Origin of the sequence: Gluconacetobacter liquefaciens, assembly GCF_003350405.1 — a bacterium.
Taxonomy (GTDB): Bacteria; Pseudomonadota; Alphaproteobacteria; order Acetobacterales; family Acetobacteraceae; genus Gluconacetobacter; species Gluconacetobacter liquefaciens.
Window position 1 is genome coordinate 1 of sequence record NZ_QQAW01000005.1, and the last position, 111767, is coordinate 111767.

The 111767-nt window shown below is 65.6% G+C and carries 107 protein-coding genes, 1 tRNA gene and 1 other RNA gene (1 of these 109 running past the window's edge); 62 read left to right on the forward strand and 47 right to left on the reverse strand.

Annotated elements, in window-relative coordinates; translation table 11 throughout:
- Window positions 1-440: 440 nt before the first annotated feature.
- The gene (locus tag C7453_RS09785; protein ID WP_114727377.1) at window positions 441-3023 is read left to right on the forward strand and encodes a mechanosensitive ion channel domain-containing protein; all 2583 of its coding nucleotides are present in this window, start codon (window positions 441-443) and stop codon (window positions 3021-3023) included.
- Between the two features lie 433 nt (window positions 3024-3456).
- Here C7453_RS09785 and C7453_RS09795 read toward each other — a convergent pair whose 3' ends face one another.
- Entirely contained in the window at window positions 3457-3846 is a 390-nt protein-coding gene (locus tag C7453_RS09795; protein ID WP_245948964.1) for a DUF4142 domain-containing protein, read from the reverse strand.
- A gap of 665 nt (window positions 3847-4511) precedes the next feature.
- Here C7453_RS09795 and C7453_RS09800 point away from each other — a divergent pair.
- Complete coding sequence (locus C7453_RS09800; protein WP_114727631.1) at window positions 4512-5006, forward strand: hypothetical protein; 495 nt, start codon at window positions 4512-4514, stop codon at window positions 5004-5006.
- Window positions 5007-5091: 85 nt separating this feature from the next.
- Here the strand turns inward: C7453_RS09800 and C7453_RS09805 are convergent, their stop codons facing one another.
- Window positions 5092-5505: a hypothetical protein gene (locus C7453_RS09805; protein ID WP_245948965.1), complete on the reverse strand. Its 414-nt coding sequence runs from the start codon at window positions 5503-5505 to the stop codon at window positions 5092-5094.
- A gap of 191 nt (window positions 5506-5696) precedes the next feature.
- Between C7453_RS09805 and C7453_RS09810 the strand changes: the two genes are divergently transcribed.
- Window positions 5697-6155, forward strand: a complete 459-nt coding sequence (locus C7453_RS09810; protein ID WP_114727378.1) for a GNAT family N-acetyltransferase — start codon at window positions 5697-5699, stop codon at window positions 6153-6155.
- Window positions 6156-6167: 12 nt separating this feature from the next.
- Here the strand turns inward: C7453_RS09810 and C7453_RS09815 are convergent, their stop codons facing one another.
- The gene (locus C7453_RS09815; RefSeq protein WP_114727379.1) at window positions 6168-7088 is read right to left on the reverse strand and encodes a LysR substrate-binding domain-containing protein; all 921 of its coding nucleotides are present in this window, start codon (window positions 7086-7088) and stop codon (window positions 6168-6170) included.
- A gap of 119 nt (window positions 7089-7207) precedes the next feature.
- On the opposite strand from C7453_RS09815, the gene C7453_RS09820 reads away from it, so the two are divergent.
- Window positions 7208-8077 carry a pirin family protein gene (locus C7453_RS09820; protein ID WP_114727380.1) on the forward strand — a complete coding sequence of 290 codons (870 nt, stop codon included), beginning with the start codon at window positions 7208-7210 and terminating at the stop codon, window positions 8075-8077.
- Window positions 8078-8127: 50 nt separating this feature from the next.
- Window positions 8128-9018, forward strand: coding sequence for a pirin family protein (locus C7453_RS09825; RefSeq protein ID WP_114727381.1), 891 nt, complete (start codon window positions 8128-8130; stop codon window positions 9016-9018).
- 45 nt (window positions 9019-9063) lie between these two features.
- Here the strand turns inward: C7453_RS09825 and C7453_RS09830 are convergent, their stop codons facing one another.
- Window positions 9064-10323, reverse strand: a complete 1260-nt coding sequence (locus C7453_RS09830) for a cation:proton antiporter (RefSeq protein ID WP_114727382.1) — start codon at window positions 10321-10323, stop codon at window positions 9064-9066.
- Window positions 10324-10759: 436 nt separating this feature from the next.
- On the opposite strand from C7453_RS09830, the gene arfB reads away from it, so the two are divergent.
- Together arfB and C7453_RS09840 are read left to right on the forward strand one after the other, a co-directional pair.
- Entirely contained in the window at window positions 10760-11182 is a 423-nt protein-coding gene (gene arfB / locus C7453_RS09835) for an alternative ribosome rescue aminoacyl-tRNA hydrolase ArfB (protein ID WP_114727632.1), read from the forward strand.
- Between the two features lie 49 nt (window positions 11183-11231).
- Entirely contained in the window at window positions 11232-12536 is a 1305-nt protein-coding gene (locus C7453_RS09840) for a replication-associated recombination protein A (protein WP_114727383.1), read from the forward strand.
- A 54-nt stretch (window positions 12537-12590) separates the two neighbouring features.
- Here the strand turns inward: C7453_RS09840 and C7453_RS09845 are convergent, their stop codons facing one another.
- Window positions 12591-14072, reverse strand: coding sequence for an FAD-dependent monooxygenase (locus C7453_RS09845; protein ID WP_114727384.1), 1482 nt, complete (start codon window positions 14070-14072; stop codon window positions 12591-12593).
- A gap of 317 nt (window positions 14073-14389) precedes the next feature.
- Between C7453_RS09845 and C7453_RS09850 the strand changes: the two genes are divergently transcribed.
- Entirely contained in the window at window positions 14390-15358 is a 969-nt protein-coding gene (locus C7453_RS09850; protein ID WP_114727385.1) for a carbon-nitrogen hydrolase family protein, read from the forward strand.
- Window positions 15359-15486: 128 nt separating this feature from the next.
- Entirely contained in the window at window positions 15487-15873 is a 387-nt protein-coding gene (locus C7453_RS09855) for a DUF6525 family protein (protein ID WP_371858469.1), read from the forward strand.
- An 82-nt stretch (window positions 15874-15955) separates the two neighbouring features.
- On the opposite strand, the gene prpB is transcribed toward C7453_RS09855, so the two are convergent.
- The 3 genes from prpB to C7453_RS09870 all read right to left on the reverse strand — a co-directional run bounded on the left by prpB (window position 15956) and on the right by C7453_RS09870 (window position 19657).
- On the reverse strand, window positions 15956-16876 hold the full coding sequence (gene prpB, locus C7453_RS09860) for a methylisocitrate lyase (protein WP_114727386.1): 921 nt from the start codon (window positions 16874-16876) through the stop codon (window positions 15956-15958).
- On the reverse strand, window positions 16873-18033 hold the full coding sequence (prpC, locus tag C7453_RS09865) for a bifunctional 2-methylcitrate synthase/citrate synthase (protein ID WP_114727387.1): 1161 nt from the start codon (window positions 18031-18033) through the stop codon (window positions 16873-16875). Before prpC ends, prpB begins: the two co-directional genes overlap by 4 nt.
- Window positions 18034-18127: 94 nt before the next feature.
- A complete protein-coding gene (locus C7453_RS09870) occupies window positions 18128-19657 on the reverse strand; it encodes an MmgE/PrpD family protein (protein ID WP_114727388.1) in 1530 nt (509 codons plus the stop codon).
- 124 nt (window positions 19658-19781) lie between these two features.
- Between C7453_RS09870 and C7453_RS09875 the strand changes: the two genes are divergently transcribed.
- The 10 genes from C7453_RS09875 to C7453_RS09920 all read left to right on the forward strand — a co-directional run bounded on the left by C7453_RS09875 (window position 19782) and on the right by C7453_RS09920 (window position 30868).
- On the forward strand, window positions 19782-21197 hold the full coding sequence (locus C7453_RS09875; RefSeq protein ID WP_114727389.1) for a helix-turn-helix domain-containing protein: 1416 nt from the start codon (window positions 19782-19784) through the stop codon (window positions 21195-21197).
- Between the two features lie 102 nt (window positions 21198-21299).
- A complete protein-coding gene (locus tag C7453_RS09880; protein WP_245948966.1) occupies window positions 21300-21896 on the forward strand; it encodes a GNAT family N-acetyltransferase in 597 nt (198 codons plus the stop codon).
- Window positions 21897-21935: 39 nt separating this feature from the next.
- Window positions 21936-22763: a 3-methyl-2-oxobutanoate hydroxymethyltransferase gene (gene panB, locus C7453_RS09885; RefSeq protein WP_114727635.1), complete on the forward strand. Its 828-nt coding sequence runs from the start codon at window positions 21936-21938 to the stop codon at window positions 22761-22763.
- A 123-nt stretch (window positions 22764-22886) separates the two neighbouring features.
- Window positions 22887-23324, forward strand: a complete 438-nt coding sequence (gene aac(6'), locus C7453_RS09890; protein ID WP_245948967.1) for an aminoglycoside 6'-N-acetyltransferase — start codon at window positions 22887-22889, stop codon at window positions 23322-23324.
- A gap of 216 nt (window positions 23325-23540) precedes the next feature.
- Complete coding sequence (locus C7453_RS09895) at window positions 23541-25808, forward strand: TonB-dependent siderophore receptor (RefSeq protein ID WP_114727391.1); 2268 nt, start codon at window positions 23541-23543, stop codon at window positions 25806-25808.
- Window positions 25805-26089 (forward strand): hypothetical protein, encoded by a 285-nt coding sequence (locus C7453_RS09900; protein ID WP_114727392.1) that lies wholly within the window; start codon window positions 25805-25807, stop codon window positions 26087-26089. The genes C7453_RS09895 and C7453_RS09900 overlap by 4 nt, the downstream gene beginning before the upstream one ends.
- Window positions 26086-26382 carry a hypothetical protein gene (locus C7453_RS09905; RefSeq protein WP_114727393.1) on the forward strand — a complete coding sequence of 99 codons (297 nt, stop codon included), beginning with the start codon at window positions 26086-26088 and terminating at the stop codon, window positions 26380-26382. Before C7453_RS09900 ends, C7453_RS09905 begins: the two co-directional genes overlap by 4 nt.
- Window positions 26379-27941: a PepSY-associated TM helix domain-containing protein gene (locus C7453_RS09910; RefSeq protein WP_114727394.1), complete on the forward strand. Its 1563-nt coding sequence runs from the start codon at window positions 26379-26381 to the stop codon at window positions 27939-27941. The genes C7453_RS09905 and C7453_RS09910 overlap by 4 nt, the downstream gene beginning before the upstream one ends.
- Before the next feature lie 65 nt (window positions 27942-28006).
- The gene (locus C7453_RS09915; RefSeq protein ID WP_114727395.1) at window positions 28007-28426 is read left to right on the forward strand and encodes a VOC family protein; all 420 of its coding nucleotides are present in this window, start codon (window positions 28007-28009) and stop codon (window positions 28424-28426) included.
- Between the two features lie 243 nt (window positions 28427-28669).
- Window positions 28670-30868 carry a TonB-dependent receptor gene (locus C7453_RS09920; RefSeq protein ID WP_174787946.1) on the forward strand — a complete coding sequence of 733 codons (2199 nt, stop codon included), beginning with the start codon at window positions 28670-28672 and terminating at the stop codon, window positions 30866-30868.
- A 60-nt stretch (window positions 30869-30928) separates the two neighbouring features.
- Here the strand turns inward: C7453_RS09920 and dgoD are convergent, their stop codons facing one another.
- The 5 genes from dgoD to C7453_RS09945 all read right to left on the reverse strand — a co-directional run bounded on the left by dgoD (window position 30929) and on the right by C7453_RS09945 (window position 35827).
- Window positions 30929-32077, reverse strand: coding sequence for a galactonate dehydratase (gene dgoD, locus C7453_RS09925; RefSeq protein WP_114727396.1), 1149 nt, complete (start codon window positions 32075-32077; stop codon window positions 30929-30931).
- A gap of 160 nt (window positions 32078-32237) precedes the next feature.
- Window positions 32238-33407, reverse strand: a complete 1170-nt coding sequence (locus C7453_RS09930) for an MFS transporter (protein ID WP_211311046.1) — start codon at window positions 33405-33407, stop codon at window positions 32238-32240.
- A gap of 64 nt (window positions 33408-33471) precedes the next feature.
- A complete protein-coding gene (locus tag C7453_RS09935; protein ID WP_114727397.1) occupies window positions 33472-34092 on the reverse strand; it encodes a 2-dehydro-3-deoxy-6-phosphogalactonate aldolase in 621 nt (206 codons plus the stop codon).
- The gene (locus C7453_RS09940; RefSeq protein ID WP_114727398.1) at window positions 34089-35024 is read right to left on the reverse strand and encodes a 2-dehydro-3-deoxygalactonokinase; all 936 of its coding nucleotides are present in this window, start codon (window positions 35022-35024) and stop codon (window positions 34089-34091) included. The genes C7453_RS09935 and C7453_RS09940 overlap by 4 nt, the downstream gene beginning before the upstream one ends.
- Window positions 35021-35827 carry an IclR family transcriptional regulator gene (locus C7453_RS09945; RefSeq protein WP_114727399.1) on the reverse strand — a complete coding sequence of 269 codons (807 nt, stop codon included), beginning with the start codon at window positions 35825-35827 and terminating at the stop codon, window positions 35021-35023. The genes C7453_RS09940 and C7453_RS09945 overlap by 4 nt, the downstream gene beginning before the upstream one ends.
- A 364-nt stretch (window positions 35828-36191) precedes the next feature.
- Between C7453_RS09945 and C7453_RS09950 the strand changes: the two genes are divergently transcribed.
- Complete coding sequence (locus C7453_RS09950) at window positions 36192-37757, forward strand: carbohydrate porin (RefSeq protein ID WP_114727400.1); 1566 nt, start codon at window positions 36192-36194, stop codon at window positions 37755-37757.
- 65 nt (window positions 37758-37822) lie between these two features.
- On the opposite strand, the gene C7453_RS09955 is transcribed toward C7453_RS09950, so the two are convergent.
- Together C7453_RS09955 and C7453_RS09960 are read right to left on the reverse strand one after the other, a co-directional pair.
- Window positions 37823-37899: transfer RNA gene (locus C7453_RS09955), tRNA-Arg, on the reverse strand.
- Between the two features lie 52 nt (window positions 37900-37951).
- Entirely contained in the window at window positions 37952-39034 is a 1083-nt protein-coding gene (locus C7453_RS09960; RefSeq protein ID WP_114727401.1) for an alpha/beta fold hydrolase, read from the reverse strand.
- A gap of 58 nt (window positions 39035-39092) precedes the next feature.
- On the opposite strand from C7453_RS09960, the gene C7453_RS09965 reads away from it, so the two are divergent.
- From C7453_RS09965 to C7453_RS10000, 8 genes are all read left to right on the forward strand, one after another.
- Window positions 39093-39323 (forward strand): zinc-finger domain-containing protein, encoded by a 231-nt coding sequence (locus C7453_RS09965; RefSeq protein WP_114727402.1) that lies wholly within the window; start codon window positions 39093-39095, stop codon window positions 39321-39323.
- Window positions 39324-39334: 11 nt separating this feature from the next.
- Window positions 39335-42163, forward strand: coding sequence for a DNA polymerase I (gene polA, locus C7453_RS09970; RefSeq protein WP_114727403.1), 2829 nt, complete (start codon window positions 39335-39337; stop codon window positions 42161-42163).
- Complete coding sequence (locus tag C7453_RS09975) at window positions 42163-42774, forward strand: SCO family protein (RefSeq protein ID WP_114727404.1); 612 nt, start codon at window positions 42163-42165, stop codon at window positions 42772-42774. Before polA ends, C7453_RS09975 begins: the two co-directional genes overlap by 1 nt.
- Before the next feature lie 123 nt (window positions 42775-42897).
- Window positions 42898-44562 (forward strand): ABC transporter substrate-binding protein, encoded by a 1665-nt coding sequence (locus tag C7453_RS09980; RefSeq protein WP_245948987.1) that lies wholly within the window; start codon window positions 42898-42900, stop codon window positions 44560-44562.
- A 175-nt stretch (window positions 44563-44737) separates the two neighbouring features.
- On the forward strand, window positions 44738-45772 hold the full coding sequence (locus C7453_RS09985; protein WP_114727406.1) for an ABC transporter permease: 1035 nt from the start codon (window positions 44738-44740) through the stop codon (window positions 45770-45772).
- Window positions 45772-46746, forward strand: coding sequence for an ABC transporter permease (locus tag C7453_RS09990; protein WP_114727407.1), 975 nt, complete (start codon window positions 45772-45774; stop codon window positions 46744-46746). The genes C7453_RS09985 and C7453_RS09990 overlap by 1 nt, the downstream gene beginning before the upstream one ends.
- Complete coding sequence (locus tag C7453_RS09995) at window positions 46736-47746, forward strand: ABC transporter ATP-binding protein (RefSeq protein ID WP_114727408.1); 1011 nt, start codon at window positions 46736-46738, stop codon at window positions 47744-47746. The genes C7453_RS09990 and C7453_RS09995 overlap by 11 nt, the downstream gene beginning before the upstream one ends.
- A complete protein-coding gene (locus tag C7453_RS10000) occupies window positions 47743-48750 on the forward strand; it encodes an ABC transporter ATP-binding protein (RefSeq protein ID WP_114727409.1) in 1008 nt (335 codons plus the stop codon). Before C7453_RS09995 ends, C7453_RS10000 begins: the two co-directional genes overlap by 4 nt.
- Window positions 48751-48830: 80 nt before the next feature.
- On the opposite strand, the gene C7453_RS10005 is transcribed toward C7453_RS10000, so the two are convergent.
- Complete coding sequence (locus tag C7453_RS10005; protein ID WP_114727410.1) at window positions 48831-49625, reverse strand: LytTR family DNA-binding domain-containing protein; 795 nt, start codon at window positions 49623-49625, stop codon at window positions 48831-48833.
- A gap of 147 nt (window positions 49626-49772) precedes the next feature.
- Here C7453_RS10005 and C7453_RS10010 point away from each other — a divergent pair, with 147 nt between their 5' ends.
- Window positions 49773-50744, forward strand: a complete 972-nt coding sequence (locus tag C7453_RS10010; protein ID WP_114727411.1) for an alpha/beta hydrolase family protein — start codon at window positions 49773-49775, stop codon at window positions 50742-50744.
- 139 nt (window positions 50745-50883) lie between these two features.
- Here C7453_RS10010 and C7453_RS19750 read toward each other — a convergent pair whose 3' ends face one another.
- The 3 genes from C7453_RS19750 to C7453_RS10025 all read right to left on the reverse strand — a co-directional run bounded on the left by C7453_RS19750 (window position 50884) and on the right by C7453_RS10025 (window position 56812).
- The gene (locus tag C7453_RS19750; protein WP_342767965.1) at window positions 50884-52755 is read right to left on the reverse strand and encodes a ligand-binding sensor domain-containing diguanylate cyclase; all 1872 of its coding nucleotides are present in this window, start codon (window positions 52753-52755) and stop codon (window positions 50884-50886) included.
- Between the two features lie 16 nt (window positions 52756-52771).
- Window positions 52772-53704: a hypothetical protein gene (locus C7453_RS19375; protein ID WP_245948969.1), complete on the reverse strand. Its 933-nt coding sequence runs from the start codon at window positions 53702-53704 to the stop codon at window positions 52772-52774.
- A gap of 258 nt (window positions 53705-53962) precedes the next feature.
- On the reverse strand, window positions 53963-56812 hold the full coding sequence (locus tag C7453_RS10025; protein ID WP_170143185.1) for a diguanylate cyclase domain-containing protein: 2850 nt from the start codon (window positions 56810-56812) through the stop codon (window positions 53963-53965).
- Between the two features lie 344 nt (window positions 56813-57156).
- Here C7453_RS10025 and C7453_RS10030 point away from each other — a divergent pair, with 344 nt between their 5' ends.
- The 3 genes from C7453_RS10030 (at window position 57157) to C7453_RS10040 (ending at window position 60722) form a co-directional block, all read left to right on the forward strand.
- Entirely contained in the window at window positions 57157-58197 is a 1041-nt protein-coding gene (locus tag C7453_RS10030; protein WP_114727415.1) for an alpha/beta hydrolase, read from the forward strand.
- 392 nt (window positions 58198-58589) lie between these two features.
- The gene (dinB, locus tag C7453_RS10035; RefSeq protein ID WP_255318176.1) at window positions 58590-59693 is read left to right on the forward strand and encodes a DNA polymerase IV; all 1104 of its coding nucleotides are present in this window, start codon (window positions 58590-58592) and stop codon (window positions 59691-59693) included.
- Window positions 59694-59795: 102 nt separating this feature from the next.
- The gene (locus tag C7453_RS10040) at window positions 59796-60722 is read left to right on the forward strand and encodes a 2-hydroxyacid dehydrogenase (protein WP_114727416.1); all 927 of its coding nucleotides are present in this window, start codon (window positions 59796-59798) and stop codon (window positions 60720-60722) included.
- A 9-nt stretch (window positions 60723-60731) separates the two neighbouring features.
- Here C7453_RS10040 and C7453_RS10045 read toward each other — a convergent pair whose 3' ends face one another.
- Together C7453_RS10045 and C7453_RS18930 are read right to left on the reverse strand one after the other, a co-directional pair.
- Entirely contained in the window at window positions 60732-61142 is a 411-nt protein-coding gene (locus C7453_RS10045) for a hypothetical protein (RefSeq protein WP_114727417.1), read from the reverse strand.
- Between the two features lie 223 nt (window positions 61143-61365).
- On the reverse strand, window positions 61366-61518 hold the full coding sequence (locus tag C7453_RS18930; protein WP_170143186.1) for a hypothetical protein: 153 nt from the start codon (window positions 61516-61518) through the stop codon (window positions 61366-61368).
- A gap of 339 nt (window positions 61519-61857) precedes the next feature.
- Here C7453_RS18930 and C7453_RS10050 point away from each other — a divergent pair, with 339 nt between their 5' ends.
- Complete coding sequence (locus C7453_RS10050) at window positions 61858-62769, forward strand: lysophospholipid acyltransferase family protein (RefSeq protein WP_245948989.1); 912 nt, start codon at window positions 61858-61860, stop codon at window positions 62767-62769.
- A gap of 59 nt (window positions 62770-62828) precedes the next feature.
- Here the strand turns inward: C7453_RS10050 and C7453_RS10055 are convergent, their stop codons facing one another.
- Complete coding sequence (locus tag C7453_RS10055) at window positions 62829-63056, reverse strand: hypothetical protein (RefSeq protein WP_114727419.1); 228 nt, start codon at window positions 63054-63056, stop codon at window positions 62829-62831.
- Window positions 63057-63374: 318 nt separating this feature from the next.
- Between C7453_RS10055 and C7453_RS19635 the strand changes: the two genes are divergently transcribed.
- Both C7453_RS19635 and C7453_RS10060 read left to right on the forward strand, forming a co-directional pair.
- A complete protein-coding gene (locus tag C7453_RS19635) occupies window positions 63375-63509 on the forward strand; it encodes a hypothetical protein (RefSeq protein ID WP_255318174.1) in 135 nt (44 codons plus the stop codon).
- A gap of 99 nt (window positions 63510-63608) precedes the next feature.
- Window positions 63609-64031, forward strand: coding sequence for a CHRD domain-containing protein (locus C7453_RS10060; RefSeq protein ID WP_114727420.1), 423 nt, complete (start codon window positions 63609-63611; stop codon window positions 64029-64031).
- Window positions 64032-64051: 20 nt separating this feature from the next.
- Here the strand turns inward: C7453_RS10060 and C7453_RS10065 are convergent, their stop codons facing one another.
- The 6 genes from C7453_RS10065 to C7453_RS19800 form a co-directional block, all read right to left on the reverse strand.
- Window positions 64052-64384: a DMT family transporter gene (locus C7453_RS10065; RefSeq protein WP_174787947.1), complete on the reverse strand. Its 333-nt coding sequence runs from the start codon at window positions 64382-64384 to the stop codon at window positions 64052-64054.
- Between the two features lie 136 nt (window positions 64385-64520).
- The gene (locus C7453_RS18935; RefSeq protein WP_170143187.1) at window positions 64521-64670 is read right to left on the reverse strand and encodes a hypothetical protein; all 150 of its coding nucleotides are present in this window, start codon (window positions 64668-64670) and stop codon (window positions 64521-64523) included.
- Window positions 64671-64931: 261 nt separating this feature from the next.
- Complete coding sequence (locus C7453_RS19790; RefSeq protein ID WP_371858472.1) at window positions 64932-65192, reverse strand: hypothetical protein; 261 nt, start codon at window positions 65190-65192, stop codon at window positions 64932-64934.
- A 1-nt stretch (window position 65193) separates the two neighbouring features.
- A complete protein-coding gene (locus C7453_RS18940; RefSeq protein WP_170143189.1) occupies window positions 65194-65433 on the reverse strand; it encodes a hypothetical protein in 240 nt (79 codons plus the stop codon).
- Window positions 65423-65593, reverse strand: coding sequence for a nicotinate-nucleotide--dimethylbenzimidazole phosphoribosyltransferase (locus C7453_RS19795; RefSeq protein WP_141288823.1), 171 nt, complete (start codon window positions 65591-65593; stop codon window positions 65423-65425). The genes C7453_RS18940 and C7453_RS19795 overlap by 11 nt, the downstream gene beginning before the upstream one ends.
- Entirely contained in the window at window positions 65518-65916 is a 399-nt protein-coding gene (locus C7453_RS19800) for a nicotinate-nucleotide--dimethylbenzimidazole phosphoribosyltransferase (protein WP_114727638.1), read from the reverse strand. Before C7453_RS19800 ends, C7453_RS19795 begins: the two co-directional genes overlap by 76 nt.
- A 1021-nt stretch (window positions 65917-66937) precedes the next feature.
- Here C7453_RS19800 and C7453_RS10095 point away from each other — a divergent pair.
- The 4 genes from C7453_RS10095 to C7453_RS10110 all read left to right on the forward strand — a co-directional run bounded on the left by C7453_RS10095 (window position 66938) and on the right by C7453_RS10110 (window position 71845).
- Complete coding sequence (locus tag C7453_RS10095) at window positions 66938-67855, forward strand: hypothetical protein (protein WP_114727426.1); 918 nt, start codon at window positions 66938-66940, stop codon at window positions 67853-67855.
- A 314-nt stretch (window positions 67856-68169) separates the two neighbouring features.
- On the forward strand, window positions 68170-69618 hold the full coding sequence (gene fumC, locus C7453_RS10100; RefSeq protein ID WP_114727639.1) for a class II fumarate hydratase: 1449 nt from the start codon (window positions 68170-68172) through the stop codon (window positions 69616-69618).
- A gap of 299 nt (window positions 69619-69917) precedes the next feature.
- Window positions 69918-70988 (forward strand): quinone-dependent dihydroorotate dehydrogenase, encoded by a 1071-nt coding sequence (locus C7453_RS10105; protein ID WP_174787948.1) that lies wholly within the window; start codon window positions 69918-69920, stop codon window positions 70986-70988.
- The gene (locus tag C7453_RS10110; RefSeq protein ID WP_174787949.1) at window positions 70880-71845 is read left to right on the forward strand and encodes a TIGR01459 family HAD-type hydrolase; all 966 of its coding nucleotides are present in this window, start codon (window positions 70880-70882) and stop codon (window positions 71843-71845) included. Before C7453_RS10105 ends, C7453_RS10110 begins: the two co-directional genes overlap by 109 nt.
- Before the next feature lie 83 nt (window positions 71846-71928).
- On the opposite strand, the gene C7453_RS10115 is transcribed toward C7453_RS10110, so the two are convergent.
- Window positions 71929-72513 (reverse strand): YqgE/AlgH family protein, encoded by a 585-nt coding sequence (locus tag C7453_RS10115; protein ID WP_114727429.1) that lies wholly within the window; start codon window positions 72511-72513, stop codon window positions 71929-71931.
- Between the two features lie 115 nt (window positions 72514-72628).
- Between C7453_RS10115 and C7453_RS10120 the strand changes: the two genes are divergently transcribed.
- From C7453_RS10120 to C7453_RS10130, 3 genes are all read left to right on the forward strand, one after another.
- A complete protein-coding gene (locus tag C7453_RS10120) occupies window positions 72629-73387 on the forward strand; it encodes an SDR family NAD(P)-dependent oxidoreductase (protein ID WP_114727430.1) in 759 nt (252 codons plus the stop codon).
- Window positions 73388-73389: 2 nt separating this feature from the next.
- Window positions 73390-74304 (forward strand): polyphosphate kinase 2 family protein, encoded by a 915-nt coding sequence (locus tag C7453_RS10125; protein WP_114727431.1) that lies wholly within the window; start codon window positions 73390-73392, stop codon window positions 74302-74304.
- 89 nt (window positions 74305-74393) lie between these two features.
- Window positions 74394-74804 carry a DUF3465 domain-containing protein gene (locus C7453_RS10130; protein ID WP_114727640.1) on the forward strand — a complete coding sequence of 137 codons (411 nt, stop codon included), beginning with the start codon at window positions 74394-74396 and terminating at the stop codon, window positions 74802-74804.
- 159 nt (window positions 74805-74963) lie between these two features.
- Here C7453_RS10130 and clpA read toward each other — a convergent pair whose 3' ends face one another.
- Both clpA and clpS read right to left on the reverse strand, forming a co-directional pair.
- Window positions 74964-77297: an ATP-dependent Clp protease ATP-binding subunit ClpA gene (gene clpA, locus C7453_RS10135; protein WP_114727432.1), complete on the reverse strand. Its 2334-nt coding sequence runs from the start codon at window positions 77295-77297 to the stop codon at window positions 74964-74966.
- A 340-nt stretch (window positions 77298-77637) separates the two neighbouring features.
- A complete protein-coding gene (gene clpS / locus C7453_RS10140; RefSeq protein WP_114727433.1) occupies window positions 77638-78045 on the reverse strand; it encodes an ATP-dependent Clp protease adapter ClpS in 408 nt (135 codons plus the stop codon).
- A gap of 303 nt (window positions 78046-78348) precedes the next feature.
- On the opposite strand from clpS, the gene C7453_RS10145 reads away from it, so the two are divergent.
- The 9 genes from C7453_RS10145 (at window position 78349) to folB (ending at window position 87251) form a co-directional block, all read left to right on the forward strand.
- Window positions 78349-79497: a D-alanyl-D-alanine carboxypeptidase family protein gene (locus C7453_RS10145; RefSeq protein ID WP_114727434.1), complete on the forward strand. Its 1149-nt coding sequence runs from the start codon at window positions 78349-78351 to the stop codon at window positions 79495-79497.
- Between the two features lie 281 nt (window positions 79498-79778).
- Window positions 79779-80588, forward strand: coding sequence for a type I methionyl aminopeptidase (gene map, locus C7453_RS10150; protein ID WP_114727435.1), 810 nt, complete (start codon window positions 79779-79781; stop codon window positions 80586-80588).
- A 65-nt stretch (window positions 80589-80653) separates the two neighbouring features.
- On the forward strand, window positions 80654-82459 hold the full coding sequence (gene ggt, locus C7453_RS10155) for a gamma-glutamyltransferase (RefSeq protein ID WP_114727436.1): 1806 nt from the start codon (window positions 80654-80656) through the stop codon (window positions 82457-82459).
- Window positions 82460-82707: 248 nt separating this feature from the next.
- An RNA gene (gene ffs, locus C7453_RS10160) (signal recognition particle sRNA small type) lies at window positions 82708-82804 on the forward strand.
- Between the two features lie 65 nt (window positions 82805-82869).
- Complete coding sequence (locus tag C7453_RS10165) at window positions 82870-84903, forward strand: DNA polymerase III subunit gamma/tau (protein ID WP_114727437.1); 2034 nt, start codon at window positions 82870-82872, stop codon at window positions 84901-84903.
- Between the two features lie 13 nt (window positions 84904-84916).
- Window positions 84917-85240, forward strand: coding sequence for a YbaB/EbfC family nucleoid-associated protein (locus C7453_RS10170; protein WP_114727438.1), 324 nt, complete (start codon window positions 84917-84919; stop codon window positions 85238-85240).
- A gap of 25 nt (window positions 85241-85265) precedes the next feature.
- Window positions 85266-85865 (forward strand): recombination mediator RecR, encoded by a 600-nt coding sequence (gene recR / locus C7453_RS10175; RefSeq protein WP_114727439.1) that lies wholly within the window; start codon window positions 85266-85268, stop codon window positions 85863-85865.
- Window positions 85866-86036: 171 nt separating this feature from the next.
- Window positions 86037-86828, forward strand: a complete 792-nt coding sequence (locus C7453_RS10180) for an SDR family oxidoreductase (RefSeq protein ID WP_114727440.1) — start codon at window positions 86037-86039, stop codon at window positions 86826-86828.
- Window positions 86829-86852: 24 nt separating this feature from the next.
- Complete coding sequence (gene folB / locus C7453_RS10185) at window positions 86853-87251, forward strand: dihydroneopterin aldolase (RefSeq protein WP_114727441.1); 399 nt, start codon at window positions 86853-86855, stop codon at window positions 87249-87251.
- A gap of 30 nt (window positions 87252-87281) precedes the next feature.
- Here the strand turns inward: folB and C7453_RS10190 are convergent, their stop codons facing one another.
- The gene (locus tag C7453_RS10190) at window positions 87282-87608 is read right to left on the reverse strand and encodes a TIGR02300 family protein (RefSeq protein WP_114727442.1); all 327 of its coding nucleotides are present in this window, start codon (window positions 87606-87608) and stop codon (window positions 87282-87284) included.
- A gap of 195 nt (window positions 87609-87803) precedes the next feature.
- On the opposite strand from C7453_RS10190, the gene aroA reads away from it, so the two are divergent.
- The 4 genes from aroA to C7453_RS10210 all read left to right on the forward strand — a co-directional run bounded on the left by aroA (window position 87804) and on the right by C7453_RS10210 (window position 94428).
- A complete protein-coding gene (gene aroA / locus C7453_RS10195; RefSeq protein ID WP_114727443.1) occupies window positions 87804-89153 on the forward strand; it encodes a 3-phosphoshikimate 1-carboxyvinyltransferase in 1350 nt (449 codons plus the stop codon).
- Complete coding sequence (cmk, locus tag C7453_RS10200) at window positions 89150-89806, forward strand: (d)CMP kinase (RefSeq protein WP_114727444.1); 657 nt, start codon at window positions 89150-89152, stop codon at window positions 89804-89806. The genes aroA and cmk overlap by 4 nt, the downstream gene beginning before the upstream one ends.
- Before the next feature lie 236 nt (window positions 89807-90042).
- On the forward strand, window positions 90043-91758 hold the full coding sequence (rpsA, locus tag C7453_RS10205) for a 30S ribosomal protein S1 (RefSeq protein ID WP_114727445.1): 1716 nt from the start codon (window positions 90043-90045) through the stop codon (window positions 91756-91758).
- Between the two features lie 327 nt (window positions 91759-92085).
- Window positions 92086-94428 (forward strand): TonB-dependent siderophore receptor, encoded by a 2343-nt coding sequence (locus C7453_RS10210; RefSeq protein ID WP_245948970.1) that lies wholly within the window; start codon window positions 92086-92088, stop codon window positions 94426-94428.
- Window positions 94429-94475: 47 nt separating this feature from the next.
- On the opposite strand, the gene C7453_RS10215 is transcribed toward C7453_RS10210, so the two are convergent.
- Window positions 94476-97172 (reverse strand): M16 family metallopeptidase, encoded by a 2697-nt coding sequence (locus C7453_RS10215; protein WP_114727446.1) that lies wholly within the window; start codon window positions 97170-97172, stop codon window positions 94476-94478.
- A gap of 105 nt (window positions 97173-97277) precedes the next feature.
- Between C7453_RS10215 and C7453_RS10220 the strand changes: the two genes are divergently transcribed.
- The gene (locus C7453_RS10220) at window positions 97278-98450 is read left to right on the forward strand and encodes a serine hydrolase domain-containing protein (RefSeq protein ID WP_174787943.1); all 1173 of its coding nucleotides are present in this window, start codon (window positions 97278-97280) and stop codon (window positions 98448-98450) included.
- A gap of 6 nt (window positions 98451-98456) precedes the next feature.
- On the opposite strand, the gene C7453_RS10225 is transcribed toward C7453_RS10220, so the two are convergent.
- Window positions 98457-98861, reverse strand: a complete 405-nt coding sequence (locus C7453_RS10225; protein WP_114727448.1) for a hypothetical protein — start codon at window positions 98859-98861, stop codon at window positions 98457-98459.
- Between the two features lie 331 nt (window positions 98862-99192).
- Between C7453_RS10225 and C7453_RS10230 the strand changes: the two genes are divergently transcribed.
- The 3 genes from C7453_RS10230 (at window position 99193) to C7453_RS10240 (ending at window position 100257) form a co-directional block, all read left to right on the forward strand.
- A complete protein-coding gene (locus C7453_RS10230) occupies window positions 99193-99399 on the forward strand; it encodes a (2Fe-2S)-binding protein (protein WP_114727449.1) in 207 nt (68 codons plus the stop codon).
- A gap of 85 nt (window positions 99400-99484) precedes the next feature.
- A complete protein-coding gene (locus tag C7453_RS10235) occupies window positions 99485-100006 on the forward strand; it encodes a hypothetical protein (protein WP_114727450.1) in 522 nt (173 codons plus the stop codon).
- 20 nt (window positions 100007-100026) lie between these two features.
- On the forward strand, window positions 100027-100257 hold the full coding sequence (locus tag C7453_RS10240) for a hypothetical protein (RefSeq protein ID WP_141288827.1): 231 nt from the start codon (window positions 100027-100029) through the stop codon (window positions 100255-100257).
- A gap of 49 nt (window positions 100258-100306) precedes the next feature.
- On the opposite strand, the gene C7453_RS10245 is transcribed toward C7453_RS10240, so the two are convergent.
- The 9 genes from C7453_RS10245 to C7453_RS10285 are packed head-to-tail and all read right to left on the reverse strand — an operon-like array spanning window position 100307 to window position 106122.
- Window positions 100307-100468, reverse strand: coding sequence for a DUF1674 domain-containing protein (locus tag C7453_RS10245; protein WP_114727452.1), 162 nt, complete (start codon window positions 100466-100468; stop codon window positions 100307-100309).
- 54 nt (window positions 100469-100522) lie between these two features.
- Entirely contained in the window at window positions 100523-100819 is a 297-nt protein-coding gene (locus C7453_RS10250; protein ID WP_114727453.1) for a hypothetical protein, read from the reverse strand.
- 26 nt (window positions 100820-100845) lie between these two features.
- On the reverse strand, window positions 100846-101565 hold the full coding sequence (gene ccmI / locus C7453_RS10255) for a c-type cytochrome biogenesis protein CcmI (protein ID WP_114727642.1): 720 nt from the start codon (window positions 101563-101565) through the stop codon (window positions 100846-100848).
- A gap of 16 nt (window positions 101566-101581) precedes the next feature.
- Window positions 101582-102058, reverse strand: a complete 477-nt coding sequence (locus C7453_RS10260) for a cytochrome c-type biogenesis protein (RefSeq protein WP_371858473.1) — start codon at window positions 102056-102058, stop codon at window positions 101582-101584.
- Complete coding sequence (locus tag C7453_RS10265) at window positions 102055-102633, reverse strand: redoxin domain-containing protein (protein ID WP_114727455.1); 579 nt, start codon at window positions 102631-102633, stop codon at window positions 102055-102057. Before C7453_RS10265 ends, C7453_RS10260 begins: the two co-directional genes overlap by 4 nt.
- Window positions 102630-104609 carry a heme lyase CcmF/NrfE family subunit gene (locus tag C7453_RS10270; protein ID WP_114727456.1) on the reverse strand — a complete coding sequence of 660 codons (1980 nt, stop codon included), beginning with the start codon at window positions 104607-104609 and terminating at the stop codon, window positions 102630-102632. Before C7453_RS10270 ends, C7453_RS10265 begins: the two co-directional genes overlap by 4 nt.
- Before the next feature lie 6 nt (window positions 104610-104615).
- Entirely contained in the window at window positions 104616-105146 is a 531-nt protein-coding gene (gene ccmE / locus C7453_RS10275) for a cytochrome c maturation protein CcmE (protein ID WP_114727457.1), read from the reverse strand.
- On the reverse strand, window positions 105143-105307 hold the full coding sequence (locus C7453_RS10280) for a heme exporter protein CcmD (RefSeq protein ID WP_114727458.1): 165 nt from the start codon (window positions 105305-105307) through the stop codon (window positions 105143-105145). The genes ccmE and C7453_RS10280 overlap by 4 nt, the downstream gene beginning before the upstream one ends.
- Window positions 105304-106122 carry a heme ABC transporter permease gene (locus C7453_RS10285; protein ID WP_114727459.1) on the reverse strand — a complete coding sequence of 273 codons (819 nt, stop codon included), beginning with the start codon at window positions 106120-106122 and terminating at the stop codon, window positions 105304-105306. The genes C7453_RS10280 and C7453_RS10285 overlap by 4 nt, the downstream gene beginning before the upstream one ends.
- A 183-nt stretch (window positions 106123-106305) precedes the next feature.
- Here C7453_RS10285 and C7453_RS10290 point away from each other — a divergent pair, with 183 nt between their 5' ends.
- Window positions 106306-106599 carry a YciI family protein gene (locus C7453_RS10290; RefSeq protein ID WP_114727460.1) on the forward strand — a complete coding sequence of 98 codons (294 nt, stop codon included), beginning with the start codon at window positions 106306-106308 and terminating at the stop codon, window positions 106597-106599.
- Window positions 106600-106602: 3 nt separating this feature from the next.
- Complete coding sequence (locus tag C7453_RS10295; RefSeq protein WP_114727461.1) at window positions 106603-107019, forward strand: EVE domain-containing protein; 417 nt, start codon at window positions 106603-106605, stop codon at window positions 107017-107019.
- 46 nt (window positions 107020-107065) lie between these two features.
- Here the strand turns inward: C7453_RS10295 and C7453_RS10300 are convergent, their stop codons facing one another.
- Complete coding sequence (locus C7453_RS10300; RefSeq protein ID WP_174787944.1) at window positions 107066-107602, reverse strand: hypothetical protein; 537 nt, start codon at window positions 107600-107602, stop codon at window positions 107066-107068.
- Window positions 107603-107834: 232 nt separating this feature from the next.
- On the opposite strand from C7453_RS10300, the gene C7453_RS10305 reads away from it, so the two are divergent.
- Window positions 107835-108731 carry an EcsC family protein gene (locus C7453_RS10305; RefSeq protein WP_114727462.1) on the forward strand — a complete coding sequence of 299 codons (897 nt, stop codon included), beginning with the start codon at window positions 107835-107837 and terminating at the stop codon, window positions 108729-108731.
- A gap of 30 nt (window positions 108732-108761) precedes the next feature.
- Here C7453_RS10305 and C7453_RS10310 read toward each other — a convergent pair whose 3' ends face one another.
- The 3 genes in view from C7453_RS10310 to ptsP are tightly spaced (each overlapping or abutting the next) and all read right to left on the reverse strand, a layout consistent with a single transcriptional unit that may run on beyond the window.
- On the reverse strand, window positions 108762-110483 hold the full coding sequence (locus C7453_RS10310; protein WP_114727463.1) for a PTS fructose transporter subunit IIC: 1722 nt from the start codon (window positions 110481-110483) through the stop codon (window positions 108762-108764).
- Entirely contained in the window at window positions 110480-111448 is a 969-nt protein-coding gene (gene pfkB / locus C7453_RS10315; protein ID WP_114727464.1) for a 1-phosphofructokinase, read from the reverse strand. Before pfkB ends, C7453_RS10310 begins: the two co-directional genes overlap by 4 nt.
- A protein-coding gene (gene ptsP / locus C7453_RS10320; RefSeq protein ID WP_114727465.1) for a phosphoenolpyruvate--protein phosphotransferase crosses the window boundary here: on the reverse strand, window positions 111448-111767 show its final stretch. The gene runs 2218 nt beyond the window's last position; only the last 320 of its 2538 coding nucleotides appear in the window; its start codon lies beyond the right edge, outside the window — the gene reads right to left on this strand; its stop codon occupies window positions 111448-111450. Before ptsP ends, pfkB begins: the two co-directional genes overlap by 1 nt.

The window sequence follows — 111767 nt, forward strand, 5'->3', positions numbered from 1 at the left end:
GGGCAGAAATTACCCTCATATAGGTAAACCTGCCCAAGTCGGCATACGCCGCCTCAGGGTTTCAGACCGTTCTATGACTTTTCAAACAGTCACTTAGATCAAGTCGCTCGGGCGGCATTCGCGCCATCGTTGTGACGGAACAGGCCGAGCCTGCACTCCAAATCATGTGGAAAACCGGGGCTTCGGCCCCGGTTTTTTTATTTGGACTCGTGTGGTTCGGTAGGCGTGCTCCGGCGTGTGGAAATGTCACGCCGGGCGATCGCCTTAATTGTCCGGCCCTCATGTGCAGATGCGCGTCATTCGAGTGACCGGGCGTGATGCCGGGGGTGTGGCGAACTTTCCTGCTGTCTCATGCGTTTGCAACCGCGCGCCCGGCGCATAAAGCCTTCTTTCGTCGTCGGTCCATTCCTGTCCGCCAGATTCCCTCAGCCGGAGGATTCATGCCCGTCGACGTTTCTGCCACGCCTCGCCTTGCTCCCTTTTTTGGCGTTCGTCTTTCTTTTGCCCGCCTGTGTGTCGCCCTTGCGTTGATGGTGGTCGTGCTGCTTTCGGGCATCGTGCCGCGGCTGGCGCTGGTGCCGATGGCACAGGCGCAGGATCGCGTGCCTCCGGCGCAGGGGGCTGTGGCACCGGATCGTGCCCAATTGCAGCATCTGCTGGATACTTTGGGCGATCCACAACGACGTGCGGCCTTTTTGCAGGATCTGCGTGCTTTGCAGGCGTTGCCGCCAGAGGTCGCCGACAGAAAGACAGATGCGGCAGCAAAGGCGGCCAGCGCGCCACCGCCAGCGGCCACGGCGGATAAGCCTGCGCCGATCGCACTGGCGCCGGGTAGTCTCGGCGCCGTGGCACTGCATGGGCTGGGTGGCATGGCCGGCGCGATTATCCAGCATGTGCGCCATTTCGGCGCGTTGTTCAGCGATCTGCGCAGTGTGGGCATCTGGGGGGAGCGGATGATGGCCCCCGGTGCCCAGCGCGACGGTCTGGTGGCCCTGGCGTGGCGGCTGGGGCTGGTGATGTTGATCGGGCTGGCTGTCGAGCGCGGGCTGGCCATGCTGCTGCATCGCTATCTGGTTCGGATCGACAGAATGCTGGCGACGCGGCTGCCTCTGCCGGTGGCCGAGCCGATCGCCGAGCCGATGGTCGAATCGGAGCATGCGGCGACGGCCCTGCCGCCAGGTGGGAGCGTGGCGCCTGACGGTGACGGGGCCAGCGCCGATCGGGTGCGCGTGCAGGAAGCTACGAGCCGCTGGCGCGCGGCGCGTCTGCTGCGGCAATTGCGGCTGCTGCCATGGGTCGTATTGCGCCTGGTGCTGGAACTGGTGCCGGTGGCCGCTTTCCTCGGGGTCGCTACGCTGATGGCCAATGTCCTGGCCGGGGATGAGGATGCGGCCCTGCCGGCGGCGCAGATCATGATGATGGTCATCAATGCGTACGCGATCGGCCATGCGGCGATCGTTTTCCTCGCCGCTCTGCTTTCGCCACGGCTGCCGCATCTGCGGCCGCTGCCGCTGGGTGACGACATGGCGCGCAGTCTGACGGCCTGGACGACTGCGCTGATCGTGCTGCCTGTCGCGGCCCTGTGCCTGGCTGATGTCGGTGGGCTGCTGGGGCTGTCGGAACCGGGACAGGATGCGATCGGGCTGGTGATCCTGCTGGCGGAACATCTGCTGGTGGCGGGATTGATCCTGAGGATGCGGCGCCCGGTCGCGGCCATGCTGCAGCCGTCAGGCGTGATGCGCTGGCGGCTGGGGCATGGGCTGTTCGACGGGCTGGCCGACCGGTGGTGGATCTTCGCGCTGGTTCTCGATGCGGCGTTGTGGCTGGTGTCGGCGGCCGATCTTCCCGGTGGCTATATGCGGATCTGGCAATTGTGCGCCATCGCGCTCGGGGTGCTGATCGTGTTCCGGGCACTGGCGATTCTGCTGTTCGGGCTGCTGGACCGTACATTCCGGCCCGGCCAGGAGGCCGGGGGCGCCGCAGCCGGCGTGGCCCGGCGTGGCGCGCGTTATTATCCCTATGTGCGTCAGGCGCTGGCGTGGGTCCTGGGGATTGCCGGGGCCGTGACGCTGTTGCAGGCATGGGGCGTGCCGGCCTTCGCGTGGTTCGATGACGGCAAGGTGGGGCGCCGGCTGGCTTCGGCGACCGCCACGGTGCTGGTGGCGCTGGCGATCGGCATCGTCGTTTGGGAATATGTCAACGCCGCGCTGGACCGGCAGATCGGGCGCTATACCAGCAGTGCGCAGCCGGGGCGGGCGATGCGCCTGCGCACGCTGTCGCCGATCCTGCGCACGGTCCTGCTGGTCTGTCTGAGCATCGTGGTGCTGATGACCGTGCTCAGCCAGATCGGGATCGATATCGCGCCGCTGCTGGCCGGGGCGGGAATCCTTGGTGTGGCCGTCGGGTTCGGGTCGCAGAAACTGGTCCAGGATTTCATCACCGGCATCTTCCTGCTGCTGGAAAACGCGATGGAGGTGGGGGACTCGGTGACCGCCGGCGGCCTGTCCGGCACGGTGGAGACGCTGTCGATCCGTACCCTGCGGCTGCGTGCGAGCGATGGGTCGGTGCATATCATTCCGTTCAGCGCGGTCTCTACCGTTACCAACATCAATCGCGGGCTGGGCAATGCCGCCGTCAGCGTCGATATTGCGCCGGATCAGGATATCGATCGGGCCGCCGCCGTGCTGGCGGAGATCGTGCTGGGCATGCGCAAGGACCCCGATCTGGCACCCGGCATGCTGAGTGACCTGCAATATTGGGGTGTGAACGCGGTGTCCTCGCAGGCCGTGACGCTGCTTGGCCAGATCGTCTGCACCGATGCGTCGCGCTGGCCGGTACAGCGGGCGTTCAACCGGCTGCTGGTGCAGCGCTTTGCCAGCGAGGGCATCCGGCTGGCGCGGCCGGCGCAGAGTGTGGAACTGATTCCAGCGCCTTCGGGGCCGGCGGAGGCGGAGGAAGGTGTGCCGGAGAGCGTGGCTCTGCCCGGCGCCTCGGCAGGGGGCTCGCCGCCTGCATCTCGCTGAGTTTTGGGGGTGATGAAGCGTGCATGTTGCCAATCGAGGGAAGGCGACATGCACTTGGTTTTTCAGGAGTTCTCCAGAGTCACTGCTGAGGCGGGACATCAGTGTCTGGCGGGGGGGCCGCGACTGAACTCCATTTTCGAGAATGATATGCAAAAACTGCCGAATAAAACGTGTGTCGTCACAGGCTCCGCACGAGGGGTAGGCCGTGCCATCGCCGCGCGCTTTCATGGAGAAGGCGCCGTCGTGATCGTTACGGATGTCGATGATGCTGCGATTATGAGACTGTTGCGGCAGGAATGGGCAACGTCCGACGGCCCGGCTGAATAATTCCTGACGGCCCGACGCGGGCGAACCCCGACGAGGCATCGGGCATCGGGGGCACGGAGCGCTGGCGCGGTCTGGTCGCCAGCGCCCGTCTGCCGCTGACGGAGGCTTATTTGAGCTGTGCTTCGTAGGCGGCGAGCAGGGTTTGGGTGTCGGTGGCGAGTTTGGTCAGGTCGGCGTTCTTGGAACCGGCAATTCCGCTTTCGAGGATGGGTTTCATTCTGGCGTCGTCGCGCCACAGGTAGCGTATGTAGGCGCGGTCGAACGAGGCGCCATGGAGGTGCTGCATCCGGTCGATGATCTTCTGGTTTGCGGCGGACGGCTTGGGAGCCAGGGTGATGGCGTGGGCTGATACCAGCTTCGCCAGCTTGTCCTGATTGCCGGTCAGGTCCTTGACCATGGTCGCGCCGAGAGTGGCGATGTCGCTGCGGGCGGCGTTGGTCTGGGCGATTTTGGCCAGGGCGATCCGGGTCAGGTCCATTTCGTTGAGTTTCTGCACGAGATCCGTGTCGGCGATCGTGAGGGTGGGGGCCTGTTGCAGGGGGGGGCAGGGGCGGCACGGGGGGCTGGCCGGCCGTGCAGGCACCAAGGGCGAGAAGGGCTGCCGTGAGCGGAGGCAGGGCACGCGATGTGTGGCGAGACAGGAGCGGCATAAGCGGCTTGAGCGACATGAGCGGCAGATTCTCCTTGGATGTCCGTTGCGGTTCTGCGTGAAGGCCGGTGAGGCCGGACGGTGTTTCGAAGGCGCCGTTGCGGAGGACTGGCCGGTCTGGCCTCCAGATCCGTGACGGACGTCCTCCTTGCTGACGATAGGTACCATGATGATAGTGCGGGACGTGGAAGGCAATGGCGAAGTAAAGACGTAATCCTTTTCGTCAAGATATTCGGTGATCGGGCCGTCATGAGATGGCCACAATGCCTGTAACAATGCGTTTCATTGAAAAAGCGACATTTTGTGCTCGGCTTGGGCCTTGCATCGACCGGAAAGAGCGCACTAGGTTCATGCGATAGATGCGCCGTGCCGGGCGTGGACCGATTGATTGTGGGGATAATCCAGGAATGAACTGTCGCACTCTGTGTCTGCTCGCGGTTTCTTCACTCTCTCTCGGGCTGAGCGGGTGCGGATATATGGATTCCCGGGCGGCTCACAAGGCGCAGATCACCATGATCGGCATGACGTCCTATGACCTCCAGGCCTGTGCGGGACTGCCGTCCGCCACCAAGCAGCTCAATGATACGACCCAGATCTTCATCTATTCCGGGACGCATCCGCAGCCGAGCTATGGTGGTTCCACATTGATTCCGGTGGGCGATATCGCCACGACGATCGCGCAGTTCGGCGGCGGCGGCGGGACGACCTGCACGGCCGTGATCCGCCTGGACCATGATCGGGTGTCGGACGTGCATTATGCCGGCGATAACGACGAACTGGTGGGAACGGACGGAATCTGCTCCATCATCACCCGTGGATGTGCCCGCCAGCCGGAAGGCACGATGAAGAGTTCCGCCGGTGGCATCTTCGGCCCGGTTTCGGCCTTCCATCCGCCGACCACGCCGAACCAGTCGACTTCCGCTACCTATTCCTCGCAATCGGGAACGGTCGTTGCCAATCCGGATAAGAAATCGTCCGACCCGGTGATCGTGCCCCGGACGCAGTGAAGACGCCGCAGTGAAGACTACGCGGTAGGCTGCGCGACTGTTCGTAACGGCGGCCCGGCCGGGAATGCCGGACCGCCCGCGTGGGTTATCGTGCCGATCCTGTCGCGCTGCGGTGGGGTGGCATGGTTGCCGCCGGGTTGGGATTGATCCGCTCGATGGCCTGGGTCTGGGCCTTGGTCGTGACCCAATGCAGTTCCTTCTCGGCTTCCGGGACGCTCAACGTGCCGGCATCGACATCCAGGCCGATGCGCAGGGAAGCGAGATCGACCTGTGAAATCAGGTCGTAATTGGTGCCGACGGCGCCCGGGCCATATCTGAGATGGGCGTTGGTGATGCAGGTGAACCGGTCGTAGGCGGTGCCCTTCCTGAACGGGTAGCGGGCAAAACACCGGGAGACGGCTGTATGCAGGTCGCCCTTGCCCTGATCGTCATCCGTACATCCGGCGGGCAGGGCGCAGAGCACGATAACGGCAAATAAGTGCCTTTTCCCGTTGAGCATTATCTGTTCGCCGCGATACGCATCGGGGGGGAGCGGGTAAAATTCCCTGATAAAAAAGACGACGAAGACGCGGAGATCATATTCGATATGCGGGTATGGGGTTCGGAAGGGCGTATGAGGATATCAGGGATATCATCGTGAAACCAACACGTCTTCGGGTTCGGCGAACGAAAACATGAGCGTGTAAGCCAATGATGACCTGTCCCGTGCGTGCGCTCCGCAGCGACGACATTGATGCTGTCGCGCGGCTTTGGCGTGAGAGCACGCTTTCTATCGGCATCGAAGGCGACTTCGTGTCGGACCTGGCGGAATATCGTGAGCGCCTCGAAGCGGAATGGAAGCGGGCGTGGCGTGTCCATGTTGCGTGTGATGAATCCGGAATCGCAGGGTTTTTGGCGTTCGAGCCGGAGGCATCCTGGCTGCGGCAGCTTTTTGTGGCCCCGGCGCGGAAGGGGGAGGGCATCGGGAGCCTCCTGCTCGATGTCGCCAAACGGGAGATGCCCGAGGGGTTCTGGCTTCGCACCAGTGTGGCGAATGGTGTGGCCCGGCGCTTCTATGAGAAGCAAGGGCTGCGAAATATCGGCGAATTTCCGCATGAGCATTGGCCTGTTACAATCGTCCGCTATCAATGGTCCCGCGAGCGCCTGTAACGGTTTGGCTTGTCAGGTTTCCAGAACATTTGACGCATCCCGCCGCTGGGCCGCACATTCTGCTGCCAGAAAATCAATCAGCGCGCGCACGGCGGGGGAAAGTCCTCGGCGGGAAGGAAAGACGGCGTGCACGATGCCCGCGCGCGGCCGCCAGTCGGGCAGGGCCTGGAGCAGGCGGCCCTCCTTGATATCGCGCCAGACCATCATGGTCGGAAGCTGGACGATGCCGGCGCCCGCCAGAGCGGCTTCACGCAGGACGGCCATGTCGTCGGTGGCGAGGCGGGGCGTGTGGAAGATCGTTGCCGTCTGACCGTCCGCGCTTTCGAGAAGCCAGGAATGGCTGGCGGGCGGGGTGTTGAAATCGAGGCTTGGCAGTGTGTTCAGGTCCGCCGGGGAGGCCAGGGGGGCTGCGATCAATGAGGGGGCGGCAACCAGGCACTGCGTGCTGGTGTCGAGCACGCGCATGATGAGGTTTTCCGATTGCAGCGGCGGGAAGCGCACCCGGATGGCGAGATCGAACCGGTCTTCCAGCAGATCCACCCGCCGGTTCGTGCTTTCGAGACTGAGCGTGACGGCGGGATAGCGCATGATGAACCGGGCCAGCAGCGCACCGAACTGGATGGTCAGGAGAGAGACCGGGCAACTGAGGCGGATGATGCCGCACGGTTCGGCATGATGCCGGGCGACCGATTGTTCTGCGGCGTCTGCCTCTTCCAGGACGACCACGCACCGTTCGTAGAAGCCACGCCCAGCCTCGGTCACCGAGAAATGGCGGGAGGATCGCTGGAGCAGCACGGTATCCAGCCGTTCTTCCAGCAGCCGGACCCGGCGGCTGAGGAGGGATTTCTGGAGGCCGGTGGCCTGCGCGGCGCGCGTGAAGCCGCCGTGGCGGACGACCTGTACGAAATAATAGAGATCGTTGAGGTCCTTCATTGTCTCATGAATAGGACGCACCGTTCGATGGGGCAATCTTTGTGCGATGGAGGGAACGGCCCATCTTGCCGTCATGCAGGGGCGTCGCTGTCGGAGCCCCGTCGATCGGGAGCATGGCAATGCAGAAGACGATTCTCGGCCGCTACGGAAATGATCGCGGCCATTGGGTGGGGGACGGTTTTCCTGTCCGTTCCCTGTTTTCCTACAGCGATTTCGGCGCGCATCTGAGCCCGTTCCTGCTGCTTGATTATGCCGGGCCTTATACGTTTGACCCCACGGAGGCGCGGCGCGGTGTGGGCGAGCATCCGCACAAGGGGTTCGAGACGGTGACCATCGTCTATGACGGCGAGGTCGAGCACCGCGATTCCTCGGGTGGCGGCGGTGTGATCGGGCCGGGCGATGTGCAGTGGATGACGGCGGGGAACGGTATCCAGCATGAGGAATTCCATTCAACCGCCTATGCGCGCACGGGCGGTGCATTTCGCATGGTGCAGTTGTGGGTGAACCTGCCGGCCGCGGACAAGGGGGCGCCGGCGGCCTACCAGACGTTGCGCGCCGCCGATATTCCGGTTGTTTCTCTGCCCGATGGTGCAGGAACGCTGCGCGTCATCGCGGGGGATTACGGGACGGGGCATGGACCGGCACGGGTGTTCTCGCCGTTGAATGTGTGGGACGGCACGCTGCATTCGGGCGCGCAGGTGACGCTTGACCTGCCGGTCGGGCACAGCACGGCGATCGTCTCGCTGGAAGGACGCCTGATCGTGAATGGCGGCACGGAACTGGTGAGCGCGCAGTTCGCTCTGCTCAGCCGGGAGGGCACCGAGGTGACGTTGCAGGCGACGGAGGCGGCCAGCTTTCTTGTCCTGACCGGACAGCCCTTGAACGAACCGATCGCCGGCTATGGCCCCTTCGTGATGAACACGCAGGAAGAGATCCGCCAGGCAATCGAGGATTTCAACAACGGACGTTTCGGCGGGATCGCCGCCTGACCGGGCGGGTGCTGCCGGTCCGGTCGCGAAGTCGAAGGAGACACTGAACCATGATCGAGATGATGATCGAACAGCGTCGCCGCAGTCTGGGCGGCGGGCTGGAAGTGGGGCGCATCCTGCCCTTCGCGCGGCGACGGATGGTCGGGCCTTTTATCTTTTTCGACCATATGGGGCCGATGGATATTGCGGCGGGGGTCGATCGCAGCCTCGATGTGCGGCCGCATCCGCATATCGGGCTTTCCACCGTCACGTACCTGTTTTCGGGGGAAGTGGTGCATCGCGACAGCCTGGGGTCGGAGCAGGCGATCCGCCCCCAGGAGGTCAACTGGATGACGGCCGGCAGCGGGATCACGCATAGCGAGCGGTTCGAGAAGGCGCGTGCGGTGGGCGACCATCTGCATGGCATCCAGGCGTGGGTTGCGCTGCCGAAGGGGGACGAGGAGGCCGCGCCCTCCTTCTCGCATCACGAAGGAGACGATCTGCCGCAATGGGATGCGGCCGGCGTGCGGGGGCAGCTTATTGCGGGGCAGGCCTATGGGCTGACTGCCGCGGCGCGGACGCATTCGCCGCTGTTCTATGCGCATCTTGAACTCGCGGCCGGAGCGCGGGCGGAAATTCCGACCGCCTATCCGGAGCGGGCGCTTTATATCGCCACCGGGGCAATCGAGATCGACGGCGAGCGGTATGAGGCGGGGCGGATGCTGGTGCTGGGGGCCGGGGCCTCATCTTTCCAGGCCCTGGCCCCCACGACTGCTATGGTGCTGGGGGGCGAACCGGTTGGGGAACGGTTCCTGTTCTGGAATTTCGTCAGTTCCTCGAAGGAGCGACTGGCGCAGGCTGCCGAGGACTGGAAGGCCGGGCGGATGAAACTGCCCGAGGCGGACCATGACGAATTCATTCCCCTGCCGTCGGCCGACACATCGCCGCCGCCGATGTCCTGACAGGCCCTGACGGCGGCAAACGTGAGGGAGATGGCGCGCTTCGGTTCAGGAATTGACCGTCAGCGCGCCTGTCGGCAGTCGAGGTGATGTTCTCGCGCGCGGCTTGGGGGCGAAGGCGCGGAACATCGGGCCGGTCAGCGTGGTCGAAATCACCGCCAGCACCACCAGCGAGGCAAAGGCGAATTCGGAAAGCATGCCCTGCTGGTGCAGGATGGTCGCGGCGACGATTTCCATCAGGCCCTTGCATTGCAGCAGGGCGCCGACGCTGAGTGTCTGCCGGCGCGTCAGGCCCGCCGCCGGGGGGCAGATATAGATGGCGGCGATCTTGGTCACGATCGAGATGGCCACGAGTGCCAGCGATGCCAGGATGGACGGCCAGGTGAGGGCGTCGCCGTCGATATGCAGGCCGCTATGGCCGAAGAACATCGGCGCCAGCCAGATCAGGGCGAAGGTGCCGGCCCATTCGACCGGGAGGCGGCGCACCCAGCTTGGCGGCATGATCGCGCCCGCGAAATAGGCCCCGATCAGTTCGTGCAGCCCCAGTTGCTTGCTGGCCCAGGAGCCGGCCGCGAGATAGATCGGCACCGCAGTCCAGATCACCCAGGCGGGCGGGTTCCTGAAATGGCGGGAGGCCCAGTTTCCGGCTCCTGCCAGGCCGACGAGCAGCCCGACCGCGACGAATTCCAGGATGGTCCAGCCATGGAGGGCCGCGCTGCCCCTGGCGGCGAACTGAAGGGCCGCAAGGCCGATCCAGAGGGCCGCGTCATCCACTACGGCAAGCTTGAGTGCCAGCTGACCCAGCGGGCGCTGGGCGGGTTCGAGTTCGCGCACCACGCCGATGAGGACCGGCAGTGCGCTGACGGCCATGCAGAGCCCGATGGACGCCGCGGCGATCCAGGACGCGGCATGCGGGGCGTGCCAGCCCGGCATGGGCAGGAAGAATTCATACGCCAGAAAGGAGCCGATCAGGAACGGACCGCCCAGCGCGATCAGCGCGCTGGTGAGCAGGCGGCCAAGGGGTTGCGGCGGCAGCCGGTGTGCCGCGCCTTCTTCCTCGCCGGGGTGCTGCCACATCTCCAGCCCGGCGGTGAAGGCCAGGATCAGCACGGCGACCCAGCCGATATTGTCGCCGTAAAGAGAGGGGAGGCCCAGCTTGCCGACGGGGACGTGCCAGACCGCCAGCAGGATGCCGATGAGGATGGGCAGGACCGCGATGGGGAGGGCCCGTTGCGTCAGGCGCCACAGCAGCCAGGGCAGCAGCACGAAGATCGCGGCGTCGCCTGTCAGCGCCATCATATTGTGCATCGCTCACCCTCCTCTGGAATCATTTGATGGGCATCCTAACGGAATGAAAGTCATTTATGCAAATTTCGCATATCAAGATGAAAGATGTTTCATGCAGGACCATGCGCAAGGGGTGGACAATAATGTGTGATATTCGTGCGATGCGTCGCTGTGTCTGTAAATCACATTGCCGCAAGACGCCGTGATTCTATGTGATTTCATCTTTCGACATTCTCGCCGTTGCCACGGTGGGAGGGGTTGCAGGCCGGTGGGTTCCATGAACGGAGGCACAGGCGCCGGGAAGTTCCAGCATGTTCATCATCTGGATCGTGGCGGAGGTGGGGCGCTATCGGCTGGCGTCCCCCCCCGAGGGTCTGACGCGATGTGGGCGGACGCAGTCTGCGGCAGGGCGGGGATTGGTGCGCGCGTCGGTGCGAAACATGCTATGTCGCGCGCCATGGCAATCCCGATCCTTCCCGGGCTGTCGCTGGCCGAGACCGAGCTGGAGGTCAGCTACATCCTTGCATCCGGCCCTGGCGGGCAGAACGTCAACAAGGTAGCCACGGCGGCGCAGTTGCGGTTTGACGCCGCGCGCTCGCCCTCGCTGCCCGAACGGGTGCGGGCCCGACTGCTGGAGGTTGCGGGCAGTCGTGCCACGCGGGATGGGGTGATCGTGATCACGGCCCGGCGGTTTCGCACGCAGGTGCGCAATCGCGAGGATGCCATCGAACGACTGGCCGAGCTGATTCGCGAGGCCGCGCATCGCCCCGCCTTTCGCGTGGCCACGCGGCCTGGTCGGGCCGCGCGCCAGCGCCGGCTGGATGGCAAGGCCCATCGGGCGGGTATCAAGCGGGGGCGTTCGGTGCGGTTGGATGATTAGGCGTGGCGCGCCCACGGTGTTCCGGGCAATTCGGCCTCGGGGGTGAGCGATGAGCGATCTTTTTGACAGTGGGGCGCCGCTGGGGCGGACGCCGTTGGCCGCGCAGTTGCGCCCGGCGACGCTGGATGACGTGATCGGGCAGTCGGCGGCGATCGCGCCGGGGTCCATCCTGCGCCGGCGGATTGCCGGCGGGGCGCTGGGCAGCGTCATCCTTTACGGATCGCCGGGCGTGGGTAAGACCTCGATCGCGCGGGCGGTGGGGAACATGCTCGGCAAGCGCTTTCGTCCGCTGCATGCGACGCGCAGCGGTGTTTCGGACATCCGCAAGCTGGCGGATGAGGCCCGGATGGTGCCGCTGCTGATCTTCGTCGATGAAGTGCAGCGTTTCACGGCAACCCAGACCGATGACCTGCTGGCGATCTGCGAGGAAGGCACGGCCGACTTCATTGGGGCCACCACCGGCAACCCGTATCATGTGCTGACCCCGGCGCTGGTCTCGCGCTCGACGATCCTGAAGCTGGAGCCGCTGAGTCTTGAAGAGATGGAGCAGGTGGTGCGGCGTGGCATCGGCCATCTGCGCGCCGAGGGCTTGGAGATCGGACTGACGGGGGAGCAGATCCGTCGGATCGCCGGCCGTTCGGGGGGCGACGCGCGCCGGGCGCTGACGACGCTGGAGAGCCTGGCGGTGGGGCATGAGGCGCGGGCGGTCATGATCAGCGATGCCATGCTGGATGAGGCCTATGCGGCGGCGCCGGTCAATCACGACCGGTCGGGCGATGCGCATTATGATGTCGTCTCGGCCTTCGTGAAATCCATGCGCGGCTCCGACCCGGATGCCACGCTGTACTGGCTGGCGCGCCTGATCCATGGCGGTGAAGACCCACGCTATATCGCACGGCGGATCATGATCCATGCGTCGGAGGATGTGGGGCTGGCCGACAATACCGCGCTCCAGACCGCTGTGGCGGCGATGCAGGCGGTGGAGAAGATCGGGTATCCCGAGGCGCAGATCGTGCTGGCGCATGCGGCGCTGCACGTGGCGCGGGCGCCCAAATCGGGCTCGGCGTGCCGGGGGATTTCAACCGCCATGCAGTATGTGGCGAACAATCCGCCTGCTGCGGTGCCGCTGCATCTGCGCGATGCCCATTACAAGGGAGCGGCATCGCTCGGCCATGTCGGATACCGCTTTCCCCATGACGACCCGCGCGGCTGGGTGGAGCAGGTTTATGCGCCGATCGCGAAGGGGACGCTTTATCAGAGCGATGCCCGCGATGCGGCGACGTTCGAGAAGCGGGCCGATGAATACTGGCATCGTGTGACCGGTGAGGAGCCGCCGCGCAGGGGACGGACCTGATCGGAGACCGTTCGCAACACGGATCGCCGCCGGCGTGTATTTTCTGACAGGATCTTACGTTTTCGGGGGGTGGGCTGTTTTGGCCACGATCTTCGACAGGGCCGCTTCGATGGGCGACCATTTTCCAGCGCGGGATGTTGCGGCGACGTAGCCATCGGGTCGCACCAGCCAGGAGCCCTTTCCGTCCGGTGGCGCGCGGAGGTGAGGGTCCAGCAGGGAAGGGTAGCGGCCGATCAGCGTGCGTGCCTCGGTATCGTCTGTAGCCCATAGGGTGAATCTGGCTGCATCGCGGACCGCGATGGGGAGGTCGGGCATGAAGCGTTGGCCTGGAGACGGGCCGCGCAAGCCTTGGGCGGAGCCAGCGTTGAGCGGACTGTCGGGATAGGCGATCGCGATTCCGGACAGCCTGTTCACGATGGCGCGCTGCACTTCCGGAAATCCGAGCATCCTGTGCGCGAGAAAGCCACGCAGACGTTGCGCCAGAGGGTTTCTGAGCAGAACCAGTCGGGTCAGGCGGCCGGACTCGGCAAGGATCTGGCGGGCGACCGGGCTACGTTCGCGACTGTAGCTGTCGAGCAGGGCGGGATTGGCCTTGCCCTGTTCGACGAGTGCCAGTTTCCAGGCGAGATTGAAGGCATCCTGCATGCCTGTATTCATGCCCTGCCCACCCGCGGGGCTATGGATGTGCGCGGCATCTCCCGCGAGAAACACCCGGTCTGCGCGATAGTCCCGCACCGTGCGTTCATTGACCCCGAAATGCGACAGCCAGGCCGGATCGGAGAGGGTGACGCCGCCCGGCCCGCGCCGGTCCATAATGGATTGCACCTGCCCCAGATTGGGCGGCTGCCCTGAAATCGTGCCGATATCGGCGATGATGCGATAACGCCCGGGCGAGATGGGAAAGACCATCAACGCGCCGTCCGGGTGCCAGAAGATCGCCAGTTCGTTCGGTGGAATGGCGAAGCCGGTGAGATGGACGTCGGCGATGAGAAAGCCGGTCGAGAGGGTATCGCCCTCGAACGCCATCCCGAGGGTTCGGCGGACGAAGGAATGGGCGCCGTCGCAGCCGATGAGCCAGCTTGCGTCGATTTCCTCGTTCTCTCCGGAAGCATGCCGTACGCGGCAGATGACGCCCTCCGGAGTATCGGTAAAGGCCGTGAGTTCGGTGCTCCGTTCGACTTTTCCACCTAGGGAGGCGAGGTGTGTTTCCAGCAGGCGTTCGGTTTCCGATTGCGGAATGACCAGCAGCAGGTTGAAGGGTGAGGCGATCTGATCGAACGCGATGCGGCCGATGCGTCGGCTGCCGGTGTGGATGCCGATGGCGTCTGCTCTGAGGCCGGTGGCCAGAAAGGCGTCGAGGCAGCCGCTGGCGGCGAGACATTCGAGAGTGCGCGGCCAGACCGCGAGTGCCCTGGATTTGTCGGTACGCCCCTGCGATTGGTCGATGATCCTGACGGGCACATGATAGCGTGCGAGTTCGGCGGCCATGGTGAGACCGACAGGGCCGGCACCGACGACGAGAACGGGTTTCGGCATGGGGCACTTCCTGTGACGGCGCAATGCGATCTCAGAGCCTGACTGAAAATGCGGTCTGGTGAGCGAGAGCGGCCCGTCAGGGCCGCGTCCGGCGTGTGTGTCCGAGCATCGGAGCGGAGCGGCCTTGATGGCCGCCCGCCGCGAAGCGCAGGAAACGTGCGTCGGATCGCCACCAGGGCGCATTTTCGATCAGGCTCTCGGGTGAGAGGCCGGAGGTGGCAACGCATTGGTTAACGTCGGACGTGCGGCTCTGTTTCCGTTTGCTCGATTGTGCAGGAAAGCTCACCGTATCTGGCCGGTACAAAGGGAGACCATGCATGAGCCAGCACCGTGTTGCCGTTATCCAGGCAGGGACGAGTCTGTTCGATACGCCCCGCACGCTGGAGCGGATGGAAGCGCATTGCGCGGAGGCCGGGGCGCAAGGTGTTGAACTGGCGGTCTTTCCCGAAGCCTACATCGGTGGTTATCCCAAGGGACTGACGTTCGGGGCCGTGGTGGGGAGCCGCTTTCCGGCCGGGCGGGACGAGTACCTGCGTTACTGGAAGGCGGCCATTACCGTGCCGGGTGTAGAGACTGCACGCATCGGTTCTTTTGCGGCCCGGATGAAGGCGCATCTCGTCGTCGGCGTGATCGAACGGGATGGGGCGACGCTCTATTGTACCGCCCTTTTCTTCGGGCCGGATGGTGCGCTTCTTGGCAAGCACCGCAAGCTGATGCCCACCGGCAGCGAACGGCTGATCTGGGGGCAGGGTGACGGGTCCACGATCCCTGTCTTCGAGACGGTTCTGGGGCGGATCGGTGCTGCGATCTGTTGGGAAAATTACATGCCGGACCTGCGGCAGAGCATGTATGCGAAGAGGATCAGCCTCTGGTGCGCGCCCACGGTGGACGAGCGCGAGATCTGGCAGGCCTCGATGCGGCATATCGCCTATGAAGGGCGGACGTTCGTGCTGAGTGCATGCCAGTACATGACCCGTGCCGATGCACCGGCGGATTATGACTGCCATCAGGGGAACGATCCGCAAACCGTGCTGATTCGGGGAGGGAGCGTGATCGTCAATCCATTGGGGGAGATCGTGGCCGGACCTGTTTATGATCGAGAAGCCATCATCGCCGCCGATATCGACATGGATGATGTGATCAGGGGAAAATACGATCTGGACGTTGCCGGTCATTATGCCCGCCCTGACGTGTTCGGCCTGAATGTCGACGAGGCAGTGCGTCGGCCTGTCTATTTTTCCGGGCGGGAAGTGGCGTGTGCGGGGTTGGAAGAGGAAGGGGCGTGATCGAGGCGGGTGGAGGGTGGTGACCCTCCGAAATGCGCCATATTGTTATGTTATAATATACGATATAGGCTAGGCCGAACAGAACGGAATGGGCGGCCGCTGTGATGGACGAAAGAGCTGGGGTTTCCGTGTTGTCCGCAGGTGGCACTGAGGCTGGGATTCTACCGGTTGCAGGCAATGAGCGGACGCTGCGGCATGAGGTGTGGCGGCGATACGATGGGGATGACTGGGAGGCGTTTGACGTGCTGCCTCCGGCGATCCGTCAACGGGTCGCCGAACACGCTTACGATGCGTGGTCGGTGAATGTGATGGTTCTCTGGCAACATTACAGACGGCTCTATGGACGGACGCCGCGTGCGGAACGGGCGTTGATCCGGTATCTCGATTATTGCGAAAGGCTGGAACGGGCGGCTTTCGCCGCGCGATATGCGCAGGCATATGGCGCGACATTGCCGCATGATGCGGCGGGAGCGACCATCTTGCGCAGGGGGCCGGCCGATGCGTCGATGCGGTGACGGGCTGCGCGCCGTAACGGGCGGCGAGGGAAGGGGATACCATCCCCTTCCGGTGTGTCGCGGGATTTGACGATCGGGTTCTTTACGCCGGCTCGCCGACCTTGGGCAGAACCGTTTCCACAATTGACTGATCCAGTGCCTCGTATTCGTGATAGCGCAGGGTTCGGTAGAGGGCTTCGCGGGTTTGCATATGGGGCAGCATGGCCTCGGTGCTGCCGTCGCGGCGTAGGGTGGTGTAGAGGTCTTCCTGCGCCTTGTTGGCCACGCGTAGCGAACTGACGGGCCAGATGATCATGCTGTAGCCCATTTCCTCGAATTCGCTTGCGGTGAAGAAGGGCGTGCGGCCGAATTCGGTCATGTTGGCCAGCAGCTTGACGCCGGGCATGCGGCGGGCGAATTCGCGGAACATCTCGGCAGTGGTGAGGGCCTCGGGGAAAATCGCGTCGGCGCCGGCTTCGATGTAGAGTTTGGCGCGCGCGACGGCGCCGTCGATCCCTTCGCTAGCCGCTGCGTCGGTGCGGGCGATGACGACCAGATCGCGCGCGGCCTTGCGGGCAGCGCCGACTTTCATGGCCATGTCGTGCGGAGTGGCGAGCTTCTTGTTGTTCAGATGGCCACATTTCTTGGGCAGGATCTGGTCTTCCAGATGCACGGCGCCGGCGCCGGCATCCTCGAAGGTGCGGACCATGTTCATGACGTTGAGCACCTCGCCATAGCCGGTGTCGCCATCGACCAGCAGGGGCAGGCCGGTGGCGTTGACGATCTGGCGGATGAAGAACGTCACCTGGTCGATGGTGATGATGCCCAGATCGGGCAGGCCCATGCTGGCCGTCATGGCCGCGCCCGAGAGATAGAGCGCGCTGAAGCCGGCGTCCTTGGCCTGGAGCGCGGCCTGTCCGTTATGGGCGCCGGGCAGTTGCAGGATGCCGGGCGCATCGAGCAGGGCGCGGAAGCGCCGGCCTGCCGTTTCGCCATCGGTGGCGCCGCCTGTCAGGTAAATCATGCTGCCTTCTCCATGCCGCCGCGCTGGTGCAGGGGGGTGAAGGGCCGCTTGTCGGGCCCGATATAGTCCGCCGAGGGGCGGATGATCTTGCCGTTCTCGCGCTGTTCGATGACGTGGGCGCTCCAGCCGGTCAGGCGCGCGATGACGAAGATCGGCGTGAACATGGCGGTGGGGATGCGCATCATGTTGTAGGAAACGGCGCTGAACCAGTCGAGATTGGCGAACATGTTCCGTCGCTCGGCCATCACGCGCTCTACCCGTTCGGCGACATTGTAGAGGCGCATGGCGCCGCTGCGGGCCGAGAGGCGTTCCGCCCATTGCTTGATCACGGCGTTGCGCGGATCGGCGATGGTGTAGACCGGATGGCCGAAGCCGATTACGACCTCGCGGTTTTCCAGCCGGCGCAGGATATCGGCCTGGGCTTCGTCGGGTGTCTGGTACCGCTGCTGGATTTCCAGCGCCACCTCGTTGGCGCCGCCGTGGCGGGAACCGCGCAGCGCGCCGATGCCGGCGGTGACGGCGGAATACATGTCCGACCCCGTGCCGGCCACCACGCGGCAGGCGAAGGTCGAGGCGTTGAATTCATGCTCCGCGTACAGGATCAGCGAGGCGTGCATGGCACTGACCCACTCGGCCGGGGGGGCGTGGCCGTGCAGCATGTGCAGGAAATGGCCGCCGATGGTCTCGTCGTCGGTCTCGACGTCGATGCGTTTGCCGTTGGTCGAGAAATGATACCAGTACAGCAGCACCGAACCCATCGAGGCGAGCAGCCGGTCCGCGATTTCGCGCGCACCGACCGGGTTCATGTCGCGTCGTTCGGGCAGGATGCAGCCCAGGGCGGACACGCCGGTGCGCATGACGTCCATCGGGTGGGCGGCGGCCGGAATGTCCTCCAGCAGGCGGCGCAGGCGGACGGGCAGGCCGCGCATGGCGCGCAGGCGCTCCTTGTATTCCGCCAGTTCGGCGGCGTCGGGCAGGTGACCGTGAATCAGCAGGTGGGCGACTTCTTCGAACTCACAGGATTCCGCGAGGTCCTTGATGTCGTAGCCGCGATAATGCAGATCGTTGCCGGCATGGCCGACGGAGCTGAGTGCCGTTTCGCCGGCGGTGATGCCGGAGAGGGCGACCGATTTCTTGGGCTTGGACGCTTGGGTCATGTCACGTCTCCTTTTTGTGCCTTTTCGCAGGGCGCTGCCCTGCACCCGGAAGGGGACAGTCGTCCCCTTCACCCCTGATCGTTGAGGGGGTGGGTCAGTCTGTTGGGAAGTTGAAGATTCCCGTCTTGTCGGTGGCTTTCAGGGACTGCGGCGGAAGGGTGATTTCGAGGTGGCGTAACGCGTCGGCGCGCAGGGTGGGCAGGTTCTGGGCGACGTCCAGGAAGCGTTCGATTTCGGCCGGGGCGAGGATGCCTTCGGTCAGGACACGGAATTTCCGGATGTAGTCGGGCCGGGTCCATGGGGTCGCGCCCAGCGGGTGGGCGTTGGCCACCGCCAGTTCGCCGTCCAGCTTCGTGCCGTCATGGAAGGTGATGATGATGCGGCCGCCGAAGGCTTTCACCGCCGGGTCGTCGGCGTGATAGCGGGCGGTCCATTTCGGGTCTTCCACCGTGTGGATCTTGCGCCACAGACGCACCGTGTCTTCCCGTTGCGCGCGCTTGGGCAGGTAGGACCGCACATGGTGCCAGGCGCCGTCCTGTAGGGCGACCGCGACGATATACATGATCGAGTGGTCCAGCGTCTCGCGCGAGGCCGTGGGGTCGAATTTCTGCGGGTCGTTGGAGCCGGTGCCGATCACGTAATGGGTGTGGTGGCTGGTTTCGATCAGGATGTCCTTCACGTCGTCCCAGATGCGGCCGGACGCTTTGACCTCGGCGCCCAGGCGGAAGGCGAGGTCGATCAGGGCCTGGCTTTGATATTCCGCCGAATGTTCCTTGGTGTAGCTGTCCAGGATCGCGCGCTTGGCTTCGCCTGCCTCGGGCAGGGCGACGCGGTAATGGGCATCTTTGCCGTCCAGCATCCAGGCGATCACGCCGTCTTCGCCTTCATAGATCGGGCTGGGGGAGGTTTCGCCCAGCATGGCGCGGTCCACGGCTTCGACGGCCATCTTGCCGGCGTGGGAGGGGGCGTAGGCTTTCCACGAGGAAATCTCGCCCTTGCGGCTTTGGCGGGTGGCGGTGGTGACGTGCAGGGCGTGCTGGATCGACTGGTAGATGGTCTCGGTGGGCAGGCCCAGCAGGGTGCCGATGCCGGCCGCGACCGAGGGGCCGAGATGGGCGACGTGGTCGATCTTGTGCTTGTGCAGGCAGATCGCGCGCACCAGGTCGATCTGGATTTCGTAGCCGGTGGCGATGCCGCGCACCAGTTCGGCGCCCGTGCGGCCGCATTGCTGGGCCACGGCGAGAATGGCGGGGATGTTGTCGCCGGGGTGGGAGTATTCGGCGGCCAGGAAGGTGTCGTGATAATCCAGCTCGCGCACCGCCGTGCCGTTGGCCCAGGCGGCCCATTCGGCGTGGACGCGGACGTCCGGCCCGCAGCCGAACAGGGTGGCGCCGCCGGGTCTGGCATGGGCCAGGGCTTCGGCGCGGGCGCTGACTACCGTGTGGCGGTTGACCGAGGCGATGGCGACCGATGCATTGTCGATCACGCGATTGATGATCATCTCGGTGACGTCTGGGACAATGGCGACCGGGTCGGCGGCGACCTCGGCGATCTGCCAGGCCAGTTGCGCGTTGCGCGCCAGCCGGTCGCTCTCGGGGTGAACGGTGATGTCGTAATGCCGCATGGTCGGGTTCCTCTTTGGGGGCCTTGCTGCGGAGTATGGCCGTTCTCGCGCATTCGGGAATGGCGATCCGGGCGAAATGGTGCCACGGTCGGGTGGTCGTTTTGCAAAGGATGCGAAGGTGGCGATGGCGGGCGAGAAGATATTCGCTGGGTCGAGAATCCGTGATTTGCGCACCAGAAATGGTCAATCGCAGCAGGGGTTGGCGACGGCGTTGGGTCTTTCGGCGAGCTATCTCAATCAGATCGAGAACGATCAGCGCCCTTTGACGCCCGGCATTCTGTTAAAACTTTGCACGCTGTTCGGCGTCGAGCCCACCTGGTTCAGCGACAGTGGCGATGTCCAGCGCATGCAGGTATTGCGCGAGATCCTTGGGGACCCGCTGTTCAGTACCATGCCCTATCCACGGCAGTTGCAGGATGCGGTGCGGGGTGCGCCGTGGCTGTGCGACCAGTTCGTGACGCTCTATCGCGCCTTTCGCACATTGCGGGAGGAGCGGGGGGAGGCTGGCGCCGCGACGCCCACGCCGCAGCCGGGCACCGGGTCGTATGACACGGTGGGCGACTGGGTGCAGGCGGAACGGAATTATTTCGACGAGATCGACCGTGCGGCGGAAGGGCTGTACGAGACCGCACGGCTGGACGAGGGCGGCCCGGCCGAGATGCTGGGGCGTTATCTGCGCGACCGGCACGACATCCGGATCGTGACCGATGCCGCGCTGGACCGGGAAGGGGTGATGTGGCGGTTCGACCGGCGCGCGCGTCGGCTGTCGCTGACCGGGGGCGTGCCGCCCGAGAGCAGCGCATTCTGGCTGGCGCAGGTGATCGGTCGGCTGGATTACGGGCAGGTTCTGGCCCGGCCGGTGCGTCGCTCGGGGCTGGGCAGCGCCGATGCGCGGGCGCTGGCTACCGTGGGGATGAGCAATTATTTCGCCGGGGCGCTACTGCTGCCTTATGAGCGGTTTCGCCGGGCCGCGCGGCAGACGCGGCACGACCTGGATCTGTTGCAACGTCAGTTCGGGGTGAGTTTCGAGCAGGTGTGCCATCGGCTTTCCACCATGCAGCGGCCGGGGGCAGAGGGGATTCCGTTCTATTTCATTAAAACAGATATCGCCGGCAACGTGCTGAAGAGCTACAGCGCCACCCGCTTCAGCCGCGCGCGGTTCGGTGGGCTGTGCGCACAATGGAATGTGTTCGAATGTTTTTCGGCGCCGGGCAAGCTGCATGTCCAGATGTCGCGCACCACTGATGAGGCCGTCTATATCAGCGTTGCGCGGACGGTGGGGCATTCCCCGGTTTCCTATTTCGACCGGCCGCGCCTGGTGGCGATCGTGTTGGGGTGTGCGGTGTCGCATGCGCCGGAACTGGTCTATTCGGCGGGGCTGGACCTGACGGACGACCGGATGGTGATCCCGATCGGGCCGGGCTGTCGGGCCTGTATCCGCACCGACTGCCGCCATCGGGCGATCCCGGCCACCGGCTTCGGCATCGACGCAGGCAGCGAAGAGCGCGGGGTGGTGCCGTATCACATGGTGGCACCGTGAGAAGACTGCGCGGAAATGCGCGGCTGATCGCCGCCAGCCTGGATTTCCAGACCGGCCATTGGTGGATTGACCGCATGGCGGGTCCGTTCCATGCACGGCGTCATGAAAAACGCGACATCGGGACTGGGAGAATGGCAGATGCATGGTGACTGGCAGATCAGGCCGGCCCGGCCGGATGAGGCCGCGCTGTTGCCGGCGGTGGAAGAAGCATCGGGCACGCTGTTTCGCACCATCCCGGATCTGGCCTGGATCGCGGATGACGGCGTGATGCCGGCGGAGGCGCATCTGGCGGCCATCGCGGCTGGAACATGCTGGGTTGCGGTAGAGGGCGAGGCTGTTGCCGGCTTTCTGTCCGCCCGTATGGCTGGCGAGGATGGGAATGGCGCGGATGCCGGCCGGGCGGTGCTGCATGTGTGGGAGATGTCGGTGGCGCCCGCGCATCAGGGCCGGGGACTGGGCCGGGCGTTGCTGGAGCACGCCGCTGCTTATGCGGCGGCGCAGGCGATGGCGGCTGTGACCCTGACGACGTTTCGGGACGTGGCGTGGAATGCGCCGTTCTATGCGCGCACCGGTTTCGCGATCCTGCCCGACGTGGCGCTGACGCCGCGTCTGCGGGACGTTCTGGCGGCGGAAGTGGCGCATGGCCTGCCGGCGGCGCGGCGGTGCGCCATGCGGCGACCGGTTTCTCTCGTTTCCTGATCGTCCTTTCATAAACCAACAAATTTCATGGATCGTATCATGCGTATCACCATTTTCGACATCCACGCCATGAAGGAAGCCGGGCAGCGGATCGCCATGCTGACGGCGTACGATCACCCATCCGCCGCGCTGGCTGAACGGGCGCAGGTGCCGATGCTGCTGGTGGGGGACTCGCTGGGGATGGTGGTCCATGGGGCAGAAAACACCCTGCCGGTGACGCTGGATGACATGATCCGCCATGCCCGTGCCGTGGTGCGTGGCAGCAGCCGGGCGCTGGTGGTGGCCGACCTGCCGTTCCTGACCTATGCGACCGAGGCCGACGCCATCGCCTCCGCCCGGCGGGTGATGCAGGAGGCCGGGGTGCAGGCGCTGAAGCTGGAAGGCGGGGTGTCCATCGCCCCGACGGTGCGGCGGCTGACCGAACTGGGCGTGCCGGTGATGGGCCATCTGGGCCTGACGCCGCAGGCACAGCATACGTTGGGCCTGCGCGTGCAGGCGCGGCAGGCGGAGGCAGCACGGCGGCTGGTGGAGGACGCGCTGGCCTTGCAGGATGCCGGGGCGTTCGCCCTGGTGCTGGAACTGGTGCCGGCACCGCTGGCGGCGGCCGTGACGCAGCGGCTGCGGATTCCGGTGATCGGCATCGGTGCCGGGGCGGGATGCGACGGGCAGGTGCAGGTGTGGCACGATCTGCTGGGCCTGTTTCCGGGCAAATCGCCGCGCCATGCAAAGCGCTATGGTGATATCGGCACGGCGATCGAGGACGCTCTGCGGGCCTATGTGGGCGATGTGCAGTCGGGCGCCTTTCCCACGGCGGCGCAGAGCAGCAGCATGGACCCGGACGAGCTCACGCGCGCGCTCGGGGGCTGACAGGGGGCGTGCTTCCGACGGTGTGACCGCCATGCCGGGGGAGCGCTTCATTTGAGCGCGCCTTGGGGCGGATTCTGCTTGCCCGGTGCGCGCAGGACGATGGAAGGACGGATGATGGAAATCATGTCGGTGTCCGCAGGCCATATCGGAGCTTATGCGGCCCTGCGGCTGGCGTTGTGGCCGTCGGAGACCGTTGCAGAGCATCGGGAGCAGATCGAACGGGCCCTGGCATCACCTGATGCCGATCAGGTGGCCTTTCTGGCCGTTGCCGGAGGGGAAGTGTGTGGCTTCGCGGAGGCGGCGCTGCGGCATGATTATGTGAATGGATGCACGACCTCGCCCGTCGCCTTTGTCGAGGGCCTGTATGTGTTGCCGGACAGGCGGCTGAATGGGGTGGCGCGCCTTTTGATCGAGCAGGTCGTGGCATGGGCGCGCGGGCTCGGATGTGCAGAAATCGCGTCCGATGCGGATGCCGTCAATAAGGACAGCCACGCGATGCACGAGGCATTGGGATTTTTCGAAACCGAACGGGTCGTGTTTTTCCGGCGCAGTCTGCGCTGAAACCAGCAGATGATTCGGTGAAGGGAGGTGAGGGCAAGACCCGGCACCGCTCCTTCTGTTTTTGAAAAATTCTTTCTTTACAGATGGATATTGGAAGGTTTCCGTGTCGCATCATGACAAAAGTATCAAAATGTTAACGTTCACGCTCTTTTATTGACAATAAGTCGCAATTGCATAAAAGCCCCGCTGCATGGTTTCAGTCGCGGAAAGGGGCCGATGAGACAGTCAGTTCGTTTGGCGGGCATTGCCGCCCCCGTTGTGCTCATGGCGTCGTTTGGCGTGCCGGCTGTGGCGGCCGCGCCGGAACCGGATGTCGTTCAGGACAAGACGGCGAAAGGAAAGCCGGATGGCAAGGGCGGCAAGGAGGAAGTGATTGTGGTGACCGCGACAGGGCTGTCGCACGCCACGTCTTCGACCAAGACGCGGACGCCGATCATCGAATCTCCGCAGACCATTTCCATCGTCAGTCGCGAGGAAATCGAATTGCGGGCCTCGCCGACCGTGGCGGATGCGCTGGCCTATACTGCCGGCGTGCAGGCTGAGCCGAGCGGTATCGACAGCCGTGTCGATGAAGTATCGGTGCGCGGTTTCGGTGCTGGTGGATTTTCCTCGAACAACAATTTCGTCGATGGATTGCGCCTGCCATCCGGCGGGCAGTGGACGCGGACATCGTTCGATCCGTTCGCGTTGCAGCAGATCGAAGTGCTCAAGGGGCCGTCGGGTGCTCTATACGGGCAGACGGCACCGGGGGGCATCGTCAATCTGACGACCAAGCGGCCGACCGAGCAGAGCCATGGCGAGTTCTTCCTGCAGAGCGCGGGCTTTACCGATCTGGGGAACTGGCAGGGGCAGGCTTCGGGCGACGTGTCGGGCAAGCTGACCAAGGACGGAGCCGTGTCGGGGCGCATCGTGGCGGTGGCGCGCTATGGCGGGACACAGGTGAATGACGTGTCGATCGGGCGCTATTACGTGTCGCCCAGCCTGACCTGGAAATTCGCGCCGCACTCGTCCTGGACGCTGCTGGGGCAGTATCAGCGCGATGCCGGTGGGTCCACGTTCCAGTTCCTACCGAAGACGGGCACCCTTGTTGCGTCGAAAGGACGCCGTATCGCCAATGATGCGAATATCGGTGAGCCGGACTGGGACACGTTCGACCGTACCCAGGCATTGGCCGGTTCGTTTCTCGAACACCGTTTCAGCCGCTTCCTGACGGTGCGGAACAATCTGCGCTATACCTATCTCGACAATCTCTATCGCGCGACGGTGCTCTCCGGTGACACGCTGGCGGCTTGCCCGCCCACGCTCAGGGGGTGTGTGCCTGGGGAAACGGTCAACCGCCGTGCGGTGGAAGGGCGGGGCCGCTCGCAGGGCGTTGCGATGGATACCCAGGTCGAGGGGCATGTCAGCACCGGCCCCGTGCAGCATACGCTGCTGGCGGGGACGGACTATTTCTATACCAGTTGGGAGAGCTCGCGCGATCTGGTGAATTCGGCGCTGGTATTGCCCATGCTCGATATCTTCGATCCGGTCTCGCGCGGGTCGGCGGGCTATGGGAGCGCGTTGAGCCCGCAGGTCTATAGTGCGACGAAGTCGACCCAGAAGGGCGTGTATTTTCAGGACCAGCTCAAATATGAGCGGTTGCGGGTGACGATCGGCGGGCGGCAGGACTGGGCGGAGGACGATACGCTCAACATCCTGACCAAGAAACGCTATGTCACGGATTCCAATAAATTTACCTGGCGTGCGGGGGCGGTTTATCTGCTGGATTTCGGGCTGGCGCCTTATTTCAGCTACGCGACCTCGTTCCTGCCGCTGGTGTCCGACCCGTCCACCTCGCTGGACGGCAAGCCGTTCAAGCCGACGACCGGCGACCAGTACGAGGCCGGGCTGCGCTATCAGTATGGCAAATCCATCTATGTGACGTTTGGTGGTTACCAGATCACCCAGCAGAACATGACGACGGTTTCCCCCGGTGGGGAACAATGCGGCACGACGACCTGTCTGGTGCAGACCAGCGAAGGCCGCGTCCGGGGGCTGGAACTGGAAGGCCGCGCCACCCTGCCGTGGGACATGACGGTGATCTTTACCGGTACCCGCAGCGATGCCAAGGTCACGAAATCGAACACGGCTTTGCAGGTCGGCAATTATCTGCCACAGGCGCCGAAATGGATGGCATCGCTGTTCGTGGACCAGCGCGTGCGTTCGGGCATGTTCCGTGGCGCGGGTGTCGGGGGTGGTGTCCGCTATACCGGCCACAGCTATGGCGACACGGCGAATACGCTGTCGATTCCGGGCTATACGTTGTTCGACATGTTCCTGCGTTACGATTTCGGCGCCGCGCATCCGCGTTATGACGGGCTGTCGTTCTCGGTCAATATGCGCAATATCGCCAACAAGCGGTTCGTCGCGACCTGCACCGCCGTGTCGGCCTGCTATTACGGGCAGGGACGCAGCCTGACCATGCGTCTGGAATATCGCTGGTGACGGCTTCGGTCTTCTTCCTCGCGGTGGGAAGTGGGGCGTCGGTTCTGTGCGGGCTGCTGTCCTATCTCGCATCGCGGCACCAGCGCCTGCTGGTTGTCCGGCCTGCAGCGGGGCCGTGCCTGATGGGTGCGGCCGTCGCGGCCTGCGTGGCGCTGGCCAGCCTGTTGCAGGTCCGGGGACCGGCGACGGCTGTTTTCATGGTCGTGCTGTTGCTGATGGCGGTCTGGAGCATCGTGCCGGCGGCGACCGCGTTCTACAGGCAGCAGGGGATGCGGCGATGAGGCGCGCGCGCCTGGATAATCGCCAGTGGGTGGCCAAACTGGCGGCCGGGATCGTGCCGGGCTGCGCGCTGGCCCTCGGGGTCATGGCCGTGGTCGGGGGGCTGTGCCACACGACGGGCAGCCCGATGACGCTGTCCGCGCAGTTGCTGCTGTGGTTGGCCGGACTGCTTTGGGCGGTGATCCTGTCCGCCTGTTTCCTGTTTCGCTCCGGGAGCCGGGCCTGGGGTGTGCTGGGGGGCGGGGCCGTGGCGTTCTGGCTGCTGTTCGCCCTTCTGAAGAGCGTGTTTCCATGAAGATCCGTTCCGATATCGTCGCGGTTTATCGCGAGGTTCATAGCTGGGCGGGGATTCTCGCGGGGCTGTTTCTCTTCATCGCTTTTTATGCCGGTGCCATCAGCATGTTCGAGCAGCCGATTCAGGCGTGGCTGACGCCGCCGGCGGGCCTGCCCGCGCCGGTGCCGCTCGACCGGACGCCGGAGCTGATGGAAAAGACCTTTGCCGCGTTTCCCGAGGCACGCGCGCATTATACGGTCGTTCTGGCGCCCGATGCGACGCAAGCGGGGCGGCTGATCTGGCCCAAGGGCGGCGGCGGCCATGGGCATGGGCCGGCCGTCAGTGTCGCGGCGGCTCTGGCACCGGACGGGGGCGTGGTGACGATGACGCAGGCGCCCTCCGAGGCAGCGCATTTCATCGACGAACTGCATCAGAAAATCGGCCTGCCGCTGCCGCATGATGTGGCGATGCCGATCATGGGAGTGGTCGCGCTGGTCTATGCGGTGGCCCTGGTGTCTGGGGTGATCGCGTTTCTGCCGGCGCTGACGCGCACGCTGTTTGCGGTACGGCTGGAGGGCGGGAAGGCGCGTGCGTGGCTCGACCTGCATAATCTGTTCGGGTTCTTTTCGCTGCCCTTTCACATCGTCATGGCGGTCACGTCTGTCGTTTTCGCTTTCCACGAACAGATCTTCGCCGTTCAGGGGCATCTTTTCCATCAGGACAGAGTGCAGCATGTCGCGCGGATGGCGCGTGGGCCGGAAGCAGGCACACCCCACGCGGTAGCGCCTCTGGCTCCGGTTGAACTGGTCGCGGCGCTGGCGCGGCAGGCGCCGGGATTCGTGCCCGATACGCTCGATTACGCCATGCGGCCGATGGGGCCGGGCAGCCGGAAGCTGACGCTGCGCGTTGCCGGGCATGATGCGCGTTTCGGCCTGAGGGGGCCGGTCAGCGGCTTTGCCGGGCTCGATCCCTATACGGGTCGGGTGATTTCGGCGGACTACCTTCCCGGCCGGCAGTCGAACGGTTTTGCGACCGTGACCGCGTTCTTCTCGCTGCATTTCGGCAGTTATGGCGGGGCGCCCGTGCGCTTCGGGTATCTGGTGCTCGGGTTCGGCGGGGCGTTCCTGTTCTACACGGGCAACCGGCTGTGGATCATGGCCCGGCGGCGGTCCGAACGCCGGACGGGTATTGTCACGGACACGCGCGGTACATGGATCCTGTCGCGCCTGACGCTGGGCTGCACCACGGGATGCATGATCGGGGTGGCCGTCGTGCTCGCTGTCGCTGCGCTGTCGTCCGGGGCGCTGTCTTATGCCGTGTTGTCCTGGGTCTATTATGCAGTCTTCCTGGCCTGCGTGCTGGGCGCGTTCTGTCTGACGGCCCGGCTGGGGGCGCCGGTCCTGCTGCTGGGTACGGCCGCCGCCAATCTGGTCCTCGCCATGGTGGCCATGGGGCATGCGGCGCACGGGCTCGACATCTCCGGCGGCGTCGCGCTGACGGCCCTGCTGGTGGCCGGATGTGTCGCCGTGCCGGGGGTGCGCGGCATGACGGGGGGCAGAACCGCGCACGCTGCGGATTGAGATGCGGGGTTCCTGTGGGGCCGTTAAGCTGATGCTTCGATGAAGACCCCGCAACAGGACGAACCATGGCCCCGGCAATCAGCGGACTGAATCATATTACCCTTGCGGTGACGGATCTGGATCGTTCCATGGCCTTCTATCGCGACATGCTTGGCTGCGTGCTCCGCGCGCAATGGCCTGATGGTGCCTATCTCGAAGCCGGTTCGCTATGGCTCTGCCTGGCCCGTGAGGATGAAAGAGGGCAGAGGCCCCGGCCGGATTACACGCATATCGCTTTCAGCGTATCCGATGAGGATTATCCCGTATTGGCGGAGCGGCTGCGTGCTTCATGCACGCTGTGGCGGCAGAACCGGAGCGAGGGGGATTCGACGTATTTTCTCGATCCTGACGGGCACAGGCTGGAAGTGCATGTTGGGTCTCTGGATTCGAGGCTGGCGTATTATCGGGCTCATCCGGAGAAGGGCGTGATGGTTTTCGCCGCCTGAGGTGGTGGCTGGCGAATGTCCGCATGGGGGCGGAATGGCTGTTGCCCTGCTCCGCCTGATCGGTCATAGCCCGCACCATATGCAGATGTTCAATTTTATATGCCGAGGCGCCGCATGATCACACGCACCAGCAGGTTTCGGGTTGGCGGATCGCTGTGGGCCTCGGGCGTTTCCATCGGGGCATGCGTGGTGGCGCTCCTTTCTGCCACATCCGCGCAGGCTGCGCCTGTCGAGGCGGCCGCGATGCCGGAGAGCGGCCGCAAGCCTGTCATAGCCGCGAGGCAACCCCTACCCGCGCCGACGGCGCCCGAGGCCGTCGAGGTCAGCGGGATTCGGCGCGCCTTCACCCATGGCGCCGCCCAGCATCTGCCGGACGCCGATACGCGCCTGACGGCGGAGCGGTTGACCGAGCGCGGGGTCGTGGATCTGCGCGGGCTGGAATATGTGGCGCCGAACCTGACGGTGCAGACCATCAACGGCACGGCTTCGACCAATTTCTATCTGCGTGGCCTGGGCTTCAACGACTTTACCCAGAACAATATGGGGCCGGTCGTGACCTATGTGGACGACGTGGCCTTCCCCTATTCGACCATGGCTTCGGGGCTGATGTTCGACATGGCGGATGTGACCGTTACCCCCGGCCCGGTGGGCACCGAGCATGGCCAGTCGACCACCGGCGGTGAGGTGAAGCTGCGGACGAACGACCCCACCGATACGTTCCATTATGGCGCGAGCGAGGACATTGCCTCCTACGCCCGCAGCCGCAGCGATGCCTATGTCTCGGGGCCGATCGCGCATGGCCTGAGCTTCCGCCTTGCGGGGCAGGTGCGTCAGGGGGGCGGATGGCAGACCAATCCGCTGAACGGCGCGCATCTGGGCGATGCCGATAGCTGGGCGCTGCGGGCCAAGCTGAAATGGACCCCCGACGCACGGACGACGGTGATGTTCTCGGGCCATGTGGTGCGCGACCAGAGCGAGGTGGTGGGCGGTGTGCCCGTCGCCCGCCTGATCGGCTCGGCGCCTATCCCGCATCTGGGCTGGACGCAGACGGAATGGTCGGCGAAGGACGCCTTTACCGATGTGATCGGGCGCCGGCACGGGTTGAAGCCCAGCGAGAATAACTGGTTCTGGGGCGCGGACTTGCATATCGCGCATGATTTCGGCCCAGTGACCGTGACGGCGATCAGCGCCTTCGAGACCGAGCGCGAAGCCGAGTTCACCGACCAGGATGCGACGGCGGCGGCCCAGGCGGATGCCTATCGCACCATCGCGGCCAACAGCTTTACGCAGGAAGTGCGGCTGGCGAACAGCCGTGGCGGCGACAGGCTGCAATGGGTGGTCGGCGCCTATTACCAGCGTTCGCGGATGAATCAGGCCTTTCCGTTCGACTATACGGATTACCTGCCGGCCCGCGGCTATATGCAGGTCTCCACCTTCGGGTTGAATCAGGAGGCCACGTCGCAGTTCGGCCATGTCAGCTATCGGCTGCCGCGCAATGTGACGCTGTTTGTGGGGCTGCTGCATGAAATCGACGACCGGGGGATTACCGGACTGACGTCGCGGATCTATGGCGGGCGCACGCTGAATTTCCACGGCGAGAACACGGCGGCGGCGCAGTTTGCCGGGCAGGTGGGGGTGTCGTGGCAGGCGACGAAGAATGTCCTGCTCTATTACAAGATGAGCAAGGGCTTCAAAGCGGGGGGCTTCACCGCCAATAACACGCAGGTCCAGGCGCAGCTCGACCCTTTCAGGCCTGAAACCGTGCTGACCTATGAACTGGGGCTGAAGAGCGACCCGATTCCCAACGTGCTGCGGGTCAACGCTGCTGCGTTCTACAACGATTTTCACAATCAGCAGATTCTCGGCACGATCCTGATCCCGAATTACGGGCCGTTGAGCCAGTTGACCAATGTGCCGAAATCAGAAAGCTGGGGCTTCGAGGGCACGATCGACCTGCATCCGGTCCGCCATGTGTTCGTTACCCAGAATATCGGCTGGCAGCGCGGGAATTTCCAGAATTTCCCCACCGTCAATCGCGCGAAGACCAACGCCTACTATGCGCGGACGGGCGAGTGGAAGGCGATCAACGATAATTTTTCGGGCGTGGATAACGGGCAGCCGAAACTGACGCTGAACGGGCAACTCGACTGGCGCCAGGCCGTCAGCCACGATTACGCGGTCGAGTTCGGGCCTAACTGGGTCTATCGCGGCGCGCAGGCCATGACGCCGGGCGGGACGGGCTTCTATCGCCTGCCGCCCTATTTTCTGCTGGGCGCGCATGTCACGCTGCGACCGGCGTCGGATCGCTGGCAGGTGACGGTCTATGCGTCGAACATCCTGAACCGGCAGTATTTTACCTCCGGCGGACAGGCGACGACGACGTATCTCTACATTCCCGGTTCACCGCGTTTCATCGGCGGTCGGGTGTCCTGCGGGTTCTGAGAGCATGATGGGACAGGTGCGCCGGGATAGCCGGCCCACCTGTCCAATGCCGTGCGGCTGTCACCACTCCGCGAAGCTGCCGTCCGCGTGGCGCCAGACCGGGTTGCGCCAGCGATGCCCGTCGGCCGCCCGCGCACGCACATAATCCTCGTTGATTTCCACCCCCAGGCCCGGCGCGTCGGGGATGGCGACGTGGCCGTCCTTGTAGGCGAAGATTTCGGGATTGGTGATGTAGTCCAGCAGGTCGTTGCCACGATTGTAATGAATGCCCAGCGACTGTTCCTGGATAAAGGCATTGTAGCAGACGGCATCGAGTTGCAGGTTGGCCGCCAGGGCGATGGGGCCGAGCGGACAGTGCAGCGCCAGCGCGACATCGTAGGCTTCCGCCATGTTGGCGATCTTGCGCGTTTCGGTGATGCCGCCGGCGTGGGAGGGGTCCGGCTGGATGATGTCCACATGGCCGTCGGCCAGGATCTTCTTGAAGTCCCAGCGGGAATACAGGCGCTCGCCCAATGCGATGGGCGTGGAGCAGTGGCGGGTGATCTCTTCCAGGGCCTCGGCATGTTCGCTCAGGACCGGTTCCTCGATGAACATCAGGCGGAACGGGTCCAGTTCGCGGGCCAGGATCTTGGCCATCGGCCGGTGGACGCGGCCGTGGAAATCGACCCCGATCCCGAAATCCGGCCCCATTGCCTCGCGGATGGCCTGGACGCGGGCAAGCACCGCGTCCACCTTGGCGTGGCTGTCGACGAACTGCATTTCCTCCGTGCCGTTCATCTTCACGGCCGTAAAACCGCGGCTGCCGACGTCCCGCGCCATCGCCGCCGTGTCGGCCGGCCGATCGCCGCCGATCCAGGAATAGACGCGGATGCGGTCGCGCAGCTTGCCGCCGAGCAATTGATGCACTGGCACGCCCAGAGCGCGGCCCTTGATGTCCCACAGAGCCTGGTCGATGCCGGCGATGGCGCTCATATGCTGGCCACCGCCGCGATAGAAGCCGCCGCGATACATCACCGTCCAATGATCCTCGATCAGGAATGGATCGCGGCCGATGAGGTAATCGGACAATTCGTCGACAGCGGCGGCGACGGTATGGGCGCGCCCTTCCAGCACCGGCTCGCCCCAGCCGGAAATGCCTTCATCGGTTTCGATCTTCAGAAAGCACCAGCGCGGCGGCACGATGAAAGTGGTGAGTTTGGTGATCTTCATGAGCGGACCCTCTGTTCCATGATGGGGGACACTGGTGTGGGCGTCGGGTGGCGTGGCCGGCCGGCGGCTTTCAGGCCCACCAGGCCGCCGGTAGCCAGGGCGGCGGCGATCAGCAGCATGCCGGAGTCGTAGCTGCCGGTTGCATCCCTGATCCGGCCGATCAGGGGGGCAGGCCCATGCCGGCGAACTGCGCCATGGCATTGATCAGCCCGATGCCGGCGGCCGATGCCGCGCCGGAAAGCTGGCCGGCGGTAGCGGCCCAGAAGACGGGCGTGGCGGCCCAGTTCAGCCCCACGGCCGCGATCAGCAGCCCATACGCGGCGACGGATGCGCCTGTCCGTGCCACCAGGATGCTGCCCGCCAGCAGCAGGCCGGACAGGAGAAGTGGCAGGCCCAGATGCAGCGCGCGTTCGCCGGTATGATCGGAATGACGGCCGTTGGCGTACATCAGGATGCAGGCCAGCAGGAACGGCAGAGCCGAGAGCAGGCCGACCAGAAGCGTGTCGCCGCCCGACATGCTCTTGATCAGGAGCGGCATGAACAACGTGACGCCGATCGTGCCGAATGCCTGCAACAGCCATACCATGGCCAGGGCCCATACCCGCCCGCTGCGCAGGGCCGGGCGCCAGTCGTGGGAATGCTCCGGGCCCTGCTGGGCATGGTCGGCCGCAAGCGTCCTGGCCAGCCATGTCTTTTCCTCGGGAGACAGGAACGTGCCCGTGGCCGGGCTGTCCGGCAGACAGACCAGGACCAGCGCACCAAGCAGAACGGCCGGCAGGCCCTCGATCATGAACAGCCAGCGCCATCCGGCAATGTTTCCCACGCCGTCGAGCTTCATCAGCAGCCCGGAGACCGGCAGGCCGATGACCGAGGCAAGGGCCGCGCCGATATAGAAGAACGACATCGCACGCCCCCGCTCGCGGGCCGGATACCACAGCGAGAGGTAATAGATGACACCGGGGGTGAAGCCAGCTTCGGCCGCGCCGAGCAGCAGGCGGACCCCGTAGAGCTGCCAGTGGCTGTTGACGAAGCCGAGCAGGACGGCGACGACACCCCACGAGAGCATGATGCGGGCGATCCAGCGCCGTGCGCCGAACCGCACGAGGGCCAGATTGCTGGGGATTTCGAAAATCGTATAGGTAATGAAGAATAATCCGGCGGCGATGCCGTACATTTCCGCGGTCATCTTCAGGTCCGCGCTCATTGCCAGCGCCGCGATCGAGATGTTCGAGCGGTCGATATAGGCGGCGAAGTAGCACAGCATCAGGAAGGGTAGCAGCCGCCAGGAAATGCGCCGGATCGTGTCCGCGCGCTGTCTTTCATCAAACATGGGCGTGTATCCCGCAGGCGCCGTTTTCCGGCGCGTTCTTGTTGTTGTTTTCTGGTGGGGAGGATTATTCGAGCGCGGCCCACGCATCGGCGAAGGCGCGCGCGCGGTCGGTAACCTGGCCTGCGCTGTCGCCGGGGCGATAGAGGGCCGAGCCGAGGCCGAACCCCGCCGCACCGGCCGCGACATAGGGCGCCATGGTCTCGGGCGTGATGCCGCCGACGGGCAGGAAGCGTGTGCGCTGCGGAAAGACGCTGCACCATGCCTTGAGGACCGCCGGCGGCATGGACTCGGCAGGAAACAGCTTCAGCGCGTCGGCACCATGGCGCAGGGCGGCAAAGCCTTCGGTAGGGGTGGCGACGCCCGGCGTGCAGACCATGCCGGCGGCTTTGGCGGCCTGGATGACCTGCGGGTCGCTGTGCGGCATCACTACCAGCCGGCCGCCGGCTTCGGCCAGCCGGTCGATTTGTTCCGGTGCGGTCACGGTGCCGGCGCCGACCAGGATGTCCGGCCCCAGTTCGGCAGCGAGGCGGCGGATACTGTCGAAGGGCTCGGGCGAGTTGAGCGGCACCTCGATGATGGCAAAGCCGGCGGTGACGAGCGCCTGGCCGATCGGTACCACCTCGTCGGGCCGCACGCCGCGCAGGATGGCGACCAGGGGGAAACGGTCGAGGAAGCGCTGGATCATGGCATGGTCTCCTGGACGGGTTCGGGGATGACCAGTCCGGCCTGGCAGGCGATGCGCCACAGGCCGGCTTCGGCCGCGCCTTCGATGGCGGGGACATCGGTGATGCCGAAATGGCTGAGGGCGCAACGGTAACGGGCGCAGAGCGCCGCATCGCCGATAAGGGCCAGCCGACCGGCCCCCTGGCCGGCGGCCAGTGCGCTGCGGATCTCGTCGCCGATCAGCAGGCCGGACAGATAGGGCAGGCTGGCGGCCGCCGGCAGCGTGCTCAGCAGCACCTGCGCGCGTGCCGAGAACAGGAGCGCCGCAAGTCCGTCGCCGTCGCGGGCGGTCATGACGCCCGCGTCGAAGCCGCTCTCGTCGGGGGGCAGGTCGCCTTGCAGGCGCCCCAGGATGGAATGGCCGCACAGTACTGCGAAGAGTTCGCCCGTCATGAAGGTGGTGAAGGCGGCGATGCGCCCGTCTGCGAGAACGGCCCATTTGCTATGGGTGCCGGGCAGCAGCAGCCGGCCGCAGGCCAGGCCGGGATCAATCGTCAGCGCGCCGATGATCTGTGTTTCCTCGCCGCGCATGACTTCGGCGCGCGGTGTGTCCATCGCCAGGCCGGGCACGATGTGCAGCACGCCGCCATCGCCGGAGGGAACGCTGATCAGGCTCTCGGCCATTTCGGCGGCACCGGCGGCGTTGCGGCGATAGGGGGCCTGGGCCCATCCTTGCGCGCTGCCGATCATGCCGGCGGCGATGGCAGGCAGATGCGGCCACCGCCTCCGCCATGCTCCGGCGATCTGTGCGAAGGAGGCTGCGAAACCATCATGCGGCGTCTGCATGATTCCCAACCGTTCGGCCCGGCGTTCCAGCACCGTGCCGTTGGCCCCCAGCAGGAATGCGCGCAGCGAGGACGTGCCCCAGTCGAGCGCGATCAGACGGGGTGTCATGCGAAGGCCCTCCGCCGGGGCAGCCAGCCCAGTTCGCGCGAGATGGCCTGCGCGGTGGCGACCACGGCGGGGGCCAGTTCGTGCATGCGCGTCTCGGACATATAAACCGTGGCGCTGGCGACGCTGACGGCGGCGATCACCGTGCCGGTCGCGTCACGGATGGCGGCGGCCACGCATCGAATACCGGGCTCGTTCTCCTCGAAATCGAAGGCGCAGGCTGCAAGGCCGGACTGGCGCAGCCCTGAGCGATATTCAGGCCAGGCGGGCAGCCGTGCGTTGGGCGTGGCCGGATGGCTGAGAGCCGCATCGTAAAGCGTCCGCCACTCGGCTTCCGGCAGATCCAGCATCAGTGCCTTGCCCAGACCGGTGGAGGCGATCGGCATGCGTTTGCCCACGCGCGACCGCATTTCCAGGCCGCGCTGCCCGGCAATCTTGTCCAGATACAGCACTTCGATGCCTTCGCGGATGCCCAGATGCACGGTGTCGCGGGTGGTGGTGCCCAGGGCATCGAGATGTGGGCGGGCTACGGCCACCACCGGCAGGGTGTCGCGGGCCAGAAAACCCATTTCCACCAGGCGGGGACCCAGAATGAACGTCTGGCCGCCACCGCTGGACGGTGCGCGCAGATAGCCCGCCTGCACCAGGGCACTGGCCAGCCGGTGGGTAGTACTGCGGCTGCATCCGATGGTGGCGGCGATGTCGGTCAATGTGCGATGGCCCGCCGCCACGGCCTCGATCACTGCCAGGCCGCGCGTCAGGGTCTGTGTCCCGGCGGGAAAGGCGACGCTATCGGTTCCTGTCATGTCCGTGTTCTTCCGTCTGCTTGCCGGCACCATGAGGCGGGTGATGGGGTGTCGTCAATATTTTGGAACAACATCTCATATAGTGGGATACGTTGGTTGATCAGCCGATGGGTTTGCTTCTATCGATACGGAAGACTGCGCAGCATCCTGGAAATTTATCCCGGTATTTCGGGACAAGTTCCGGATGCGAGACGGGGTTCAATATCAAGAGCGTCATATGAGGCGTCACATGCGTAACCAGAGAAACAGAGATCGTTCGCGGAATCGGTGGCGGGACGGGAGTCTTCGCCGGCGCTAGCGGTTGCGGCACGCCGGCAGGACGGCGTGCCCGGCTTGAGCTGTTCTGTGAAAGCGGATCTTTTTCATGAAAATTCACGATGTATCGCGGACCTTACTGTCCGCCATGGCCCTGCTGTGTCTTCAGAACATGCCTGCCTGGGCCGGGCCGGAGTCTCTTGGGACGCATGCTGCGCCGCCTGTCGTTTCTCCTGCCTCCAAACCGGCCGGCAAGGCCAGCACGCGCGTGATTGTGAACAATGGGGCGGTCGTGCGTTCTTCAGCAATCCTGCCCGCCGATAACCTGCATGTGGCGTCGGCCGACGACATGCCTTCGTCGACGCGACAGCGCGAAAACCTGGGCGTGAACGCATCCGCCCTGGGGTCGACCTGGTCGGAAGTGCGTGTCGTGCCGAAACTGGACCGGTTGCTGGGTGCGATGGGTGGCTGGCGGCAGCGCCTGTCGGATGCCGGTTTCGATTTCACCTTGAGCTATCTGGCGGAGACCGTCGGCAATGTGGCGGGCGGGCGTCGGAGAGGGGTGGATTATTCGCACCAGATCGTCATGGGAACCGATTTTGATCTTGAAAAGATGATGGGTGCAAAAGGGCTTTCGTTCCACATGCTGGGCGTCCAGCGCGCGGGCCGGAGTGTTGCGACCGATTATCTGGGGGTGACGGGCCTGACCCAGCCGCAGGAGGATTACGGGGTCGGTGGCAATGTGCTGTACAAACTGGTCTATATCTATCTTGAGCAGAAGCTGTTCGGTGGAAAGCTGCTGGTGGATGTCGGCCACATGCCGGCCAATCTCAAGTTCGGAACATCGTATTTCGCGTGCTATGCGCTCAATAACGTGACATGCGCGCACCCCACGGCATTGTCGGCCGGTACGAAATGGCGGTCCTGGCCTTTTTCGCAATGGGGCATGATGGCACGGCTCAATCCCGGTCGGCACCTCTATGCGCAGGCTGGATTCTTCGAAGCATCGGCAACCGAAGGAGGGCGGGCGGGATTCAATTTCTCGTTTGCGCCTCTTGGCTATGTCATTCCGATGGAACTGGGGTGGGAACCCTCGCTCGGGCGCGATCGGCTGACCGGCCATTACAAGCTCGGCGGATATATCGACACGTCCGATCATCCCGATCCCTTCACCGCGCAGGACGGCACGCCGATTCTGCTCTCTCACCGGCCGGCGCGGATCGAACGTCAGCGGGGGGCGTGGTATGTGGGGGCGGATCAGATGGTGCTGCGTTACGGCAAGGCGAAAGACCAGGGGCTCATTCTCTTCGGCATCGCCGGTTGGGATATGGGGGCATCGCTGCCCGCGCAGAGCCAGTATACGGTCGGCATCATCTCGCAGGGCATGTTTCCCGCCCGTGTGACGGATGCGATTTCCCTGTTCTGGTCATGGCAGAACGTCAATCGCAAGATCACACGACTGCAGGAAATGCAGGCGGACCTGGGCTACGAGACGCTGCATGGCGGTGTGCGGATGCCGCAGGCAAGCTTTCAGGTCGTGGAACTGACCTACACGGCCTTCCTGACCAGAGGGCTGAAGATCCTGCCGGATCTGCAATATGTCATTCATCCGGATGCGACGCGGACCTATCCGAATGCTCTGGAGGCCGGCTTCCGGCTTCTGGCGCAGTTCTGATCAGCGCGCACAGGGGGAAAAGCCCTGAGAGTGCAGGATCGAAAAAAAACGATTTTTCAGGGAGTTGGCGGACTCGAAAGGATTCGAACCTTCGACCTTCGCCTTCGGAGGGCGACGCTCTATCCAGCTGAGCTACGAGTCCAGTGACGCCTCCATACCCCGAACCGTTTCGGGATGCCAGCCCTTGTGGGCAATTATTTGCCGGCTTGGGCGTCCAGCGGTGCCAGAAACGGCGTTGGGGTATCGCTGCCATCATGGGGCAGCGCCTGCCATGCGGCGGCGGCGATGTCGCCGCCCGATGGAAGCGGGCGGTCGAGGTCGGTGATCCATTGGGCGATATCGGCGATCGTGGCCTGTCGACTGCGGCCGCGTAGGAGCAGGTGGTAGCCCTGCGGGATGAAGTCGCGCCGCACGTCGGGCGGCAGGTGGCGCCACAGGGCGGCCATGGCGGATGGGGGGACGAGCTGGTCGTGGCCGCCATAGATCACCAGTGCCGGGCCGCGCAGATGCGGGGCGGCGTCGGCTGCCTGGCGCATCAGCGCGGCCAGGCCGGCGATGGCGCGCATGCGCGTGGCGTGAAGGGTCAGCGGATCGAAATAGAGGCGGCGCATGGCCGACATGTCATCGCCCGCCACGACGTGGACGGGGAGTTCGTGGCCTGTCAGACGCCAGTCGGGTGCCGTGGCGGCCAGCAGGCGCAGCACGGTTTCGGGGCCCGTGCCCAGCTTCCACACCGCCGGGGCCAGCAGGATAGTGCCGGCGGTGGGTGGTGCGTCGGGGCGGGCCATCAGGCAGGTCACCACTGCGCCGCCCATGCTCTCGCCCAGCAGGTAAAGCGGCACGCCGGGATGGCGGCTGGCGATGATCAGGGCTTCGTCGCGCGCATCCGCGACCATGCGGTCGGTGCCTGCCCACAGGCCGCGATCCGGCATGCCGCCGAAGCCGCGCAGGTCGGGGGCGTAGAGGGTAATGCCCTGTGCCGCGAGCGCGGGGGCCGCGAATTCCCATGCGTCGCGGCTGTCGTCGAATCCATGCAGCGCCAGCATGACCGCCCGGACCCGTCCGCGTGCGGGCCAGATACGGGTGGGGATTGCGGTACCGTCGGGCAGGTGCAGGATGGTGTCGGGCGGCACCAGACGGCCATCCGCCGCCCAGGCGGCGGGCGGATGTGGCGGCGGCGGGTCCTGCATTGCGCAGCCTGCGAGCAGCAGGAGCGGGGCCAGATAGCGCAGGCGTGACAGGCGGAGGTTTGAAAGCACGGTGATCCTGCGTATCATCCCCCAACCATCATGACTACCGGCCGACAGGGCCATCATCACGAGGCGGAGCGAACATATGCAGGTCCAGACCCTTCCGGCCCAATCCGGCGATCCGGTCCCCCATCCGCGCCTCGGCCATGTCGAGACGGTGATCGTGCAGTCGCGCGTGCTGTCCTGTGACGGCGGGCTGGGTGCGCTGGGCCATCCGCGCGTGTGGCTGCGCATTGCCGGGCACCAGACTTTCTGCCCCTATTGCTCGCGCCTGTTCGTATTGAGCCCCGATGCCGGGGAAGACAGCGCGCACTGATCCGACCCACCATGTCCAGCGACGCCCCGATTCACCTGATCCTCGTTGACGGATCGGGGTTCATCTTCCGTGCCTTCCACGCCCTGCCGCCGATGACCGCGCCCGATGGCACGCCGGTCAACGCCGTGTTCGGCTTCACCAACATGCTGGCGCGGCTGCTGCGCGACCATGTGGGCACGCATCTCGCCGTCATTTTCGATGCGGGCCGGCTGACCTTCCGCAACGAACTCTATGACCAGTACAAGGCTCACCGGCCCGAGCCGCCCGAGGATCTGCGGCCGCAATTCGCCCTGGTGCGCGATGCGACCTCGGCCTTCGGCGTGCCGGGGATCGAGGAAGCGGGGTGGGAAGCCGACGATCTGATCGCGGCTTATGCCCGCCGTGTGACCGATGCGGGGGGGCGCTGCACCATCGTCTCGTCCGACAAGGACCTGATGCAGCTCATCCGTCCGGGTGTGGAGATGCAGGACCCGATCCGTCAGAAGCCGATCGGGCCGGCCGAAGTCGAGGCGAAGTTCGGCGTGACGCCCGACAAGGTGATCGACGTGCAGGCGCTGATCGGCGATTCGGTCGATAACGTGCCGGGCGTGCCGGGGATCGGACCCAAGACCGCCTCGGCGCTGATTGCGGAATATGGATCGCTGGATGCGATCCTGGCGGCCGCGCCCGCGATGAAGGCTTCGAAGCGGCGCGATAATCTGATCGAACATGCCGAGCGCGCGCGCCTGTCGCGTGAGCTGGTGACGTTGCGCGAGGACGCGCCGTGCCCGGTGCCGCTGGCGGAACTGGTCTGCCGCGAGCCCGATGACGCGGAACTGGGCGCATGGCTGGGCCGGATGGGTTTCCGCTCGCTGGTGCATCGGATGGGGCTGAAGCAGACGGCGGCGGCGGTTGGTGTCGCCAGCCATGCTGCTGCTCCGGCCGTGGCGGCGGCCGGTGCGGACGCCGTGCCGCTCGCAGCACCGGCCGCACCCGACCGGGCACCGTTCGGGCCTTATGAGACCATACGCACTGCCGAGGCGCTGGAAGCGTGGGTTGCGGAGGCGCGCCGGGTCGGGTTCTGCGCCGTCGATACCGAGACCGACGGGCTGGACCCCTTGCATGCCGGGCTGGTCGGGATCTCGCTGGCGGTGGCGCCGGGGCGCTCCTGCTACATTCCGCTGGCGCATGAGGGCGCGCCGGCGCAGGCGCAGCTTCTGCCCGAGGAGGGGGTGGAAGAGGACCCGGTCGGCGTTCAGATGCCGGTTGCCACCGCGCTGGACATTCTGGGTCCGCTCTTCATCGACCCATCGGTGCTGAAGATCTTCCAGAACGCCAAGTTCGACCTGCTGGTACTGACCCGTGCCGGTGCGCCGCAGCCGACGCCGATCGACGATACCATGCTGATTTCCTACGCCCAGTATGCCGGGCGGCATGGCCAGGGCATGGATGAGTTGTCGCGGCTGTATCTGGGCCACTCCCCGATCTCCTATGACGAGGTGACGGGGACCGGGCGCAACCGTGTTCCGTTCGCGCGGGTCGATGTGGCGCGGGCCACCGAATATGCGGCCGAGGATACGGATGTGACGCTGCGGCTGTGGCTGTCGCTGCACCCGACCCTGCGGCCCAATCGGGCGCTGGCGCTGTATGAGGAACTGGAGCGGCCGCTGGTGGCCGTGCTGGCGGATATGGAGCGGGCCGGCATCGCGGTGGACGTGACCGAACTGCGGCGCCTGTCGGCCGATTTCGCGGCGCGCATGGGTGAGATGGAGGTGGAGATCCACCGTCTGGCCGGCCGGTCGTTCAATGTCGGCTCGCCCAAGCAGTTGGGCGAGATCCTGTTCGACGAAATGGGTCTGGCTGGCGGCAAGCGGATGAAATCGGGCGCCTGGGGCACCGATTCCTCCGTCTTGCAGGATCTGGCTGACCAGGGGCATGACCTGCCGGGGCGCATTCTCGCCTGGCGGCAACTGGCCAAGCTGAAATCGACCTATGCCGATGCGCTGGTGAGCCAGGCCGATCCGGGGACGGAGCGGGTGCATACCTCGTTCCAGATGGCGATCACCTCGACGGGTCGCCTGTCGTCCAACGAGCCGAATCTGCAGAATATTCCCATCCGCACCGAGGAGGGCGGGCGCATCCGCCGCGCCTTTGTCGCGGCGCCGGGCCATGTGCTGCTGTCGGCGGATTATTCGCAGATCGAATTGCGGCTGCTGGCCCATGTGGCGAACATCCCCGCCCTGCGCGAGGCTTTTGCGCTGGGCCAGGATATCCATGCCCGTACGGCGTCCGAGGTCTTCGGCGTGCCGATCGAGGGGATGGACCCGCTGACGCGGCGGCGGGCCAAGGCGATCAATTTCGGCATCATCTACGGCATCAGCGCCTTCGGGCTGGGGCGGCAGCTCGGCATCCCGCCGGGCGAGGCGCGATCGTATATCGACGCCTATTTCGCCCGGTATCCCGAGATACGCGACTATATGGACCGGATGAAGGAAGAGGCGAAGGCGAACGGCTACGTCACCACCCCGTTCGGCCGGCGCTGCTGGGTGCCGGGCATCGGCGACCGCAACGCGGCCCGTCGGTCCTATGCCGAACGGCAGGCGATCAATGCGCCGTTGCAGGGCGGGGCGGCCGACATCATCAAGCGCGCGATGGTGCGCCTGCCGCGTGCGCTGGCCGATGCCGGGCTTGACGGACGGCTGCTGCTTCAGGTCCATGACGAACTTGTGTTCGAGGTACGGCAGGGCCAGGAGGGCGATCTGTCGGAACTCGTGAAACAGGTCATGGAATCCGCCGCCGATCTTTCTGTGAAGCTGGTGGTGGAAACCGGGACCGGAGCGAACTGGGCGGACGCACATTGATGCAGAAACGGGACAAGCGCCGGCTGGCGATCGGGGCGGTCATTACCGTGCTTTCGGCGGCAGGGGGCTATGCGGGCTACTGGGCGATGGACCGCGCCGGCCCGCTGCTTTCCACCCATGGCAACGAGATCGGCGGGTCGTTCCGGCTGGTCAGCGCGGCCGAGGGCGAGGTGTCGGACAGCAATTTCCGGGGCCGCTGGATGCTGGTCTATTTCGGCTACACGCACTGCCCCGACGAGCAATGCGGCGCGACGCTGCGGGCGATGGCCGGGGCGATGGACCTGCTGGGGCCGAAACATCGGTCCGTGGCGCCGCTGTTCATTTCGGTGGACCCGATGCGCGATACGGCCGAGGCGATGCGGGCTTATACGCTGCGCTTCGGGCCGCGCATCTTCGCCATGACCGGCGCACCGACCATGCTCAAGGCCGTGACCGCCGAATATCATGCGCCCTACGTGCGTCATGAAGGCAAGGATGGCGATTACAGCATGGAGCCGTCACCGCGCATCGTCATCATGTCGCCCGAAGGGCGCTATGCCGGCACGATCCAGTCCGATGCTTCGGCACAGGACATCGCGGACCGTCTGAACGGCCTGATGGCGGCGCAATAGGTGCGGGGGCGACGGTTCGGAGCCTGTCCGAAAATACGCTCTGGCGGCGATCCGACGCGCGTTTCCAGACAGGTCCTGAGCCCGCCTCTTCTGTTTGCCGGCATGCTGGCGGTGCTGGCCGGTATGCCAGCCGCCCGTGCGCAGGATTCCGCGCCGCCGGGCAGCGCCCGGCCGGTGGGAGACGGGCAGACGCTGGGTAGCCCGCATCGTGGGGGGACCTTGCGGCTGGCGGCGTCATCCTCGGGCGGGACGCTCGACCCGCAGATCAATTATACCTCCGAATATGCCCAGCTTTTCACCGTGCTGTATGACGGGCTGCTGAATTTCCGCAAGGCGGATGATCGCACCAGTGACGATGTGGTGGCCGATCTGGCCGAGGCGGTGCCGCAGCCCGAGGATGGTGGGCGGACCTGGCGTTTCACCCTGCGGCAGGGGGTGCGTTTCTCTACCGGGCAGGAGGTCACGGTGGCGGATGTCGCGGCCTCGATCCGGCGTCTGTTCCGGGTCGGCAGCCCGACGGCGGGGTCGTTCTACGGTGCCATCGTCGGTGCCGATCTCTGCCTGCGCGACCCCGCGCACTGCACGCTGGCGGGTGGGCTGGAGGTCGATCCGGCGACGCGGGAAGTGGTCTTTCATCTGAAGCAGCCGGACGCCGAATTTCCGCAGAAACTGGCTTTTCCGCATGCCTCGATCCTGCCGGCGAACATGCCGGACCATGATCTGGGCAATGTGCCGGCACCGACCACGGGGCCGTACCGCTTCGTCAGCTACGATCCGGACCGGGGGGCGGTGCTGGAGCGCAATCCGTTCTTCCATGTGTGGAGCGCCGAGGCGCAGCCCGATGGCTATGTCGACCATATCCACTACGATTTCGGCCTGCCGGACGAAGCGGCGGTGACGGCGGTGGAAAACGGCCAGTATGACTGGATGTTCGACATGAAGCCGCTGGACCGGCTGGGCGAACTGGGCGCGCGCCATACCAGGCAGGTGCATATCCGCGCGCTCTACGGCATCTATTACGTGCCGATGAACGTCAATCTTCCGCCCTTCAACAACCGTCTGGCCCGTCAGGCGGTGAACCGGGCGCTGGACCGGCGGGCGATGACCATCCTGTATGGCGGCAGCGCCGTAGCGGGGCCGCTCTGCACCATGGTGCCGCCCGGCATTCCTGGTGCCCTGGATGAATGCGCCTATACGAAGGGGGCGGACCTGGACCATCCGGCGCCCTCCTGGCAGGAGCCGGACCTGGAGGGTGCACGCCGGCTGGTGGCCGCCAGCGGTACTGCCGGGCAGAAAGTGACGGTGGTGGTGCAGAACACCAATGTCGAGATGAGCATGGGGGTGTGGCTGCGCAACATGCTGCAGGCCATCGGCTACGACGCCAGCGTCAAGCCCCTGGCCCATGCGGTGCAGCTTGGATACATCCAGAATACATCGAACCATGTGCAGATCAGCGTGACGGACTGGTTTGCCGATTATCCCTCGGCCTCGAATTTTCTGGACGATCTGTTCGGCTGCGAGAATTTCCATCCCGGCACCGACAATTCGATCAACATCGCGGGCTATTGCGACAAGGAAGCCCAGGCGGCGGTGGATGCGGCCAAACAGGAAACCGATCCGGCACGGGCCGCGCAACTATGGACGCAGGCGGGGCGGATCATCGCCCGGGATTCTCCGGCTGCGCCGGCCATTCGCATCAATTATATTGATCTGGTATCGTCCCGGTTGGGCAATTATTTCTATTCGGACCTCTATCACATGATCTTCTCGCAGGTATGGGTTCAGTGAGGCGAGGGGGCGCGTTCCCCTGTTTGCCGACCATGGCGCATACCGTTCGGAATGGATCTGGCCGGCGGCCAGCCGCTTCGCTTCGGTGCCTCAAAACATACGCCGGACGTCGCTCTGTCGGGTTGCGCCCGCCTGGCAGCCCATATTCCCCGACAGGTTCCGAGGAGGTCGCTCCATGACTGCGCAGACCGTGACGGGCGCGTCCTCGTCTTCTTCCGCGCCCCGGCCTGCCGGGCCGTGGCGCAGGGCCGGGCGCAGGCTGGCGCGCGATCGCGCGGCGATGGTGGCGTTGGCGGTGCTGCTGGCGGTGACGGCGGCGTGCCTGATGGCGCCGTTTTATGCGCGCGACGTGGCGCATACCGATCCGTTCACCTCCAACGTCGCGGGAGCAGTGATGATCGACGGGCGCAGCGTCGACATCATGCAGCCCAATGACAATCCGCTGCATCTGGGCCTGTCGCCGATCGGACCGACCTGGCGCGCCTCGGCCGACCTGCTGGGGGCGGACAGCCAGGGGCGGGATCTGGCGGCGCGCCTGCTCTATGGCGGGCGGACCTCGCTGCTGATTTCCTTCTGTGCCGCCGCGCTATGCATCGTGCTGGCAGCCGTCGTGGGCATCGTCGCCGGTTATGTCGGGGGGATCGTGGATGCCGTGCTGTCGCGCATCATGGACATCATGTGGGCGGTACCCGTCTATCTGTTCGCGATCTCGCTTTCCATCGTGACTGTCAGCCAGGGATTGAAGCTGGGACCGATCACGATCGGCAGCGACAATCTGCTGATCCCGATCTGCATCATCGCGCTGGTCTATGTGCCCTATGCGGCGCGACCGGTGCGCGGGCGGGTGATGTCGTTGCGCCGGGCGGAATTCGTCACCGCCGCGCGGGCGCTGGGGGTGCCGGGTTATCGCATCGTGCTGCGGGATATCCTGCCCAATGTCACCGGCACGCTGGTGGTGCTGGCGCCGCTGATGATGGCGCTGGCGATGATGGCGGAATCGGCGCTGTCGTTCCTTTCCATCGGCGTGCAGGCGCCCGGCGCGTCGTGGGGGACGATCATCCAGGATGGCGAGGGGCTGATCTATACCCGCCCGATGGTGGCCATCGCGCCGGGGTTGGCGATCGTGATCGTGGTGCTGGCGCTGAACGTGTTGGGGGACGGCATGCGCGACGCGCTGGATGTGCGCGACAGCGGGCGGGAGCGCGGCTGATGGTCATGAGCGTCCTGCGGCGTCTGGGCCAGACGCTGTTCGTGCTGTTCGGGATTTCGGTGCTGGTGTTTCTGGTGTTCTTCGCCACGCCGGGAGCGGACCCGACGGCGCGCATCGCCGGCCGCAATGCCTCGCCTGAGACGATGGCGCGGGTGCGCGTGGAATACGGGTTCGACCGGCCCTTGCCGGTGCAATATGCGCGGATGATGGAAAAGCTGTTCGTGACGCGGGACCTGACCTCCTACGTCAATCGCGGGCAGAAGGTGGTGCCGGAGATTCTGGAGGCGGCGCCGGTCACGGTGTCGCTGGTTTCCGGTGCCGCGCTGATCTGGGTGGTGCTGTCGGTGGCCATGGGCGTGACGGCGGCGGCCCTGCGTGGTGGCTGGGTGGATCGCGGCCTGATGATGCTGGGGCTGGTCGGGATTTCGATTCCGGTCTTCTGGCTGGGGCAGGTGGTGAATCTGGTGACGCAGAGCCGCTATCACGATAGCTGGCTGTTTTCCTGGGTGCCGGGGCTGGGCTACGTGCCGCTGACCGAGGACCCGTTGGGCTGGTTCCGCGCGCTGGCCCTGCCGTGGCTGACGCTGGCGGTGCTGTTCGTGGGCATCTACAGCCGTGTGCTGCGTGCCGATCTGGTGGCGGTGCAGAGCGAGGATTTCATGCGTACCGCCCGTGCCAAGGGCCTGTCGCCCATGCGGGTGCTGCTGGTCCATGGGCTGCGTACGTCGATGATCACGTTCGTCTCGCTGTTCGGGCTGGATTTCGCGCAACTGGTGGGCGGCGGCGCGCTGTTGACGGAGGTGGTGTTCGGTTTGCAGGGCGTCGGGCGGCTGACCTATCAGGCGCTGTCGAATCTCGACCTGCCGCTGATCATGGCGACGGTGATGTATTCGGCGGTGTTCGTCGTGATCGCCAATGCCGTCGTGGACATGCTGTATCTCTTCCTTGACCCTCGGGTGCGCGATGGACGGTGACATGCTGCTGGCGGTGCGCGACCTGACGGTGGCGCTGCCCATCGGCGGGCGGCTGGTGCCGATCGTCGAATCCGTATCCTTTACGCTGGGCGCACGGGAAATCCTGGGTATCGTGGGGGAGTCCGGCTCGGGCAAGAGCGTGACCTCGCTGGCGATCATGGGGCTGATTGACGTGCCGGGGGCACGCATCAGCGGGTCGGTGCGCTTTCGCGGGCGCGAACTGGTAGGGTTGGCACCGCGAGCCTATCGCGCGCTGCGCGGGCGTGAGATCGCGATGATCTTTCAGGACCCGATGACCGCCTTTACGCCTGTCTATACGGTCGGGCGACAGATCGATGAACAGATCCGCGCGCATCAGAAGATCTCGCGCAGCGATGCCCGCGCGCGCACCGTGCGCCTGCTGGGCGACATGGGCGTGCCGGACCCCGAGCGGGTAGCCGGGCGCTATCCGCACCAGCTTTCCGGCGGCCTGCGCCAGCGGGCGATGATCGCGATGGCGCTGTCGTGCAATCCGGCACTGCTGATCGCCGACGAACCGACGACGGCGCTGGATGTGACGGTGCAGGCGCAGATCCTGGACCTGCTGCGCGGATTGCGGCGGGATTACGGGTCGTCGGTGCTGCTGATTACTCACGACATGGGCGTGGTGGCCGAGACCTGCGACCGTACGCTGGTGCTGTATAGCGGGCTGGTGGCCGAGCGTGGACCCACCGGCGCATTGTTCGCGCAGCCGGGGCATCCGTACACGGCGGCGTTGCTGGATTCGATTCCGCCGCTGCATGGGCCGCGTCCGGCGCGTCTGCCCTCCATTCCCGGCAGTCCGCCGGCCCCCGCCGGGCGCCCGGCTGGCTGCCCCTTCGCGCCGCGCTGCGCCTATGTGCATGATTCCTGCGCCGTGCGGCCGCCGCTGGTTGCATGCGGGGAGCAGGATGTCGCCTGTGTGCTGCCGGCTGAAGGGCGCCCGCTGCCGCCGCGTTTTGTTGCGGAGATGAGCGCATGACCACCCGGCCGGATGCTCCGCCATCTCCGCTGATTGCAGCGGAGGATTTACGCATGACCTACCGCGTCGGGCGCGGGCAGGTGCTGCGCGCGCTCGACGGTGTGTCGCTCGCCGTCAGGCCCGGTGAGGTGCTGGGGCTGGTGGGCGAGTCCGGCTGCGGCAAATCGACCCTCGGCCGCTGCCTGCTGCGGCTGGTGCAGCCGAGTGGTGGGCGCGTCGTCTTCGATGGCACCGACATCACCATGTTGCCCGAGCGGCGCCTGCGCCCGCTGCGGCAGGACATGCAGATGGTGTTTCAGGATTCCTATGCCGCGTTGAATCCGCGCCGCCGGGTCGGCGATCTGGTGGCCGAGCCCTTGCGGGTGCATCCTGCCCCCAGCGGCGGGCGGCGCAGCCGGGGCGAGATCGCCGCCCGGCTGGCGGAACTGATGGATCTGGTGGGCCTGCCGCAGACGGCGCTCGAGCGCTATCCGCACGAATTTTCCGGCGGCCAGCGGCAACGGATCAACATCGCCCGCGCGCTGGCGCTTTCCCCCCGGCTGGTGGTCGCCGATGAACCGGTGGCGGCGCTGGATGTGTCGATCCAGGCGCAGATCGTGAATCTGTTCATGGATCTGCGCGACCGGCTAGGGCTGACCTATGTGTTCGTTGCGCATGATCTGGCGGTGGTAAGGCAGATTTCGACCCGCGTCGCGGTCATGTATCTGGGCGCGATCGTCGAACTGGGCGAGGCCGACGCCGTGCTGCACCATCCGGCCCATCCCTACACGGCCGCCCTGATCGCGGCCGTGCCGGAGCCGGTGGTGCGCACGCAAGGGCTGCCGCCACCATTGCGTGGCGACGTTCCCAGCCCGATCGCGCCACCGCCGGGCTGCCGGTTTCACACGCGCTGCCCTGTGGTGCGCGAGCGTTGCCGGGTCGATCCGCCGCTGTTGCGCGCTCTGCCGGATGGGCGTGACGTGGCCTGTCACTATCCGTTGGTGGAGGAGCGGGCGGGGCCTTGAAGCCAAGTTGCCCCTTTGCGACGGAAAGAGTTGTTTCGGCCGGATTCTGTTCCGCCCGGCCATGATCCCGCCTGAGGCGGTTAGTCTGCCTTGCCGGTTTCGGCCAGCCATCCTGCCGCGCGGAGGACCGGGACGTTGGATCGCGAAACCGGCGCTGTGACACCGTTTGCCAATGTCAGACGCATCGCGCGCGCCGGGCCCTCCACTTGCCGCACGGCGTTGCGTGCCACCCACCAGGAGCGATGGATGCGCAGGCCGTCGAGCGCGGCGACAGCCTCGATCGCGCGTGTCATCGACATGAGATGCAGGGTCGAGCCGGCATGTGAATGAACGCGCACATAATGATCTTCCATCTGCAGGGCGAGAACCCCTGTTCCCAGCCCGGCTGTCTTGTCGGGAAGCGATGGTGCCGGTGCATCGGTGACGGGGAGTGCGGTGGGGATCGCCGCCCTGCGCAGGTGCCTCAATGCGATGGCGCTGCCCAGGGTCGTGGGCAGTGCGATTTCCAGTACCTGTATGTACCAGGTCATCCAGCCGGGCAGGACATGTTGCAATGTCGGCCAGAGAAGTAGCGCGCCGCTGCGGGTAAGGAGGGCCTGCGGCACGCTGGCGACCAGGACGAACCCTGCCAGCACGTACCAGAATGCCGGCCTTTCTGGCGATACGATCCGGCGGGTGGCGACGACGGCAGCGCCATAGAGGGCGAGGCCCAGCCAGGCCGCCCCGGTCCAGTAGCCGATCCGCAGCAGGGTGCCCTGATTGAGGTAACTGCCGAACGGCCCCAGCGGGCCGAGAAAACAGCCGAGAGCAAGGACCGCACATGCTGCCTGCGCGAGAGGTGCTTTCGGCAGCGCCCTGGCCGTAATGGCGGTCATCTGCTGATATCGTCCCTTTCTGAGCCTGTGCAAACCCGTTCGCCCGGCTACGCAGCCCATTCGCCCATTGGCGAATGTTAGGTGGTCCGGGCGGGGGAAACCCGCTCTCCTGCCGGTCTTTCCACCCTTTTCGACGGATTGGCCACCATGTTCAACAGACTCCTGATCGGCGCGCTTTTCACCCTGCTTTGTCCGCTGTTGGCGCCAGCGCGTGCCAGCCCGCCTGCTACCGTCGGATTCCAGTACGCCCGGATGCCGGACGGCACCGAAATCGGTATCTGGTACCCCACCTGCGGGACGACGCAGCATCAGGCGCTGGGATTATACGAACAGGATTGTGTGGTCGGGACAGAACCGGTCGGATCGGCGCATCCTCTGGTCGTCCTGTCGCATGGCAACGGAGGATCGTTCACCGGTCATCTCGACACAGCGCAGGCGCTGGCGCGCGCCGGCTTCATCGTCGCGACCCTGACGCATCCGGGAGACAATTGGCAGGACCAGAGTGCGGCGACCCGCATCGAACGGCGTCCCGTGGCGTTGAGCGCGCTTATCACCTACATGTTGCAAGCTTGGCCGTCGCGGAACCGGATCGATGCCGCGCGTGTCGGTGCATTCGGCTTTTCCGCTGGTGGTTTTACGGTGCTCGCAGCGGCTGGAGCGCGGCCCGACCTAGCCCAGTTCGCGCCGCATTGCCGGGAGCATCCCGGCTTTTATGACTGTGTCCTGCTCCGTGCCCATCCGCGAGAAAACGGCGGGCATGGCTGGGTCGGTCGTCGGGACGGTCGGATCAAGGCGATCGTCGTGGCTGCTCCTGCTCTGGGTTTTGCATTTGACCGGACAGGACTGGCACCCGTCACGATACCGGTGCAGCTTTGGAAAGCGGGCCGGGACGCGATCCTGCCTGCGCCTTATTATGCGGATGTCGTGCGGGATAATCTGCCGCAGGTGCCGGATTTTCATCTCGTGCCCGATGCCGGGCATTTCGATTTCCTCGCACCTTGCATTGCGACTGCGATGTCCAACCCGATCTGTACCAGCAGGGCCGGGTTCGACCGCAGCGCCTTTCATGCGCGGTTCAATGCAGCAGTCGTCCGGTTCTTCCAAAGTCACCTGCGCTGAGAGGTCGGACGCCGTGTCGTGATGACATGCCAGTGAAAGCCGTGGTTGCGGACTGGACGGTCTGGATCGGCACGCGGTTGATCTCCGAACCGGATCGTGTCCATGGCAGCCGCCCCCGGTCGCTCGGCGACGGTGAGGCTTATGGGGCCAGCACGACCCGGTCGCGTCCTTCGGCCTTGGCGCGATAAAGCGCCTTGTCGGCGCGGGCGATCAGGCTCTGCCAGGTCTCGTTCGCACTGGCCATGGCGACGCCGGCGCTGACCGTGACCACCAGGTCCGGCACGCCGGTCGGAATGGGCAGGCCGTTCAGGAAACGGCAGAGGGCTTCCATGTGGGTTGCGGCGGCACGCTCGCCGGTGAGTACGACCAGGAACTCCTCGCCGCCATAGCGGCCGGCGGCGTCGCCCTTGGTCATGGCCTGGCGCAGGCGGCTGCCGAGGCCGGCCAGGACTTCGTCGCCGATCAGATGCCCCCAGCCGTCATTGATCTGCTTGAAATGATCGACATCGATCAGCCCGGCCATCAGCGGCGTGCCGGCGGGCAGTTCGGCCAGGGCGGATTGCAGGAGGGACTGGATGGCGCCTCGGTTCAGCAGGCCCGTCAGGCTGTCGAGGCGAGATTGTTCGATCAATGCCTGATGGGCGGCGCGGATTTCACGGGTCTGGCGCTCGACGATCGTCTGGAGCTTCTGGCGTTGCTTGATCAGCAGTCCGACCCGGACGCGCCAGGCCATGTAGCCGGCCAGCAGCACGCAGGCCGCTGCGAGGCAGAGCACGGGCCAGCGTTCCCACCATGGATAGGCCATGGTGATCGTGGCGGTCACGACCGCGGATTGCTGATGGCGGTCCGGATCGAAGGCCACCAGCATGAAGCGATGGGTGCCGGGTGGTACCGAGGGGTAGCGTACCGACCCTTCGGTGGTCTCGACCCAGCTTTCGTCCACGCCCTCCAGTTGGTAACGGAACCGTATGCGCGGTGCGTCGCGATAATCCAGCGTGCCGAACATCACGCGCATCGGCGCGTGGCTGAAGGCGATCGGCTCGCCATGATAGGGGTTCTGGCCCAGTTCCATGGCGGTGATGACCGGCTGCAGGGAAATATTTGCCAGCAGCGCCTCGGGTTGGAGAAGGTGCGACAGGCCGCGGCTGGTGCCGATCCAGAGCGAGCGGTCCGTGTCCTCCAGCAGGCTGTCCTGGTCCAGATCGTTGGTGGCCAGTCCGTCAGCCTCGGTGATCGTGATCCAGCGACTGCCGTCGAAGACGTTCAGCCCGCGATCCGAGCCGGCCCAGACGCGGCCCTTGTGGTCGACCATCAGGCTGTACAGGATCGCGTTGCCGACCGTGGCTGCGTCGTAGAATGTCACGTCGTCGATGCGGTCGCCGTCATGCGTCAACCGATAGACGCCGCCCTGGCCGCCGATCCACAGCCGATGGTCGTCCTGCTGGTCGATCACGTAAGGGGCGAAGGTCGCCAGCGGCCATCTGGGCATCACGACTGTCGTGGTGCCGTCGGGGTGGCGGACCACCAGTTGCTGCCGCTGGAGCAGCCATAATGTGCCGGTCGTGTCGATTTGTCCCCTGACATAGGAACCGGTGAGGCCCTGAACGGGGACGGGGTCCTGGTCGCGCCGGCCGGCATCGGCCAGCCACGCCCCGTGATCCGACAGCAGCCAGATATCGTCGCCGTTGCCGATCAGGATCTGGTTGACGCGCTTGATCGCGAGGTCGCGCCGCCAGGTGCTCTGCGTATCGTGCAGGCTCACGCCTTCGGGACCGGACTGCCAGAGGATGCCGCGACGGTCGATGGCAATGTGCAGGCCGGCTTCCCCGATGGTGCGGACGACCGTGTTGGTTCGGGTATCGAGTGCGCTGATGCCGGTGTCGGTATCGATCCAGAGGGGACCTGCGGGCTGGTGGGCCATCTGCCAGATGACGTCGCTGGCCAGGCCGTCACGCCGGGTGAAGGTCTCGAAGATGCCGAACCCCGTGGCGCGCGTCAGGCCGTACCCCATGCGGCCGATCCACAGGTTACCCTGCTTGTCGAACAGAAGCGCCGTCAACGGTGAGTCGGATTGTTCGCCGTCCAGGGTAACGGATTTCCAGTTTCCATCGGTCCGGATGGCCAGTTGATCGTCGTCGGCCTGGGTGACCAGCGCCCCTCGGGGGGGACCAGGACATGGTGAGCAGATGCTGGTAGTTTTCATATTGGCGCTCCGCATGCGGGATCGTTTCGACATGCGGAGCCGTGGTGCCGCGCGGAACGACGACGAGTTCATGCAGGGTCCGTGCGAAAACCGTGCCGTCGCGATCCTGGAGGATTGCTTCCAGCTGGCGCGGCTTAGCCATGGGGGGCAGGGAGCGGCAGTGCAGGGTGGGCCCCGATACGGCGCACAGGCGGCCGTCGCTGGTGCCGATCCATAGCGTATCGCCATCGGCATGCAGGGCCGATACGTCGGTCAGCGGATCGTCGCGCATTCCCAGCGTCTTGGCCAGAAGGCTGATACGTTCGCCTGTGGCATCTTTCTGAATGAACAGCAGGCGATCACGGTCGGTCACGACCAGCCCGTCATGCCAGGGCACGATCTTGCGGTGGCTGTCATGTCCCAGCGGATGTCCGCGATCGATCGGCAGGAAATGCAACTGGTCGGGAGAACGCGTGCCTGCAATATTGTATGCGACGTAGATCATGTCGGCATACGCCAGGATCAGGTCCCCCTGTCTGGTTACTGCTGCGCCGACGCCCACGCCGGCGGCCGGCAGGCCCTGCCTCGGGCCGGCAGGCAGGAAGCGCCTGCCGTCGAAGAAGAAGAAGCCATGCTGCGTAACCACCAGGATCTGGCCTGTCGGCAACTCTATCGCGGATATGACAGAGAGATTCGAAAGACCGCTCGTGGCGTCATAGAGCGTGGTGGGGATCGTCTGCCCGTGTGCCGACGGCGACATGACTGCGACGAACGCCACGATACAATGCAGGAATGCCAGGCAGGCCAGAATCTTGCGGCGCCGAAATAACGGGCGACGCTTTTTTTCCGGGGGGCCGTGCATTGTGAACAAACTATCGAGATCCTGGGCAGGTAACGAGTCCGTATTGCCATCGGAGAGTATGAGGGAGAGTGGAGGAAGAGGCAATATTTGTGATTATAAAAACAACGTTCTATTTTCTCAAACACATTTCGGTATAGGACGCATGCGTCGGGGAAAAAGAAGAATGAAAACCCTTCAGGGGGCTTCGATCACCCGATCGCGCCCCTCTGCCTTGGCGCGGTAGAGGGCCTTGTCGGCGCGACCGATCAGACTTTGCCACGTTTCGCCGGGGCGCGCCTCGGCCACGCCGGCGCTGACCGTGACATGCTGGCCCGACGGCCGGTCGGGGCTGAGCGGCCAGTTCAAGAAGCGGCAAAGTGTGCGCATGCGGTCTCCTGCCGGCTCCTGGCCTGTCAGCACGACCAGGAACTCCTCGCCACCATAGCGCCCGGCAGCTTCCTCCGGGCGCAGTTCCCGGCGCAGGATCCTGCCGATTTCAGTCAGCACCTCATCGCCGGCCAAGTGCCCCCAGCCGTCGTTGATCTGCTTGAAATGATCGACATCGACCAGCCCGGCTGCCAGCGGAACCTCTGCGGACTGTTCGGCCAGACAGGCTTGCAGGTGGGTCTGGATTGCCCCCCGGTTGAGCAGGCCTGTCAGGCTGTCCAGACGGGCCTGCCGGATCAGCGCCTGATGCGCGGAGCGGATTTCCTCCGTCTGGCGGTGGACGATCTCCTGCAGCTTCCGGCGCTGCTTGATCAGCAGCCCCACCCGGATGCGCCAGACCATGTAGCCGGCCAGCAGAAAGAACAGGGTTGCCAGGAGCAGTACGGGCCAGCGCTCCCACCAGGGATAAGCCATCTCGACGCGGGCGGATATGATCGCGGAGTGTTGATTCCGGCCGGGGTCGTAGGCCATCAGCAGAAAGCGATGGGTGCCAGGCGGCATGGAGGGGTAGCGCACCGATCCGTCGCCGGTCTCGTTCCATCCATCGTCCGCGCCTTCCAGACGGTAGCGGAAATGTATTCGTGGCGCGTCGCGATAGTCCAGTGTGCCGAACGTCACGTGCAGCGGTGCACGGCTATAGCGCACTTTCTCGCCATGATATGGGTGCTCGCCCAGTGTCATGGCGGTGATGACGGGCTGGAGGGGCATATCGCGCAGAGCATCGTCCGGCTGCACGAGGTGGGACAATCCCCGGCTGGTGCCGATCCAGAGCGAACCGTCGGCGTCTTCCAGAAGACTGTCCTGGTCCAGGTCGTTGGAGGCCAGTCCGTCCGCTTCGGTGATCGTGGTCCATCGCTGGCCGTCGAACACGCTCAGCCCGTGGCTCGATCCGGTCCAGACACGGTTCCGCCGGTCGATGAGAAGATTGTATAACGTGTTGTTTCCGGTTTCGGTCGGGCCATAGAATTTCAGGCTGGTTACCCGGTCGCCGGCGTGGGTCAGTCGATAGAGGCCGCCATGTCCGGCGATCCATAATTGATGGTCATTGCGGGCCTTGATCAGATAGGGAACAAACGTCGGCAGCGGCCATGTGCGCAGGACGACCGCTTGGCTGCCGTCCCGATGCCGGGCCAGCAGATGGCGCCCTTCGAGCAGCCACAGCGTGCCGGCCGCGTCGATGAAGCCTGTGGAATAGGAACCGCTCAATCCCGGCACCTGGGCAGGGGGCTGGTCGCGTCGCGCCGTATCGGCCAGCCATGCGCCCTGATCGGACAGTAGCCACAGATCGTCCGCAAGGCCCGGCAGGATCTGGTTGATCCGCTTGATGGGATAGTCGCGTTGCCAATCCGTGAGGAGATCGTGGCGGGAGACACCATCCGGTCCGTCATGCCAGATACAGCCGTGGTGGTCGGCGGCTATGAAGAAGGCGGCGTGCGGGATGGTCCGAAGGACGGTGTCGCTATGGGTATCGAGCGCGCTGATGCCGGTATCGGTGGTAATCCAGAGCGGGCCGCCGGGTTGACGGATGACCTGCCATATGACGTCTCCCGCCAGCCCGTTTCTGCGCCCGAATGTTTCGAAGACCGCGAAGCCTCTGGTCCGGGCCAGGCCGAATCCCATCCTGCCGATCCATAATGCGCCCTGCCTGTCGAACAGCAGAGTACTCAGGGGCGACGTCGATTGTTCGCCGTCCAGGGACCGTATTTTCCATTCTCCGCCGGCGAGCACGGCCAACTGTCCGTCGTCCGTCTGGGTGACCAGCTTGCCTGCGGGAGACCAGGACATGGTCAGGAAATGCTGGTAATTCTCATATTGTCCTTCGGCATGAGGAATTTTTTCGACAGTTGCGGGTGTCGGCGCGGGTGGAACCGTCACGAATTCATGCAGGGTCCGGGCGTAGAGTGTGCCGTGATGGTCCTGGACGATCGCTTCCATCCGGCGTGGGGCGGCCAGCGGGGGCAGGCTCGGACAATGCGGGGGCTGCTTGCCCAGCGCGCACAGGTGTCCGTCGCCCGTGCCGATCCATAGCGTATCGCCATCGGCGTGCAGCGCTGAAACGTCTCTGAGAAAATCCTCTTTCAGAGAAAGTATCGTTGCGAGACGGTCGATGCGTTCGCCCGTTCCGTCGGGGTGGACGAACAGCAGATGGTCGTGCTCGGTAATGACCAGACCGTCACGCCAGGGTTCGATCTTGCGATAGCTGTCATGACTAAGCAGATCTCCGGTATCGACCCGCACGAAGTGCAGCCTGTCAGGGCTGCCGGCGGTCGCGAGATCGTGCGCGACATAGATCATGTCGGCATAGACCAGGATCAGGTCTCCCCTGCTGGTCAGGGCGGCGGCTGCGCCGGGTGCGCCCGGCGGTAGCCCCTGTGCAGGGCCCAGGGGAAGAAACTGTCGACCGTCGAAGAAGAAAAACCCTTCCTGCGTCGTTGCCAGGATCTGTCCTGCCGGTAACTGTATTGCCGAGAGGACTGAAGTATTGGTCAGGCCGCTTGAAGCATCATGAAGCGTCGTAGCGATCGTCTGGGCTTGTAGCGGCAGAGTGGCGGTGATGGTAAGGAATGCAGCACATAAAATGGGTGCTACCCGCAGCACGGCTCCGCAACGCAGATGAGAGCGACGGCGACCGGTTTTCTCAGGATGGCGGGGCATGGTGATTGAAATACAGGACCCTGTCCGAGCGACGCCCCGTGTCGCCGATCGGGAAGCGCGCAGAAGATTGCAGATGAGAGAGCGGGCAATGTCGGTGCTTATATGAGGCATTCTGCGCCTGCTTCAATGGTTTCCTGCCTTGGGGCCTGTTTGGCCGTGGGTGTCGGTGAACGAAAGCGGCCGATGCGTTTCGCGCTCTTGAAAGTCACCCGTCGTGAAGTACAGGAAACGCGCAGAGACTATGCTGTCGGCGTTATATGCCCTGAGACAGGGCTTGGGGGTAGTTGATGACGTGGCGACGCCTTGTCTTGTTTGCAGGATTGCTGGGTGTGGGGATCGTGCTGGGGCCGCGCGTGCGGCCGTGGAACGGGGTGCCCACGATGCCGGCCGTGCCCTCCGATCCTGCCGCGCTGACGGCGTGGATCGCGGCTGGTGAGGCGGCGGCCGGCCCCCTGCGCCCCGGTGCTGAAGCGCGGATCGTCTGGGTCGATCCGGCGCATCCCGCGCGCACCGCCTGCGCCATCGTCTATCTGCATGGTTTCACCGCCAGCCAGGGCGAGGGCGCGCCGGTCCATGCCGATCTCGCGCGTCTGTTCGGCTGCAATCTCTATCTGGCGCGCCTGCCGGGCCATGGACTACAGGCGCCGGATGCCATGCGTGGCCTGACGGCGGAGCGGCTGGCACAGGGGGCGGCGCGGGCATTGGCGATCGGTGGGGCGATCGGCGAGCGGGTGATCGTGATCGGCACTTCCACCGGCGGAGCCCTGGCACTGGATCTCGCGGCGCGCTTTCCGCAGGCCCTCGCCGGGCTGGTTCTGTGGTCGCCACTGGTGCGCGAACGGGGGAACCAGTTGGACCCGCTGTTCTGGCCGTGGGGACTGCAATTGATGTGGCTGGTGCATAATCACGGCCATGACGTGACGCACGCCCCTGCGCAGGGGCCGGTCTGGACCGGGGATGTGCATGTCGATGGCTATGTCGCGCTGGCCGAATTGACGCGCGGGCGGATGGTCGGGCCGGTGTTCCACCAGGTCACGGCGCCGGTCTTCCTCGGTTATTACGACCGTGATCCGGCGCATACTGACCCGACGGTGGAGGTGCCGGCGATGATGGAGATGTTCGGGCAACTGGGCACTCCGGCGGCCATGCGCCGTCAGGTGAATTTTCCGCAGGCCGACAGTCATGTGATCGCCTCGCCGCTGCGCTCACGCACCCCGGACGCCGTGTGCCGGGCCACGCGCGATTATCTGCATGATGTGCTGCATCTGCCCTATGCCCCGGATGGCGACCCGGCCGTATGCGATACGGTGCGTCCACTCCCAGGCTAGCGCGTGGCCTTATGCAAGCCGGCGGTGCATGGGTGCCTCTCTCCGCATGAATGGTCGCTAAAAGATTGATTTATATAAGGTTAAGAAACGGAAATCTGGAAGAATCCGGTTTTCCGGCACTAGTCAGGTAGAAGGAGAGGCGGATAAAATGCCGCAGGCACCGGGGCAGATGCGCCCCGATTGTCGCATCCAAGGAAGTGAGACCGATGGCTGAATGTCCGACGAACTGTAAGATCAAGTCCCCCTGCGTGAAGGGGCTCCTGGCCGTGGGTCTGGTTGCGGCGCTGGCCTTCGTGGTCAAGAAAGTGTTTTGCAACAAGAACTGAGCCTGAAGATTCCGTCCCGGCCCCGTGCCGGGGCGGCGCCTTTCCGGCCACGCGGGTAAAGCCGTGGTGGGATGGGAAGGGGCAGCGCCCGCGATCCGGCGGATCATTCATGTCGACATGGATGCGTTCTATGCGTCGGTCGAGCAGCGGGACGATCCGGCCTTGCAGGGCCGGCCGGTCGCCGTCGGCGGCAGTCGGCAACGCGGAGTGGTCGCCGCTGCCAGTTACGAGGCCCGGCAATATGGCGTGCGTTCGGCCATGCCGTCGGTCACCGCGCGGCGCAAATGCCCCGAACTGGTCTTCGTGCCACCGCGTTTTGATGTCTATCGGGCGGTCTCGGCTCAGATCCACGCTATTTTCGCCCGTTATACGACGCTGATCCAGCCGCTTTCGCTTGACGAAGCCTATCTGGATGTGACGGTATCGCTGATCGCCCACCCGTCCGCCACCGCGATCGCCGAGGAAATCCGGGCCGCGATCCGGGCGGAGACAGGGCTGACAGCCTCGGCCGGCGTGTCGTACAACAAATTCCTGGCCAAGCTGGCATCGGATTACCGCAAGCCCAACGGGCAATATGTCATTACCCCGCGCATGGGTCCGCGCTTCGTCGAGACCTTGCCGGTCGAGCGGTTCCACGGCATCGGTCCTGCCACGGCGGCGCGCATGCACGCATTGGGTATCCGCACCGGACTGGATCTGCGGGCGTGGGACATGGAGCGTCTGGCGCGTCATTTCGGTCGGGCCGCCGCGTTTTATCATGGCATCGCGCGCGGGGTGGACGAGCGGCCGGTGGAGCCTGACCGCAAGCGCAAATCCATCGGCGCCGAACGTACGCTGGAGCAGGATATCCATCATTGGGAGCAGGCCCTGGCAGTGCTCGATCTGTTGGTCGACCGGGTATGGGCGGCTTGCGGCAAGCGGGGGTTGGGCGGGCGCACGGTTACGGTGAAGGTCCGTTATGCCGATTTCCGCCATACCGGCCGGACCCGTTCGCTCGCCGCCCCTCTGGCATCCCGCGCCGCATTGCGGGAGGTGGCAGTGGGGTTGATGCGGCCGTTCTTTCCGCCCGAAATGGGGGTGCGCCTGCTGGGGGTGACGCTTTCGAACCTCGATGATGGGGAAACCGCCGCATCGGGCACGCAGTTCGCCCTCGCGCTGGACGCATCCTGACGCGGGGTGGCTGAGCGCTTGCCGCGAGCGGGAGAAATGGCCCATAAATCACGGGTTTCCGGCGCCGATATCGTGGCCGGGCGCATCGCGGGATAGCATGAAATGGCGTTGCTTGTCAGAACTTCACGCGACCGGACGGCGGCCTGGCGCACGGCGCTGCATCAGGCGGCTCCCGATCTCGATATCCGGATATGGCCCGAATGCGGCGACCCGGCGGAAATCACCGCGCTGCTGACCTGGAAAGCGCCGCCCGATCTCGTGCAGCGTTTTCCCAACCTGCGGGTTATCTTCTCGGAGGGTGCCGGGGTCGACCAGTTTCTTTCGCTGGACCTGCCGGATACCGTCAGCCTGGTGCGGATCGTCGATCCGGCGCTGACCGGGATGATGGTGGAATATGGCACCTGGGCCACGCTGGCCTTGCATCGGCGGATTCCGGCCTACCAGCGGGCGCAGGCCGCCCATGAATGGAGGGGCCTCCCTCATATGCTGGTGCGTGACCGACGGGTGGGCGTGCTGGGGCTCGGTGTGCTGGGGCGCGCCCTGCTGGAGCGCCTGCGGTTGTTCGGTTTCGATTGCGCCGGCTGGAGCCGGGGGGCGCATGCGCTCGACGGCGCGATGTGTTTTGCCGGGGCCGAAGGGCTTCAGCCGTTCCTCGCCCGGACCGACATTCTGATCTGTCTGCTGCCGCTGACCGACGAGACGCGCGGTATCCTCTCGGCAGCCCATTTCAACGTCATGCCGCGCGGTGCGGCGCTGATCAATTGCGGGCGCGGCGGCCATCTGGTGGAGCAGGACCTGCTCGATGCGCTGGCGTCCGGCCAGTTGTCCCATGCGATTCTCGATGTCACGACGCCGGAGCCGCTACCCGTAGATCATCCGTTCTGGGACCATCCGGATGTCACGATCACGCCGCATGTCGCCAGCGACACGACGCCGACCAGCGCAGCCGCCCAGGTGATCGAGAACCTGAAATGCCTGCAACGGGGCGAGGTGCCGGTCGGGTTGGTCGATCGCCAACGCGGTTACTGAACGAGCGGGTTAGCGCCGCACCGGGTCTTCGCCGTGGCAACCGGTATGACCGAAGCGGTTGAAACGCTGTTTCGTGCCATACCGGCGCACGGCGAGCGGAAGTTCCGTCGCGAGAGCTGTCAGAGCCTCGTCATCGCTCCACGCCGTCTCGTGAGTGAGGACGGCCAGCAGCTCGCCGGGGAGCAGGAGGCGGGCCGTCATTTTATCGACTGCCGTCGGGGTGTCGGTCAGGCTCCAGGCCCGCACCACGTCGTACAGGCCGACATCGGCTGCCCGGTGCAACAGGGTATCATAGCCATTGCGCGGTTCGCCGCTGGCGAGAAGGTCGTCCAGGCAGGCCGCGATTTCCAGTGACCTGTCTGGGAGGGCGGAGGCAGCCTTCGGCTCGGGGCCGGGGGCGCCGGAATGTGCTGTCGTCATGGACAATCTCCCAAGTTCCCATCTTTTCATCCGGGACGGGTGGACCGCCGGCTTCGCAAAATGACGGCAAGCGGGAGGGGAGGCGGTGACCCGGCCTCTTACATGGGAATCGACGCGGACCCGGCGCAGGGGGCCGGAGATCACGAACTGGGGATGTCCGGCATGCGATGGGCGCAGAGCGCATCATTTCCGCCGGCCCGGGCCCTTGCCCGCCCCCTGGCTGTCAATGCGAGGTTACGTGGCCGGATGACGGCGGGTCGCTGGCCGGGAAGCTGTCCTTCAGTTCCTCGTCCAGGTTGGCGTCGTCCTGCTCGGTCGTGTGGTCCGGCTTCTTGTCGTCGGGTTTTGGCGGTGTCGGTTTCGTGTCGCTCGACATGATGACCCTCCATTATCGGCGTGTGCCCCGATTGGCGCACGCACCGGAACCTCAACGTGGGATCGCCGGGGTTGTTCGCCCACCTGTCGGCCATGTGATGTCTCGCGCGGGGACCGGCCTTCATTGACATGGCGGCCGATTGGTGATGCATGACCGCTGTCAGGCGGCCCCAGGCGGGGCTTTTGATGCAGCGTTCCAACCGGGTTATGATCGGTTCATGAAGTTCGTTCCTTGCCGTAGCCGGTATTGCCTTGTTCTCCACCGGGCCGTTGGTCCATGAGCGCGCGCCGGCCTGGGCCGACCCGGGGCTCGGCCCGACCCGATCTGTCCTTAGCCGACATGGAAAGCCCGCCCGTTCCGTCGGGTAGTCGCCTGTCGGCGCGTCTGCGAGCGGCCGCGCGCCTGTTCGCCATCATCTGCTGGGTGCCCTCGTCGGTGTCGTTCGAGGCCCTGCTGCTGCTGGTGCCGGGCACGGCGAAGATCCGCTGGACCCGCGTGATCTGGGGCGTGCTGTGCCGGCTGCTGTCGATGAAGATTCGTGTGTCAGGCAGCCGGGCCGGCACCGTGGGCGGTGCCAAGGCGCGCGCGCGCGGCGAACGGCCGGTGATCTATGTGTCCAACCATTGTTCATGGCTAGATGTGCCGGTGTTGGGCACCGTGCTGCCGTCGGTGTTCGTGGCCAAGGGCGATATCGGCGCCTGGCCGGTCATGGGTACCGTCTCGCGCATCGGGCGGACGATCTTCGTCAGCCGTCAGCGCAGTACGACCGGGCGCGAGCGCGACGAAATGGTCAGCCGCCTGATCGAGGGCGACAATCTGGTCCTGTTCCCCGAAGGCACGTCGTCGGACGGCATGCGTGTACTGCCCTTCATGTCGGCCTTCTTCGCGATCGCCAAGATGCCGCCCATGCGCAAGGGGGCAGAGGCCGACCCGCCGATGCTGACCTACGCGCCCGGCATGGCACCGCTGATCCAACCGGTTTCACTGGTCTATGACCGGTTGGACGGACTGAACGTCAATCGCCATCGCCGGCCGGTCTTTTCCTGGTATGGCGACATGGATCTTGCGCCCCATGTCTGGCAGCTCCTGCAATGGCGTTCGATGCGCGCCAGCGTGATCCTGCATCCGCCGCTCGATCCCGACGCCTTCCCCAGCCGCAAGGCGCTGGCCCAGGCCGCGTGGAAGGCTGTGGCGGAAGGGGCGGCACAGTTGCGTCGCAATGCCGAGGACGTGGACCCGCAGGCTTCGTAGGAAGCCTGTCCCGTCGAAACGGGGCATGCCAACGGGGCAGCCCGGGCGTCGAGGCCCCGTCAGTGGCGCGCGTGACGTTGCGCGCGGGGGTGGTCAGGCCATTCCATCAATACATTTTCCACGGCTTGCGGATCGGTGCGGTCGGCCTCGGCGAACAGTTCGTCGGCGCGGGCCTGATCGCCTTCCTCCTCGGCCTTCAGCGCGGCTTCGGCCAGGCGGCGCGCCTGTTCGTGCTTTCCTGCATCGGCGTCGGTCGGGCGGTCATCATTGTCGGCGAAGCGGGACATGGCTGCGATTTCCTCAGATTGCCAAGCCTATGATGTGTGGTGGAGTCGCGATGCTGTCCAGCCCTCCCGTGAATGGAAGGTGGTTGCTGCGTGGCGGCGCAACCTTGGGCTATCTTCGGGCGTTACCGCGGTATTCAGTCCGCGTCTTATTAAGTTAACAGGAATATCTGTTCGCCTGCGTATAGAAGCAGAGGGGAGCAGGGTTCGGGCCGGACGGAGAGTGACCGCTGCTCAAAAAAGCCTGTCTCTTGCCATGATTCGAGCACAGGTGGTGGTCATTACAGACACGATCGGATTGGTTTTCATCAGGAGGGCATAATGGTCTATCTGGGAATGATGAGCCTGGCGTCGGGTCTGCTCATTGCCTGTGGCATTCAGGTCGCGCGATTCGTCGATACGCGGGTTGATCCGGACCTCTCGGCGCTGAACCGGTCGGCCGGTCTGGATATCTGACAGTCGCCATGATGGTGTCGGCATGATGCCTGCGGGCGCGGCGTCGCTGCGTCCGACGGGTTCGTGTTCTGCCGGTCTTTTTCAATGGAGATATGGGTCATGCGTCGTTCCCTGCTGTTCGCCGGCCTGCTGATGGCAGCACCGGTCGCGGCCCTCGTGCCGGCCGAGGCGCGTACTGTCCAGGTGTCGGGCGAATTCGTCCCGGTCGCCGGTGCGAACGAGCATCCGACAGGGACCGTGACCGGTAGATTGAATGAAAAACGCAATCTGCTGACCTATCGTATCGAATGGCGCGGATTGAGCGGCGCTGTCATGGCCGCCCATTTTCATGGTCCGGCCGATGCGGAACACGATGCCGGAGTGCTGGCACCGATCAAGGGGCCCTATACCAGCCCGTTAAGCGGCGCGGTGATCCTCACGCCCGAACAGGTCAACATGCTGCGGGCAGGCAATATCTACGTCAATCTTCATACTGCCGCCCGGCCGGATGGCGAGGTGCGGGCCCAGTTGAAGGTTCGCTGATCCCGCTCCCGTAGCGCCGGTCAGTGCCCGGCGCTACGGGAGAACAGGTTGATGACGGCAACCCCCAGCACGATCAGCGCCATGCCGGCCACGGCCGGGGCATCGAGGCGCTGTTTCAGCCAGATCCAGTTGATGGCGGAAATCAGGACGATACCAGCGCCCGACCAGATGGCGTAGGCAATGCCCGTCGGCAGCACGCGCAGAGTCAGCGACAGGAAGAAAAAGGCGACCCCATAGCCGCCGAAGGTCAGCAACGTCGGCACCGGTCGGGTGAACTGGCCCGTGTATTTCAGGCACGATGTAGCGAAGACCTCGGCGATGATGGCCATGGCGAGATAGAGATAGGCCGTCACGTCCTGCATGGTCCTCGATTGGGGGCTTCCGGCGGGTTCCGGTCCGGCGGATCATGCCTTAACCGGAACCTGCTTGGGAAGTTTCACCGAGGCTCTTCCTGCCCCCGCTCGCGCGCGTCGCCGTGTGTCGATGGCTTCAGGGGCTGATGATCGTCGGGGATACCAGGATGCTGGCCAGGATCGCGGCGACCAGCACGGCCACGACGATGACGCCGCCAAGGATCTGCCTGCCTTTGTTCATCACTCTGTCGTCGCCGGGAATTCCGGCCAGACGTTTGTTGTCCATGACCTGTGTTCCTTCCATCCGGATGACGGCGTGCGGATCGCATGCGCCCGGGAGTCTGCCGGGAAATACATGCAGGGGTGCTGTCAGCATGTATCAGGCTCCTCACAGGCATCTGGTATGGCCGGGGCGCCGAACAAGCCGGGGCGGCGGCAATCATGCGTATGTGATGGGGCGCCCCGCCACCCCAGTGGCGCGGCGATGGTCACCAGGCTCAGGACGCAGCATTCGACGCTGACGGGGGAGCGCCGAGCACGTCTCCCGTCAGACCACCGATCTGCTGCCGTGCCAGGCGGCCGACCAGCAGCGTAGTCCCAGCCGCGATCCAACATGTAGGGCAGCGTGGCGGCCAGCCTGTCCCGCCGAGCCGGCGTCATGACTGTGGACAGGACGGCCATCGCCGCCTGGCCCGGGTCCGACAAGTTCATGTGCGCCCACTGACGCCCACACCGGCGGCACGGTGAGTACGTTGCCGGAGCCTTCGCCCGGGCACGGCCCCAGATCCAGCAACGGGTCCACGCCCATGTCACGAGCCAGCGCGTGATGCACGGCCTTGGCAGAACGGTGCGAAAGGCAGGTGTGGAGCCGGTTCCGTAGCGTGCAGCCGCCCAAGCGGCGTCGCGGTGGTGCTGCATACGAAAGCACCGAGCAGAACCGGGATGCGGCGATGCCGCACCGCATCCAGCATGGCCGCCGTCAGCGGATCGTTTTCGCAGGCGGCATGACGGGCCTGGGCGAGATCGACGATCAGGACCTTATGCGCCACGCCTTACGCATTCGGGTCGGTGCCGCAGATACAGTGCTGCCGCCAATATGGCGGCGGGTGTGGTGTTGCCGATTCTCATCTCGCTCACGCACAGCAGGTCGGTCTGCACGTTGACCATTGTATAACCGCTCGTGAAATCTTCGGCCGGATTGCCGACCATCTGGCCGCCCACGGTGAAACCCCATGGCGAACGGCCTCGTGATTACCGGCGAAGATTACGATCCGCACATGCTCCAGCATCGGCGCCGTGCGACGCTGGCATGCGCCCGGCCATGCGGCGAGATCCTTCAGACGGCTGAGGCTGCCGCCTGGTTTCGTCGATGTGGCTTCGCGCGTGGCGATGGTCTGCCTGGCTGGGTCGTCGGGAGGTACAGGCCGACGCACGTGGCGTGCAGGTTCGTAAAGTTTGAAAAAACATGGTGGCACGCGGATGGACGCGCATGGCGGGCTTTGTGTGGCGTTACGTCTCCGGTTGCAGGACATCAGGAGATAGGCAGGGTGGCAGCGCCGGGAACGGTGACCGACCACATGCTGACGCCGGGAGGCGGGCGATCCGGAAAGGCGGTATCTCTGGTCACTGCGCCCCCGGATCTATCTGGATCTATATTGTCACCACCCATGCCTGGGATGGCGAAATGCAAGGACGAATCGTCCGGCATCGCGACAATCGCGTCGCCGGTGGATTGCCTGTCTAGGCGATTGACCAATCTTATGCTTGCGGAAAGCGATATCGCATCAGAGACCGATGGCTCACCCAACCCATGGCTGGTGTCGGCGAAGGCCGGATGATCGTGAAATGCGGCGATTGCTGCTTGAGGTGCACCGGGATGAGCGGCCTGACGTTCTGTATCTGATGAGCGCATGGCTGGGCGTGTGCGGATGCATGCCATCCTGTCGCGACCATCGGCGGGGAGCGCGTCCTCCGTCTGGAGGAGGCGAGGGCGTTGCTTCTGGGGCCGAGATCCCGCGATGATACTCATGCCCGTTCGTTCGAAGACTTTCGAAATCAAACCGGCATCGAGCCAGACCGGTCGGCCGGAGGACGCCGGGAAATCGGCTGACAGGACGGCCGATTTCTTGTCTCCGCCATTCCCGACGGCTGCGACGCGGGGTTTCGGTTGCTCTTCCCTTGCGTCGTGGCGTGTCGGATCGACAGCCGCGACGCGGATTCTGGAAGAAGCGTGAAATTTTGTATATTTTGGAAAATATAATAAATAATAATAGAAAATTATAATTCATGCGGGAATGTGTTTTGGGATGACGCGATGGTATCCGCAGGTATGCAAGAAAAAATGAGGCATGGTTCATGCTTTGACTTGACAGCGGCCGCCGCAACGCCGAGATGATGCCAAAGAAGAAAGATATTTTTTCGACCATCCAGGCAAGCCATCGGTGATGGCGGCGAATGAAAACGGTCTTTCAGAATTCCGGTTTCCGATCATGCCGGCATGGCGCGCGGTCGTCGGACTGTTGGTCGTTAAGACAACGAAAGGTTACACCTGTAATGAGTGATGAAACGAAAGCCACCCGTCGCCGGGCGTCCCGCAAGGATGTCGAGACTGTGGTGACGACGCCCGCAGCACCCGAGCCGGCGCCTGCGAAGCATGGGCGCGGGAAGGCCAAGGCCGCCGCCACCAAGATTGAAACGGCTCCTGTCGCGCCGGCCCCCGTCGCGGCCAAGGTCGAGGAAAAGCCGGCGCGTCGCACGCGTGTTGCCAAGGCGGCCAAGGTGGCGGTAGAGCCGGTCGTGGCACCCGTGGTGCCTGCGCCCGCACGTCGCCGTGGCACGCCCCGTACGACGCTGAAGGTTGGCCCCGTTGCGGAAGAAGCTGTGACATCGCCCCGCAAACCCGCCAAGAAGGCGGCTGCCAAGCCCACCACCACGCGCAAGGCCGCGATCGTGGCGGCGCCGGTGGTCCCGGCCAAGGTGCCTGCCCGTCGCAAGGCTGCCGCCGTGGTCGCCGCTCCGGTCGAGGCTCCCAAGCGGGGTACGAAGGCACGTGCTGCCGCAGTCGTAGAAGCCAAGCCGGTTTCGGTAAAAACCCGTAAAACCCCGACGAAGTCGGTCAAGGCGGCACCAGCGCCGGAAGTGAAGGCCCCGGCTGCGAAGGCCAAGGCTGCCGCCGGTCGCAAGGCCGCGCCGAAGGAAGTGGCCAAGCCGACGGCGAAGGTCGCGGTGAAGGCAGCGGCGAAGCCTGCCGCAAAGATCGTTGCGAAGGCGGCAAAAGTTCCGGCCAAGGGTGCCAAGGCGCCCGTGCCGGCCAAGAAGGCGGTTGCTGCCAAGGCCGCACCGACGCCGCAGCGTGGAACCGGTCGCCGTATGGCGAAGGGTGATCGCACGGCGGTCGATGCATGGCGCGAAGCGCGCGAGGCGCGCAAGCAGGTGCGTCTGGCGCGTCTGGCTGCAGCGCGCGGTCAGTAATCAACGCCTTGCGCTGCCGGCCATAGGTTAAAGCCCTTCGTTCGAAAAGGGGCGACACGTCATGGGCGTGTCGCCCCTTTTTTTGTCATTGTCTTAAGGTGTGCCGCAAGAAAAACCATGTGTCGGGAAACGGACAGCGACTGTTCGCACAGTGCGGGTGGCTGGCATGCCCACGGTGGGGGCTCGCGATTCATGCCGAATAGGTGATGGGGATTCGGTGGACGGTAGGCTGCCGGGGGTGGCACCGTGCCGCGGGCGGCTGGCCGGATCTGCCGGTCGCGGCGACGTAATCTGACGTGACGGAGGATGACGACATGTCCGAATACCGACTGCATGCCGATCTGCCGATCGGCCTGAATGCGCAGGGCGAGCGGCAGGAGCATGATGCGATGGGGGCGCTGCCGGTGCCGGCCGATCGCTACTGGGGTGCGCAGACCCAGCGCAGCCTGATCCATTTTTCGATTGGTACCGACAGGATGCCGCTGGAACTCTGCCGCGCGTACGGCGTGGTGAAGAAAGCGGCGGCGCTGGTCAACCGGGCGGCCGGGCGCTTGCCCGACTGGAAGGCCGCCGCGATCATCCAGGCAGCGGACGAAGTCGCCGACGGGAAATTGGACGCACATTTCCCATTGTTTGTCTGGCAGACCGGGTCGGGCACGCAGACCAACATGAACGTCAACGAGGTCATCGCCAATCGGGCGATCCAGTTGCTGGACGGCGAAGTGGGTAGCCAGAAGCCGATCCACCCCAATGACGACGTCAATATGGGGCAGTCCAGCAACGACACGTTTCCGACTGCCATGCATGTGGCAACGGTGCGCGGGATCGACGCGCACCTGCTGCCGGAACTGGATGCGCTGGCTGGACTGATCGAAACGCGGTCGCGTGAATGGCAAGATATCGTAAAAATCGGACGCACCCATCTGCAGGATGCGGTGCCGCTGACGGTCGGTCAGGAATGGTCGGGCTGGGCGCATCAGATTCGCGATGCCATGCGTGCTGTGGAGGCCGCGCGCGAGGGGGGGCTGGAACTGGCGGCCGGCGGCACGGCGGTAGGAACCGGGCTGAACGCGCCGGCAGGTTTCGGGAAGGCGATCGCAGCTCGCCTGGCGGAACTGACCGGTGCGGCATTCGTGACCGCGCCCAATAAATTCGCCGCCCTCGCCGGGCTGGATGCGATGGTCCGCATATCGTCGGCCATTCGCGGATGCGCGGTGGTGCTGATGAAGATCGCCAATGATATGCGCTGGCTGGGTTCGGGTCCGCGTTGTGGGCTGGGGGAATTGGTGCTGCCGGCGAACGAGCCGGGATCGTCGATCATGCCCGGCAAGGTCAATCCGACCCAGTGCGAGGCCATGGTTATGATCTGTACCCAGATCCTGGGTAACGATGCCACTGTTGCCTTCGCGGGGAGCCAGGGACAGTTCGAACTGAACGTGATGCGGCCGGTCGTGATCGCGAACGTGCTGCATTCGCTGCGGATACTGGCCGATGGCTGCCGGTCGTTCCGGACGTTCTCGGTCGAAGGCACGCATTTGAATCTCGAGCGGATTCGTCGCTATGTCGAGGGATCGGTGATGCTGGTAACGGCGTTGGCGCCCTCCATCGGCTATGACCGCGCCTCGGCGATCGCGCATGATGCGATGGAGCATGACCTGTCGCTGCGCGAGGCCGCGTTGCGATCCGGGCTGGTGAATGCGGAAACCTTCGACCGTCTGGTGCGGCCGATTGATATGGTAGGCCAAGGCACAGCCGGCGCCTGAGAGCCTTCGTGGAAATGCGCGCTGGTGGCGATCCGACGTGCGTCCGCTGTGCTCCGGTGCTCACGGCCAGTAAGGCCGCTCCGCTCCGGTGCTCGCGAACACACGCCGGCCATGCCGCTGCGCGGCACTCTCGCTCACCAGCCCACATTTCCACGAAGGCTCTTCGCAGTTCACTGGGCGGGGGCGTCTCCGTTCCGGTTCTGATGACGACCTCGTCTTGATCGGAGGGCTGTCGTGCGGGGTTTTTCCGGCGAGGCCCTTTTAACGCCCCCGGATGTACGGCAGAAAATTGGGTCATGATGAATATCGTGTCGAATCTGTCGATGAAGCTGGTGCGGCGGCTGGACCCGGAGGAGGCGCATCGCCTCGCCCTGAATGCCCTTATGCTCGGTCTGGGGGGCGGCAGCGGCTCAGGTCGTGATGATCCGGCCCTGTCGGTGCGGGCGATGGGGTTGCGCTTTCCCAATCCGATCGGCATCGCCGCGGGTTTCGACAAGAACGCCCAGGTGATCCGGCCGCTGGCGCGGATCGGGTTCGGCTTTGTCGAAGCCGGTACGGTGACGCCGTTGCCGCAGGAGGGCAATCCGCGTCCGCGTCTGTTCCGGCTGACTGAAGACCGGGCGATCATCAACCGGATGGGCTTCAACAATCAGGGCATCGACCGGTTCGCGGTCCGCATGGCACGGCTGCACCGCCTGCCCGCCAAGGGCACCGGTGCCGGCGCGCGGGTGCCCGTGGGGGCCAATCTGGGCATCAACAAGAATGGTGCCGATCCCGAGCGCGACTATCCCCGCCTGGTCGGACGGGTGAAGCACTATGCAGACTATATTGTACTGAACCTGTCGTCGCCCAACACGCCCGGCCTGCGTGATCTGCAACAGGCTGACCGGTTGCAGGCGATTCTTCAGGCTATTGCCGAGGCGCATCCCGATCGGCCTCCGCTCCTGGTCAAGCTGGCGCCCGATCTGGCCCGCGACGATATCGGGCCGGTGATCGAGGCCGTGATTGCCGGCGGTGCGCAGGGCGTGACCGTGACCAACACCACCATCTCGCGGCCGGACGGTCTGCGCAGCCCGTATGCCAATGAAGCCGGCGGCCTGTCGGGGCGCCCGCTGCGGCTGCTGGCCAGGACGGTGTTGCGCGAGGCAGTGCAGATCGCCGCCGGGCGCCTGACCCTCGTGGCCTGTGGCGGCATCGAGACCGGGGCCGATATCGTGGACAGCGTGCGCGCCGGGGCCGATCTGGTGCAGCTTTACAGCGCATTCGCTTACGAAGGGCCGGGAATCGTGCGGCGCCTGAAGCGCGAGACCGTCCGCGCCCTGAACGCCGAAGGGTTCGAGACGCTGGCCGATGCGAAAGGAACCGCATGATGCGTTTTCTCGATGGGTTCGCACCGCTGGCCGAGCAGTATGATGGCTTTATCGTCGATCTGTGGGGCGTGATCCATGACGGGATCAGCCCCTATCCGGGGGCGCGGGATACGCTGGCGGCCCTGCGCGCGGCAGGCAAGCGGGTCGTGCTGCTTTCCAACGCGCCCCGTCGAGTCTCGGTGGTGTGCGAGGGATTGCGCGCCATGGGCGTGGCGGACGACCTGTATGATGGCGTGATGACCAGCGGCGAATATACGCGCGGACTGCTGGCCGAGCGTTCCGACCCGTGGTTCGCCGGGCTCGGCCGCCGGATGCTGCATCTGGGCGCACCGAAGGACTATAACCTGTTCGAAGGACTGGATCTGGAACGGGTCGAAGACCCTGCCGAGGCCGATTTCATCCTGAATACGGGGCCGAACCTGGAGCAGGGCGAAGGCGACCCCGCGCCCTATCTGCCGTTGCTGGAGGCCTGTGCCGCGCGCGGGCTGAAGATGGTGTGCGCCAACCCCGATCTGGAAGTGATCCGGGGCGGTCGGCGGCTGATCTGCGCCGGCCTGCTGGCCAGCCTGTATGAGCAGAAAGGCTGTGCCGTCCGCTGGATCGGCAAGCCGCATCCGGAAGTCTATGGCCCTGTCCTGCGTATGCTGGAGGTGCCGCGCGCCAGCGTGCTGGCCGTAGGCGACGCGCTGGCCACCGACATGCGGGGGGCAAAAGCGGTTGGGGTCGATGGTTGCTGGGTGCTGGGCGGCATCCATCAGGAAATGATCGGCGACGACACCGCGCTGGCCGAAGCGGAAGCGTCCTCTGCCGGGCTGGCCCCAGTCGCCTGCGTGCCGTCCTTCCGCTGGGCAGCCTGAGCGAGGCTCAGTGCACGGGCTTTTATCCACGTCTAACGAGACGCGCGCCGGATCGCCGCCAGCGCACGTTTCCGACCAGGCTCTCAGGCTCTGCCGGCTTGGTCGGTCAAGTGGATGGGGTCCATATTGATGGTCGCCAGGGCCTGACGCCATTTGGCGCCATGATCCAGGCCGAACAGGATTTCGTCGCTGGGTGGGGCGGGGAGCCAGGCGTTGCGGCGGATGATCTCGTCTTCCAGTTGATCGTCGCTCCAACTTGCGTGGCCCAGCGCCAGCAGGGCGTTGCGGGGGCCGGCACCGTCGGCGATGTCGCGCAGCACGTCGAGGCTGGCGGTCAGTGTCGTGCCGTTATCGACCGACAGGCTGCTGTCGCCGCTCCAGTCGGAGGAATGCAGCACGAAGCCCCGGCCGCCATCCACTGGGCCACCCGCACAGAGCGCGATTCGCCGGCGTGGCGGTACCGGGGCGATGCCAAGTCGCTCCAGCACGTCATCAAGGCCCGGCTGCGACAGCCGGCGATTGACGATCAGCCCCATCGCGCCCTCTCCGGGCACATGGGCGCAGAGAAAGATCACGGTGCGGGCGAAAGGGCTGTCCGCCAGGGCTGGGGAGGCGACAAGCAGGGAGCCTGTAAGGGAGTCTGCCGAGGTCTGGGATAGGGGAAACATCCTTTTTACATAGACCAAGAACCACCGGGCATTGCAACCGCGGCGGGCGGATTTGCGACGACACGGCGATTGGCGCTTAACTCTTCATGACAAGATTGCGAAGGAGCATCCAGCGATGACGAAGATTGTTCTGGTGACGGGGGCGACGGCTGGTTTCGGCAAGGCGATCGCGGAACGGCTGGTGGGGGATGGCTATCGGGTGATTGCCACCGGGCGCCGCAGCGACAGGCTGGACGCGCTGGCCAAATCGCTCGGGCCGGCACTGCTGCCGCTGGTGCTGGACATGGATGACACGGCCGCTCTGCGCGCGCTGCCGGCCAGCCTGCCCGAGGGATGGCAGGAGGTGGATATCCTGGTCAACAATGCCGGCCTCGCGCTGGGCGTGGGCAAGGCGCAGGATAGCGCGGTGGCCGACTGGCGGCAGATGATCGAGACCAATATCGCCGGACTGGTCGAGATCACCCATGCGCTGCTGCCGGGTATGGTGGCGCGTGATCGCGGCCATATCGTCTCCATCGGCAGCACCGCCGGCACCTATCCGTATCTGGGTGGCAATGTCTATGGCGGTACCAAGGCGTTCGTGGCGCAATTTATGCGTAATCTGCGCTGCGACCTGCTGGGCACGAAGGTGCGGGCGACGAATCTGGAGCCGGGCCTGTGCGGTGGCAGCGAATTCAGCAATGTGCGCCTGCGTGACGATGCCAAGGCGGCTGCCGTGTATCAGGATACGCATCCGATCCAGCCGGAGGACATCGCCGAGACCGTGGCCTGGGTGCTGGGGCTGCCCGCGCACGTCAACATCAACCGCATCGAGATGATGCCGACCTGCCAGGCGGCCGGCGGCCTGGCCGTGGCCCGGGGGGTGAAGGTTTGACCGTGGGCGAGAACGCGATCGACCTCCAGACGCTGTTGCATCGCTGCCGGGTCGAGGACGGCGAAAGCTTCGATCTCGCGCAGCATCCGACCCGCATCGCCCAGATCAAGGATATCGACAAGGCGGCGGGCAAGCATCTGCTGCGCCAGGGGGTGAAACGCCTCTCGGCGTTGCAGGAACTGCTCTATGCCAACAGCACATGGTCGCTGTTGCTGGTGTTCCAGGCGATGGATGCCGGCGGCAAGGACGGGATGATCAAGCATGTGATGTCCGGGGTGAATCCCCAGGGCGTGACGGTGACGTCGTTCAAACAGCCAGGGCCGGTCGAACTTTCGCATGATTATCTGTGGCGCGTGCATCTGGTCGCGCCGTCCAGCGGGCGGATCGGGATCTTCAACCGCAGCCATTACGAGGAGGTTCTCGTCACGCGGGTTCATCCCGAACTGCTGGTGAAGCAGAAGATCCCGGCCTGCTTGCGCGACGGCGCGATCTGGGAGGAACGGTATCGCGACATCAGGCATTTCGAACACTACCTGTCGCGGCAGGGCACGGTCGTGCTGAAATTCTTCCTGAACCTGTCGAAGGAAGAACAGCGGAAACGCTTCCTCCGTCGGATCGACCTGGACGAGAAGCACTGGAAATTCTCGATTTCCGACGCCCGGGAGCGCGAGCATTGGGACGCCTACCGCGATGCCTATCGCGAGGCGATCCGCAATACCGCCCAGCCCAGCGCCCCATGGTTCGTGATTCCGGCCGATCGGAAATGGATGGCACGGCTGCTGGTGATGGAGACGATCATCGAAGCACTGGAGCGGCTGAAGCTGAGCGTGCCGGACCCGGCGCCCGATATCGTCCGCGACATGGCGGCTGTACGTCAGGAACTTGAAGCGCAGGCACCGAAGGCGAAGCACGGATGATGATGGAACGAACAGGGTCGTCGCGCATGGAACGACGCGGCGGGCATGGCAGGCGGGCATGGGCGCTCGTCGCGAGTCTGGTGCTTGCCATGACCATGCACCGGGCCCATGCGCAGGAAGCGATTGGGCCGGCCTGCGACAATCGGCATTTCCTGGCGGTGCAGCAGGCGTTCGAGGGCGGATCGCTGCGCGGGGACCAGCCAGTGCATGTCTGCGGCCGGGTGATCGCGGTATCGCGCCAGCGGCAGACACGCAGCGGTTGGCACGGATATTTCTATGTCGATGTCGGGCAGGGCGTGTCGATCCGCATCGTATCCGATCTGGACCGGATGGCGGCACCGGCATGGCCGTGGGTGGCCAAGGGCGATGCGGTCGATGTCGTGGGAAGGTATTATTACGACAATCCGCGAAGCCAGGGCATCGACTGGACCCATCGCGGCACGGGTCGGAAGTGGGGTATGCCGGGATATGTCAGCGTCAACGGGGCACGGTATCAGTAATCTTCGCGGGGGCGGGTTTTTGTGGGGCTCTGCCCCACGCCCCGCCAAAGGCAGCGCCTTTGGAAACCAGTCGTTGAATGAACGTCCCGGTTGGTAGAAAAAAGGGCCGCACGGCAATCGCCGCGCGGCCCTTTTTATGGTTCCCGGTCGGGGCGGGGATCAGTTCGCGGTTTCGGATTCCCGCTCGCTGCCCTCGTCGCCTTCGGTGGCCGTTTCGCTCTTGGCTTCGATATATTCGAAATCCAACGCGCCGTCCTTGAGCGTGATCTTGACCGCGCCACCCTTGACCAACCGGCCGAACAGCAATTCCTCGGCCAGCGGCTTCTTGATGTTCTCCTGGATCACCCGGCCCAGCGGACGGGCGCCATAGAGCCGGTCGTAGCCGCGTTCGGCCAGCCATTCCTTGGCCGCAGACGAGATCTCGATCGTGACGTTGCGATCGGCAAGCTGGGCTTCGAGCTGGAAGACGAACTTCTCGACCACCCGGCCTACGATCTCGGGCGTGAGGTTGGCAAAGGGAATGATCGCGTCCAGACGGTTACGGAATTCCGGGGTGAAGATGCGCTTGATCGCTTCCTCATCCTCGCCCTCCCGCGAATCGCGGCCGAACCCGATGGCTTCCTTGTTCAGATCGGCGGCCCCCGCATTGGTCGTCATGATCAGGACGACATTGCGGAAATCGACGGTTTTGCCGTTATGGTCGGTCAGGCGACCATGATCCATGACCTGGAGCAGGACGTTATACAGGTCCGGATGCGCTTTCTCGATTTCGTCCAGCAGCAGCACCGCGTGCGGATGCTGGTCGATCGCGTCGGTCAGAAGACCGCCCTGATCGAAACCGACATAGCCCGGCGGCGCACCGATCAGGCGCGAGATCGAATGGCGTTCCATATATTCGGACATGTCGAAGCGGACGAGTTCGATCCCCAGCGTCTGGGCAAGCTGCTTCGCCACCTCGGTCTTGCCCACGCCCGTCGGGCCGGAGAACAGGTAATTGCCGATCGGCTTCTCCGGGTCACGCAGGCCCGCGCGCGACAGCTTGATCGCCGCCGACAGCGCATCGATCGCCTTGTCCTGGCCGTAGACCATCCCCTTCAGGTCGCGCTCCAGGGTCCGTAGCGTCTCCTTGTCGTCGGACGACACGCTCTTGGGCGGAATGCGGGCGATCTTGGCGACGATGTCCTCGACATCCTTCAGGGTCACGGTCTTGCGGCGCCGGTTCTCGGGTACCAGCATGCGCGAGGCCCCGACCTCGTCGATCACGTCGATCGCCTTGTCCGGCAGCTTGCGGTCATGGATGTATTTCGCGGCCAGTTCCACCGCGCCACGAATGGCTTCCTCGGTGTAGCGCACCTTGTGGTGGCGCTCGTAATTGACCTTCAGACCACGCAGAATCTTGATCGCATCCTCGACCGAAGGTTCGGCGACGTCGATCTTCTGGAAGCGCCGGACCAGCGCGCGGTCCTTCTCGAAATGCTGGCGATACTCCTTGTAGGTGGTCGAGCCGATGCAGCGCAGCGTGCCGGCAGCCAGCGCGGGCTTCAGCAGGTTGGAGGCATCCATGGCCCCACCCGAGGTCGCACCCGCACCGATCACGGTATGGATTTCGTCGATGAAGAGAATGCTGCCCGGATTGTTGTCCAGTTCGGTGACGACCGCCTTCAGCCGTTCCTCGAAATCGCCGCGATAGCGGGTGCCGGCCAGCAGCGCGCCCATATCCAGCGAATAGATCGTCGATTTCAGCAGCACTTCGGGCACGTCGCCTTCGACGATGCGCTTGGCCAGCCCCTCGGCGATGGCCGTCTTGCCCACGCCCGGATCGCCGACATAGAGCGGGTTGTTCTTCGTGCGGCGGCACAGGATCTGGATCGTGCGCTCGATTTCCGAATCGCGGCCGATCAGCGGGTCCACCTTCCCATCCTCCGCCTTGCGGTTGAGGTTGGTGCAGTAGGCGCTCAGCGCGTCCTGGTTCTTCTGGCTGCCCTTGCCGCGTTCCTCGCGTTCGCTTTCCGGATTTTCCTGCGCGCTGCCGGTAATCGGGCGGCGCGTCGAACGATCCGGCGCCTTGGCGATGCCGTGCGAGATGAAATTGACCGCATCCAGCCGCGTCATGTCCTGCAATTGCAGGAAATAGACGGCATGGCTTTCGCGTTCGGCGAACAGCGCGACCAGCACGTTCGAGCCCGTGACTTCATCCCGGCCGGTGGACTGCACATGGATGGCGGCGCGCTGGATCACGCGCTGGAACGCGGCCGTGGGCTTGGGATCGACCGTGCGGTCGGACGCCAGGCCGGCCAGATCCTTGTCGAGAAATTCGGTCAGGTCGGAGCGCAGCTTGTCGAGATCGACGCCGCAGGCGCGAAAGACCGTCACCGCGTCGCTGTCATCGACGAGGGCCAGCAACAGATGTTCCAGGGTCGCATATTCGTGACGCCGATCCCCCGCGAGGGTCAGGGCACGATGAAGCGTCTGTTCGAGATTGCGTGACAACATCCGTGACGCTCCTTTTCCTGGGCCGGACACGAACCCGCCGGGGCGGATCGGTCGAACAGGATCATATTTGGTGTGTTTTGGACGGAAAGCCAGTGGAAAGAACGATAAAGTTCCGACGATGCCGTGCAGGCAGGGCATGGCACAGCAATAGCGCGCGTCGCATGTACTCACGCACGCGCCTGCGCGGGCTGCCCCGCAACGGGGAACGAGGCGCGTGCCCCGACAAGGTTCCGGCTCGGCCGGAACGGACTCAATTTGCTTGAATAATATTCAAAAACAATGGTCTGAACGGGTCGTCAAGCTTCTGTGGCGCGCCCCGTCGTCCGCTTCGGGGCTGGCTCTAGTCTTTCTCGATCGTGCATTGCAGCGGGTGCTGGTTCTGCCGCGCCAGGTCCATCACCTGAGTCACTTTCGTCTCGGCCACTTCGTAGGTGAAGACACCGCAGACGCCGACGCCGCGCTTATGGACATGCAGCATGATGTCCGTCGCTTCCTCGCGCGATTTCTGGAAGAACCGTTCAAGGACATGAACGACGAATTCCATCGGCGTGTAGTCGTCGTTGAGCATCAGAACCTTGTACATCGCGGGCTTGCGCGTCTGCGGGCGGGTCCTGACGACGACGCCGATCGTCGGGGAATCGGGGTTGTCCGGGTCGGAATCCTGTCCGTTGCCATCGCGTCGGGTCGGGTTGTTGCCGCCATGCGCCCACACCGAACCCGCCGCGCCTGTGACGCGCGGGCCGATCATAGGACGGACAGGGAAAAATGCTGCTGTCATGGTCATACCATATTGGATCGGCATCGTGGGTTGAAAGAGCGAAACAGGGGAATTTTAAGCATGGCTGGGCTCGCTTTTGATGATCCAATCAAACGGAAGCGGCGCGTGGCTGCCCGGTTTCGCCCGCGGCCGGGGAGGGGTGAGACTGAAAAGACTGTATTTTCTTTCCCTTATCGCGGTTTTCTCTGGACGGGTTCAGAAAAATGGCCATAGAGTTACCGAATGACGCGGATCCTGTGACTGAGGGGACAGGCGGTGGCCGACGGAGCATGGATGGACGAGAAACGGGGATGGCTCGCCCACCTGTGTCGCGCTGTGGTGTCACTGGTTCCTGACGGCGGGTGTCGACAGGCCGGTCGTAGGCGCACCCTGCGGTTGACCGTGGGTCTGGCAGCCGGATACCTGGCGACGACCGTTATCGCAACGCCTCGCGCCCATGCCCAGTATGTCGGCCAGATCAGTTCCATCGTTATGGATGCCCGTACGGGCGCGGTGCTCTCGCAGAGCAATCCCGACCTTCAGCGCTTTCCCGCCAGCCTCACCAAGCTGATGACGCTCTACATGGCTTTCAAGGCCATGCGGGCCGGTCAGGTCACGCTCGACCAGGCGGTGCCGGTTTCGGCCCACTCCGCCTCCATGGAGCCATCGAAACTGGGGCTGGTGCCCGGCAGTTACCTGACGGTGGAGCAGGCGGTGCTGGGGCTGGTGACCAAGTCGGCGAATGATGCCGCCTGTGCGCTCGGCGAATTGCTGGGTGGGGGAGACGAGGCCCGGTTCGCCGATCTCATGACCCGTCAGGCGCGGGCGCTGGGCATGGCCAACACCACGTTCCGCAACGCCTCGGGCCTGCCGAACGAGGAACAGATGACTTCGGCGCGCGACCTGGCGCTGCTGACCCGGCAGATCATCACCGAATTCCCGGAATATTATCATTATTTCGCGGTGCCGGCCTTCTATTTCCATGGTCGGCAGGTGCCCAACCATGACCCGATGCTGCGGATCTATCCGGGCGCGGACGGGCTGAAGACGGGCTATACGGCGCTGGCCGGGCGCAATCTGGTCACATCGGCGGTTCGCGAGAATGTCCGGCTGATCGGTGTGGTGCTGGGCGCGCGGACCAATCCGCAGCGCAGCGCCCTGATGGCCGGCATTCTCGATGACGGCTTCCGCCAGGAAGGCGTGGCCGATGTGCGCCGGCCGCTGGTGCTGGCGCGCGGCAACCGTCACCGGGCGGCGGTCATGCTGGCCGCTGCAACGCGCGGCAGTGCCGGGCCGGAGCAGGTGGCGGAACTGCCGAGTACGCCTCGGCATCATGTCCTGGCCCGTCATGGCCATGCTCACGCGCCCGTGCATATGGTCGCGGCGGGTCATACCGGCAGTCGTCACGCCGCCGCCCGCAAACGCGGGCGCAGCCACGGCTGACGGCCTGATCGGAGAGGCGCGCGGAGGGGTAACCCTGTGCGTGTTTCCTGCTCTGTTCTGTCTTGCTTCATGGTGTGAAAGCAGAGGGCAGATGCGGGCTGTGCCCGTCCAGTCGATATCTTCGGTCAGGCTCCCGGCTGGGCATGGGCGGATGCGTCGCCCTTGCCTTGCGGCGCCGTCCCGCGCATTTATCCCTTGAGAGGCTGGCCACGCATTGCCGGTTCGGTCTTTGGTGTTGAGGGTGCCGTTCTGCGGCGGACGAACAAGCGAGGGGCATCGTTATGGACGGTGATACGGACGCGCGGCGCGTGATCCTGCATACGCAAGAGGATTTTGCCGGCATGCGCGCGGCAGGACAGTTGGCGGCGCGTACGCTGGACATGATCGTGCCGCATGTCCGTGCGGGCGTGACGACCGGGGAACTGGATCGGGTGATTCATGAGTTCATGATCGCCAATGATGCCACGCCGGCGACGCTCGGCTATCGCGGTTATCCGAAATCGAGCTGCATCTCGCTCAATCATGTGGTGTGCCACGGTATTCCGGGCGACCGGCAGTTGCAGGATGGCGATATCCTGAACATCGACGTGACCGTGATCCTCGACGGCTGGTTCGGCGACACCAGCCGCATGTACACGGTCGGCGCGATCCCGCGTAAAGCGGAGAAGCTGATCGAGGCGACATATGAGGCGCTGATGCTGGGCATCGCTCAGGTCCGTCCGGGCAATACGCTGGGCGATATCGGCCACGCGATCCAGGAGTTCGCCGAATCGCAGCGTTTTTCGGTGGTGCGCGATTTCTGCGGCCACGGCATCGGCCGGACGTTCCATGCCGCGCCGAATGTGCTGCATTACGGGCGCCCCGGCCAGGGGCTGGTGCTGCGTCCGGGCATGTTCTTCACCATCGAACCGATGCTCAATGGCGGCCGGCCGGACGTGAAGGTGCTTGATGACGGCTGGACAGCGGTGACCCGTGATCGCTCGCTTTCGGCCCAGTTCGAACACATGCTGGGCGTGACCGAAGATGGGTGCGAGGTGTTCACGCTTTCGCCCGCCGGCCTGAATCACCCACCTTATGCAGTCTCGGCCTGAGGCACGCTGCCGCTCGCTGCCCGGTTGCCCCTGACGAAAATTTCCTTGTCATTGAAAGGTTCGTAATGCGCTTTTCCCTGCTTCGTGTCCGCTGTGCCGCCCTCATGCTGGCGGGGTCGATGCTGGCGGGGCTGGCGACGCCGCTTGGGGCAATGTCGGCGGTGGCGGCTCCGGTGCAAGGCGATGTCCTGACCTTCGGCCAGGCGCAGGGCGCGTTGCCGCCGCTGGCTCCGGCGGAGGGGGCGCACGGCATGGTCGTGTCGGCCCAGCATCTGGCCTCCGAGGTCGGGGCGCATATCCTGGCGCAGGGTGGCAATGCGGCGGATGCGGCCGTGGCGGTGGCCTATGCGCTGGCGGTGGTCTACCCGGCCGCGGGCAATATCGGCGGCGGCGGCTTCATGACGCTGCGGACTCCTGATGGGCATGCCGTCTTCATCGATTTCCGCGAGCACGCGCCGCTGGCGGCGACCCCGACCATGTATCAGGATGCCAAGGGCAGCGTGGTGCCCAATCAGTCGATCACGGGCTGGAAGGCCGTCGCGGTGCCGGGAACGGTGGCGGGCATGGATATGATCCTGAACCGCTGGGGGCATCTGACGCGCCAGCAGGTGATGGCACCCGCGATCGCTCTGGCACGGGATGGCTTCGTACTTGCCGAAGGCGACGTGCAGTTGCTCAACACGTCGACCGCCGATTTCGCCCGCGATCCCGAAGCGCGGCGGATCTTCCTGCGGCCCGACGGTACGCCGTTGCAGGTCGGCGACCGTCTGGTGCAGGCCGATCTGGCCGACAGCCTGTCGCTGATCGCGCGGAGCGGGGCAGCCGCGTTCTATCGCGGCCCGATCGCCGATGCGATCGTCCAGGCCAGCAAGGTCGGAGGCGGCATTCTCCAATCCGACGATTTCCGTCGTTATGCGCCCCGCGTGCTGCCGACGCTGACCTGCTCCTATCGCGGCTATCATGTCGATACCGCACCTCCGCCGAGCGGCGGTGGCGTCGCGCTGTGCGAGATGCTGAATATTCTCTCGGGCTATGACATGCACAAGCTCGGCCTGTACACCGCGCCTGCGGTACAGCGCGAAGTGGAGGCGATGCGGCGTGCCTATGCCGACCGGCAGGATCTGGGTGATCCGGCCTTCGTGCAGAATCCGGTCACGCATCTGGTCGATGTAAGCTACGCGCGGCAGGTGCGCGCGGCGATTCCCACCGACCGCGCGGTGCCGTCGGCTTCGCTGAAGCCCGGCCAGATCGAGCCCGAAAAACACGAAACGACCCAGTACTCGGTCATCGATGACAAGGGCATGGCGATTTCGGTCACCTATACGCTGAACGGCTGGTTCGGTGCGAAGGTGATCGGCGGCCATACCGGCATCTTCCTCAATGACGAGATGGACGATTTCTCGTCCCGCCCCGGCGTGCCCAACATGTTCGGCATTGTCGGCAGCGCCGCCAACGCGATTGCGCCGGGGAAGACACCGCTTTCCTCGATGTCGCCCACCATCCTGTCGCGCAACGGCAAGCCGGTGATGGTGATCGGGAGCCCTGGCGGATCGCGCATTCCCACCATCGTGCTGGCTACGATCCTGGGCGTGGTGGATTACGGGCTGGATATCCAGCAGGCGGTGGACTTGCCGCGTATCCATGAGCAATGGCAGCCGGAGCCGGTCGAGGTCGAGCAGGGGGCGCTGACCGATGCCGTCGCCGCGACGTTGGAGCAGGAAGGCTACAAGCTGGCGCCGCACGCGCCGTGGGGCGTGGCCGAAGGCATTCTGGTCGGGGCGCCGCGTCTGGGCGTGCGGCATGTCGGGACGGCACGGTATTTCGGCGGCTTCGACCGGCGGCATCCCGGTGGGGCGGCTGTCGGAGAGTGAAGGCCACGCTCATGCCGCGTCTGGCGGCATGAGCCTGTCATCCTGATCGCGCGATTCGGCTGGCATTCAGGCGGGGCAGGGGCGAGGACGTGGAGTGGGTGATTTGGTGGATCTGACTTTATCTATGTAAAATCAATGACTTGATTGGTTTTTTCTTTGGTCGTTTGCGTTCCTTGAGGTGTTGAAGGGGCTGCTGCTCCATTCGCCCTCTTGTATCCGCCTCCCGGTTCCGTGCTATGAAGTGCGTGGGAGACCGGCAACGGACGGGCGCCTTGCCAACCCGGTCAGGTCCGGAAGGAAGCAGCCGCAGTGAGTTTTGTCCGGGTCGTCTGTTCGGTCTCCCACCCCGGAAATTCAGTTATCGACGACGCCGCACCTGATGCGGTGCTGCATTGTTGCCGGAAATCGTCATGACCATGTCTTCGGACCAAGATATGTCCGGAGATCCGGACCTGCCGCTTCCGCCCGATGCGGGTATGGGACTGTTCGGGGACGTGCCTGCGCCTGCCGCCCCGAAGGCGCCCGAGCCGGCACAGGGTCCCTACCGTGTCTTGGCACGCAAATATCGTCCGACCACCCTTGATGATCTGATCGGTCAGGATTCGACCGTCCGTATCCTGCGCAATGCCTTTGCGCTGGGGCGGGTAGCGCATGCCTTCATGCTGACGGGCGTGCGCGGCGTGGGCAAGACGACCACCGCGCGCATCATCGCCCGGGCGCTCAACTGCATCGGGCCGGACGGCAAGGGTGGTCCCACCGCCGATCCGTGCGGGGTGTGCGCCAATTGCGTGGCGATTCTGGCCGACCGTCACCCCGACGTGCTGGAGATGGACGCGGCCTCGCGCACCGGTGTGGACGATGTGCGCGAGATCATCGAGGCCACGCGCTTCCGCCCGATGCAGGGGCGGATGAAGGTCTTCATCATCGACGAAGTCCACATGCTCTCGCGCAACGCATTCAATGCGTTGCTCAAGACGCTGGAGGAGCCGCCGGCCCAGGTCACGTTCATTTTCGCCACCACCGAACTACGCAAGGTGCCGGTCACGGTGCTGTCGCGCTGCCAGCGATTCGACCTGCGTCGCGTGCCGCAGGCCGAACTGGCGGCCCATTTCGGTCGTATTGCCCAGGCCGAGGGCGCGGACTGCACGCCCGACGCGCTGGCGCTGATTGCCCGCGCTGCCGACGGGTCGGTTCGCGACGGGCTCTCGCTGCTCGATCAGGCAATTGCCCAGGGTGGAGCCGAGGCCGGTGGCGGCCCGATCGGTGCCGAGCTCGTGGCGGACATGCTGGGGCTGGCCGATCGCGGCCGGGTGTTCGACCTGCTGGAGGCCGTGCTGTCCGGCCAGCCGGACCAGGCGCTGACGATTACCGACGAGGCCCATGCCCGCGGCGCCGACCTGGGCGTCATGCTGGGCGACCTGCTGGAACTGATTCACACCGTCTCGCGCCTCAAGGCTGTGCCGGCATTGCGTCAGGTCGCCGATCTGCCGGAGGCCGAGCGCGAACGGGGCGGTGCGCTGGCCGACCGGCTGTCGGTGCCGGTGCTGGGACGGACGTGGCAGATGCTGCTGAAAGGCCTCTCGGAGGTCGAGATGGCGGCCGACCGGCGGCAGGCGGCCGAGATGGTGCTGATCCGGCTGTGCTACGTGGCCGATCTGCCGCCGCCGGGCGACCTGGTGCGTCGTCTGACGGAGGGCGGGGCGTCTGTCCCCGCCGGTCCGGCGGTGCGCACCGGAATATCCGATGGCGGGCCAGGCCCCATGACGGGCGGATCGACGCAATCCAGCACGATTGCGTCGGGGCGACCGGGTGGCGGGCAGGTGGTGGCCCATGGCGGATTGCGCATGGTAGCCAATGGCGGCGTGCGGATCGTCGATCCGGCCGGGGAGGCGGTAGGCGAATCGGTCGCGGAGATGGCACCGGAGCCTGCGGAAGCGCCGGCGCCGGAAGACGATACCCCGCCTGCGCTGACGACATGGCGCGAGGTCGTGGCGTTCGTCTCCGGGCGCGATGCCATGCTGCATGGCCACCTGCGCCATTCCACCCATCTGGTCGCCTTTGCGCCGCCGCGCATCGATATCCGGGTGCAGCGCGCCGGGCTACCGGGGCTGGCTCGCCGGCTGGAAACCCTGCTGCGCCGCGAAACCGGGCAGGAATGGGAGGTTCGTTCCTCGACCGAGGAAGGGCAGGCGACCCTGGCGGAACAGGGTGCCGAGATCATCCAGTTCCATCGGGCATCGGCCGAAAGCCACCCGTTGGTCCGCGCGATTTTCGCGCGCTTTCCCGACGCCGTCCTCGGGGCGGTGACGGATCATTCGCTTGACGATTACGGCCTGCCGCCCGAAGAGGCGGCATCCGTCACGCTGGCGCCGGATCTGGAATTCGCCCCGCTCGATGCCGAACTGGTGGACGAGGACGATCTGGACGCGGGCGACGAGAGGTAAGGAGAGACAGTCGATGAAGAATCTTGCCGGGCTGATGAAGCAGGCCACCCAGATGCAGGCCCGCATGGAGGAAATGCAGTCCAAGCTGGAAGGCATGACGATCGAAGGCAGCGCCGGAGCCGGCATGGTGCAGGTGACGCTGAACGGCAAAGGCGACATGAAGGCCATCAGGATCGACCCCAAGTTGGCCGATCCGAACGAGATGGAAATGTTGCAGGATCTGGTCATTGCCGCCTGCGCCGACGCGCGCAAGCTGCTGGACGAGCGCGCCTCGGAGGAAATGAAGAAGGTCACGGGCGGCATGAACCTGCCGGCGGGCCTGAAGCTGCCGTTCTAAGAGCCGGTTCGGGTCGGGCGGCGGCATGGGTGGAGCGGACATCGAACGGCTGATCGCGCTGCTGGCGCGTCTTCCGGGACTGGGGCCGCGTTCGGCCCGGCGCGCGGCGCTGGCGCTGCTGCGCCAGCCGCAGACGCGCATGCTCCCGCTGGCCCAGGCGATGGAACAGGCGGCACGCACCGTGCGCACCTGTTCCACCTGCGGCAATCTGGATACGCACGATCCCTGCGGCATCTGCACCGATTCGGCGCGCGACCGGGGGCTGGTCTGCGTAGTCGAGACAGTGGGCGACCTCTGGGCATTGGAGCGCGCCGGTGTCCATCGGGGCGTCTATCAGGTGCTGGGCGGCACGCTGTCGGCGCTGTCGGGCACCGGCCCCGACGATCTGAACCTCGCCCCCTTGCTGGCGCGGCTGGAAGAAGGCGGGGTGCGCGAGGTGATCCTGGCGCTGGGGGCCACCGTCGAGGGAGCCGCGACCGCGCATTGGTTGCAGGATCGCCTGGCGGGCTTTGATGTCCCGGTCAGCCGCGTCGGGCAGGGCGTGCCGATGGGGGGGGGGGCGCTGGACGTGCTGGATGATGGCACGCTCGCCGCCGCCCTCACCGCCCGAAAAATCTATTCGTAAACGCGCGCTGGTGGCGATCCGACGCGCGTCCGCTCTGCTTCGGTGCTCACGGTCCATAAGGTCGTTCCGCTCCGGTGCTCGCGGACACACGACGGGCGCGGCCCTATGGGCCGCTCTCGCTCACCAGCCCCTGTTTCCGAACAGATTTTTGGAGATTATGGGGAGAGGGGAATGACGATGTGGCCGATATCCGACGCGATTCCCCGGGTGGCGTTTGTGACGGGTGGAGCCGCGCGGCTGGGGCGGGCGATCGCGCTGGCTCTGGCGGATGCGGGCTTCGCCGTCGCTATTCACTACCGCTCGGGAGAAGACGATGCCCGGCGGACGGTGGAGGACATCGTGGCGCGAGGGCAGCGCGCCTGCATGCTGCACGCCGATCTGGCCTGCGAGGCCGAGGTGACGCCGCTGCTCGACCAGGTGCGGGCCGAACTGGGGCCGGTCGGCGTGCTGGTGAACAATGCCAGCACCTTCGACCGCGATGAATGGAACGATGCGACGCGTGCCAGTTGGGATGCGCATCTGGAGCCCAATCTGCGCGCGCCCTTCGTGCTGACGCAGGCTTTCGCCCGGCAGGTGCCGGAAGGGGCCGAGGGCATGGTGCTGAACATGCTCGACGAGCGCGTCTGGTCGCTGACGCCGCATTTCGTCAGCTATACGGTGTCGAAATCCGCCCTGTGGACGCTGACACGCACATTGGCACTGGCGCTGGCGCCCAGGCGCATCCGGGTCAATGCCATCGGGCCAGGCCCGGCGCTGCCTAGTCCGCGCCAGAGCAGCGAGCAGTTCGCGCGGCAATGCGCGTCGGTGCCGATGGGGCGTGGGACCTGCCCGGACGAAGTCGCGCGGGCCGCGTTGTCGTTGCTGTGCCTGCCGTCGGTCACCGGGCAGATGCTGGCGCTGGATGGCGGGCAGCACCTGCAATGGTCCCCGACACCCGCGCCCGGGCAGATGCCGGAAGAGTAACCAGAAGAACCAAGAGGCCGTTCAATGTCCATTTTCGCCGCATGGCCGGTCCAGCCGCCGCTGCGTCGCGTGTTCCTGAAGGATATGGTTCTTCAGGCCAATATCGGGGTCTACCCTCACGAGCAGGGCGTGACCCAGCGCGTCCGTATCAATATCTCGTTCGGCGTGCCGGACGAGCCGGGGCTGACGGTCGGGCGCGACGATCTGAGCCGTACCGTATCGTACGAGCGGATCGTGCTGATGGTGCGGCGAATCATCGCCGAGGGTCATGTACGGCTGGTCGAGACGCTGGCCGAGCGCATTGCCATCGGCGTTCTGGCCGACGAGCGGGTGCAGGTCGTGCGGGTGCGGGTGGAAAAGCCCGACATCTTCGACGATCTCGACGCCGTGGGCGTCGAGATCGAGCGCTGGCGCGCCGAATGAAAAACCCCCGCCGAAGGCGGGGGCATCCCATCAGTTGTCGTGTTCGTCGGAGTCGGTGCTGACGTCGATGTCGGCGCTGATCTCGTCGTCATCGTCGTCGAGATCCGAGGTGTCTTCCATCACGTCGTCATCGGCCTCGTCGTCGGTATCCAGATCGACGGCGGTATCGATATCACCATCCTGGGCCTTTTTCGGGCTCTCGGGGACGGCATCCACGGGCGCGCGGCGCAGGCGGGGCACATCCGCCGGCTGCTCGGTGCCGCATTTCGGGCACACGGCAGGGCTCTTGCCCAGATCGTAGAAACGGGCGCCGCAGGAGACACAGACGCGCTTGGTGCCGAGATTGGGCTGGGCCATGCTTGAAACCTGTCGATCCTGGAATGGGTTGGACGAAAGCCGCGGCGAAGGCTGCTTAGGGCGGAGCCCCATGCCAGCTTGTGCGCCGTATGTCAAACCGCGATCGTTGCATCCATGACATTTTCGCGTTTTTTGGTGCCGTCACGCATGGCGGTAATTGACTTCGTTGCGAACAATCCGGAAGGGATTGGTCCCATGGAAAGCATCAACGCCCCCGCCTCGCGCCCGCTGACTGTCCATGCGGCAACGACCCCTCTTGCCGGGGCCGTCGCGGTGCCGGGTGACAAGTCGATCAGTCACCGCGCCCTGATGTTCGCGGCGCTGGCGCGCGGCGAAACCGGGATCACCGGCCTGCTGGAGGGCGAGGACGTACTGCGCACCGCCGCCGCCATGCGGGCGCTGGGCGCCATCGTCACCCGTACAGCGCCGGGCACCTGGCAGGTGATCGGCCGGGGCCTGGGCACGTTGCAGGAGCCGGACGACGTGCTGGACATGGGCAATTCGGGCACGGCGGCGCGGCTGCTGTCGGGCATCCTGGCCAGCCACGGTATGTTCTCGGTCATGACCGGTGACGGCAGCCTGCGCGGCCGGCCGATGAAGCGCGTGACCGATCCACTGTCGGCCACGGGCGCGCGCTTCACGTCCCGTTCGGGCGGGCGGCTGCCGCTGGCGATCGAGGGCGTGGCCGACCCGGCGCCGCTCTCCTACCGGTTGCCGGTGGCCTCGGCCCAGGTGAAATCCGCCGTGCTGCTGGCGGGGTTGAATGCCGCCGGCACCACGCGCGTCGAGGAGCCGGTGGCGACGCGCGACCATACGGAAAACATGCTGCGCCATTTCGGCGCCGAGGTTTCGGTCGCGCCGCTGGGGGCGGGCGGACGTGTCATTACCCTCACCGGCCGGCCCGATCTGGTCGCGCGCGATGTGGCGGTGCCGGGCGATCCGTCATCGGCGGCATTCGTGCTGGCGGCGGCGTTGCTGGTGCCGGGATCGTCGGTGACGGTGCGCGGCGTGGGATTGAACCCGCTGCGCACCGGCCTGTTCACCACCCTGCGCGAGATGGGCGCCGACCTGCGCCTGTCCAACGAGCGGGTGGAGGGCGGCGAGCCGGTGGGTGACCTGACGGCGGTGGCAGGCCCGCTGCACGGTGTGGACGTGCCGGCCGAGCGCGCACCCTCGATGATCGACGAATATCCGATTCTGGCCGTTGTCGCGGCCCATGCCTCCGGCCCGTCGCGCTTCAGGGGGCTGGAGGAACTGCGCGTGAAGGAAAGCGACCGCCTGTCGGCGACCGTGGCGCTGTTGCAACGCAACGGCGTCACCGTGGACGTGGTGGGGGACGACATGCTGGTGACCGGCACCGGCGGTGCGGTGCCCGGCGGCGGCCTGGTCGAAACGCGGATGGATCATCGCCTGGCCATGAGCGCCACCGTGCTGGGGCTGGTCGCGGCCGAACCGGTGAAGGTGGACGATACGGCCTTCATCGATACCAGTTTCCCCGGCTTCATCGACCTGATGAACAGCATCGGCGCGGGGCTGGTGGCATGAGCCGCGCGCTGGTCATCGCGGTTGACGGCCCGGCGGCCGCCGGCAAGGGCACGCTGGCCCGCCGGTTGGCCGATGCGCTGGGCCTGCCCTATCTGGATACCGGATTGCTCTATCGCGCGGTCGGGCGGCGGATGCTGGATGCGGGGCTGGACCCGGCGGCGCAGCCGGCCGATGAACAGGCGCGGCGGGTCACGCCGGAGGACCTGAAGCGCGGCGACCTGCGGGTGCCGGAGGTCGATCGCGCGGCCAGCCTCGTCGCCGCCCAGCAGGCGGTGCGGGCGATCCTGGTGGATGTGCAGCGCGATTTCGCCCGTGCCGCCGGCGGCGTGCTGGACGGGCGGGATATCGGCACCGTCATTTTCCCCGATGCTCAGGTCAAGCTGTTCATCACCGCGTCGCCCGCCGCGCGGGCGCGCCGACGTTGGGAGCAACTGGCGACCGACCGCGACGCGCCGGACCGCGAAGCCCAGATCGCGCGTGTCGAGGCGGAACTAGTGGCGCGTGACGCCGCCGATGCCGGCCGCGCCGTGGCGCCGCTGAAGGCAGCCGTGGACGCGGTCGTGATCGACACCGACCATATGACGGCGGAGCAGGTGCTGGCCGAGGCGCTGCGCGTGGTGCGGGTGCGGGCGGACGCTCTCGGCACCGTGTAGGCGGATTCGGCCTCGCGGGGCCGATCTGTGCCGGTTTGTGTTGACAGGCCGGGGTGCGAGGGTGTCTGTGCTTCCCACGCGCGGTCCCGCCCTGGGAGTGCGCGCAAGCATCGGCCGTCAGGCGTGTCGCGACAAGGGTCGTGGACCAAGCCGGGCAAGTCGTTCCGCCGGTGACCGGCGGTGCGCAAGACATCCGGCCCGCCTGTCGTGCCGGAGACGGGATTTACAGGTACCCCATGGCTTCAGCCACCTTACAGTCTGCCACCGACCATTTCGGCGGTGAAGATTTCGCGACCCTGCTGGACGAGACCCTCGGCCGCGACACCGCGTTCGACGGTTCGGTCGTTACCGGCCGCGTCGTGCGCCTGACCGACGAATTCGCCATTGTCGATGTCGGCCTCAAGAGCGAAGGGCGCGTCGCGCTCAAGGAATTCGGCCCGCCGGGCGTGTCGCCCGACGTGAAGCCGGGTGACGTCATCGAGCTGTTCGTCGAACGGTACGAAGACCGTGACGGCTCGATCGTCCTGTCGCGCGAGAAGGCGCGTCGCGAGGAAGCCTGGACGAACCTGGAAAAGGCGTTCGAGAACAACCAGCGCGTCAACGGCACGATCTATGGCCGCGTCAAGGGTGGCTTCACGGTCGACCTCGGCGGCGCCATGGCCTTCCTGCCGGGCAGCCAGGTCGATATCCGCCCCGTGCGCGACGTCACCCCGCTGATGGGCGTGCCGCAGCCGTTCCAGATCCTGAAGATGGACCGTGCGCGTGGCAACATCGTCGTCTCGCGCCGTGCGGTGCTGGAAGAGACGCGTGCCGAGCAGCGCAGCGAGCTGATCCAGGGCCTGAAGGAAGGCATGATCCTCGACGGCGTGGTCAAGAACATCACCGACTACGGTGCGTTCGTCGACCTGGGCGGCGTGGATGGCCTGCTGCATGTCACCGACATCGCCTGGAAGCGCATCAACCATCCGTCCGAGGCCCTGCAGATCGGCCAGCCGGTCCGCGTGCAGGTCATCCGCTTCAACCCGGATACGCAGCGCATCTCGCTGGGCATGAAGCAGCTTGAGGCCGATCCGTGGGAGAACGTGGCGATCAAGTATCCGCCGGGTGCCCGCTATTCCGGCCGCGTCACCAACATCACCGACTACGGCGCGTTCGTCGAGCTGGAGCCGGGCGTCGAAGGTCTGGTGCACGTTTCCGAAATGTCCTGGACGAAGAAGAACGTCCATCCGGGCAAGATCGTCGCGACCTCGCAGGAAGTCGACGTCATGGTCCTGGACGTGGACAGCGGCAAGCGTCGTATCTCGCTGGGTCTGAAGCAGGTGCAGCGCAACCCGTGGGAGCAGTTCGCCGAGGAGCACAAGATCGGCTCCACGGTCGAGGGCGAGATCCGCAACATCACCGAGTTCGGCCTGTTCATCGGCCTGTCCGCGGACATCGACGGCATGGTCCACATGTCCGACCTGTCGTGGGATGAGACCGGCGAAGTCGCCATGACCCACTACGAGAAGGGTCAGGTCGTCCAGGCGAAGGTGCTGGATGTCGACGTCGAGAAGGAGCGTATCTCGCTCGGCATCAAGCAGCTGCATGAAGACCCCGCCGCCGACGCGCTGGGCAAGGTGCAGAAGGGCGCGATCGTCACCTGCATCGTGACCGCCGTGCAGTCGAACGGCATCGAGGTGAAGGTTGACGACGTGCTGACCGGCTTCATCCGTCGCGCCGAACTGGCCCGCGACAAGGCCGAGCAGCGTCCGGAGCGTTTCGCTGTCGGCGAGAAGGTCGATGCGAAGATCGTGTCGGTCGATCGTGCCGCCCGCAAGCTGGCCCTGACCATCCGCGGCCGCGAGGTCGAGGAAGACAAGCAGGCGATCAACGAGTACGGCTCGTCCGACAGCGGTGCCTCGCTGGGTGACATCCTGAGCGCCGCGATCCGTCGTCGTAACGCCGACGCCTGATCGCTCCGTCTCACGGATTGATTACGAAAGGGGCGGTGCCGGAAACGGCACCGCCCTTTTTCTTTGTCCGGCGTCTGGAAGGGGACGCCTGCGGCACGGCTGCAATGTTTTGTCGTGTTGCTGTCTATTGCGGAATGTAACCGAATCGGTGCAGATCCCACCTGTTGAGAATGAGTATCAAACTCGAATGAGGTGGTGGTGAAGATCTCGGCCCGGCGGACGATCCGTTCCGCATTTCTGTTTTCGTCGATATTGTCGTCGTTGTTCTGGATTGTACCGTCATGCGCCGCCGCAGCGCCCGACAGGAGCGACCAGGACCCGAAGGTTGTGCAGCGGCAAAAGGCGGCTGGCGACGCGACGGCCAAGGGGAATGCGAGCCGGGGGAGTGTGGCTCCGGCTGATGTGACCGATGGCCGGGAGAGTGGCGACAAGGGAGCCGGGGGCGGGAACGCTGCCGCCAAGCATGTGGCTGCGCGCACTTTGCCGCCCAAGCCGGCGGTGACCGGGGAACATATCGAAGTGCGCTCCCGCCGGGCGGAGCGGGGCAGCTACACGGCGTCGGAAGCGAGTGCTTCCACCGGTCTGTCGCTGAGTCTGCGCGAGACGCCGCAGACTGTGACGGTGTTGACCCGCCAGTTGATGGACGACCAGCAGATCAACACGTTGGACGACGTGCTGACCATGACGCCGGGCGTGACGTCCTATGCCAACGACAATGCGGGACGTACCACCTATCGCGCGCGTGGCTTCGACATCACGAACTACAAGATCGACGGCATGCAGATCGACGGGAGCACGAGCTTTGCCGGGGTCGGTTCGTCGATGAACATGGATCTGTACGAGAACGTGCAGATCGTGCGGGGGGCCAACGGGCTGCTGGGCGGGACGGGCGACCCGTCGGCGACGATCTATCTGCAACGCAAGCGGGCGGGCCGGACGTTCGGCGTGAACGGGTTGCTGCGTCTGGGGAACTGGAACGAGCGCCGCGTGATGGCCGACGTGAACACGCCGCTGAACAGGTCGGGTTCGATCCGTAGCCGCTATGTCTTCAGCTGGGACGATACCGACACGTTCCGCGAGCGCGAGCATGTCAACCGGATCGGCGCGCTGGCCAGCTTCGCGGCCGACCTGTCATCGCGAGATGTGCTGAATTTCGGCTTCCAGTACGAGCGGACACGCAATGACGGCGCATCGTGGGGGACGAACGTGCCGATCTGGTATGCCGACGGCACCCCGACCCATCTGTCGCGCAAGACCAATCCGGTGGCGAACTGGAGCCAGGCCACCCGCGACATGTATACGGCCTTCATCAACTACGATCATGATTTTTCCGGTGGCTGGCATCTGATGGCGGGCTACATGCGCACGCAGGGCGGGTCGCTGAGCGATCTCGGCGTGGCGAAGATCAACAATGCCGCGCGCAATGTCGGCGGGTTCGCCGGGTTCTGGAACCAGGATGGCACCGGCGGATATCTGAACGCGCTGCACGCCGATTATGCCGACGCCCGCGACAATGCCGACGTCCATATTTCCGGCCCGCTGCATATCCTGGGTCGCGAGCATCAACTGATGTTCGGTTTCAACGGTTATAATGACGAACTGACGCAATATACGTTCAGCAAGGCGCTGGGGAACTGCGCCATCGCCGGTGTCGCGCCATGGTCGGGTTGCCAGTATCGCGCGGCGGGACTTCCGATCGCGAACTGGCAGACGTGGGATGGTTCCTATCCGGGTTTCTCGACGCATCGCACCCGCGCGCGGGAGGTCGATGTGAGCCGGAATTACGGGGCCTATGTCTCCGGCCGGTTTATCCTGGCGAAGGGGCTGTCGCTGATCCTTGGCGGGCGCATCAGCACCTATGAGGCCTATAGCGACCTTTATAACGTGGCCAACCGCTACACCAAGATGGCGGGCGGCGCGCGGCAGAACGCGGTGCTGACGCCTTATGCCGGCATGGTCTATGATTTTACGAAGACCATGTCTGTCTATGGCAGCTATACCAATGTCTTTACGCCGCAATCGAACCTGCGCGACGCGGACAACCGTCCGTTGGACCCGGTGATGGGCAAGAGCTACGAGACGGGCCTGAAGGGGGCGTTCTTCGGCCGGCGGTTGAATACATCGCTGGCGTTCTACCTCAACAGGCAGAGCAATGTCGCGCAGGCGACCGGGGCCGTGAACGAGACCACCGGCAATGCGATCTATACCGCCATGAGCGGCGTGAAGTCGGAAGGCATTGATTTCGATGCGTCGGGCGAGGTGCTGCCGGGCTGGAGCGTCTTCTTCGGCTACAGCTATCTGCAGACCAAGGGGTTGAGCTATCAGCAGGACCCGCATCATCTGGTGCGGCTGACGACCAGCTACACCTTTCCCGGCGTGTTGCATCGCCTGACGGTGGGGGGAGGGATTTCGAGCCAGACCCATACCGACTGGACGACCAATCCGGGCCGGCCGCTGGGTGGCGGGCGCTATGACAGTTCCAACATCAAGGTCAACGGCTATACGCTCATCAACCTGATGGCACGCTATCGGTTGACCAACTGGCTGGATATTGCCGGAAATATCACGAACCTGACCGACAAGACCTATGTGCGGCAGGCCGGTTTCTATGACGGCCAGATCTTCGGCGAGCCCCGGACGTTCAATTTCACGATCCGCGGCCGCTACTGAAGGTGGTTGGCGGTGCCTGATCGCTCAGGCACCGCCATATGTGCCTGTCAGGGCGCGGGGGCCGGGCCCTTGACGATTTCCGCCATGTCGTGCGGGCGCACCCAGGTGCGGAAGGCACTCTGCACGGCGGCGGCGGTCATGTCGTAATAGGCGTGGGCCGCGCGGTCGGGCGTGTCCAGCGGCAGGCCCAGTTCGATCAGGTGCAGATCCTGCGCAGCGATCGAATCCAGGCTGGCGCGGGCCAGCGGCAGGCCGCGTAGCAGAGAGGCCTTGGCCAGCGTCAGCTCGGCATCGGTTACCTTCTGGTCCTGCATCGTCTGGAGATCGTGCAGGGCGGCATCGCGGGCACGACCCACCTTGTCAGGGTCGGCACCGAAGCTGATGCTGTAGCCGCCGCGATGGCGCGCCCAGGAGAAATTGCTGCTGACGGAATAGACGTACCCTGTGCGCACCCGCAGGTCGCGATAGAGGCGTGACGAGAAGCCATCCCCCAGGATCTCGTTGCCGACCGTCAGCGCGAAATGGTCCGGGTGGGCGGCGGTCAGCCCCAGGCTCTCGGCAAGGATCGCGGAATCCTGCACGCTGGTGCGGTCGGGCACCTGGGTGCGGGAGGCCCGGCTGTCGGGGCGCGGGGGCAGGTCGACCGAGGGCGTCGGGCTGGTGGGCCGGGCCCAGGCGCCGAAGGTGCGGCCGATCACGTCATGGGCCTGCTCGGGGGTCACGTCACCGACCACGACGATGGTGGTCAGGTCGGGGCGATAGGCGCTGGCGTAAAAGGCCTGCACGTCGGCCTGTTTCAGCGTCATGATCTTCTGCGGATCGGGCTGGCGCAGCGTGGGGTCGCCGGCCGGCGAGACCGCCGCCTTCACCGCGCGGCCGAACAGGTAGTTCGGCGAGGTCAGCAGCCCGGCATAGGATTGGGCCGTCTGCATGCGCACCACCTGGAACGCACGGTCGGGCAGGGCCGGGTGCATTTCGTTATCGGCCAGCAGGCGTGTCGCCTTTTCGAAATCGGGTGTCAGTACCGATACGCTGAAGCCGGAGCCGGCGCTTTCGGTGGCGGCGATGTCGTCCAGCGCCTTCTGGAAGGCCAGCCGGTCCAGAGACTGGCTACCATAGCTGAACAGACCCTCGGTGATGGCGGCGATGCCGTCCTGGCCTTTCGGTTCCTGCATGTTCGCGTTCTGGCGGATCTGGCCGTAGACCGAGACGGTGTGGCTGACATGCGCCGGATGGACGATCAGCCTCAGCCCGTTGGCATAGGTAAAGACGCTGGGCAGCCCGACCGGCGGCGGCAGGTTGACGGTTGAGAGGGCATCATGCGCCCAGTCGGGCAGGGGAACCGGGTGGTCGGGCGGAGTGGCGAAGGATTCGGAGCCTCCAAACCCCTTGCCGGCGACCGGATGGCCGGAATCTTCAGGTGTCAGCAGGGCGGTGACCGCCTGATGCGGATCGAGAATCTGTTTGGCCAGCCGATTGACGTCCTCCACCGTAACCGCCTTCAGTGCGGTACCCAGCGCATCCGGCGAGTCCAGCCCCATCACAGCAAGAGCCTGCGACCAGGTTTCTGCCAGGCCGCTGATGCTGTTGGCCGAGAAGCCGAGCTGCGCCAGTTCCTTGCGGCGTGCGGCCTCGACCAGATCGGGGGGCACGCCCTTGTCGCGGATGGCGGCGATGATGCCGTTGATTTCCGCCAGCAGAGGGGTGGGGTCCTGGGTGCGGGGATAGGCCGCCACCGCGATGCCGATGCCGGCATTGGCCTTGGGCGCGAATTCGAAGCCGGCGAACAGCGCCTTGCCGGAAGGCACCAGATCGTACAGCGCGCCGCGCTGGCTGGTCAGCACATCGGCCAGGATCTGCGCGGTGGCATAATCTTTCGACCGCAGGCCGGGCATGCGCCAGGCGACGGTGGCCAGCCCGACCGGATAATCGGTGGGGAAATGCAGCGTCTGCCCCGTGACCGGCCCCGGCTGCACGGGCGAACGCTCGGGCAGCGTGCGGCGCGGGATGTCGCCGAAAATCGCTTTCACGCGCTCGATCGCGTGGTCCGGGTCCACGTCGCCGGCAATGACGAGGATGGCGTTGTTGGGGGCGTACCATGCATCGTAGAAGCGGCGCAGCAGGGCGGCATCGGTCTTGTCGAAGGAGGGGCGGGTGCCCAGCGCGTCATGCTCGTAGGGCGTGCCGGCGAACAGGATGGATTGCAGGCGGGTCAGATACTGGTAGCTGGGGCTGGACAGGTCGCGGGCCACCTCCTGCTCGATCGCGCCGCGCTCTTTCTCCCAGTCGGCATCGGCCAGCGTCAGCCCGCGCATGCGCAGCGCCTCGATGCGCAGCATCACGTCCAGATCTTCCGCCGGGGCAGTATAGAAATACTGGGTGACGTTCTCGGTCGTATCGGCGTTGTAGCTGCCGCCCAGTCGTGCGCCGATGGCGGAAAGCTGGTCCTTGTCCAGCCCGGCACTGCCGCGGAACATCATGTGTTCCAGCGCGTGGGCGGTGCCGGGAAAGCCCTTCGGAGCTTCGCTGGAGCCGACCAGATAATTGACCTCGGTCGTCACCACCGGGGCCAGGCGGTCGCGTACCACCACAACGCGCAGCCCGTTCGGCAGGGTGGCGCGCACGGCATTGTCAGCCACGGTCGCGGCCGGTGCCGCCACCTCGGCGCGGGCGCCCTGTGACACGGGAATGGCCAGAAGGGCAAGGGAAAGGCTTAATGCGGTGGTGGTCAGTCGCGCTGTCATGATTCGTGGGTGCTCCTGCTGATGCAGACAGCGTAGACGCGAGGCGCCAGGGTGAAAACCGGGGGGCGGCCATGCAGGGGAATGCGACGGAAAAGGGAGGATACGATGAGCGAAGCCATGCCGGTTGCAGGAATGGACGAGCGGGTCGGTCAGGTGATGGACGCGGCTGTGGCGCGCGGACGGCTGGTAGGCGCCACGGTACTGGTGTCTGTGGATGGCAAAACGGTCGTGCGCCGTGCCGCCGGACTGGCGGATCGCGAGGCGGACGAGCCCATGCGGCCGGATACGCTGGTGCGGCTGGCGTCGCTGACCAAGCCGGTGGTGACGGCCGTGGCCCTGGCGCTCGCCGAACGGGGCGTGCTGTCGCTGGACGATGTGGTGACGCGCTTCCTGCCCGATTTTCGCCCCGCCTGTGCCGACGGATCGGTGCCGACGATCACGCTGCGGCATCTGCTGACGCATACGGCCGGCCTCTCTTACAGCTTTGCCTTCCCTCGTGACGACAATCCCTACGCAAAGGCAGGAATCTCCGACGGCATTGCCGAACCGGGTATGGCGTTGGACGAGAATCTGGCTCGTCTGGCCTCGGTGCCGCTGCTGTTCGCGCCCGGCGAAGGCTGGGCCTACTCGCTGGCGCTGGATGTAATGGGCGGTGTGCTTGAACGTGCGGGTGATGCCGCGCTGCCGGATCTGGTGCAGCGGTATGTCGGCGCGAAGCTGGGTTGGAGGCATACCGGGTTCGCCGTGCCCGACCCCTCCTTGCTCTGCCCGCCTTATGCCGATGGCCGGCCGGCTCCGGTGGCGATGGGCGCGCGTTATGTGATGCCGCGCCAGTTGGGCGGCGGCAAGGTCAGCGAAATCGTGTTCGCGCCCGATCGGGTGCTGGACCAAGACTCCTATCCGTCGGGCGGGGCCGGGATGGTCGGCACGGCCGAGGAATTCCTGTTGTTTGTCGAGGCGCTGCGCAGCGGCGGTGGCCCGATCCTGTCACCGGACAGTGCCGCGCTGTTCGGGCGGAATGCCATCGGCGATCTGTCGATGGGGCCGATGAATGCCGGCATGGGCTTCGCGATCGGTGCGGCGGTGGTCGAAGACCCGGCGCGGGCACGGACCCCGGTTTCGCGGGGCGGCTTCACCTGGGGAGGAGTCTACGGCCATCAATGGATTGCCGATCCAGCGCGCGGCGTGTCGATCGTGATGATCAGCAACACCGCGCTGGCGGGGATGGCGGGCGCCTATCCCGACGCGGTGCGGGATGCGGTCTACGGCGCTGGCTAGATCGGGCTACGGGGTGGCCTGACCTTTCCATGCGCTCATGGCCTCCCGATAGTTCCGCGAGTTCTGCAACCGCTGCATGTAGGTGATGGGACGCCGGCTGGTGAGGGGCAGGGTCTGATGCATCAGGCTGCCTCGCATGCCGCAATAGGATTTGCATGTATTTTCGGCGTCTTCGATCAGCAGGTTCGGGCCGTGATGCGACAGACTTAACGTGCAATGCGGCAGGGTCTCCAACGGCGGCGGATTGGGATCGTGATAGACGATATGCGCCCCTTCGGCCCGGCCGACGCCCCAGATATCGCAGCTATGGCCGTTATAGAATTGTAGCGAGACCCGGATATACGCGGCCTGCTCGCTGACCGGGACGATTTCGACGACATCGTCGCTCCAATAGTCCTCGCCGCTGACCATGCCATTGCGAAAATGGGTGCTGTAGCGTCCTGCGAAGGACTGGACCGTCGTTTCGGGAGGGGGGGGCGGCGTGAACCGCCGCAGGAAGAACGATGATCAGGCCGATGGTCGCAAGCATGAAACGGAGGCCGGTTCTGGTCTTCATCGTTTCGTCTCCTGCATTGGATGTGGCGAGTGTATCGGGCGAATGGCTGCCGTCCAGCGCGCGCCGGCAACGGGCAGGCACTATGCATCGCGGGGGAAGGTGCCATACGCGGAATGGAGATGAGAATGCTATTGCGAACTATTATCAATCGTGCTTGAAAGGGCAGGCACGGAGATGAGACGTCTGATGTTTGTCTGTTCTTGCAATATGCTGACTGACCAGGATGTGAAACGCGCGGTTGACGACGGGGCCACCCGCCCGCGTGAGATCTATGCCGCACAGGGATGCCGTGCGCAGTGCGGCAATTGCGTTCCGGGCGTGTTGTGCCTGTTGCGCCGGGCGCTTCAGGCGCGCAGCGAAATGGCGTCGTCGGAACCATTGCCCGCGATGTGAGAGCCTGTCGGGCCCGATTGCGCATTTGCCTGCAGGCCTTCGAAAAGGGGATGCGGCGGTGAAGCGGGCTTGGTAAAAGATTCGCATGTCTTTCGGTGATCGCATCAATCAGTTCGACGTCTGGCTGCTGGACCGCGTGTTCCAGCCATTTGCCGATCGCCTGCCCGAGCGGGTGCCGGCGATGGCAGTGGGGATGAGCTTCCAGCTCGGCGCCATCATGCTGTCGGCGGCATCGATCATCGCAATGATCGTGATCGGGCACATGGCGCTCAGTGACGCGATGTTCAATGTGCTGGTCTGGTGCCTCGGTCTTGCTTTTTATGTGGGCATCAACCGGGTGCGACCGATGGTCAGGCCAGGCCATATGAACCCCCTGCGGGTAATGCTGGCGGGCATGCGACCGCTCTCGATCCCGTTTGCGATCTATGCGCTCTATCAGGGGGCGACGGCGCCGCCGCATTTCGAGATCGCGCTGTGGTTCAATTCGCTGGCCAATATCATCTTCGTTGCCGGCATCTACCTGATCTCCTGCGAGGTCCGGCCGCCGGGACATCGCCAGACCAGCCGCGCCCGCTTTAGCCGCATGCAGGAACAGGGCAGCCTGTAGGCCTGCACACGGAGCGCCGGATGGCCGTTCGTTCGTCCGGTATGGTGGGGAGCGTACTGCTCGTGCTGTGGAGCAGTGGGGCGCGGGCTGCGGCCGATCCGGCTCTTGGGGAACTCGATCGCGGGTTTGCCTGTCCGGAATCGCTGTCGTCGGACGATGCGCGTTTCGCGGCGCTGCGGCGTTTCGTGGATGCTTATAAGGTGGCCCGGCCGCATTATTCGCGACTACGCCGATCCCGGATGGTTCGCTGAATGCCGAAGCCAGTCAGTGGGCCTGCGGCGCGGCGAAGGATGCCCTGTTCTAGAAATCGATGCAGCGGCCTTTGACGGTCCAGTCGCCATAGCGCGTCGGCTGCTTTTCCTTGGGGCCGCCATATTCCTTGGCGTCAGACGTGGTCGCCGCCGCGTCGTTAGCCGGCGTGACGGGCGAGGGGGTTTCGTTCTCGGTATCGGTGCTGGTCATGGCACCAGCTTGGCCCGACTTTCGGCCGTCGGCAAGAAACGGCCGTGTGATCGGTCAGGGTTTGTCGGGCGGCTTCATCCAGCGATCGCCGGCATGGCGGGAATGCGCGATGAAAAAGCCGATCAACCCGCCGATCGCCGCCGCCAGAGCCGCCAGTTGCAGCCCGGCACCGATCAGCAGCATGAAGACGGGGCCGGCCGTTACCCCGACGGCGAAGGTCAGCAGGCTCTCGCGCAATGTCGGGCCGAAGCGCCGTTCGGCGCCGCAATGGGGGCAGATTTCCGCCGTGCCACGAATGGTCTTGTGGCAGAACGGACATTGCTCGACGGTGCCGGCGATGGGTTCGATCATAAAGGGCCTTCAGGTCGCCGTTGTGTCTATTGATGCTCGGACTCGGCGATCCGCTGCTGGGCGGCCATGCGCCACGGCGCGTCGGCCGGCGCGGCATCGAGCGCGCGGCGGAATAAGGCGGCGCTTTCCGGCGTCACCCGGCCGTCGGCCAGGGTCTGGGCCTCGGCGGCGCGGGCGGCGATTTCGGGGATGAACTGGATCGCGGTGGCCTGGCGCCATGCCTCCGCCGCAGCCGCGTAATGGTTGCGCGCGGCCTCGGCCTGGCCCAGCAGCAGGAAGCCCCGGAAGCGATTGGGGTCGTCAGGCGACATCCGGCCCAGTCCGGCGCGCAATTCCGCCAGCAGCCCGTCATCGCGCTTGTCCTGCGCCTTCTGCGCCAGCAGGCGCGGACCGAGGGGCTGCGCGGGCAATGACGGATGGCCACACAGCAGATACAGCCCCGTCGCGCTGACGGGCAGCAGCAGCAGGCACACCAGCACGACCGGGGTGGTGATGGCGCGGCCGAGACCCCGCGTCGGTGCGGCGTCCGACGCCAGCAGCCGGCGCTGGATTTCCAGGCGCGCCCCTTCATGTTCGCTGTCGGCGATCAGGCCGCATTCCCGGTCGCGGTCCAGTTCGACGAGTTGCGCACGCAGCAGGACGAGGGCTGATTCGCGTTCGTCCCGCAGGCGGGTGGTGCGGCGGAAGGCCAGGAAAGAAGGCAGCAGCACAACGGCGCTGAGCAGGAAAATGCCAATCCAGATCATCATTATCTCAGCGCGGTCAGGTCAGGTCGGTCAGGCGCGTGCGTTCGTCGTCGCTCAGCGGCGCGGGGCCGGAGCCGCGCGCACGGCGGAAGGACAGGAAGGCGACAAGACCGCCGACCAGCAGGGCAAGAACCGGCATCACCCATAGCAGGATCGTACCGGCGGTCAGCGGTGGGCTCAGGCGGATGAAATTGCCGTAGCGGCCGACCATCCAGTCCATGATCTGGCGGTCGGATTCCCCCTTGGCGACGTGCTCGCGCACCACATGGCGCAGGTCGCGCGCTAGCCCGGCGCTGCTGTCCTCGATCGATTCGTTCTGGCAGACCAGGCAGCGCAACTGCGACCCGATGGCCTGGGCGCGGGCTTCCTGATGGGCGTCGGGCAGCATTTCCGACGGATCGTCCACCGCGACGGCGGCCAGTGGCGAGAGGCTGATCGCCACCGTCAGTACAGTCGCCAGCACGAAGGCCAGCCGACGCATCGCAGCCTTCATGTCCGCAGGCTCGCGGCCAGAGGCAGCAGGATGTCGTGCATGGTCGCCTCGTCCAGCGCAGCGGCGGAATGCCATCTTATGACGCCACCCGGCCCGATCAGGAACGATTCCGGCACCCCGGACACGCCCCAGTCGATTGCGGTCATGCCCGACAGGTCGCTGGCGATGCGGGCATAGGGATTGCCCGCGCGGCGCACGAAACCCTGCGCGTCGGCCGGCTTGTCCTTGTAGGCGATGCCCCAGATCGGCAGCCGGTCCTTCAGCGCGTTGAGCTGCGGCATCTCGGCGACGCAGGGAATGCACCAGGAGGCGAAGAAATTGACCAGCACCGGCACCTTCAGCGCCCGCAGATCGACGGCACCGAAACCTTGGCCGGGCGACTGGTCGGGCAGGGTGAAGTCCGGCACCGGCCGGTTCAGCGCCGGGGCCTTGATGTCATGCGGGTCGAACGAGCCCTGGCGCATGCCCGACAGCATCTGCCAGAACGCGATCCCGGCGCCGCCCGCAACCACCAGCGGCGCCGCCATCAGCAGGCGCCGGCGCGTGAGGTCCGGCTGGGCTGTCTTGTCGCTCATGACGTCGCCACCAGCCCGGCGGTCGCGGCCCGGCGCGGCGCGCCCACGCGCATGCGCCGGTCGGACAGCGAGAGCACGCCGCCCAGCGCCATGATCAACCCGCCCAGCCACATCCATGGCGCCAGCGGATTGTAATGCAGGCGCAGCACGTAGGTCGTCTCCCCGCCGTTCTCGTGCCGGTCGCCCAGCACGCCATAAAGGTCGGACATCAGGTTGGTATGAATCGCCACCTCCGTCGTCGTCTGGCTCTGGCTGGCGAAGGTGCGCTTGGCCGGGTGCAGCACCGTGACCAGTTGCCCGTCATGCCGGACCTCGATCGTGGCGATCAGCGCCGTGTAGTTCGGGCCGGGCGCCGCGCGCACCTCGGTCAGCGTCCACGCATCGCCGGCCAGCATTTCGGTCTGGCCGACATGGACCTCCACGATCCGATGCTGGGCCTGCGACATCGCGGCCAGACCCAGCACGCTGACACCGACGCCGGCATGGGCCAGCGCCGCCCCCAGCGCCGCGCGCGGCAGCATGCGGGCACGCTGCCAGCTTGCCCCGACGGGAATGCGGAACAGGCGGATGCGCTCGGCGATATCGGCGATGCTGCTGGCAATGACCCAGACGGCGCATGTGGCAGCCAGGAGCGGCAGCACGTCACGCACCCGCCATGCCATGAGGGCGAAAGCCACCATCGTCAGGGCGCCGGCCCACCACAGCCGACGCAGCACCGGCCAGAGTTGCGCGCGCTTCCACGGCATCATCGGGCCAAGCCCCATGAAGACCATCAGCGGGATCGCCATCGGTGCCGCCGTGGCATCGAAGAACGGCTTGCCGACCGAAATCGTCTTGCCGAACAGCAGCGACATGAAGGGCGGATACATCGTGCCCGTCAGCACCACCGCGCAGATCGAGCACAGCAGGATGTTGTTCAGCACCAGCAGCCCTTCGCGCGACACCGGGGCGAACACGCCGCCGGCCGTGAGCGAAGGCGCGCGGATGGCGAACAGCAGCAGCGATCCGCCGATCACCAGCCCCAGCAGGCCCAGGATGAAGATGCCGCGTGCCGGGTCATTGGCGAAGGCATGGACGGAATTGAGAATGCCCGAGCGCACCAGGAAGGTGCCGGAGAGCGAGAAGGAAAAGGTGCCGATCGCCAGCAGCACGGTCCAGATCTTCAGCGCCTCGCGCTTTTCCACGACGATGGCGGAATGGACCAGCGCCGTGCCCGTCAGCCACGGGATCAGCGAGGCGTTCTCCACCGGGTCCCAGAACCAGTAGCCGCCCCATCCCAGCACGTAATACGACCACCACGACCCCAGCGCGATGCCGCAGGTCAGGAAGCACCAGGCCGCGACCGCCCAGGGGCGCACCCAGCGACCCCAGGAGGCATCGACGCGGCCTTCGATCAGCGCCGCGACGGCGAAGGCGAAAGGCACCGCGAAGCCGACATAGCCGGTGTAGAGAATGGGCGGATGGAAGGCGAGGCCCGGGTCCTGCAACAGCGGGTTCATGCCCTGGCCGTCCATCGGCGCCGGCCACACCCGGTCGAACGGGTTGGAGGTGGTGAGGCAGAAAAGCTGGAAGCCCGCCGACACCCCGCCCAGCACGGCGATCACCCGGGCACGCAGGGCCGAGGGCAGGTCGCGGCCGAACAGCGCCACGGCCCCGCCGCACAGGCCCAGGATCAGCGCCCACAGCAGGACCGACCCCTCGTGATTGCCCCAGACGCCGGTGATCTTATACAGCAGCGGCTTGGCCACCGCGCTGTTGGCCGCGACGTTCTGGACCGAGAAATCGTCCTGGATGGCCGAATGGACCAGACAGGCGAAGGAATAGAGCAGCGCCAGAAGCTGCCCGATGGCCAGTGCGGGGGCCAGCGCCATCAGGCGCGGATCGCGCCGCTGTGCGCCGACCATCGGCAGCACCGCCTGCCCGGCGGCCAGGCAGCAGGCCAGCGCGAGGGCGAAATTTCCCAGTTCCGGGGTCATGTTCAGTCAGCTTCCATGCTGCGGCGCAGCTTTGTCCTGGCTCGTGGCGGTCTTGGTCATGCTGTTCCAGCTCGCGGCGTCGGGCGGCTTGCCGTAGCGCGGGTCCCATTTGCCGCTGCGGCGCAGGGCCTCGGCGACTTCCTTGGGCATGTAGGTTTCGTCATGCTTGGCCAGCACTTCGCTGGCCCGGAACGACCCGTCGGCCAGCACGCTGCCGATCGCCACCACGCTCTGCCCCTCGCGGAACAGGTCGGGCAGGATGCCTTCGTAATGCACGGTCACGGCATCCTGGCCGTCCGTCACGTCGAACTGGTTGGTCGGCGTGTCGCCGTTCTTCTGCTGCCGCACCGATCCGGCCACCACCATGCCGCCCAGCCGGATGGTGCGGTCGGCGGCCGGCGGATGGGCATGGACCTGCGATGGCGCCATGAAGAAGACGATGTTGGAGGAAAACGCGCTCAAGGTCAGCGCGGTGGCGGTGCCCAGCCCGATCAGGCATCCGCCGACCAGCCACAGGCGGCGACTCTTGCGGGTCATGGCGCGGACACTCCGCCGGCGCGCTCGGCACGGGACGGACGCTCGATCGCGGCAAGCCGCGCGCGGGCACGGCGCAGGCGCAGCGCCGCACCGGTGCCGAGGATCACGGCCAGCCCGATGGTCATGCCATAAGCGGCGACGATATAGGGCAGGTGGGTCATGCGACGGCTCCGCTCAGGTCGGGGCCGGAATCCTGGGCATCGTCCTGGGTCTCCGTGCGGCCCCGGCGCATGGCCAGCGCCGTGCGGACCCGGCTCTCCATCACGGCGGCGCGCAGGCGTGCGACGAGAATGGCGGCGAAGCCGAACGTGAAGCCGATGGTGCAGACCAGCAGCGGCCACAGCATGTCGGTCGACATGGTGGGGGCTGCGGTCAGCGTGATGCTGTCGGGCTGGTGCAGGGTGTTCCACCACTGAACGCTGAACTTGATGATCGGCAGATCCACCGCCCCGGCCAGGCCCAGGATCGCGGCGGCGCGATAGCCGCGCTGCGGTTCGTCGAAGGCGCGGATCAGCGCGATGTGGCCCAGATAGAGAAAGAACAGCACCAGCACCGACGTCAGCCGCGCGTCCCACACCCACCAGGTGCCCCACATCGGCTTGCCCCACAGCGAACCGGTGGCGAGGCAGATCGCGGTGACCGAGGCCCCGACCGGCCCGATCTCCACCGCCGCCAGATCGGCCAGCGGATGGCGCCACACCAGCGACAGCAGCGAACAGACCGCCAGCCCCATATAGCCCGACGATGCCAGCCATGCGGCCGGCACATGGACGTACATGATCCGCACGCTGTCCCCCTGCTGCCAGTCGGCGGGCGAGAGGAACAGGCCCCAGACGATGCCGGCGACCGACAGCCCGATGGCGGGCCAGGTCAGCCAGGGTTGCAGGCGCGCGCCCAGCCGGAGAAACCGCCCCGGATTGGCGTAGCGGTGGAAGAAGGTGCCCGTGCGTGCGGCAAGGCTCGGTGTTGCGTTCAAGACGGTCTCGTACTCCCCACGCGCGGGGGGCTCCTGTCTGTCTGTGCGTCCGTCTGGCGACGGCGGGGGCGTTTCGCTTTCCGTTCCTACACGAACATGCGAAGAAAGGCACGGCCCGCGCCGGAACCATGGAGCGTTGTTCACATCTCGGCCCGGCCCGCGATTTCCGGAGGGAGATTTTCCATGCTGTTCGCCATTATCTGCACCGACAAGCCAGGGGCGCTGGAAACGCGCCTCGCCACGCGGCCGCAGCATCTGGCCTATCTCCAGGCCTATCAGGACAGAATTATCCAGGGTGGTCCGCTGATGGGCGCCGACGGGCGGCCCTGCGGCAGCATGCTGCTGATCGACGTGGCGGATCGCGCGACGGCCGAAGGCTTCGCCGCCAGTGACCCGTATGCCAAGGCCGACGTGTTCGAAAGCGTGGTGATCCGCCCCTTCCGCCCGGTCTTCCGCGACGGCGCGCTGGTGGAATAGCGGATGGCATACTGGCTTGTGAAATCCGAACCCGACGCCTTTTCGTGGGACCAGCAGGTGGCCAACGGCGTCGAGCCCTGGACGGGCGTGCGCAATCATCAGGCCAAGCGCAACCTGATGGCGATGGCGAAGGGCGACCGCGCCTTCTTCTATCATTCGAATATCGGCCGCGAGATCGTGGGCGTGGTCGAGATCGTGCGCGAAGCCTACCCCGACCCCACGGCCACCGATGGTGGCTGGGTCTGCGTCGATGTCCGCGCGGTAGGGCCGATGCCGCACCCGGTCACCCTTGCGGCGATCAAGGCCGATGCCGACCTCGCCGACCTGGCGCTGGTCCGTCAGTCGCGCCTCTCGGTCGTGCCGGTGTCCGATACGCATTGGGCGCATCTGTGCCGCATGGGGGGCTGGGCAGGGGATTAAGTCTGCTTTCCGGGCTTTTCTGCGTTCTCGGCTGGTTGGCGGGCCGTCATGGCTCGCCGGCCGCGCCCTCCGCACCGATGGCCTGGATGCCGCGACCCGGCTGGCCCGCATAGGTCGAATAGGTAAAGGATGCGTTATAGGCTGGCTGCACCGGGGCGTTGAACTTCACCGGCACGTCGAAGACGCTGAAATGCGACGGGACGTCGTTGGAATTGCGCGGCGTCTGACGGGCCTCGATCGATGGCAGGCCGGGGCCGTGGAGGGCAGCGATCTCCGGGCTGAAGGTCCGGGCGGTCACGTCCTCGTCCTCTACCACCTGATAGCCGTCGGGCGGTGGCGGGGGCGGGGGATTGTCCGGATCGACAGTCGGATTGTGGCGGCTATCGACCGGCTCCAGCGACGCGGCAACCGGCGCATTCAGGCTGCCGGTCGCGGGCGCCGACGTGGCGTGGTGCGGTGCGGCCTCGGCGCCCGGTGTGGTTGCCAGCAAGCTCCAGCCCGCCACGAGGGCCATGCCGGTGCAGGAAAGCAGGCTGAGGCGCATTGGCCACATGGCGGGCCGTGTGGCCTTCTTCGCATCCATAGGGGTTCTCCTTGCGTTCGGACTGTACCTGGGCTGTGACCGGTTCGTCCTCTCCCGGCATGGACATGGCGGCCCTGCGTCACGAACCATATACGGCGTGACGGCTGATTTGCGAGAGGGGTAATATGCTTGATAAAGCGACGCCCGCCGTTACCGGTGGGGCATCATCTATTGGCCGTCGTTCCGCCCATCCGGGCGAGCGGGGGCGCATGATCGGCAGGAGGGTTGGGGAATGACCATTCAAACCGGGGGCGAGATCGCTCCAATGGTCCTGGACGCCCCGGCGATCGCCGAACTGCAGCGGGCGCTGGAAAAGGTCGAATCGGGCCGCGGCGTGCTGGTGCGGCTGGCGGACCTGATGGGCGGGGCCGTGGGTCAGGCGGCGCTGCTGGGCATGCGTGGCCTTGGCATGGCGCCCACCATGCAGGCCAAGCTCAAGGGAATCGCCGAGACCGCTATTTCACGCGCTTTTGATGTCGCAATCGTCGGCATGACGCCTCTCAAGGGTGAGCAGGTGGTCCCCGACTCGTCATCGCCGGCGTCCGCCGCTCTTTCTTCTTCGGTGTCCGTTGCCTCGGCGCCTCTCGCCACGCCCGCTTGGCGGGGGCCGGCCCTGCAGGCTGCGGTGACGGTCTCGGGTGCTGTCGGCGGCTTTGCCGGCCTGGCCGGCCTGCTGCCCGATATCACCTTCACCACCATGGCCATCATGCGTGAGATCGCACGCATTGCCCGCGAGGAAGGCGAGGATCTTTCCTCCCAGGATGCCAGGCGCGCCTGTCTGGAAGTGTTCGCGCTGCGCGCCTTCCCGGTCGGGGCCTCGGACGACGAGAGCGAACTGGGCTATTTCTCGGCGCGGGCCATGCTGCGCGGGCGGCCGGTGGTGATGCTGGTGTCCGAGGTGGCGTCCCATTACGGGTTGGGCCTGTCGCGCAAGCTGGCGGTGCAGATGATGCCGGTCGCGGGCGCCCTGTGCGGGGCGTCGCTCAACGTGGCGTTCCTGGCGCATTATCGCGCCCTGGCCCGCGCCCATTTCACCATCCGGCGCCTGGAGCGCGAGCATGGGCCGGAAGTGCGGCGCACTGCCGAATCTCTGCGCGCCACCATGACGGGCGCCAGCCAGCCATTCTGACCGGCCGGCGCCCCGTAGACCCGGCCGGCGTCAGGCCAGCGCTTCGCCTTTTGCGGGCGGGCGCATCAGCAGGCCGATCAGCACGGCACTGACGACCGTGCCGGCCAGCAGCGCCACCACATAGGCGCCCAGGTGCGTGACGGCGCCAGGAATGGGCAGCACGAAGACGCCGCCATGCGGCACCTTCAGTTCCACGCCCGAGACCATGGTGATCGCGCCGGCGGTGGCCGATCCCGCCATCAGGGCAGGGATCATCCGTAAAGGGTCACGGGCGGCGAAGGGAATGGCGCCTTCGGTAATGAAGGCCAGCCCCAGCACCGCCGCCGTGGCGCCGGCCTCGCGTTCCTCGGTCGTGAAGCGCGCGCGGAACAGCCGTGTCGCCAGCGCCGCCGCCAGGGGCGGTACCATCCCGGCCACCATCGTCGCCGCCATGGGCGTATAGACCGCACTCGCAATCAATCCGACCGAGAAGGCATAGCCGGCCTTGTTCACCGGGCCGCCCATGTCGAAGGCCGACATCGCCCCCAGGATCAACCCCAGCAGCAGCGCGCTGGAGCCCTGCATGCCGCGCAGCCAGTCGGTGAGAAAGGCCATCAGTGCGGCGACCGGGCCGCCGATCGCATAGACCGTCAGCAGGCCGGTGATCAGCGTGCCCAGCAGCGGCAGGATCAGGATGGGCTTCAACCCTTGCAGGGTACGCGGCAGGCGGATCAGCCGGTTGAGCCCCTCCACCGCGTAACCCGCGATGAATCCGGCCGCGATGCCGCCGAGAAAACCGGCATCGACATTGGCGGCGAGCAGCCCGCCGATCATGCCCGGCGCCAGCCCCGGTCGATCGGCCACCGAAAAGGCGATGTAGCCCGCCAGCGCCGGCACCATCAGCGCGAAGGCGGCTTTGGAGCCGATGGTGAACAGGGTATGGGCCAGCGTTCCGGCCGAGGCTGCATCGCTGGCATGGATACCGCCCAGTGCGAAGGCTAGCGCGATCAGCAGGCCGCCGGACACGACGAAAGGCAGCATGAACGATACGCCGGTCATCAGGTGCTTGTAGGGGCCGGCCCGTTCACCTTTGCCGGCCGGCCGGGATGCGGAAGATCCACCGTCGGCCACGGGCTGCACCGTCGCCTCGGCCAGAGCCTTGCTTATGACGGCGGCACCGCCGGTAATGGCCGGCTTGGCTCCGGTGACGTAGACGCGCTTGCCGCCGAAGCGGCTGCGATCCACCTCCCGGTCGGCTGCGATCAGCACCAGATCGGCCTCGGCGATTTCCGCATCGGTCAACGGGTTGCCGGCTCCGACCGAGCCCTGGGTTTCGACGCGCAGCGTGTAGCCCAACTGGCGCGCAGCCTCCTGCAAGCCTTCGGCCGCCATGAACGTATGGGCGATGCCGGTCGGGCAGGATGTCACGGCGACGATGCGCGGCACGCGGGTTTTCGGTGATGCGGTGCCGCGCGTATCATCCAGCGCCGCAAGGGCCCGGCCCGGATCGGCCAGCACGGCTTCCAGCGTCAGGTGACGGTCAGCCCGCGCGGCCAGCGCGTCATCGGTCGGGGCATTGGTGCCGACCAGCAGCAGCACGTCTTCCTTGCCCGGCGCGCCGTCGGGCAGGGGATTGAGGATTCCCTGCGTGGTGCGGATCTCGATATCCAGCGTGCGGCCGGTTTCGCGCCCCGCGCGACGCAGCGCCTCGCCGGCGAGAACGCCCGTCACGCTCTCTTCGCCGGCCTGGATCACGGCCAGGATGTGTTTCATGTCGTCTCTCCCGCCCCGCCGGCTTCTGCGCGTCCGGCTGATGCGATCGTCACCTGTCCCATCAGGGTCCGGATCGTGTCCCGATCCGGAAGATTCGGGCCCGCGAGGCCCAGTTTGCCGACCGCGAAGGCGGTGGACAGGCGTGCGATCTCCTCCAGCTCCGCTGCTTCGGACAGGGCGGCGACCAGTCCTGCAACCATGGCATCGCCCGCACCGACCGTGCTGGTCACGCCTTCGGCCCGTAACCGTGCGGTCAGGGCACCTGAATGGGACAGGAACAGCGCACCCTGTGCTCCCATCGAGACCACGACCAGTTCCACGCCTTTCGCGGCCAGCCGGGCCGCGATGCGCAGCGCATCCTCCGCCGTTTCCACGGGTTCGCCCGCCCAGTCCGCCAGTTCCCGCAGGTTCGGCTTGATGATGTTGGGTAAGGTCTTGCCCTGGAGCGCCAGCAGCAGCGGCAGGCCGCTGGTGTCCAGCAGCACGCGCGCGCCCCTGCCGCGCAGCCGGGCGATCAGTTCGGCATAGAGGCCGGGCGGGCATCCCGGCGGCAGGCTGCCCGAGAGCACGATCAGGCTGTCGCTGCCGGCGAAGGCCTCCACCTGCTCGATCTGTTTTTCCAGGGCAGGCGCATCGACGGCGGCCCCCCCCATATTGATGTCGGTGGTGTCCTGGTCATCCACGATCTTGAGATTGACGCGGGTGGCACCGGGAATACGCAGGAAACGGTCGGCGATCGTCTTTTCCGCGCACAGCGCCTCGAACAGCGCGGCATTCTCGCTGCCCAGCAGCCCGAACGCGGTGACAGGGATGCCCCAGTCGGCCAGGCAACTGGCGACGTTCACGCCCTTGCCGCCCGCATTCTGCCGCACGGCACGCGCGCGATGCACTTCGCCGGGGATCAGATGATCGACCGTGATGGTCTGGTCGATCGCCGGGTTGAAGGTGACGGTGGCTACGCGCATCACACGTCCTTTCCATCGGGCGCGCCATCCAGCGCGCGCACTGCATCGGGTGTTCCGGCTTCCAGCGCCCGCGCGGCGAGGGTGCGCAGGGTGGCGAGGTCGGTGCCGCGAATCCGCGCCTTCACGGCGGGAATGTCGCGCGGCGTCATCGACAGTTCATCGACGCCCAGCCCGGTCAGCAGGGCCGCACCGAACGGATCGCCCGCCAGCCCGCCGCATACGCCCACCCAGCGGCCATGGCGCCGTGCACCCGCCACCGTCTGCGCGATCAGGTTCAGCACGGCGGGGTGCAGGCTGTCGGCCTCGCTGGCCAGCTCCG

What these genes read in the sequence shown, in the direction of transcription:
- C7453_RS09785 (WP_114727377.1), top strand. Translation starts at nt 441, where the DNA reads ATGCCCGTCGACGTTTCTGCCACGCCTCGCCTTGCTCCCTTTTTTGGC.
- C7453_RS09800 (WP_114727631.1), top strand. Translation starts at nt 4,512, where the DNA reads ATGATCGGCATGACGTCCTATGACCTCCAGGCCTGTGCGGGACTGCCG.
- C7453_RS09805 (WP_245948965.1), bottom strand. Translation starts at nt 5,505, where the DNA reads ATGCTCAACGGGAAAAGGCACTTATTTGCCGTTATCGTGCTCTGCGCC.
- C7453_RS09810 (WP_114727378.1), top strand. Translation starts at nt 5,697, where the DNA reads ATGATGACCTGTCCCGTGCGTGCGCTCCGCAGCGACGACATTGATGCT.
- C7453_RS09815 (WP_114727379.1), bottom strand. Translation starts at nt 7,088, where the DNA reads ATGAAGGACCTCAACGATCTCTATTATTTCGTACAGGTCGTCCGCCAC.
- C7453_RS09820 (WP_114727380.1), top strand. Translation starts at nt 7,208, where the DNA reads ATGCAGAAGACGATTCTCGGCCGCTACGGAAATGATCGCGGCCATTGG.
- C7453_RS09825 (WP_114727381.1), top strand. Translation starts at nt 8,128, where the DNA reads ATGATCGAGATGATGATCGAACAGCGTCGCCGCAGTCTGGGCGGCGGG.
- C7453_RS09830 (WP_114727382.1), bottom strand. Translation starts at nt 10,323, where the DNA reads ATGCACAATATGATGGCGCTGACAGGCGACGCCGCGATCTTCGTGCTG.
- arfB (WP_114727632.1), top strand. Translation starts at nt 10,760, where the DNA reads ATGGCAATCCCGATCCTTCCCGGGCTGTCGCTGGCCGAGACCGAGCTG.
- C7453_RS09840 (WP_114727383.1), top strand. Translation starts at nt 11,232, where the DNA reads ATGAGCGATCTTTTTGACAGTGGGGCGCCGCTGGGGCGGACGCCGTTG.
- C7453_RS09845 (WP_114727384.1), bottom strand. Translation starts at nt 14,072, where the DNA reads ATGCCGAAACCCGTTCTCGTCGTCGGTGCCGGCCCTGTCGGTCTCACC.
- C7453_RS09850 (WP_114727385.1), top strand. Translation starts at nt 14,390, where the DNA reads ATGAGCCAGCACCGTGTTGCCGTTATCCAGGCAGGGACGAGTCTGTTC.
- prpB (WP_114727386.1), bottom strand. Translation starts at nt 16,876, where the DNA reads ATGATTTACCTGACAGGCGGCGCCACCGATGGCGAAACGGCAGGCCGG.
- prpC (WP_114727387.1), bottom strand. Translation starts at nt 18,033, where the DNA reads ATGACCCAAGCGTCCAAGCCCAAGAAATCGGTCGCCCTCTCCGGCATC.
- C7453_RS09870 (WP_114727388.1), bottom strand. Translation starts at nt 19,657, where the DNA reads ATGCGGCATTACGACATCACCGTTCACCCCGAGAGCGACCGGCTGGCG.
- C7453_RS09875 (WP_114727389.1), top strand. Translation starts at nt 19,782, where the DNA reads ATGGCGGGCGAGAAGATATTCGCTGGGTCGAGAATCCGTGATTTGCGC.
- C7453_RS09880 (WP_245948966.1), top strand. Translation starts at nt 21,300, where the DNA reads ATGAAAAACGCGACATCGGGACTGGGAGAATGGCAGATGCATGGTGAC.
- panB (WP_114727635.1), top strand. Translation starts at nt 21,936, where the DNA reads ATGCGTATCACCATTTTCGACATCCACGCCATGAAGGAAGCCGGGCAG.
- C7453_RS09895 (WP_114727391.1), top strand. Translation starts at nt 23,541, where the DNA reads ATGAGACAGTCAGTTCGTTTGGCGGGCATTGCCGCCCCCGTTGTGCTC.
- C7453_RS09905 (WP_114727393.1), top strand. Translation starts at nt 26,086, where the DNA reads ATGAGGCGCGCGCGCCTGGATAATCGCCAGTGGGTGGCCAAACTGGCG.
- C7453_RS09910 (WP_114727394.1), top strand. Translation starts at nt 26,379, where the DNA reads ATGAAGATCCGTTCCGATATCGTCGCGGTTTATCGCGAGGTTCATAGC.
- C7453_RS09915 (WP_114727395.1), top strand. Translation starts at nt 28,007, where the DNA reads ATGGCCCCGGCAATCAGCGGACTGAATCATATTACCCTTGCGGTGACG.
- C7453_RS09920 (WP_174787946.1), top strand. Translation starts at nt 28,670, where the DNA reads ATGCCGGAGAGCGGCCGCAAGCCTGTCATAGCCGCGAGGCAACCCCTA.
- dgoD (WP_114727396.1), bottom strand. Translation starts at nt 32,077, where the DNA reads ATGAAGATCACCAAACTCACCACTTTCATCGTGCCGCCGCGCTGGTGC.
- C7453_RS09930 (WP_211311046.1), bottom strand. Translation starts at nt 33,407, where the DNA reads ATGTTTGATGAAAGACAGCGCGCGGACACGATCCGGCGCATTTCCTGG.
- C7453_RS09935 (WP_114727397.1), bottom strand. Translation starts at nt 34,092, where the DNA reads ATGATCCAGCGCTTCCTCGACCGTTTCCCCCTGGTCGCCATCCTGCGC.
- C7453_RS09940 (WP_114727398.1), bottom strand. Translation starts at nt 35,024, where the DNA reads ATGACACCCCGTCTGATCGCGCTCGACTGGGGCACGTCCTCGCTGCGC.
- C7453_RS09945 (WP_114727399.1), bottom strand. Translation starts at nt 35,827, where the DNA reads ATGACAGGAACCGATAGCGTCGCCTTTCCCGCCGGGACACAGACCCTG.
- C7453_RS09950 (WP_114727400.1), top strand. Translation starts at nt 36,192, where the DNA reads ATGAAAATTCACGATGTATCGCGGACCTTACTGTCCGCCATGGCCCTG.
- C7453_RS09960 (WP_114727401.1), bottom strand. Translation starts at nt 39,034, where the DNA reads ATGATACGCAGGATCACCGTGCTTTCAAACCTCCGCCTGTCACGCCTG.
- C7453_RS09965 (WP_114727402.1), top strand. Translation starts at nt 39,093, where the DNA reads ATGCAGGTCCAGACCCTTCCGGCCCAATCCGGCGATCCGGTCCCCCAT.
- polA (WP_114727403.1), top strand. Translation starts at nt 39,335, where the DNA reads ATGTCCAGCGACGCCCCGATTCACCTGATCCTCGTTGACGGATCGGGG.
- C7453_RS09975 (WP_114727404.1), top strand. Translation starts at nt 42,163, where the DNA reads ATGCAGAAACGGGACAAGCGCCGGCTGGCGATCGGGGCGGTCATTACC.
- C7453_RS09980 (WP_245948987.1), top strand. Translation starts at nt 42,898, where the DNA reads ATGCCAGCCGCCCGTGCGCAGGATTCCGCGCCGCCGGGCAGCGCCCGG.
- C7453_RS09985 (WP_114727406.1), top strand. Translation starts at nt 44,738, where the DNA reads ATGACTGCGCAGACCGTGACGGGCGCGTCCTCGTCTTCTTCCGCGCCC.
- C7453_RS09990 (WP_114727407.1), top strand. Translation starts at nt 45,772, where the DNA reads ATGGTCATGAGCGTCCTGCGGCGTCTGGGCCAGACGCTGTTCGTGCTG.
- C7453_RS09995 (WP_114727408.1), top strand. Translation starts at nt 46,736, where the DNA reads ATGGACGGTGACATGCTGCTGGCGGTGCGCGACCTGACGGTGGCGCTG.
- C7453_RS10000 (WP_114727409.1), top strand. Translation starts at nt 47,743, where the DNA reads ATGACCACCCGGCCGGATGCTCCGCCATCTCCGCTGATTGCAGCGGAG.
- C7453_RS10005 (WP_114727410.1), bottom strand. Translation starts at nt 49,625, where the DNA reads ATGACCGCCATTACGGCCAGGGCGCTGCCGAAAGCACCTCTCGCGCAG.
- C7453_RS10010 (WP_114727411.1), top strand. Translation starts at nt 49,773, where the DNA reads ATGTTCAACAGACTCCTGATCGGCGCGCTTTTCACCCTGCTTTGTCCG.
- C7453_RS19750 (WP_342767965.1), bottom strand. Translation starts at nt 52,755, where the DNA reads ATGGGGTACGGCCTGACGCGCGCCACGGGGTTCGGCATCTTCGAGACC.
- C7453_RS10030 (WP_114727415.1), top strand. Translation starts at nt 57,157, where the DNA reads ATGACGTGGCGACGCCTTGTCTTGTTTGCAGGATTGCTGGGTGTGGGG.
- C7453_RS10040 (WP_114727416.1), top strand. Translation starts at nt 59,796, where the DNA reads ATGGCGTTGCTTGTCAGAACTTCACGCGACCGGACGGCGGCCTGGCGC.
- C7453_RS10045 (WP_114727417.1), bottom strand. Translation starts at nt 61,142, where the DNA reads ATGACGACAGCACATTCCGGCGCCCCCGGCCCCGAGCCGAAGGCTGCC.
- C7453_RS18930 (WP_170143186.1), bottom strand. Translation starts at nt 61,518, where the DNA reads ATGTCGAGCGACACGAAACCGACACCGCCAAAACCCGACGACAAGAAG.
- C7453_RS10050 (WP_245948989.1), top strand. Translation starts at nt 61,858, where the DNA reads ATGGAAAGCCCGCCCGTTCCGTCGGGTAGTCGCCTGTCGGCGCGTCTG.
- C7453_RS10055 (WP_114727419.1), bottom strand. Translation starts at nt 63,056, where the DNA reads ATGTCCCGCTTCGCCGACAATGATGACCGCCCGACCGACGCCGATGCA.
- C7453_RS19635 (WP_255318174.1), top strand. Translation starts at nt 63,375, where the DNA reads ATGGTCTATCTGGGAATGATGAGCCTGGCGTCGGGTCTGCTCATTGCC.
- C7453_RS10060 (WP_114727420.1), top strand. Translation starts at nt 63,609, where the DNA reads ATGCGTCGTTCCCTGCTGTTCGCCGGCCTGCTGATGGCAGCACCGGTC.
- C7453_RS18935 (WP_170143187.1), bottom strand. Translation starts at nt 64,670, where the DNA reads ATGGACAACAAACGTCTGGCCGGAATTCCCGGCGACGACAGAGTGATG.
- C7453_RS19790 (WP_371858472.1), bottom strand. Translation starts at nt 65,192, where the DNA reads ATGGGCGTGGACCCGTTGCTGGATCTGGGGCCGTGCCCGGGCGAAGGC.
- C7453_RS19795 (WP_141288823.1), bottom strand. Translation starts at nt 65,593, where the DNA reads ATGGTCGGCAATCCGGCCGAAGATTTCACGAGCGGTTATACAATGGTC.
- C7453_RS19800 (WP_114727638.1), bottom strand. Translation starts at nt 65,916, where the DNA reads ATGTCCTGCAACCGGAGACGTAACGCCACACAAAGCCCGCCATGCGCG.
- C7453_RS10095 (WP_114727426.1), top strand. Translation starts at nt 66,938, where the DNA reads ATGAGTGATGAAACGAAAGCCACCCGTCGCCGGGCGTCCCGCAAGGAT.
- fumC (WP_114727639.1), top strand. Translation starts at nt 68,170, where the DNA reads ATGTCCGAATACCGACTGCATGCCGATCTGCCGATCGGCCTGAATGCG.
- C7453_RS10105 (WP_174787948.1), top strand. Translation starts at nt 69,918, where the DNA reads ATGAATATCGTGTCGAATCTGTCGATGAAGCTGGTGCGGCGGCTGGAC.
- C7453_RS10115 (WP_114727429.1), bottom strand. Translation starts at nt 72,513, where the DNA reads ATGTTTCCCCTATCCCAGACCTCGGCAGACTCCCTTACAGGCTCCCTG.
- C7453_RS10120 (WP_114727430.1), top strand. Translation starts at nt 72,629, where the DNA reads ATGACGAAGATTGTTCTGGTGACGGGGGCGACGGCTGGTTTCGGCAAG.
- C7453_RS10130 (WP_114727640.1), top strand. Translation starts at nt 74,394, where the DNA reads ATGACCATGCACCGGGCCCATGCGCAGGAAGCGATTGGGCCGGCCTGC.
- clpA (WP_114727432.1), bottom strand. Translation starts at nt 77,297, where the DNA reads ATGTTGTCACGCAATCTCGAACAGACGCTTCATCGTGCCCTGACCCTC.
- clpS (WP_114727433.1), bottom strand. Translation starts at nt 78,045, where the DNA reads ATGATCGGCCCGCGCGTCACAGGCGCGGCGGGTTCGGTGTGGGCGCAT.
- C7453_RS10145 (WP_114727434.1), top strand. Translation starts at nt 78,349, where the DNA reads ATGGACGAGAAACGGGGATGGCTCGCCCACCTGTGTCGCGCTGTGGTG.
- map (WP_114727435.1), top strand. Translation starts at nt 79,779, where the DNA reads ATGGACGGTGATACGGACGCGCGGCGCGTGATCCTGCATACGCAAGAG.
- ggt (WP_114727436.1), top strand. Translation starts at nt 80,654, where the DNA reads ATGCGCTTTTCCCTGCTTCGTGTCCGCTGTGCCGCCCTCATGCTGGCG.
- C7453_RS10165 (WP_114727437.1), top strand. Translation starts at nt 82,870, where the DNA reads ATGACCATGTCTTCGGACCAAGATATGTCCGGAGATCCGGACCTGCCG.
- C7453_RS10170 (WP_114727438.1), top strand. Translation starts at nt 84,917, where the DNA reads ATGAAGAATCTTGCCGGGCTGATGAAGCAGGCCACCCAGATGCAGGCC.
- recR (WP_114727439.1), top strand. Translation starts at nt 85,266, where the DNA reads ATGGGTGGAGCGGACATCGAACGGCTGATCGCGCTGCTGGCGCGTCTT.
- C7453_RS10180 (WP_114727440.1), top strand. Translation starts at nt 86,037, where the DNA reads ATGACGATGTGGCCGATATCCGACGCGATTCCCCGGGTGGCGTTTGTG.
- folB (WP_114727441.1), top strand. Translation starts at nt 86,853, where the DNA reads ATGTCCATTTTCGCCGCATGGCCGGTCCAGCCGCCGCTGCGTCGCGTG.
- C7453_RS10190 (WP_114727442.1), bottom strand. Translation starts at nt 87,608, where the DNA reads ATGGCCCAGCCCAATCTCGGCACCAAGCGCGTCTGTGTCTCCTGCGGC.
- aroA (WP_114727443.1), top strand. Translation starts at nt 87,804, where the DNA reads ATGGAAAGCATCAACGCCCCCGCCTCGCGCCCGCTGACTGTCCATGCG.
- cmk (WP_114727444.1), top strand. Translation starts at nt 89,150, where the DNA reads ATGAGCCGCGCGCTGGTCATCGCGGTTGACGGCCCGGCGGCCGCCGGC.
- rpsA (WP_114727445.1), top strand. Translation starts at nt 90,043, where the DNA reads ATGGCTTCAGCCACCTTACAGTCTGCCACCGACCATTTCGGCGGTGAA.
- C7453_RS10215 (WP_114727446.1), bottom strand. Translation starts at nt 97,172, where the DNA reads ATGACAGCGCGACTGACCACCACCGCATTAAGCCTTTCCCTTGCCCTT.
- C7453_RS10220 (WP_174787943.1), top strand. Translation starts at nt 97,278, where the DNA reads ATGAGCGAAGCCATGCCGGTTGCAGGAATGGACGAGCGGGTCGGTCAG.
- C7453_RS10225 (WP_114727448.1), bottom strand. Translation starts at nt 98,861, where the DNA reads ATGGTCAGCGGCGAGGACTATTGGAGCGACGATGTCGTCGAAATCGTC.
- C7453_RS10230 (WP_114727449.1), top strand. Translation starts at nt 99,193, where the DNA reads ATGTTTGTCTGTTCTTGCAATATGCTGACTGACCAGGATGTGAAACGC.
- C7453_RS10235 (WP_114727450.1), top strand. Translation starts at nt 99,485, where the DNA reads ATGTCTTTCGGTGATCGCATCAATCAGTTCGACGTCTGGCTGCTGGAC.
- C7453_RS10240 (WP_141288827.1), top strand. Translation starts at nt 100,027, where the DNA reads ATGGCCGTTCGTTCGTCCGGTATGGTGGGGAGCGTACTGCTCGTGCTG.
- C7453_RS10245 (WP_114727452.1), bottom strand. Translation starts at nt 100,468, where the DNA reads ATGACCAGCACCGATACCGAGAACGAAACCCCCTCGCCCGTCACGCCG.
- C7453_RS10250 (WP_114727453.1), bottom strand. Translation starts at nt 100,819, where the DNA reads ATGATCGAACCCATCGCCGGCACCGTCGAGCAATGTCCGTTCTGCCAC.
- ccmI (WP_114727642.1), bottom strand. Translation starts at nt 101,565, where the DNA reads ATGATCTGGATTGGCATTTTCCTGCTCAGCGCCGTTGTGCTGCTGCCT.
- C7453_RS10260 (WP_371858473.1), bottom strand. Translation starts at nt 102,058, where the DNA reads ATGAAGGCTGCGATGCGTCGGCTGGCCTTCGTGCTGGCGACTGTACTG.
- C7453_RS10265 (WP_114727455.1), bottom strand. Translation starts at nt 102,633, where the DNA reads ATGAGCGACAAGACAGCCCAGCCGGACCTCACGCGCCGGCGCCTGCTG.
- C7453_RS10270 (WP_114727456.1), bottom strand. Translation starts at nt 104,609, where the DNA reads ATGACCCCGGAACTGGGAAATTTCGCCCTCGCGCTGGCCTGCTGCCTG.
- ccmE (WP_114727457.1), bottom strand. Translation starts at nt 105,146, where the DNA reads ATGACCCGCAAGAGTCGCCGCCTGTGGCTGGTCGGCGGATGCCTGATC.
- C7453_RS10280 (WP_114727458.1), bottom strand. Translation starts at nt 105,307, where the DNA reads ATGACCCACCTGCCCTATATCGTCGCCGCTTATGGCATGACCATCGGG.
- C7453_RS10290 (WP_114727460.1), top strand. Translation starts at nt 106,306, where the DNA reads ATGCTGTTCGCCATTATCTGCACCGACAAGCCAGGGGCGCTGGAAACG.
- C7453_RS10295 (WP_114727461.1), top strand. Translation starts at nt 106,603, where the DNA reads ATGGCATACTGGCTTGTGAAATCCGAACCCGACGCCTTTTCGTGGGAC.
- C7453_RS10300 (WP_174787944.1), bottom strand. Translation starts at nt 107,602, where the DNA reads ATGGATGCGAAGAAGGCCACACGGCCCGCCATGTGGCCAATGCGCCTC.
- C7453_RS10305 (WP_114727462.1), top strand. Translation starts at nt 107,835, where the DNA reads ATGACCATTCAAACCGGGGGCGAGATCGCTCCAATGGTCCTGGACGCC.
- C7453_RS10310 (WP_114727463.1), bottom strand. Translation starts at nt 110,483, where the DNA reads ATGAAACACATCCTGGCCGTGATCCAGGCCGGCGAAGAGAGCGTGACG.
- pfkB (WP_114727464.1), bottom strand. Translation starts at nt 111,448, where the DNA reads ATGCGCGTAGCCACCGTCACCTTCAACCCGGCGATCGACCAGACCATC.